This is a genomic window from Methylobacterium sp. CM6257 (assembly GCF_054611515.1).
This window is the reverse complement of record NZ_CM137735.1, coordinates 6,158,997-6,270,460: the sequence shown is the minus strand read 5'-3', so window position 1 is coordinate 6,270,460 and position 111,464 is coordinate 6,158,997. Positions and strand designations below refer to the sequence as shown.

Genomic DNA, 111,464 nt, shown 5'->3' with positions numbered 1-111,464 from the left:
GCGATGCCCGAAGACAAGTCCGATCCCAAGTCCCATATTCCGAATTGCTTCGGACCCTACCTTCGCTTCGCGATCGCCACGGGCTTTCGCAACTTCAAGAAGTTTGACGAGAAGAAACAGAAACTGTTTCTTCTCGTCGTCTTCAAGCGATCAGACTCAGCATCCGCCTTCGTCGACGCGATGCAGCGCCAAGCCTCCGTCGAGGTCGATCTCGGACCGGATAGCGAGCAGCGCCGCTACGCAACCCTCTTCACGACTACGCACGGGGTGACGCGGCATGAGACCGTCGCGGTCTGGGACGCCTACGTAGAGCAGGTTGAGCTGTCGCTCCCGATCGAGCCTGTGTCCCCGAGACCGCGCCCGCATCTGATGCAGCTTCGCCATCACAGCCTCCACCACGCGCCGCCCCCCGGCCCGGTCCTCATCGGCTTGCTCGACGACGGCTGCCCGTTCGCGGCGGCACAATTCCTGAACGGCTCAAACAGTACGCGCGTGCGGAGCATCTGGGATCAGAACCTGGGCAGGTCGCCGATCCCCGTCACGGACAGCCAGGGCGTCGTGCGCCAATTCGGCGCGACTCCGGCGGACTTTCTCTACGGCCTGGAATTCCGACGGGCCCCCCTCCCACAATCCTCGCCGATCCAACTCGATCTCGACGCCTGGATCGCGCTGCATGCGGCCGCCGGCAGCATCGACGAGGATGGCTGTTACGCTGAGGCCGGCTTCAGACGGCTTCAGGCGCGCCAGTCGCACGGCGCGCACGTGATGGATGTCCTGGCCGGGCATGTGCCAATCGCGTCGCGTGTCGGTCCTACGGGACCCGGCGACGACAGCCGGGATCCGCCGAGCTGGCAGGTCGGGACCGATCCGGCTTCGAGCGCGGACCTGGTCTTTGTTCAGTTCTCCGAAGATTGCATCCGGGACGCGACCGGCGTGTGGCTGAAGGCCTATGTCTTCGACGGCATCCGGTATGTGCTGTCCTTCGCGGACCCGCAGCACACGCAGCATATCATCATCAACGTCAGCTACGGAATCACGACGGGGCCTCATAATGGCACGTCCGAACTTGAGAAAGCGCTGGCCGCCTTCGTGACGGAATACAACGGCACGCCCGGCAAGCCGAAGCTTGAGATCGTTGTCCCGGTGGGCAACAGCTATCTGAGCGACAGCCATGTCCTCCACGTCGGCGCATCCGGTGGAGATGACAGCGTCGCGTGGGTCTGGCGCCTGCCACCGGACAATCCGGTCTTGTGCTTCGCCGAGATCTGGATGGCGGCCGGCCCCGCGAGCGGCGTCACCGTCACGCTGACGTCTCCGAGCGGCGCGACCGCCTCTTCGGCCGTCGCCGTGCCGCCGAATGCGCCGTTCCAGGTCTCCTCACCGATCGTTCAGGGCACGGATACGCTCTGGCTGCTCGCGGTTCAGGCGACACGCGACGAGGCGGAACATGGTGACTGGCGGATCGGCATATCGGGCATCCCCGAAGGCGCCGAGGTTCATGCCTATGTCGCACGCAGCGACCCGAATATGGGCGTCCGCACGGGCGCCAAGCGATCGTATTTCGTAGACGACGCGTGGATAGCCGCCCGGTCCGCCGAGGCTGGCCTGACCTATGCGGACGGCGCGTTCGACGACGCCGGGTCACTGATCTTCCGCCGGGGCACCCTCAACGGCATCGCCACCGTGGACGACAGCAACGTGCACGTGGCCGGCGGTTACATCCTCGCGAATGGACGCAGGTCGCCGTACTCGTCAGCGGGACCCGCACGCACAGGCCCGCTCGCGCTTCGCGCGGGCCCCGACGTCCTGCTGCCGACGGACGGCACATTCGCGCTCAAGGGATTGCGGGCCGGCGGCAACAGGAGCGGCAGCGTGTTCCGCCTGATCGGCACCAGCACGGCGGCGCCGCAGCTCGCCCGTCATCTCGCGAACCCACCGCTTCCGCCGGCGACTCAGGTGCCGACCTCGCCGGGCGAGGTCGCCAAGCGGGGCGGTGGGAATCTGGGGCCGGCGTGACCGCGCGTCGAGTGGGAATGCGGGCCGATCCGCGCCTCGGCAGGGTCGGATTCGGCGCCCCGTTCGGCAGTCCTCCACGGCGCTTCAGGAAGCGACCTCTGTCCCGAGCCGGCGCCCCAGGAGGGTTGCCTGCCTCCGCGGCCGAACTGCCGATCGCCATCACCAGTGCCGACGCGGCACGTCACTCGCCTTCAAGCCGACGTCCTCGAGCTCGCGCTCCGTGAAATGGACTAGGCAGCGACGGCTCCTCACGATCCGCTGCCGTGTCTCAAGGAGCTTCGCAAGGAAGCGCAACATCGATGGCCTCCACAGCCCGTGTCCGATCACCCTATCGGATCGCGAAGAACGCGGATGTGAGGCGCCTCACGCTGAACTGTTTCGGTACTCGCCGGAACTCGATCCTCCCGAGATGAAGTTTGTTTCAGTCCAGGAAGACGGACCTGGGCGCCGGACCAGTCCGGTCGCCGTGAGAGACGGAAGCGCCCGGGTGACGAGGAGGATCGCGGGGGAGGCGATCAGCTCCCGACCGCCCCGTCACCCGACGCGATCTTCTCCAGGGCTTCACGGTCGCAGATCGTGCAGGCTCCCGGGGCCAGGGCAATGTAACCCTTGCGCTGCCAGACCGAGAGATGCCGGTTGGTGCCTTCGCGGGAGAGGCCGACCATATGGCCGAGCTCGCGTTGCGTCGTCAGCACGCGGACGTGGTTGCGCTCCGTGTGGCCGACCAGCGTGAGCAGCGTTTTAGCCAGACGCTGCTCGGCGCAGACGAAGGCGTGATCTGACAATTGCTGGCTCGTGCGCCGCAACCGCCCGCTCAGGATCGCCAGGAGCCTCACGGCCAGAATGGGAAAATCGTTGAGGATGGGAAAGAGGTCGCGCCGCTCCAGCAGCAGGAGGCCGCAATAGGTTGCCGCGATCGCGTCAGCCGTGCGTGGTCCGTCATCAAGCAGGGCGATCTCCCCGAAGACTTCATTCGGGCCAATCAGGTTCATCACGAGTTCGGACCGGCCGTCGGGACAGCTCGTGGAAATCCGGACATAGCCGCTGACGACGGCAAACAGTCCATGGCTCTCGTCGCCCCGGCGGAAGATGCGCCGGCCACAGTTGAACGTGAGGGGCTGAGCGCGCACGCTGAGGCGCTCGATGACGGTTTGCGGCGCATCCCGGAACAGCTCGTGCCGCGACAGCGCGGCCCGCTTGTCGAAGACCGAACCGGCTTTGTCGGACGGCACTTGATAAGCTCCCGCCTAGCCCCGGAAGTCGGGCGGGCTGTGCGCGGCTCCGGCCGGCAGCCCGGAGCACGCCGCCGGAACAGATGACGTCGGCCAGCGGTCTCGTTTCAGGGCGCCCATGCTCGACCGCCTCCACTGCGTGCCGACCGGGCGTGACGGCTCTCAGAGGTCGCCGGGCGGCGGAAACACAGTATCGCTATGCGTCAACATGGAACAAGGCTGCCCTTCGGAATCCGGCAAATACCCTGGTGGCCGATCCTGCCTGAGGAAGACAGGTGCCGGCGGCCACCGCGACGGCGACGCGGCCGGACAGGCGCCTGGGTCAAGCGGCTCAGACCATCGGATTGCCGGCCGACACCGGTGGCACGCGGTCACGGATGAGCGGAGATGGAACTTTGACACGGTCGAGGAGCGGGGACGTTGCAGCCAGCTGCAGCGACGCCGTGTCGGCCTCAAGCGCTCCCCTCAATCGCGCGAGGGTGACGAAGGTCACACCTGATCGGAGAAGAACATCGTACGCTGGAGGCTCTCCAAAGGTCGTTCGACGCGAACCTGACGCGAGGCCGCACATGGAAGCCGCTGCAGACCAAGCGTCCTTGAGGCCGGGCAGTCCGACGATCAGCCCTCACGAGCCGAGCCGTGCCGCGCTCTGCCGGATCGGCCCCGCCGACGGACACCAACGCTCACTATACCCGACACTCGTGGACGCCGCGCTCAAAGCCTTCGTCGAGCATCTCGAGCAGGGGGTGGTGGCCGTCGACAGATTCGGTCGCGCGCTCTTCCTCAACCGCGAGGCTCAAGCCATCGTGCGCGGTGTTCACCTGCGTCTTGTCAACGGCCGCCTGCGCGCCTGCGCGCCGAGCGGCAGCGTGGCGCTTCGCAAGTTGATCGCCGATTGCGCGGCCAATGCCTGCGGGGGCTCGCTTCGGCTCGTGAGTGAGGAGGCTACGCTGCTGATCGCGGCGAGCGCGGTTCCAGCGATGACCTCCACGGACAGCGATCCCATCGTGCTTCTGCGCCTGATCGATCCGGCCACCGTCCGACCTCCGGTGAAAGAGGCGCTGCAGGTTCAGTTCGGCCTCACGCCGACCGAAGCTGCGTTCGCGCTTGAGATGCTGGCCGGGAACGATCTCGCGGCAAGCGCGGCCCGTCGCGGCATCACGCTGAACACGGCGCGGGTTCACCTGCGCCGCATCTTCGAGAAGACGGGAACGCGCCGCCAAGCCGCTTTGATGCGTCTCCTCCTGCTCTGCCCCAAGCCGATTGTGGAAGAGGGCACGTCGGCCGCACACAGCGACGCGAAGGTGGTACGTCGGGTGAATCGTGAGCGGGCGTGGCGCCGCAACGCGGCGGCTTGAACCTCGGCGTTGCTCGAACGGTCGCGCGCGGCGGTGACGCGATGAACCCCATCGTGATCGAGCCGATTGAGCAGCGCCGTCTCGCGAGGATCGACGATCCAGTCTCTCCGATGTCCAAGGGTGAGCCTCATGGAGCAGGTCTCCATCAGCTCAGCAGTCGATGCGGAGCTGAGACCGACAATGGCACCCTCCACGCTCTTCGGAACGCCACTGATCGAATGAGAGCATGGATCGAGCTTCTGGCGAGACAGCGCCGTGATCGAGCCGGCTAGTTCGCGACAGCTCGCCGCTGGTGTGCCGCTCTGTGCCGCGGCCGCTTCCGGTGGTTCCGGTGATGGGCCTGCGGCATCGGTGCGATCTGCGGCGCCGGTGCGACCTGCGGGGCTCCCAAAGGGATACCGTTGCGCGCCGCAACGACGCGACGCGCCTCTTCGACCGACATGCCGCAGGTCGACATTCCCTCAAGAGCGCCCAAAGCACGGTTGTACTCAGGAAGGTCAGCGCATCCGGGAACGCCGAACCCCCAGGCTGTGGCCGGCGCCGCGATGATCGCCGCCAGAGCAAGTACGGCCGCACTCCTGTTCAGCGACAAGGCCAACACTCCTCGTGATCGGTGCCCAAATCCCCGCCGGCGATAAAGGGCGCGCCCTCGGCTTCACCTCTTGCTCGGCAACCGTCATGGCGCTCTCGCGTGCCTCGGCCTCGGTAGCCTGCGGACGGTCGGATCGGCCAATCAGGTTGCGGTGCTTCCGCAGGCCCCAACCGAACTGACGTTGCGGCTTCTTCAGCGGCTCAGCGGAGACCGAGTGGGAAGCGGGCACGTCGTTCGTCAGGCCCGAGCTGTGCAGGCCCGACGTCAAGGTCGCGACCGTCGTGCTTAGTTGTGCCGGCTTGGAAGCCACCGAGACACGAACTGCAATGGTCGGGCGGCATTGGCCTCATGGTGTGCTGACGGCCCCTCATCCGGCAGCAGCGACGCAATCAGCTGCAGCAGGTCATCCCTTTCCTGGCCCCGGAACAGCACGAGGAACGATCCGAGGTCCAGCTGGACTTCCGGCTCATCTTCACTGTGGCGATGCAGCACATAGGGCTGCCCGGTTTTCAGATCTCGCGTCAGTGCGTAACGGTCACCGAGCGGTCCGACGTGAAACTCCCTGATGACCCGTGGCAATTGCTCAATCATGGCATACTCGCCGTCCACAATGAGAACTGACCAGCCCCGTACCACAGAGTGCGGGACCGAAGTTTAACATAGTACAATGGTGCGGAGCTGCGGATGCAGCGGTGACGGCCGTCCTCGGCGTGGCAGCCTGTGGGTTCGGCCTGATGCTGGTCGGGCATCTCGGTGCATGACGAAGGGATCACTACGACGATGATGCCCTCATCCCGCTCGCTGTTGGCCGCCGCTGCGCAGAGTCGCCAGTATTGCGGGGCTGCGAAATGGGCGTATGAGTACTGGCTGTCGCTCAATGAGGGCCTGGTCATGCTGAGGTCATTTGAGGAGCGCGAGCGCGCGGCTGAGCTTATCTACGTTCATAGCGAAGAGATGCGGTTTGCGAACCACATCGCGGGCATCCGGGCCGTCGCTGCCTTCGCCGTTCGAATGCTGGGCCTGGATGGAATGACATCAGAGGCCTATGCCCAAGCCTTGATCGCGGCGAGGATTGAAGGGCTGAGACCTGATGCGCTTTTGGAGCGCGTCCAGGCAGATCTTGCTGCCAACGGGGTAGAGGTGTCGCTCGCGGAACTGCGAGCCGAGCTGGACCGGGCTTCTGCACAGCGCAACGCTGCAGACGGCCGAATGCCGGACCTCACGCCTGCCCGCAACTAGCGGCGACCGCGAAGGAGCAGCGGCTCGGGTTCCGTCCGCTCTCGCCATTCGACCACAACCTGAGGGCCGGCGAGAAGATCGCCGTTGAGACCCGAGCTAAGGTCCACTTCAAGCCGGGCAAGACGATGCGGGCCCAGCTCAATCGCGGAGAGGTCAGCTGCGAGCGGGAGATGAAGCGGTTGCTGCGGGCTTGCTGCCCTGGCGCCGGAGTTTCCGCAGGGCCGCTTGTACCCGAGTGTTACCCCGCATTCTCAAGTACCTTCTGCAGGCCCAGCCACAGCTTCATCTTCGCGGGCAGAGAGCCAGAGAGCTTCTTCGCCGGTTTGGCTGGACCGCGAACTGCATCCAACCGGCTCGTCGCCTCGTCCGAGCCGATTGGATCCGCCTGCCGCCCGATAGCGAGTGCGCCTTCCAGGGCCCGCAGCCCCTCATCGAACAGGGCGTCGATTGCGAAGAGGTGGGCGTCGGTTGTGAACAATCGGCTCCGACTGAGGTGTGCGTCGATGTAGCGGCCCCGTTCACGCTCCACCTCAGGCGTGTCCGCACAGGCCAGTCGCGTTACAAATGGCAGCAGGCGCTGCCGCAGCGTATCCGTCGCATTGTCGTTCAGCCGCATGGCGAGGGCGCAGATCGGGCGCGAGAAGCAGTCCGGCATGCAATCAACCGAGATGACGGACTGGTAGCGAAACTCGCATGCCACGACCGCCGCCTCATTGATGCAGGTACCTCCGTCCGGTCCCGGGAAGGGATGCGAGCCTGCGAGAAGCTTCCAGTTCAGGATGTGATCGAAGTCGCTCATGGTGGCTAACTCCGCAGCCGCCCCCGCACCGAACCTCTTCCCGTGTGGCGACATCGTCAATCACTCGGATCTTTGCGGGTGCTGCGGTTCCGGACGTCGAGGTCGAGAAGCCGAGCCCGGCCCAGATCCGCAAGTCGGTCCGGCACGACGGGATTGTGAGCTTCATCGACGGCAAGACCTCAAGACCCTCAAGCGTCACCTGAGCAGCCACGGGCTCGACCCGCGCAGCTACCGCGACCGTTACGGCCTGCCCGCCGATTACCCGATGGTGGCACCGGGCTATGCCGAGCAGCGCTCCGCCCTCGCCAAGGCCATCGGCTTGGGCCAGCCGGGTGCCATGGCCGAGCGCGAGCGGAAGAGCCGCAAGGCTGCCTCAACGGCGAGCGCCTATCGGGCTCGTCGCGCCGGACGCCCAAAGGTCTGGGCCCAGGTCAGTATGACGACGTTGTCGGCCGGGACTTGCGACAGCACCGATGCAGGTTCGGCGAGGATGCCCTGAACCGAACCTGCCCGCCTCCGGCCGGAGGTTCCGATCCGGCGGCCGACCCGATCCACAGGCCGGCGACGCCACCTCACCCGGGCTTCACGCGCCGTCTTCGGCCACCAAGAGCGAGTGTCCCGAACAGCGCGTCCTACGATAGCCATAAGCTCGCCCCCTGCCATCCACTCACCGTCCATGGCGCGAGCGATGTGGACGGCTTCTCATCGATGCTGAACGCACCTTCGCGTGCAGGATACTTCCGGTTCCCAGCCTTGGCTTTAACCAATGATGGCGGTGGCTTGCGTACGGGCCTCAAGGGAGACGGGTGGCTGGAGTTGCCCGGGGTGCACGAGCCGGGTTCGTGAGGGACGCACATCGGCCAGCGACGTCCGAAGGTCTGAACGGGAGGGGCAATGTCGCAGCTGACATTCACGCTCGCCCTCGGCCTCCCACCTCGGCCAGAGCGAAAGCGTGGATGGCCGGATCCGTGCTCATCGCAACGCGGCCCGCGACGGTGTATCCGCCTGGGCCGCCGGAGCTTCGGTCTGGCGGCCCCGCTCTCGCGACCGCGCGAATTTACGTCTTTGAGCTGCGTGCGGCGTTCAGCAGTCGGCAATTCGACTGTCGGATCGGCGGAGTCGACGGCAAATCTCGCGGTTGATGTTCTGCAATACCATGACGTACGCATAGATGTCAGCTTTGTAATACGTGTACAGGCTTCGGGCGGTCAGCTCGTACAGTACGACTGGGCTCTCTGCGACGATGGTGGCTGATCGATTCTGCACCTCAATGAGCGTCATTTCGCCGAAGAAATCGCCGGGTCCGAGACGGTTGAGACACACCTCGCGCCCCGATGTTCCTCGCTTGCTCACAGCGAGCGTTCCGGTGTGAACAACATACATCGAATGGCCCGGTTCTCCTTCCGAGATGACAGTATCTCCGGCTTCGAAGCGGCGCTCGGCCAGCATCGAGATCAGGAGATCGAGGCTCGTGTCGGAGAGACCGCCGAAGAACGGCGTCTCGACCAGGAATGCCTTCAACTCGGGTGAACTGCCAGCCATAAGCCTATTGCCCTCCTGCTTTCCGAATGCGGCCGCGCTGTACCTTCGCGGCCCTCATGACCCCCCGCCCTGGAGTTTATCCCCGAGAACGGTGGCGGGGCCGGGCGCCGGTTCCGGGCGTGAAAGGGACGGGATCCGGATCATAGGAAGCCACTCGTGACGGATCGTCGGTTCGTGTGTTCCCCGATCAGAGATCGATCATCGGGGGAACGCTCATGAGGGTCTACGTTTGCGGGGTATCCGCCACCGTCGCGATGGTGTTCGCTGTCACAGTCGCTCATGCTGAACCGCCGAAGGCCGCGGTCTTCGATTTCCAACTCGCCAATCTCGGCGCTCAGGGGCCCACCGAGGCCGATGTGGCTCGTCTCGGTCCATTGAGCGATCTCTTGCGCCAGCAGCTGAAGGAAACGGGCCGCTACGAGATCGTTTCGACGGACCCGGTCAGAGCGGAGGTCGCCAGGAGCGCGGAGCTGCGCAAGTGCGGTGGCTGCGCGGAGGATTTCGCCCGTAAGCTCGGAGCCGACGTGGCGATCACTGGCGAGATCCAGAAGGTCTCGAACCTGATCCTCAACATCAACGTCTACGTTAAGGACCTGAAGGCCAAGACGCCTGAGCGGGCCTACAGCGTCGATATCCGGGGCGACAACGACACCTCGTTCGAGCACGGGGTGAAGTACCTCGTGAAGAACAACTTGCCGCCGCCCAGTGCCGAACACGAAATCGGCCAAGGCAGGCACAGGTAGGACGATCTGACTCCCGGCTCGCGATCGGATCGGGCAGGGGGGGCGTCAGGCCTATGCAACGCCGATAGGCTGCTGCTCGGGCCCACCCTCGCTGACGAGGCTACCGATCAGACGCCAGAGTTCCTGATGTACGGGTCCGTTGCGGCCGGATGCGAGGAAGGTCGGCAGACTGAAATCCGTCACGTGCCCGCCCGAGGCGACGTTGCCGGTATGCCGAACGAAGCTGTGCCCGGTCGTGGGGTCGAACAGCAGGTGCCAGTGGTCGCCATTCGGGCTGGCGTAGATCAGGCGGTCGGGTCCAGAAGGGCTCATGAGCGTCCTCCGACATAGAGCCCGTCGCGGTGCGTCACGCGCGGGGGCTCAACGCACTAGTCGCGTCTCGCTTCGGCATTCGCGCGCTCGACCACGGCCCGCAACGCTGCGCTGCCTTCCACCATGAACCAAGCGCGCAACATGCCGGTGGTTTCAGGCGTGTCATCGGGCCGCTCGCGAAACAGATCGGCGTAGCGGGCCAGCTCGCGCTCCACGAACATGTCGAGGTAGGCAGCACCTCTGGTCCTTGCGAGATCTATGAGGGCATCTTCGAGGACGCGCTGCATCATCTCGCCGACCATGGCCGAGACGTAGACCGCCTCCGCACTGCCCTGTTCGGGCTCTTCCAACCACGCCTCCTATTCACTCCATGGCGCCGTCCTAAGCTTGACCGAGCACCTGATGCAACGCTGGCTCGCATGTCAGTCTCTTAAGACGTGGAGGCTGACCGGCGCAGCGGCAAGGAGAGCGCCGCCAATCTGAAGATGGCCTAAACCGTAGCAGGACTGTTCGGAGATCGATGGTGCCGCCTCACGGTGGCGTCATCCGGTGTGGGCTGGCATAGCTTGTCGACGGCCGATGAAGTCCCGCATCCCTACTCCATCGAGGTCTCGCCTCTCGTCAGACCGGACGGACACTTCCGGTGGGCGATCCGCCGGAGCGGCAAGTTGATCGAGCGCTCCGACCGCCCCTACCGCAGTGAGGCCGAGGCCTACGAGAGGGCGCTGGAGGCCATCCAGCGCGAGATGAAGCCGGGCAGCGATTTCCGGGGCCGTTGAGCGTGCTGCCGTCCTCCCAGACTGTCAGACGAGATCGGCGCGCAGCGACACCGTCAGTCCAGCCGCCTATGACTTCACGGCGGCCAGCTCCTGCAGAGTGAGGTCAACCGCACGGGCGAGCCGCTCGGCGGTTTCAGCTACGGCCGGGTCCCGCGACATCGCAATTGCGGCTTGCTGCAGCTGGCGAAACTGCTGAAGGCGCGCGACGGGATCGGCTTCTCGGGCGATGGCTGACTGTACGAGGCCTTGGACCAACTCGCGTGCTAAGCGCTCATCGAGGTCCGCCAGCGGCTGGACCTTCGCAGCTTGATCGCAAGCGCTCCGAACGTCCGCTGCGCCGGCAGAGGCCTCCGCTCGGCGGAGAGGCTTGCCGGACTGCCTGTCGGGTGATCGCGTCATGGTAGCTCGCCGCGGATCAGGCCTCGCCAGAGAAGACCACTTATGTACCCTCGATCCGCGCCAGGTGAGCCTCGTGCTGCGCCTGAAGATCCTCGAGCGTAGCGAGGAGCGCCTCGGCCTCCTCGGTCGGGAGACTGTCTGCTCTCAACCGAGCTATGAGCGCGCGCTGGCCGGCGACGTGATCCGCGCCTTGGCGAACATGCCGCCCCGTCATCTTAAGCTCGGTCTCTTCTCCGCTCGCCGGGGACATAGCAGGCGCCTCACCAAGCAACGCGAATCTTCCCTCCTGTTAGCATGTCTGACGGAGCCGCGCCGGCAGTTTCATGCCGTGCCGGCGCGCAGCGTCGAGGCGAACCACGCAGCCTCTCGATCGGCCCGTCTCTGGTTATGAAGAAGACAGGCGAGGCTCTATCGATGCTGATCATAGCCGGGTGTGTAAGTTGAGCAGCCTGGGATGACAGGACGGTCTGGATTGCTTAGACCAAAAGCACAGGTACGGATGGCGGTTTGGCACCAAGCTGGACGCCATCGACCGCCTCATGATACCGACAATTCAGTAATTTTTCCCGTGAATTAGATTTCGGATCCTCTCGATTGCCGTGAGCACGGGGGGCGCCTATGACAAGCACAGCAGATAGCCGCGTAGGGAACCCTGACGTTCGCACGGGCTCCGCCGGCCTTCCCACACTGCTCGAGTTGACCAAACACCGGCTCGCCGGCTGGCTTGGTGTGTTGCGTGCCGCCGGGCGGGTCCCCACGCGGCTGCTGACTGAGGCGGAAATCGCCGCCTTTCGCCGCGACGGGTTCCTGGCCATTCCGGCCATCACGACCGCGGAGGAACTCGATACGCTGCGGGGCGCCTATGACCGCCTGTTCGACGAGGCGCGGGGCTGGAAGGACGGCAGCCTGTTCGATCTCGTCGACGTCGACCGGGGTGCCGGCCTCGCCCGGTCGCCGCAGCTGATCAACCCGTCGCGGTTCGAGCCGCTCCTGCGGGACATCCTGTTCCGGACGAACGCCCTGGCCATGTGCCGCCAGCTCCTGGGGCCGAAGGCGGCGCTGGTCTTCGAGCACGCGATCCGGAAGCCGCCGAAGGTCGGGGCCGCCACGGCCTGGCATCAGGACGAGGCGTTCTACGCCGCCTACACCAACTACCGGGCGATCACGGTCTGGATGCCGCTCCAGACCGTCACGCCCGAGAACGGCTGCATGCTCTACGTGCCCGGCAGTCACTTGGAGCCGCTCCTGACCCATCGCAGCATCGGCAACGATCCGCGCATCCATGGGCTGGAGGCGCTCGGGGTGCCGACCGAGCGGGCGGTTCCGTGTCCGCTCCCGGCCGGGGGCGCGACGTTCCACGATTGCCGGACCCTGCACTGCGCCGGGCCGAACCTCAGCGATGGGCCCCGGCGCGCCTACGCGCTGGGCTTCGGGGTCCGCGCCGCGGAGCACACGCTGCGCACGGAGCATCCCTGGAACGCCGAGAAGCGCACCCTGCGGCAGGAGCGTGAGCGGCAGGCCCGGGGGCCCATCGCCCGCATCGCGGTCAGGGCAAAGCAACAGATCAAGGCGCTCGTCCGCTAAAGTCTGTGCTCTGTATTTCAACAAGGAACCGACTCCCATTTCGATCAGATCGCGTCGGGTCCATGGGGCTCGGTACCGTCAAGCCGTCATCGAGGACGAGGGCTGAGGCGGACATTGGCCCATCAGCGCCGGCAATGATGTTTTCGGGTGGACGTGCCTGCGCGATCGGCCCGCCACGAAATCCCCCCTCGGGAGGTTTCTGCCGCCTGCCCGCCGCGTAGACTTGCCGAAGCGCGGGATGCCCAAGGGCAGCTACGGGCCGGGAGGGTGGAGGCAGTACATGACCCAAATGGGCGAGAGGCGGCTCGGCGGCCGGCTCGGCACAGTGTCGGAATTCTGGCTCTGGGCCTTCGGCGACCTGCGCTCGAACTGCGTGCGGGGCTTCTTTGCCGAGTGGATGGTAGCGCAGATCCTCGGCCTCGAACCCAACCCGCCAGGATCGTGGGACAATTACGACCTGCAGCTCAGGGATGGCAGGACCGTCGAGGTGAAAGCGGGCGCCTACCTGCAGGCCTGGCACACGGGCGGCTCGCCGCCTTCGAAGGTCCAATTCACGGGCCTTAAGACGAGCAAATGGCTGGATGGTGGGCACAGGCGCAGCGCGGAAGAGAAGACCTTCAACGCCGACCTGTACGTGTTCTGTGTCCATACCGAGCGTGACGCTGAGCGCTGGGATGCCTTCGACCTCGCTCAGTGGGACTTCTACGTCGTGCCCCGAGCACAGCTCGAGGCACGCGACGCGGCCTGCTTGCATCTGTCCAGCGTGCAGCAGTTCGCGCAGCGCGTCTCTGCCGATGGACTGCCGGCGGCACTTGGCGCCTCTTCAACTGAAATGGCCCGTTCTCGCTGACGGGGAGCTGCCCGGCCTGGGTGAGGCGCGAACGGAGGCGGTCGGGTGTGGGTACGAGTGTCGGGTAAAACTCCACGTCCCGCACAGGCATGTCCGGGGGAAGCGGTCGGCCACGACTCCGGCCATCCGGCCCGCGGTGTTGCGGGCTGGGATCAAAGCGGGGTGAGGGCGCGGGCCCCACCGCCCAGGCCGTGGCCGACATCAACGCAGAGTATACTCTGTGAGAGCGGGCCAAGATCGGCCACCGGTTCTTCCAACCCTTCAGGTTCGCAGGCCGACACGGCTCAGGAGCACAGCGACTTGGCTCTGCCGGTTGATTCCGGTCTTGGAGTAAATGCGCTTGAGCACTGTCCGTGCAGTCGCTTCGCTGATGCCAAGGCGTTCGGCTGCCTCGCGTGGGGATGCGCCCTGCCCGATGATGGCTGCGAGGCGCGCTTCGGCACTGGTTAACCCGTAGAGTTCACGCAGGAGCGAAAGATCTGGCAGCGCGTCCGCTGGTTGGTCGATCACCAAAACGAGGCTGCGCGAGCGGCGCAGGACCGCCTCCGCAAGATCCTGACCAACTCGGATCGGCATCCGGAAGGCGGCGAGCCGTGTCCCGTCCTGCCGATGCAGGAGGAGTGGCGTGAACTCCGTCTCGTCTGCGTTCTTGGAGCGCAGTTGGGCGGCAATGGCAGCGCCAAAGCTGAGCCTCCGACCAGCCGTCCGTACCACAAGGCGTCCGTTATCGAGCGCAAGAGGCCCGGTCTGCAGCAACGTCTCGGCGGCGGCGTTGGAGAACAGCACTCGGTCAGCATAGTCGAGCGTGAAGACAGCCGTGCCAAGCCGTCTCAGGGCCTGACCCAGCGCCTGAGTCTTCGTCTCGCCCTCGATCATCGCGATGCCGAGGCGCAGCGACCGTTCGACGTGCCGCCCAAGCCGGGCGAAGATGGCCTTCTCCGCGGCTTCAAACGGCGGTCGTCCCACCGCTCGTTGGATGGTGAGGGCGGCCTGCAGCATCGGATCAGGCGAGACCCCAACCGCTGCGACCCGATAGAGATCGAACCGGGAGAGAAACTCGGCGTAGAAGGGATGGGTCTCCATCTCCTCAGGAGTAATGGCGTCTTCGTCTGTCACCACGTCGCCAGTGACCCAGTAGGCGCGTTCGACGGCGCGTTGAGAGCGGACGTCGTGACGCCACCAGCCCTCCTCCTGATAAACGCGCTGGGCTTCTGCCAAACCGGGTGAGGCGATGGCACCAAACGAGCCGTCCTCGCGCGTCCAGAGCATCACGGCACCGACATCGCCGGTGCAGGCAGCAATCCGGTCTAGCGCCGTAGGCCACATGTCCGGATCAGTTGCAGCCTCGTAGATAGCATCAACCGCCTCGTCGGTTCCGATCACCAAACCAGTCCACTCTCAACCAATCTGCTTCGTCAGTACCCGCTGGAACGAAGACCAATCCAGAGTAAACGGGACACACCGGCCCGACCAGCTGATGTGGGTCGGCTCGTAATGGCAAGACGAACCGCCTGCGCGCGGCCGAACGTCCCATCGCGCATCTCCCCGGGTTCGCAGGCGTGCTGCAGGTCGACGGCTATGCGGCCTACGAGGCGCCGGCCAAGGGCGGTGCGGTGCGGCTGGCCTGCTGTTGGAGCCATGTGTGTCGGCAATTCTATGACCTCGCTGCCGCCTCGCTGATCGCGACGGAGACGCTCTCCCGCATCGCCGCGCTCTGCAGGATCGAGGCCGAGATCCGCGGTCGCTCCGCCGAGGAGCGGCGCGCGGACCATCGGGAACGAAGCCGGCCGGTGATCGGGGCGCTGGAGGCGTGGCTGCGGGAGAAGCCCGGTCTCCTGGCCGCAAGAGCAGTCTGGCTGAGGCGATCCCGCTGCGCCCTGAGCCGCTGGGCGAGGTTGGGCCTGTTTCTCGACGACAGACGCATCGAGATCGACTCGAATGTGGTCGAGCGCACGATCCCGCATCGTCCAGGGTCACCCACAGCGCCGCCTCGATGATCCGCTGCCATGGCCTTACCCGGCAACGCCCGCCCTCAAAGCCGTCGCCTGACGACGAAGCCCCCCGGTGCATTTTGGACATGCTGCTGCCGTGCGTGTGCACGGTTCCGTGATCGTGGCTTACCTCAGATAGGCGATGCGCAGCAGAGTCAGTATTATGTATGCAGGGCTGTCTAGTTCAGGCTGAGGCAGCCTCCCGGCTCACGTGCCGTGTGCATCACCATCACAACGGTGGCGAGTGAGAGACAAGATGGTCATCACGGTCCTCTGCGTGGCGTTCTTCGGGCTCGGCCTCACCGGCGCTCACGGCCTGCGTCAACGCGGGCACGCCATACCGAAGTGGCCATTGGTAGCTACCTCAGCACTCGCGATGCTGGCCATGCTTCTGGTCCGCGCTTGATCAGGCCGGAAAGTCGTCAGATCTGGTAGGGCGTGTCCGGCGAGGATCGACTGGGTTCCAAGCCCTTCCGGCGGATCACGGCCGCCGCGAGCGGCTTCTTGAGGAAGGCCAGGAATGCCTCGGCCCGGGCCTTGTCCGTGGCTGAAGCGGAAACCCCTCCAATCAAGATGACATAGGATTGCAGAACGGATGTGCAAGCGCTGTCACACGGTCAGCAGCAAGCTCGCGTAGCCGGATGCTCCGAGCAGGAAAGCCCAGAAACGGCTCTGGCGCTCACTGGGCACTTCCTCCTTCAGCACGTTCAGCACCACGCCCCCACCCAGGAAGGCTGTCAGTGCTGCGATAGCCGCCTTGGAGATCTCCGTCGCTGATCCGACAGCCCAGCCCAAGGCGACAGCTGCAATCAGGATCCAGCGCCCGAGGTGCCGATACTGCTGCTTATGGTCCTCGTTCAGCCCATAATCGGTGACGATGAAGTGCAAGGCCATGGCCACGGTGAAGAAGGCTAGGGATAGAGGCGTCATCACCTCACGATGGAGAAGCAGGTAGCCGATCAGCGCGTTGTAGATCCCGAACGAGGCCATGTGGATCCAGAACACGCTCGGGCTGGTGCCCGCCTCCGCTGCCGCCTCGGAGGCGCGCCCAGCCTGGACCGGTGCTCCCTCCCGGCGCGAACGCGAGGTCTTGGCGAGGCGATCAAGGCCATAGAAGACCAGCAGGCCAGCGAGCGCGATCAGGTAGACATGCCGCTCGGCCAGGAACACGGCGGTCGCCCTGCCGATGACCTCTTGGCCGGCCGCGAGTTCTGGCAGGAGGTGCACGAAGACGTAGGCGACGGACACGCCGCCCGCGACAGAGAGCCAGGCGCTGCGCGGGGTGCCCTCCAGAAAGCGCATGGATGGCGTGAGGACATGCACCAGCGCGAGAAGGACGGTAGCAAGCAGCGTGAGTAGAGTGATCGTCAAGTCTGAACCCTTCCGGCGGCTCCTGTCGGACAGGGTCGTAACTCTCCCCATAGGGGCGATGGATCCCGCGGCGCGCTCATCCCACCAGTGCCGGAAGATCCCAATCAGTATCAGGAGCACGGGTGCCGCAGCACTGTCGTTCGTCAGGCCGCCCGGCTCATGGTGCCACGGCATACCTTGCCACGCTCTACCGCGCGCGCTCCAGGCCGGGTGGGTTGATCGGACGAGGCCGCCGGTTGCCCCTCGGCAGCTCTTTGCCGGCTCCGCCCCGACTCCTGGGCGGTCCCTGTGGAACTCCCGGGTTACTGACGCTCGCGGGCATTCTCCGCAATCCGACAGGAACGTTGGGGTAAAAGTTGGGGCGCCGCGATTGCGGCCGATGAAAATAAACGCACTTCCAGCTACTTAGCGGGATGTGCTGGCGGCGGGCGCAGTCGTTCGCGAACCCGTCTCTGCGGCTGGTTTCGCTGCTTTCAGGGAAGACTGCCGTGTTTCGGAGGTTTGGATCCCAGCGGAAGCTGATTTACGCGCGTATTTTCTGACACTTACCGGCACGGCTCCCTGCTTCATAGGGTAGGGAATTTAGTTCACTTTACAGCGAATTTGCTGCGCGCTGCAGCGAGCGATTGCGAGTCTCTGAGGATCAACCTTTTTGCTCTTGTCAGAAACCTCGACCGGGGTCTCTAAAAGGTCGGAGGTAGCTCCGAGGGTCGTTGTGTTCGCCAAGCGCCAGCAGGTCGTGCAAGTCCTCTTCGCTCTGTCGTACGGGGCGTCACGAGATGCGCGCGACCGCCTGGAAGCTGAGGTGCCCCCTTTCTCTCTCACTCGCATCAAGCGCCTTCTTGAGATCGATCTCAGGTGGGCCCGCGCCAATCCGGAGCTGCTGCCCCGCTTCGGTCTGGCATTTTACGACCAGTGCCGCTCGGTACCGGGTACGAGGTTCAGTACTTGCCATTTCGCGTGTTCACCCTCGCCGTGGCGCTCGAACTCGTTCGGTTCGGCGTAAAACAGGGCGAGGCCGTCGACATCATCGCGCAAATCCAAGGCGATCTGAAGCGTGTCTTCGATAAAACCAATCGCGCTTGGCAACCGTTCGGGCACACGAACGCGACTCAGAATAAGTCAGAGATCTCTGAGAACTCTTGACCCTGACCCAGCAAACTGGTCCGCGTCGAGCGCAAGTTTTTCGGGCATCCTGAACCCTGAAGGAGGGTGGATGCCATGCCTCGCAAACGCTTCACGAACGAGCAGATCGCCTTTGCCCTGCGGCAGGCGGAGAACGGTGCGACGGTGGACGAGGTCTGCCGGAAGATGGGTGTGTCCGAGCCGACGTTTTATCGGTGGAAGAAGCAGTTCGTCGGCATGGGCGTGCCGGAGATCCGGCGGCTGAAGCAGCTGGAGGACGAGAACAGCAAGCTTAAGCGGCTGGTCGCCGACCTGACACTGGACCGCTCCATGCTGCAGGACGTGCTCAAGCGAAAGTGGTGAGGCCCGCTGCTCGCCGCGAGGTCGCCGGTCACCTGCAGGTGGCCTACGGCATCAGCGAGCGTCGGGCCTGTCAGGCCACCGGCTTCGGCCGCTCGTCCCAGCGCTACCGCAAGCGCGCCGATCCGCAGGTAGCTCTGCGCATGCGGCTGAAGGAGTTAGCGGCTGCACGGGTGCGCTACGGCTATCGGCGGCTGCACATCCTGTTGCGACGAGAGGGCTGGGAGGTGAATCACAAGCGCACCTACCGGATCTACCGGGACGAGGGGCTGTCGATCCGGCCCAAGCTGCCCAAGCGCAAACGGGCTTGTCGCTACCGGCAAGGGCGGCCGGCCATCGGCGGACCCAACGAGGTCTGGGCCATGGACTTCATGTCCGACCGCCTGTTCGACGGGCGTCCGTTCCGGATCCTGACGGTGGTCGATTGCCATACGCGAGAGGCGCTCTCGCTCACACCGAGAGCCAACTTCCGCGCCTTCCAAGTGACCGAGGCCCTGGACGTGTCAGTGGGCGTTGAATACTCCCTGATTGTGGGGACCGAAAATTCCCTGGTTGGTGCCCTGGCCTGAGTGCGCGGCGGGCACCCCGCGTCCCCGGGCTTATCCATCCTCCGCCATCATGCCCGCCGATGCGTATCGGCCGGGAGCGACGAGGATGGTCCTGCTGGGAGAACTCCTCATGATCCTCGACCTGCACCGCCAGGGTCTGTCGATCACCGCCATCGCCCGCCGGACCGGGCGCGATCCAAAGACCGTCCGCAAGTACATCGCGCGCGGCCTCGAACCGCCCGCCTACGGTCCACGCCAAGCCGGACGCCCGAGCAAGCTCGCCCCCTACCTCGTCTATCTGCGCGAGCGCGTCGCCGCCTTTCCTGATCTCAGCGCCGTGCGCCTGACCCGCGAGCTGCGGGAGCGCGGCTATACGGGGGACTACACCGCCGTAAAGCGGTTCGTGGCCGCGATCCGGCCGCCCGAGGCCCAGCCCTACGAGGTTCGCTTCGAGACGCCCGCCGGCCAGCAGGCGCAGGTCGACTTCGCCCGCTTCGAGGTCTCCTTCACGGACACACCGGGCGCGACCTGCATCGTCTGGCTGTTCTCGCTCGTGCTCGGCCATTCCCGGCATATCGAGGCACGCTTTGTCCTGCATCAGGACCTGCAGACCCTGCTGCGCTGTCACATCCAGGCGTTTGCCGCGATGGGCGGCGTGCCGATCGAGATCCTCTACGACCGCATGAAGACCGCGGTCACCGGCGAGGAAGCGGACGGCCACATCGTCTACAACCGATCCCTGCTGGCGCTGGCCAAACACTACGGCTTCCTGCCGCGTGCCTGCCGCCCCTACAGGGCCAAAACCAAGGGTAAGGTCGAGCGGCCGTTCTCCTACATCCGCCAGGACTTCTTCCTGGCCCGCTCATTCCGCAACCTTGACGACCTGAACCTCCAGCTCAAGGTCTGGCTCGACACCGTCGCCAACGTTCGCCTGCACGGCACCACGCAGCGGATCGTCTCGGAGGCCTTCGCCGCCGAGAAGCCCGAGTTGCAGCCGCTGCCGGCCGTGCCCTTCAATGCCCTGCTCAAGCTGGAACGGCGCGTCAGCCATGACGGCCTCGTCTCGATCGGCGGCAACTACTACAGCGTGCCGGACCGGACGCGGCGGGTCGTCGAGGTGCACCAGCTGCCCGACACGATCCGTATCCTCGACGGCGGCCGGCTCGTGGCGAGCCACCCGATCCTGGAGGGCCGGCGACAGTACCGCGTCGATCCCGACCATCGACAAGGCGCGGCCGCTCGGGCCATGCGGCACGGCCATCCCGACAGCCTGACGATCGGTTGCCGGGGCGATCACGTCGCCCGGCGCTCGCTGTCGGTCTACCAGGCCGTCGGCGAGCGGCTCGCCGCCGGGATCGAGGGCCGGTCATGACCCGCGCCGCCCCCTCCCATGCCACCACGACCCTGGACAGCATCAAGCGCAGCTTGGTCGGCCTGCGCATGCCGCGCGCCCTGGAAGTCCTCGACGCCGCGATCCGGCGCATCGAACAGGGTGAGATCGACGGCATCTCTGCCCTCGACGAGATCCTGACCGAAGAACTGACGTTGCGCGAGAACCGCCGGGTGAAGACCGCCCTGCTCGTGGCACGCCTGACCACGATCAAGACGCTGTCGGGCTTCGACTTCGCTTTCCAGCCCTCCCTCGACCGGGAGCGGATCATGGCGCTGGCGGAACTGACCTTCATCGATCGGGCCGAGGTCGTCCATCTCCTCGGCCCGCCCGGCACCGGCAAGAGCCATCTCGCCACGGCGCTTGCCGTCGAGGCGGTAAAGGCCGGGCGCAGCGTCGTGTTCTCGACGCTGGCTGATCTGATCGCTTCGCTGGCCAAAGCTGAGCGCGACGGCGCGTTGCGCGAGCGGATCCGCTACCTCAGTCGGGCCTCCCTCTTGGTGGTGGACGAGATCGGGTACCTTCCCGTCGTTCCGGGTGGGGGCAACCTGTTCTTCCAGCTCGTCAACGCGCGCTACGAGAAGGGCGCGATGATCCTGACCTCGAACCGCGGCTTTGCCGAATGGGGAGAGGTATTTGGCGATCCCGTGGTGGCCACGGCTCTGCTGGACCGCCTGCTTCATCACGCCGTCGTCGTTCAGATCGAAGGAGCGAGCTACCGGCTGCGCCAGCATGGCGAACTTGTGCCCGAGCACGTCCGCTCGAAGGCACTCATCACCCCACCGCCCCCTCCACGCCGCCGTGGCCGGCCACCAAAGAGCGCGACCCTCGATCACAGCGCCGGCTGATCACCGTCGACCACCAAACCCGCCGATCAGGGAATTTTCGATGCCCATAATTGCGGAGACTTCGGTGCCCGTTGACAGGACGCCTTGGTCCGGCTGCGCGGGCGGCCCAAGAGCCTGCGGGTCGACAATGGACCGGAGTTTGCCGGGCGCATGCTCGACCAGTGGGCGTACCTGAACGGGGTCGAGATCGACTTCTCACGACCGGGCAAGCCGACCGACAACGCCTACATCGAGTCGTTCAACGGCCGCCTACGGGCAGAGTGCTTGAACGCTTCGTGGTTCCTGTCGCTGGCCGATGCCCGTGAACGCATCGAGGACTGGAGGTGCCACTACAACGAAGATCGACCCCATACGGCCCTGGGCGGCTTGACGCCCCGAGCCTTCGCCAACCAAGCTGTCACAGCCCGAGAACTTGCATAGGTCGTGGACCACAAACCGGGTCAACTCCATTGGCCCGAAAGCCATACCTCAGGGCGGACCACTTCACTGGGGGCGGATCAGTCCCGAGTTTTTCAACAAAATCGGCCCATTGCCGCCTTTGAGAGCGCTCGGTCGGGTCTTCCGAAGCGGACGTCGAATCCCACGCTGAGACCATCTTGATCTCTCGCGCCTCATCGCGAGCAACGCTGGTAGCCGACCCCTGTTGAATCCTGTTCGTTGTAGTAGCGCCTGAGAGACCCGCTCGCAGGCGCCATCAAGACCTTGACCTCGTTGCCGGCCACGGCGTTCGCGCAGTCGAGGAGAAGAAGCTGACGGTCCCCGGCCGGCCGAACCGATCTGATCTGGCACGAGGCCATCGGGGTTCTCAGGCGCCTGCCGGACACGGTGAATGCCGGCGCGAAGATGTCGACCGGCTTCTTGAACGCCGTCACCTTTCCGTCAGAGGCATAGACATCTGCGCAGTCGCGCCCTTCCAAGACCCAGGCGCCCTGATAATCCGACAGGCCAGCCTGAACCGCCCACGCCTCCGGTACTCCGGCCAACGTTGCGAAGCCTAGCCCGAGCACAGCGGCTCCTGTGACATTTGCAGTTCGCATCGCGACCTCCTCCGATGGCGAGTTAGCCTCTTGGACCGCCCCATACGGGCCTGCTGGCATGACCCGCGGCCAGCCCCAGCATAATACTTATACATTTTCCCTGCACTCTATCTTGATGAACTCATAATTCAGATACATGGTCTAAAATCTGTCACATCTGGCATACAAATTGAGAATTGATATGCTTTTCGCTTGTTTTCAGAGCAATAATTTGTGCGATGATTGTCCTTAGCGACTCGGACACGCTTTTGCCGCAGTGGGATCGTGGCATGGCACTCATCATGGGTGAGTCGCCGATTTTCGAGATCCGCATCACGACCAGCGAGACTGGCAGCATCCTGCGCGCTGCGACGGAGCGCGAGGTGGCTACGAAGGCCGAGATCCTGGTCCGCAAGGTTCACGCACGCGGCGAGTTGATGGGGATCACCATCCTGGGACCAAGCGCGGCGGGTACTGGCCGTCTGAAGGCCTACCTGGAGGATGTCTTGGTCGAGGTTACCCGGCTGAACATCTGAGTTCGCCATCCGTCAGGACGGTTCAGCCGGACACGCCAGGGGCAGCTTGAACCGCTTTTCCGAACGCGCCGCACTCGGTGTCTGACCTGTCCAGCGCCGGAAGGCATGGGTGAATGCGCCGACTTCCTGGAAACCGAGCAGCCAAGCGATGCGTGAGATCGGGATGTGCGCGTCCTGCAGATAGCGCAGGGCAAGGTCTCGTCGCATCTCCTCGAGTACCCGCTCGAAAGTGAGCCCTTTGTCGTTGAGTCGCCGGGACAGAGTGCGCTGGCTCATCCCAAGCCTTAGCGCGATCTCGCCCACACGAGGTCGGCCGTGCGGTAGAAGTGGCGCGACGGCGTTCTCTATCCGTGTCCGCAAGGCTTCCTGAGGGCGTGTATGGCGCGCGAGGGCTTCCTCGCAGTAGTTCAGCAACAGATCGTGCAGATACGAGTCGGCACTGGCCAAGGGCGCGTCACCGGCATCGGCCGCGAAGGCAACTTCATCGGCCAGAGCGCCGTATTCGATCGCGCAGCCGGCAAACGCTCCTATCGGATCGCCTGCCGCGCGACGGGGATGCACCAGGGCTAAGCGGATCGGGCACAGGTTTCGGTTCACGATATGTCGTACGAGCCGGATCAGCCCCGCCATCCAGAACTCGGCTTGGTGGCAGGCATCGTGCCTGCACAGGCCGACGTAACTCAAACGGATGCCAACCTCGGCGGCTCGAAGGCAGGTCGGAACGATCGCCTCGTTCGTGAGGGCGCTATAACGCTCCGCCCGAGCGAAGGCATCGCGCAGGGTCGGTGCGGAAGCCATGACATAGTAGACCAAACCGATTTCGCGGACCTCAAGATCGAGGCCGAGGTGAAAGCCGAGAACATCGTCCCTCAGCGCCTCGGCCAGAAGGTTAAGCAGCACGGCTTGGCTTCTGGCACCGACCCGGGCGTACGGGTCCGCGATTTGGTGTGACGTCAGCCCTGCACGAGACAGAAATGGCTCAATGGCGACGCCGTATGCCATTGCGCGGGCGACTACCAGCCGGGCGAGAGCACCCGTCGCACTTGGCGGCATAGCGAGCGATGCCTCCCGGGGCGGCGGTCTGCGCGTGGAAGCGGCTGCGGCCATGATTGGCATGACGCACCAGCGATTTGGCCGATGATAGCAAGACTGATTACGCATGTCCCTGATACAGACGCGAGCGGTCGACAATAGTCATCGACCTTCTCGCACTGCCCAGTCCGCTCCGAACCCGAGCCGCAGCCGGTCCGGCAAGCCAGCCGAGCTGGATCGTTCAGCGGATTGCAACAGGAGCCATCATGGCCTTTGCCCGCAGACGAGCCCCTTGGGCTCGTACCATCCCCGACCTGCACCGCTCGCTCGTCCGGGCCTACACCCAGCTGATCTTTATGCCGGTGCAGTCGGACGGCTCTAGGTCGGCCGTCATCGCCCGCTTTGGTACTCGGGACGTGTGCCTGGTCGAGAACATAGCCGCGGAAGCGGCACCTGAAGATATGATGCTACGGCTCGAGCTCTTCGACCATGCCGTCGGCCACGCTGTCGAGAGCGTGACCTGCAACGACTTGGAAGAAGCGGAGGCAGCGATCGGCGTGCTCGTGACAGACCTCGCACGACTCTCGGAGGAGCTCCACGGTCTGGAAGTCATCGGCCCCTGGTTCATCGAGGCCAGAACCTTTCCGAGCTGGCCTGAAGGCGAGAGGGCCGTCTGCCTGCTCGATGCTGCCGAAATCTGGTTGCGTGCCGGATTGCCAAGCCGGGAGGCCTCCTATGCCCGCGCTTGAAGAGCGAGTTTTGATTGCCGTCACGGCCGCCATCGTCGAGGCCTACAGCGCGAATAATAGCCTCCCCGTGAGCACGTTGCCGCCCCTGATTGCGACGGTTCATGGGGCGCTCAAATCCCTCCAAGCAGGTCGGCCTACGAGCGTGGGGCAAGCGGATCAGCCAACTCCGATCCAAATCCGGCGCTCGATCACTCCGGAGGCCCTTATCAGTTTCATCGATGGCAAACGTTACAAGACGCTTAAACGCCATCTGGCGAGCCATGGTCTGACCCCGTCCGGTTATCGGAAGCGTTTTGGCTTGCCCGAAGACTACCCTATGGTTGCGGAGGTGTACCGGCAGCACCGGTCAAGGATCGCAAAAGCGATTGGTCTGGGTGTTCCGATTGGCAAGTAATTACTACTACAGACCTTTGTATGCGGATTGCAAGACATTCCGTCCTGAAATCTGGCGGCTTGGACGCTTGTTATTGTCGGATGGCCAGTGATTTAGTCGGATCTCGCTAGATTGTTGCGAGGAAGAATCTATTGGTCTATTTAACGGTTGTTCTAAGGCCCCGATTCTGCTCGCACGCGTCCAATGTATCAAATATCACGACCTCGGGGCCGTCTGCACTGGAGCAACGCGTTCCCAATCCAGGAGAAAGGTCAATATTACTGCAGGTATAGCGAGCGGTGAGTCGTGACGCCAACAGAGCGTTCACCCTGCTGCACTTTTCTTTGTTGTAAATTGGGTCGGATTTATAGTAATATCTGCCGATTGTGTTCATATGGCTAGCCGCAAGAGCAGCCGGCGGGCATGTAGTGGCGGCCACAATCAGCAAGAACGAGTTTTTCGACGTCATACTGACAAACCTTTTGGGTGATTTCGCCATATTTATCGGCGAACAATTTTGCACGTCGAAATCGGTGGCGGATATAGTTGTAAATTTGATTTATTTTATTTTCTGTAAATATCAGACAATGGAATGCGCGATGTAGTTCAGCTGCACGTGCCGCTTACCGTATTAGTGTCTTGTGCACCCGCGCTGCCCTGCCGCAAGTCGCTAGCCCGCAAGAGCTCCCTCCGCCGTGTCGCAAGCGCATGATCGATGTAGCTGATGGCCAAATGGATCACTGCCGCTTGCTGCTCATTGATGCTGCCCTGTGCCGCCTCGGCTGCAACGCGTCCCACGATCTCATCTACGGTGCTTCGAATCCTATCGTGTTCGGCCGGCGAGCCGGCTTGCTCGATCGGTGAGATGATTTCCTGCGCCCGGGACAGGATGAAGGGGGCGTCCGGGATTTGCGAGAGACCAAGGAAGCGCAGGATGATGGCCAGCACGGAGCCAAGTGCGCCCGCCAGCGCCGGCCCATACCAGACCCAATCACCGTAGCGCTCCATAAACGTGGTCTCCTCGCCATCGTAGAAGACCTTGGCACCGGGATGGAGCGGGATGATCGTGTCCTTATCGGTGCTCGCAGCCTCCACCAGTCTGGCGATGGGCGCATCGGCGACAAGCTTCTGACGCTCATCAAACAGGTTGCGGGTCAGCTGCGTGATCGTGTCGTCCGAGATCGTCCGGGCCGCGACGAGATAGGTGGCGACCTCCAGTGTGGTGATGCTCTCATCCGGCAGAGCAGGCGAGCCGCCGAACTGACCGGCCGCGATCTCTCCGGCCTCATAGGCTGGTTCCGCTGCTGCAATGACCTCGGCCTGTTCGATCTCTAAAAAGGATAGGTTCCTGTGGCTCGCGCGGCGCACCGCTGCCCAGTTTTCCCTGACCGTGGGTCCGCGGGTTGTGGGCACGACAAACAGGAGTGCGTCGACCTTTCGGCCTTTGATCGCGCTCGAAATCTCGACAGGCACCGGCGGAAGCGGTCTGGTCTCGACGGACACACGATAGTGGCGCTGGAGAGTGGCAAGGAGCAGATCGTTCGCAGTCGGCGGGCCGATGACGCCCAGCATCTTGCCGTTGAGATCGGCGAAGTCGCCGACCCTGGTCTTGTTCGGCGTGATGATTGTCACCGGATCCTTGTGCAGGATCGCGATCGCGTGTGCCTTCTCCGAAGCTGCCCCGTCGCTGCGGATGATGGCGAGTTGCGCCTCACCTCTGGCTAGCCGGTCAAGCGCTTCCACGGGGCCACTGGTCGCGAGCAGGGAAAGGCGAATGGGTGCTCCGTCCGCAGCCAAGGCCCGGCTCCAAGCGGCGGCGAGTTGTGCATCCTCGAATCCGGCGGGGCCGACGGCCAGGGTCAGGGTCGTCGGTTTCGAGAAATGGTGCCAAGCCGCAAGGCCCAACCCAGCGACGAGGCACAAGCCGGTCAGGACGATGACCCATCGGAGCGACTTGCTCATCGAGAGTCCGCACTTCTACCGATCGTATCAGAAGCTTGCCAGTCAGTAGGAGCGGCAGGCGCCTGCATATCGGTCGTAGTAGGCGTAGGGCCCGCAGCCGCCATAGGTCGCACCATAGGCGCCGGCTACAGCGGCGGCTCCGACCCCGGCGGCAGCGAGGCCATAACCGTAGGGTCGATAGCCATAGCCGTACCGCCCGTATCCGTAACGCCCATATCGACCGTAGCCATAGCCGTAGCGGCCGACTCGGCCATACCCGCCGCGATAGCCGCCTGCCACCGCGCCCCGATAGCCGCGGAACCCGCCTGCCCGAACACCGTGGAACCCGCCGCCCCGGAACCCGCCACCGCCGCGAAAGCCGCGAGCGTCGGCCGCCACGCTGATCACCATCAGGGCCGCGAACGCCGCAGACGTGATCAGGAAAGTTTTCATGAGGGAATCTCCTCACGTGAGGGCAACAAGACCGGTCTAAGCTTGCTCGTCTAACTGCCTGCCTAGACACTAGACCCCTGAGCAGCCCCATGGCCGCAGGGTCTATTAGCCCAGTGCGGCAGCGTCGCTTGATCCCGCGGGACAACTGGCAGGGTCCTGGGCCTGAACTCGGGGCGTACTCGGCCCCAATACCGTCCTCTATAAGTCACAAAGAAAATCATCACTTAAGTCCCAGGCGATCAAGCGCGGGTTTATATCCCGCTTATGGATTGGCTGGGGCCACTGCGGCTAATACTGCAAGGTTATAAAAATCATCATGCTTGAGCGATCGTCACGCAAGTTCAGCCCTATTGCTCAGATCGGTCTGGCGGCAGCAAGCTCTGGAGCGCCGGCGGACCTCCCACTGGGTCGCTACATCGCTGGCTCTAATGGACAACTTGGTCGGCCAGCGACGTTGCCGCGCAACCGTGCAAGCGGAAAACTGCTGATGGCAAGCAGTTGCTGCTGGACACCGAAGCATACGTCCCGATCCTGTGGTCCGAACCAGGCGCGACCTGATGGCCTATCGCTTTCAGAAATAGCGATGGAGGCGGACAATGGTTTGGTCGGCCGCCCGTGAACTGGCTCTGACAGAACGCCGCATCGTCAAAGAGGAGGCTCTTCGGATCGTGCAACTTGTGCGCATTGCGGATCGGATGAGGCGCGGACAAGACACCGCCGGGGCCGAGCAGGTGCTGCGAGACATCGAGGAACACCTCACGGGCTTACGAGCGCGGCGGGCGTCTCTTACGGTCGCGCGGGGCTTTTGAGGTCCGGACACGGTTTGGATCCTTCCAGCAACATTCATCGCAACGAGAGACCAGACTCGGGCAACGCAAGCCGCTCAGTTGCATTCAAACTGCGACAATCGGAGAATTCCAGATGACCAGCATCGACGATCCAGGGAGGATATTCCTCCGCAACAAGCTTCTCGGGCGGTGGACCGCTGAAAAACTGGGAATGGCAGGCCAGGATGCCGAAGATTATTCCGATGCGCTCGCATGGGCAGCTTTCGATCCCGAGCGCAGCGACGTGTTCAGAATAGTTCGTAGGGACTTTGATGCGGCAGGCGTGGCCCAGACCGACCAGCAGATCCGGGAAGTCATGACCGAGTGCTTGATCAAAGCCGGAAAGGTGATGTCAAAAGGAACTGAAGACAGCGTCCGCGGCGCAGAGGTAATACTCGCGCGCAAGCTCATATTGTGATACCCGCCGTTGTACCCCCCTTCCGCCTCGAGTACAGGCGAAAGCGCGGCACGCGCTTTCGTTTAACACTGTAACAGTGTTTGAAGTCCGGCGCTCGTATTGCTGTGTAGTCACCGGATTCAAAGGCGGCCCTCTGCGTTGAGGTGATGGAACGCTCACCCAGCTGTCACCGAATCGAGCCTGAGACTGCAGCCTTCAGCCCCGATTTCCGTCCACCTTCAAGACGTCTCGTACGGAGCTTACTACTCCTGACAACATTCGAGAGCCGTCAAGGAATCAAAATTGGTTGAGTGCCCTGCCCGGAAGACATTGGCCTGCAAGCCGGCGATCCATTGGCGTCCGCTCACCGTCACTTCGAGGTACTTGAGTGCACCCTCCAGATGCGAGGATACGCTCCGCCAAAAGAAATCCGGATACCGCTCGACTAGATCGGCGGGCGATGAGTAGCCCAGGGCTGCATTCGTCCCGGCCTCCTCGAACTCATAAAAGAGAGCATTGGCTTTACGCAGGTACAGAGGATCTCCCATCTGCCCGATCAGATCGGCCGCCCGGACTAAGCAGACCTCCTCATCAGAATGGCTGCTGGGATTGCCGGGCTTACATGGAAAGCGCGTTTGCTCGACCGCGCGTATGATGCGATCGGCATCAAGCAAGTCCGATTGGCCGAAGCGGGCAGCGACGAACAGCTTGGAGCGGTCGACATGGTAGGCGGTCAGCGCTGCATCCGAGGCGCCACGCGGCAGTAGTATGCGGTGGCCAGCATCGTCGATGATGCAGCCTTCCGCAGGGCTGTCGCCCTTCAGGATGCCGCGAACGTAGCCGATGTCGTGCATGAGGCAGGCGACCAGTAGGTGCGCCCAGTCAGCGGGTGTGACAGGCTCAAGCAAAGTTTTGCCACGCAGGATGTCGAGACCAACCTGCGTCACGAGTAGTGTGTGCTCCAAATCATGATAAAGAGCATCAGAGTTCGCGAGGCATTCCAAAGCGAGACGCGCGGCAGCACCGACCTTCTCGGCTAATGGCGCTTGGCTGGAGCCGAATGTGCTCTGGAGTTCGGCCGCCAAGTGGGCACCGAGTGCTTGCGAGGCGAGATGGGCAGTCGTGATCATATCGGCGCCTCCGTAAAGCGGCCCCGTGCACCCTAGGTCCGCTCTTTGGAAGATATTCGGAAGACCGAAGGACATTTTGAAAATTCAGAATATACAGATGCTCTCCGCCGTCAACGCAATTTGCGCATCGCTCGCCCCGAGCAGAAACTGTAGCATGTCCGTTGAAGTAGGATGCCGCCCATCTTTGTCAGGGCAGGACTTGCGAACTGCGCGACGTCAACTCCGAGCCCTGCTCCTCTAGATTGTAGTCAGGATCCACGATGGGATCTTGCGCGCATTCGGCACAGGTCGGCTCAGAGCGATCCGATCACGTCCGCGAACTCTACGGAATCGAGATCTCAACCGATCTGGTCAGCGCCGTCACCATCGCGACGCAGGAGGTCGCCGCTTGGCAGGCCGGGCCGCTGAAGCCGGACTGCCCGATTGTGTCTTGCAGCGTACCGCAGACCAAGACGCACCGCGAGGTCCTCGTAGAGGTCCTCGGCCTGAGGCAACTCCAGTGTCCCGTTCGATCAAGCAAACATCGGCGGCTCAGCTCATCTGGCGTGGGAGGATGCTGCCATGCTCTCGTCCGCTACCTTACGCAGTGACCTCTGCTTGAAGAACGCGGCCTCGGTCAAGCCCGGTTGCGCAACCGACAAGGCTCCCTCTCCTGGCTTCGTCCACGTCGACGCCGTACAGACAGCCCAACTCGCCTTGGTCGAACTCGGCGTTGATTTCAACAGCCTCGTCGCCGAAGTTGGTCTCAATCCTCAGCTGCTCAAAAGCCGCACCAAGTTCGTTCCGTTCACCGCGATTGGCCGCCTCATGGCCTTGGCAGCCGGTCGCATGCGCTGCCCACATCTCGGGATCCTCGTAGGGCAGCGCACCACTTTGGCTTCGCTTGGGCTACTCGGCTCGCTTCTGCGTAACTCCGAGACAGTCGGGGATGCTTTGCGGGCTCTTGAGACGCATCTGTGTGTCCGGGACCGAGGCGGTGTGATCGGGCTCGGCGTCTACGGCGAGACCGCCGTCCTCAGCTATGCACCATATGAGCCCGAGGCCGAGGGCGCCGCTCTGCATTCGGAGCGCGCCTTGGCCAAGGCGACCAACGTGCTGCGGGAGCTGGGCAGGGCCGATTGGGCTCCGCTGGAGGTGCTGCTGCCGCGGTCTGCGCCGCTCAACACGGCGCCGTACCGGACGTTCTTCCACGCACCCGTCCGGTTCGACCAGGAAATGGCCGCCTTGGTGTTTCCGGCGACGCTCTTGATGCAGCAGGTCGCGGGCGCGAAGCCCGGTGTTCACCGACGCGTGGAGGCCCGCATCCGCCGGCTTGAGGCGGCTCAGCCCTCCACGCTGAGCGACGAGCTTCGCGAGTACCTCCGAATCGCAGTAACCCGGCAGCGCTGCAAGGCGGAGCGCGTGGCGCGCCTGCGGCTGGTGACCCGCCGCACCTTGAGCCGGCGTCTCAGAGCCGAGGGCACCAGCTTCCGGCAACTCGCGGATGAGGCTCGGTTCCGAGTGGCCAAGCAACTCCTGGCCGATACTTGCATGAGCCTGACATCAATCTCGACTGCTCTGAACTTCTCGGAGCCTTCCGCTTTCACCCATGCCTTCCGACGCTGGACGGGGATGGCGCCGAGCGCGTGGCGGCAGGCGAACCGGCCCGTGGGGAAAAGCGCCCAGCCTCGGGAGGAACCCTACCCAAGGGGGAGGAATGACAGACGATGCGACGGTACGTTTGCACCTGGGCCGCCGCCCTCCTGATGTTCGCGAGCGATGTGCGCGCACAGGAGGTCCGCTCGTCGCTCGTGAACCAAGCGGACTCGCGTATGCAGAGCAGTGCGGCTTCGCTGATCCCGACCCTGCGCGGACGCTGGCTCTACGCCGATCACAGGCTGGTCGTCGGGCGCGTGCGCGATGTCAGGGTTTCGCGAGATGGCAGTACGCTGATTGCGGTCGTCGCCCGCCGGCGCTGGCTCGGTGGCGGGGAGGTCGGCATCCCGGTCCCGCTGCTGCATCAGCGCGACAATGATCTTACCGTCAAAGGCACACGCGAGATTATTCGGCAATTCCCATCGCTTGAGCCGTGAGAGACCAGGGCTGATGGGTCGAGCATAATTATGTCATACGGAAATCAATTCATCGCGTATGAAGTATGGTTCACTCAGCAATCTCAGTGCGCAGTACAGACGTCGGCATGTGGGGAGACGAAAAAATGACTATCGCGAGCATAATGGTCTCCCTTGACCTAGGGGCTACGGCAGCCGCTCGCGTTCGCCTTTCGGCCGGTCTCGCCAAGCGCTTCGGGGCCACGCTCACCGGCGTCGCAGCCCGCAAGATCCCAAATCCTGGGCCGGGCGATGACCTCGAGTCAATCCAGGCGGCCTACAAGGAGGAGCAAGCCAAGCTCAGTGAGGATTTAATGCGGTGTCAGAACCTCTTCGAGCAGAATTGTGGCGCCGGAATCCGGACAAAGTGGTTGCAAGCGGAGGCTGATGCGGCAAGTTTTCTCGTCCGGCAGGCGCTGGCTGCGGACATCGTGGTTGTTGGGCGCGAGAAGGACGACAGAGCCGGAGACACGGCCACCTCGCCCGGTGCTGTGTTGATGGAAGCCGGGCGTCCGGTGCTGATGACACCGCCCGGCTCAGATCACCTCAAGGCCGAACGAATTGTCGTGGCTTGGAAAGACGCGCCCGAGGCACGCCGCGCGGTCTCGGCCGCCCTGCCGTTCATCCGATGCGCAAAACAAGTCCACGTTGTGAGCGCAGGCGAGGAGGCCCGCTTCGACGGTGCCGAGCAGGTCGCAGAGTTTCTTAGCCGCCACGGCGCACAGGTTGCCACGCAACTGTTGAATGCGACGAGTCGGAACGTTGCCGATGAAATTCTGCGCTTCACAAACCGAACCGATGCAGACCTCGTGGTGATGGGCGGATATGGCCGCTCTCGCCTGCGGGAGTGGCTGTTCGGTGGTGTGACGCGAAATTTTCTCCAGAGCTCGTCTGTTTGCTGCCTGATGAGTCATTGACACCCGAGGTTCCGGCCAACATGGCAGTGGCATATTCCTCGCTGTTTCAGGCCCGGACAGTAGCCATAGAGACGGCTTTGCCGAGTACGGCCGAGGTAGTCGCACCCGCTGCCGACACAAAGGCGAGCTAGTTGCGGAACGCACCGCGGTCGCAGACGCGGCTACAACCGATCAGCTGCTTCAACGTACTCGCTCACGGATGCAAATGGGTATTTCAGCATGTTGGAGTTCCCGGTTCTCGTAGGCGATATCGGCGGCACCAACGCCCGGTTCGCCCTGATAACGAGGAAAGGTGGTAGTCCTCACCTGCTCAGTCGCGAGATGACGCGCCAGCACGCCGATCTGTCGAGCGCGATCCGCGTCGCACTGGCCAAAGGTGCCACCGATGGGCCGTCCCCGCGCTCGGCTATCCTCGCCATCGCTGGCCGCGTCGACGGTCCGGCACTGCACCTCACCAATGCTGGCTGGGTGATCGAGGTAGCCCGGGTCGGATTGGATTTTGACCTTACATGCGTCGTCGTCGTCAACGACTACGTGCCCGTAGCTGCCGGCGCTGCCGCCATCTCGCCGGACGACCTCACTCCGATTGGCCCGACTTGCCGGGAGGCGAAGGGCGCGCGCCTCGTTCTCGGCCCCGGCACCGGCTTCGGCGCGGCCGCTCTCGTGCCATATGCAGACTGCCTGGCGATCGTCTCGACCGAGGCTGGACACACAGAGCTTGGACCGACTGACGACTTCGAGGAGCGCATCTGGCGTGCGGTCGAGCGCGTTGAGGGGCGCGTCACAGTGGAGGCGCTGCTCTCCGGGCCCGGTCTCGGGCGGCTCTACGCGGCGGTCCGGCACGTCCGCTCCGGAGCGCCACAGACTAAGCTTGACCCGGCCGCGATTACCCGAGCCGGACTCTCAGCGGAAGATCCGCATTCGGCTGAGGCCCTAGACCTGTTCGCCCGTATCCTTGGTCGCGTCTGTGGCGACCTTGCCCTAACGTTCCTCGCTACTGGTGGTGTGTACATTGGCGGCGGCATTGCACCGCGGATCGTACAAGTTCTGCAACGGGGCGGATTTCGCGAAGCGTTTGAGCGCAAGGCGCCCTTCGCCAAGATGATGCGCGCGATCCCGACGAGCGTGATCACGGTCCGAGACCCGGCGCTGACGGGCCTTGCCGCGCTGGTGAGTGAAGGGACGAGGTTCGCCTATCACGGAGAGGTCTGGCGCGCGGCGGACTGACCACTGGCCTGGCCCATGGAGCTTCGGCCGCATCATCGCGCGCTGGTCGCACCAAGTTCAGTCTTTGTCGGTAGTACTGGCGCTGGCGACAACCGGTCGCCCGGACTGATCGACGTCCTTGTTGATCGAGTGTCCTCATTAATCAAGCGCAAGAGCTCACCCCGTGTGAGATAGGCGGAAAGAACGAAGGCAAGCTTATCTTACCATGCACTGCGCGGCAGGCATCGCAGCACACGCGGGTTGAGCAAGAGGTGGCTGATTATATGTGGAACGGGCCGTATTCTTAAGGACCGATATCCACTTCGCTCGACGAAGCGCTGGCAGACGGAACCGCAGCGCCTTAGTAGGGAGGCATGAGCATGCGAGTTGCAATGTTCAGCGCGAAAAACTATGAGCGCGCGCTTCTGAGCGAGCTCAATGCGAGACACGGTCATGAACTCGTGTATCTCGATGCGCTGCTCGAACCCGAGACCGCATCACTTGCGGAGGAATTTCCGGCGGTCAGCGTCTTCGTCAATGACACCGTTGACCGCGCCGTTCTCAAACAGCTTGCTCAAGGTAGAACGAAGCTCGTTGCGACACGATGCACGGGCTTCAACCATATCGATTTGGAGGCTGCTGACGAGTTCGGAATTAAAGTTGTGCGAGTTGCCAATTATTCCCCCAATTCGGTAGCGGAATTTGCAGTCGGCCTGCTCTTGGCGCTGAATCGAAAGATCCACCGGGCTTACAATCGAACGCGAGAGGGGAACTTTAAGCTCGATGGTCTGATGGGGTTCGATCTCGTCGGGCGCACTGTGGCGGTGATCGGAACCGGAAAGATCGGCACCATTTTCGGCCGGATCATGGCCGGCTTTGGCTGCACCGTGCTTGGGTTCGACGTGCACCACTCACCCGAGTTTGAGAGGATCGGCGGCCGCTACGTTGATGCCGAAGGGGTTGAGACGGCGGACGTCATCTCGATGCATTGCCCGCTCACGCCCGAGACCTATCACATCGTCGGTGCGCGAACGCTGGGGCGCGTGAAGCATGGTGCCCTCCTGATCAATACGAGCCGCGGCGGGTTGGTCGACACCGATGCGGCGATCGACGCGCTCAAGTCAGGCCGACTCGGCGGAATGGCGATCGATGTATACGAACAGGAGGCGGATCTGTTCTATCGAGATCTTTCGAGTTCCGTAATTTCCGACGACGTTATTCAGCGCCTTATCTCATTTCCGAACGTGATCGTGACAGGGCACCAGGCCTTTTTCACGCGCGAGGCGCTGGAGACAATTCTTGGAACAACTCTCGAAAGCATCTCGGAATTCGAATCCGGCCGAGCTCTGACGAATCGAATAAGCCGCAGCCGCTCGAATGGATGATCTATGCTGCGCCCACGCTACATTCCGCCCATAGATATCTTCCCGCCGAACCCCTGGGCGTTCGAGGCCGTCCGTTACGACACGAGACTTGCGCGTGAACTGACCGGACAAGCTGAGACGATGTTTGCGCTTTCGAACGGATATGTTGGTATCCGCGGCGCAGCGGAGGAAGGCACGCCGGTCCGGGAGGCGGGCACCTATCTCAACGGCTTCTACGAACATCGGCCGATTTCCTACGGTGAGCATGCCTACGGCTTTCCGACGGTTGGCCAGAGTATCCTGAACTGCCCGAACGGTACGGTCCTGAAGCTCTTCGTCGATGACGAGCCGTTCGCCGTGCCGCGAGCCGAGATTCTGGACTACCGGCGCTCCCTCGATCTGAAGACCGGCACACTGAATCGGGACGTTCGCTGGGTGACGGCGACAGGCAAGCGTCTGCACATGCGGACCGTTCGACTGGTCTCCCTCGCGCACCGGCATCTTGCCGCGATCGAGTTCGAGCTGACCGCGGAGGACATGGACGTCGAGGTCGCAGTCTCGTCGGAACTCGAGAATGCTCAGCCGTTGGACACCGACACGACGGACCCGCGTCTCGCGGAAGGGTTCGTCGGTCGGGTTCTGCACCCCACGGGAACACGTTCCGCAGGGCTGCGGGCGATGCTGAGTTACCGGACAGGTAGCTCTGGCTTGAGCCTCGGCTGCGGCATGGACCACAGTGTCTCGTCCGAATGCTCGATCCTCACCGAGCTGGCCTGCGACGATGATGTTGCTGCCGTCCTGTTTCGCTGCACGTTGGCGCGGAACAAGCCGCTCCGCATTTGCAAGTACCTGAGCTACCACTACTCCGATATTCCCGACCCCGCGCAGATCCTGTTCCAAACCGCCTCAACCCTCGATCGTGCGACGAGGCAGGGTTTCGAAGCGATCCTCGAGCGCCAGAGGAGCGATGTCGAGCGCTTCTGGGCGCGAGCCGACGTGACGGTGGAGAGCGAGAAGCCGAGAACGCAACAGGTGATCCGGTGGAATCTCTTCCAGCTTCTGCAGGCCTCAGAGCGGGCGGAAGGTCACGGGATCGGCGCCAGGGGACTGACAGGCCGGACCTACGAAGGGCATTACTTCTGGGATACGGAGATCTACGTTCTGCCGTTCCTGATCTATACGAATCCTGCGATCGCCCGCAGCATTCTCAAGTTCCGCTACGACATGCTCGACAAGGCACGGGCACGGGCTCGAGAGCTGGGGCACAGAGGAGCCACCTTCCCGTGGCGGACCATCAACGGTGAAGAGGCATCGGCTTACTACGCGGCGGGAACTGCGCAGTACCACATTAACGCCGATATCGCCTACGCGATGCGGAAATATGTAGAGGTCACCGGGGATGAGGAGTTTCTCTGGAGTTACGGCGCGGAGATCCTGATCGAGACCGCTCGCCTCTGGTTGGATCTCGGTTTCTTCTCCGACATCAAGGGTGGCCGCTTCTGCATCAACGGCGTGACCGGGCCGGATGAATACACCGCGCTGGTCAACAACAATTGCTTCACCAACCTGATGGCACGGGAGAACTTGCGCTACGCCGTTCGGACGGTGCGCGCTCTGGAGCGCCTGCGCCCCAATCAGTTTGCTGCGTTGGTCGCTCGCACGGGCCTGGATCATGCCGAGCTCAGTGACTGGGAGGAGGCATCCGAGCGGATGTATGTTCCCTACGACGAGCGCCTCAAGGTTCATCCTCAGGATGACGATTTTCTGAACCTCGAGAGATGGAATTTTGCGTCAACGCCAGAGGACAATTATCCGCTCCTGCTACACTATCACCCGTTGAATCTTTACAGGTCTCAGGTGATAAAGCAGGCTGACGTCGTGATGGCCATGCTTTTGCTAAGTAATAATTTCACACATGATGAGAAAAGAAACAATTTTGAGTATTATGACCCTCTGACGACACACGATTCGTCCCTGTCTGTCTGCGTTCAGAGTATCATCGCGAATGAGATCGGGCTCCATCAGAGAGCGCTCGAGTATTTTGAGTTCGCGGCGGCGATGGACATGGCGGATATTGGGGGCAACATGATGCACGGTGCTCATGTCGCCGCAATTGGCGGTACGTGGCTCGCCCTCGCCCATGGTTTCGTCGGACTGCGCGACCATGAGGGGTGTATCTCGTTCAATCCCGTTCTGCCCAACGCGTGGTCGGCCCTGAAGCTCGTCTTGGCGGTGCGAGGGCAGACGGTGCGGATCGAGATCGATCGCTCGTCGGCGACCTATCGGCTTTTGAGCGGCGAGCGATTGGATTTCTCGCACGCTGGTGAAGATTGCGTCCTGTCCTCCGCGGAGCCGGTCCTGACCCGCCGACTCGCGGCGGTGCAAGCGGACCCTCAGGGCTTCATCGAGCGGCACTGACCAGCCCGCGCGCTGCCGGTCGTCAGCGGCGGGTCCGATCCGGTGAGAGGAGTGGCCGGGTCAATCGTTGCTCGCCGAGTCAGTGCGGGCCGCGCCGTTGTTCCTCCGGAGTGGAGGGGCCGGCGCACGGAAGCGGAGAGCTCTCCCATGTTGGCCTCACTTGGCGCGTTCATCGGGACACAGCCGATCCTCGCACTCTTCCTCACCATCGGCCTCGGCTATGCGGTGGGGCAAATCAGGGTTCTGGACTTCTCGCTCGGCGTAGGCGCTGTGCTCTTTGTCGGCCTGTTCATCGGCGCGATCGCGCCCAAGGTGCAAGTCGCCGGGCCGCTCGGGTTGGTCGGGCTGATCATGTTCCTCTACGCGATCGGCATTCTCTACGGGCGGCAGTTCTTCGAGGGGCTGTCGGGACCGGGGCGCATGTACAACCTGCTCGCAGCCGTTGCGGTCATCGCCGGCCTGCTGGTCGCACTCGGCCTCGGCGCAGTCTTTCAAATCAGCCTTGGCCACACGCTCGGCATCTTCGCCGGATCAATGGTCAGCACGGCGGCCCTGCAGGCTGCCCTCGACACAATCGGGAATCGGGATCCCTCCATCGGCTACTCCGTCACCTATCCGTTCGGCGTGATCGGCCCAATACTCTGCCTCTATTTCATATCGCGGCGCGTAAAGCCGGTTTTTCCACCGCAGCCTGCCCGCTTCCACATCGGCGAGGTCACCGTCGAGCGCCTGCCGGCTGCCGGCGCAACGCTCGGCGCGCTCATTGCGAACCTGCCGGACGGTGTGCAGATCGCTGGCGTCCGGCAGGAGCACCGCAATCAGCTGCCCGATCCGGACCTTGAGCTGCATCCCGGCGACGCGCTCCTGATCGCGGCGGATCGGGCGGCGGCCGTGGAGGAGGTTGCCTCTGCCCTCGGACATGTCGACAGCGGTCGGCTCGCTAGGGATCGCGGTGACCTCACTTATCAGCGCTTCTTCGTCTCGAAGCCGGCGCTGACTGGGGTGAGGCTCGCGGAGCTGCCTCTGCCTTCGGGCGTGCCGATCCGGGTTCTGCATGTCCGACGCTACGACATGGACCTGATGCCCTCGCCGGACCTGATGCTGGAGCTGGGCGACCGGGTTGGCATCCTCGTGGCACCCGACCACGTGGCCGATGCGCGGGCCCATTTCGGCGATACGGTGAAGTCGGCCGCGGATTTCAGCTATGTCTCGGTCGGCTTCGGCATGGTGCTCGGCGTTCTTCTCGGTCTGATCCCGATTCCGGTGCCGGGTTTGGGCGTCGTCACGCTCGGCATCGGCGCCGGTCCCCTCATCGTGGCACTGATCCTTGGCAGGCTTCGGCGCTCTGGGCCGCTCAGCTGGGTCATGCCATTGCCCGCCAATATCGTGCTACGGAACCTCGGCCTGACGCTGTTCCTGGCAACGGTCGGGATTAACTCCGGCCAAGCCTTTGTCACCACCGTAGCGCAGACCGGACCGCTGATGCTGCTGATTGGTGTGGCGGTGCTGCTGACCACAGTGGGGATCGTGCTGGTTGCCGGCTACTACCTGCTCAAAATCCCCTTCGACGATCTGCTCGGCGTCGCTTCGGGCGCCACGGGCAATCCCGCGATTCTGGCCTATTCCGTGCGTACGGCACCGACAGAGCGGCCAGACGTATGCTATGCGATGATCTTTCCCTCCATGACCATCGTGAAAGTCCTCAGCGTGCAGGTCATCGGCCTGCTCTCCATCGCTGGATGACCTCTGCCGATGCACCTCGAGCTGGATGGTCAGCGAACTGCGTCAAACATCAACGTCAGCAAGGCCCCGCATAGCTTTCGACAGTACGCTAATTCGCAGCGGTGACTGAGGTTTCAGGTTATCTGTGTTGCCTCCAACAGTGATGTCCATCGCGTCACCTTCGATCAGTGTCGCCTCGACCCCATCACCGGTGACGTTGAGCTCGACGAGCCGTCCTCTCCACCGGACCTTGAACGACAGACGATACCAGGAGGTCGGCAGCTTGGGATCGAGTTCCAACGTCTCGCCCGCCAAGTTCAGTCCCGCGATGCCCAAGATCGCGGCCTGCCACAGCCCGCCAAGCCCAGCTATCCGAATGCCGCCGGCGCTGTTCGGATCGGGATCGAGGTCAAGAGAGGCTGTCTCGCGCATATAGCGGAGTGTCATGTCCGCGTCGCCCAGACGCGCGGCCACGCGTGCATGCATTGCCGCGCTCAATGAGCTGCCATGGGCGCAGCGCGGCTCGTAATGGCGGAAATTGATCGCCGCACTCTCCCCAGGGAACTCCCCGGGCAACAAGGCTAGCAACGCCACGACGTCGGCTTGCTTGACCACCTGTGAACCTTGGGTCTGCTCACGGCCGATGACCACGTCAATCGGGAGCGCGTGGTCGGCATAGTCCGCTACGTTCAGCTGTTTCAGTGCGTGGAACCCGGCGAATTGCTCGTACAATCCTGTCGCGGGATCGAGACCGGTGACGATCCGCGCGATCGCGTCCCGCCAATCCTCGAACTCGGCGTCGTCGAGCGCAAGCTTGGCCGAAAGCGTCGCGGCGCGGTCAGGCCAACGCGCCCGCAGCACGTCCACAGCCTCCAGGGCACGAGCGATGTTCCAGCGTGCCATCACGTTGGTGAAGGCGTTGTCATCAACATCCTCATGGTACTCGTCCGGCCCGATCACATGGCGGATGTGGCGCAGGCCGTCGGCCTCGGCGATGGTTCTGGATGCCCAGAACCGCGCGGTTTCGATAAGAATCTCTGCGCCCGCATCGCGGAAAAAGTCGTCGTCACCAGTGGCGCGCCAGTACTGCCAGACCGCGTAGGCGATATCGGCGCTGATGTGATGCTCCATCTTGCCAGTCAGGATCTCGATCGGCCGTCCGTCAGGTCCCAGGACCGACTCCGGCGTGGTTTCCGCGCCGGTATCGGCCGACTCCCAGGGGTAGAGCGCACCTTTGCAACCACAAAGCGCAGCCTTCGCCCGTGCACCGGGTAGCGTGTGGAACCGGTACATCAGCAGCGCGCGGGCCGCTTCCGGCCAGACCGCGGTGTAGAACGGCAGAAGGTAGATCTCGGTGTCCCAGAAGACGTGACCGAAATAGGCATCGCCGGTCAGCCCGCGCGCGCCGATCGATACACGATCTTCGCTCGGGTTCGCGGCGCTTGTCAGGTGGTAGACAGCAAAGCGCAAAGCGCGCTGCAGGTCATCGTCGCCAGCGATGCGGATGCCCCCATCCGCCCAATGTGCATCCCAGACGGCCTCATGCTCCTGAAGGACCGCGCGCCAGCCCACAGAGGTGCTTCGTTCAAGGGCAGCACCTGCCCGCCGTCCTGGATCTTCGTCCGGCCGGTCGGCCCGAGCGACGGCCACGTAGCGAGCAAATTCGGCGACTTGGCCAGCCGTCGAGCGCCAGCGCCAGACCCATCGCAGCGGGAACGGGCGCTCGGGGCTGACCGAGGCGCCGTCCAGACACAGCGATGCGGCGCCTGCCATCGCGACGACCTTGCCCGTACCCTCGGTCCGCCAGGCACCCAGATCCTTCTCGAGACGCACCGGCTCCATACCGAGGCCAGCAAGCCCGAAGCTGGCTTCAACGCGGACTTCGACGCCGTCGCGGTCCAGCGCGATCCGCTGAAGCTGCAGTCCCACCGACCGGTCGGCCAGCGACAGGAGGCGAAGCTCGTGCCCCGCGACGGTGACCTGCGCCGGCGTTCGATGCGTCCACTCGGACAGCAGCAAGCCGCGCCGCATGTCGAGCCGGCGAATCCCGTGGAGCAACTCCCCCTCGCGGGCAACAAGCGGCTCTTCGTCGAGGATCACGCGAACCCGCGACCAATCGGCGACGGGTACGAGCGCCGGGACGGGCGGCTCGGTATTGGGCATGTCGAACAGCCCAGCGACGTAGCAGCGCGGCCATGAGGCCCAGCGGATGTAGCCGAGCCAGCTCGCCCAGGTTGGCCCTCGGCTCAACGAGCGCGCCGCACGCATGCCGAGAAAGCCGTTGCCGAGAGCAAAGCGGGATTCGACGGCGCTCTCCGTGAGCACGCTGTAGCCTTCGTGCGCCAGAACCCAGCCGGGTTCTTTCGTTGGCTGAAACACCTCAAGCATCTGCGGCGGGCTCCAGGGCGGCCCGGGCGCGCAACGTGCCCGTGGCCAGGGCAGCGATCTCGACTTGATCGAGGCTTGTCACGACGAGATCCGCCCCCGCTTCACGGAGCAGCGCCTCGTCGCTGAGTCGGGCGATCCCGAGTGACCTCATCCCGGCTGCGCGCGCCGCTGTGATTCCGGCGGGCGCGTCTTCCACCACGACGCACTGCGCCGGCGGCGTACCCACGGCTTCAGCCGCGAGCAGAAAGAGGGTGGGATCCGGCTTGCCCTTCGGCACGTCGCGACCGCTCAGGTCGGCATCGAACAGCGAGAGTAGCGTGCGCCCGTCCGGCAGTCTCAGGCGAGCCAGCATCGCAGCGGCGTTCTTCGAAGAGGAGGCCAGAGCCAGCCGCAGCCCGGCCGTCTTCAGCGCGGCAGAGAAGCGCAGGGCATCAGGAAAGACCTCGAAGCTGCCTTCCTCGATGAGGCTGTCGATGAGGGCCTGCTTCTTGGCCGCGTACTCAGCCGTCCGGGCGGCAGCCTGCGGGCCGCCGAGTCGCTCAAGAGCTGCCCGCGCGCCTTCGAGGCGCCGCTTTCCGGCAACGTTGGCCTGATAGAACGCTGTCGTGAAGCCTGTCGGGTCGGCAAACCCGGTCAGCGCTTCCCGCCACGCGCGCTCGTGCGGCGAGTTCACGAGCACGCCGTCCACGTCGAAGATCGCGGCGCTGAGTGCCGGTCTCACTGGACCCGACGCTGGCCGAAGCGTCCCTCCTCACACATTGTCGCTCTCCGTCGAGCTGGCGCCGCGCGCCGCCGGTATCTGGCTCCACGACCAGCCCGACACTTCAGGCATGTCGTCGCCGCGTCGGCAGATGTATTCTCGGTGGTCGATCAGCTTGTCGCGGATCGCCTGCTTGGCATAGGCAGCCCGGGTCGCCAGTCCCGGCACACGGTCGATGACGTCGCTGACCAGATGGAACCGGTCGATGTCGTTCATCACGCACATGTCGAACGGCGTGCTCGTCGTGCCTTCTTCCTTATAGCCACGGACATGAAAATTTGGGTGCCCGTGTCGACGGTAGACGAGGCGATGAATGAGCCACGGATACCCATGAAAAGCGAAGATAACTGGCTTATCCGTCGTGAACAGCGCATCGAAGTCGTGATCTGACAGGCCGTGTGGATGCTCGGTGTCGGGCTGCAGCTTCATCAGGTTCACGACGTTGATGACGCGCACCTTGAGATCCGGAGCATGGCGGCGGAGCAGGTCAACGGCTGCGAGAGTTTCCAAAGTCGGAACATCCCCGCAGCAGGCCATCACGACGTCGGGTTCGCTACCACGATCGTTGCTCGCCCACTCCCAAATCCCCAGCCCCGCGGTGCAATGCTTGACCGCTTGATCCATCGTGAGCCACTGGGGGGCCGGCTGTTTGCCGGCCACGACGACATTGATGTAATTTCGACTCCGCAGGCAGTGATCGGTCACTGAAAGCAGGCAGTTCGCGTCTGGCGGCAAGTAGACGCGGACGACCTCTGCTTTCTTGTTCACAACGTGGTCGATAAATCCAGGGTCCTGATGGCTGAAGCCGTTGTGGTCCTGTCGCCAGACGTGGCTTGAGAGCAGGTAATTCAACGACGCGAGCGGGCGCCGCCAAGGAATGTGGTTGCAGACCTTCAGCCATTTGGCGTGCTGGTTGAACATCGAATCGATGATGTGGATGAAGGCTTCGTAGCACGAGAAGAAGCCGTGGCGGCCCGTGAGCAGATATCCTTCCAGCCAGCCCTGACACTGATGTTCGCTGAGCATCTCCATCACACGACCATCATGAGCGAGATGATCATCCCACGGAAAGGTTTCTGCCACCCACGCGCGGTTTGTGACCTCCAGCGTATCCTGCCAGCGATTTGAATTGTTCTCATCCGGGCTGAACAGCCGGAAATTCCGGGCGTCAGCGTTCAACGCCATGACGTCGCGAAGGAAGCGGCCCATCACGCGCGTAGACTCCGCCACCGCGGCACCGGGAGCACTGACTGGAACGGCGTAGTCGCGGAAATCTGGCAGCCGAAGATCGCGGAGGAGAGCGCCTCCATTGGCGTGCGGATTCGCGCTCATGCGGCGATCGCCCGTCGGTGCAACCTGGGCGATCTCAGGGCGTAGCCGCCCGCCTTCGTCGAAAAGCTCAGCCGGCCTATAGGATTGCATCCAGTCTTCGAGAATTCGCACGTGGGCTGGATTCTCGTGCATCTCGCCCATCGGCACTTGGTGCGAGCGCCAGTAATCCTCGGTGCGGCGCCCGTCGATTTCCTTCGGGCACGTCCACCCCTTTGGCGTTCGAAGAACGATCATCGGCCAGCGCGGACGGCTCGTGAAGCCGTGATCGCGTGCACCAGCCTTGATCCGTTGTATGTCTCTCAGCACGGCGTCCAATGTGGCGGCCATGCGTTGATGCATCTCGGCCGGCTCATGGCCTTCGACGAAGTAGGGAATGTAGCCGTAGCCTCGGAAGAGACACTCAAGCTCTTCGTGGCTGATCCGGGCCAGAACGGTCGGATTTGCGATCTTGTACCCGTTCAGATGCAGGATGGGCAGAACCGTTCCGTCGGTCACCGGGCTCAGAAACTTGTTCGAATGCCAGCTCGTTGCCAGCGGCCCCGTTTCAGCTTCACCATCGCCCACGACGCAGGCGACGATGAGATCTGGATTGTCGAAAGCCGCTCCGTACGCATGCGAGAGACAGTAACCAAGCTCGCCACCTTCATGCATGGAGCCCGGTGTCTCGGGAGCCACATGACTCGGTATGCCGCCAGGGAAAGAAAATTGCTTGAAAAGACGTTTCATCCCCTCAGTATCGGCTGAAATGTTCGGGTAGACTTCGCTGTATGTACCCTCGAGGTAGGCATTCGCGATCAAGCCTGGGCCACCGTGCCCCGGGCCAGTGATGTAGATCATATCGAGATCGTGCTTCTGGATAATCCGATTTAAATGAGCATAGATGAAATTCAGACCCGGCGTTGTGCCCCAATGACCGAGAAGCCTGGGCTTGATATGGTCTTTTGTGAGAGGTTCTTTCAGCAAAGGGTTGTCGTATAGATAAATCTGGCCAACAGACAGATAATTTGCTGCCCGCCAATATGCATCGATCAGGGCAAGATCGTGCGCCTGCGCGGCGCGCTTGGGTTGCCGCCGAGGTTTAAGAATAGCATCCATTTGACTACTCAAGCTTGATGTTGAGTCTGTTATGACGCGACGTGGATGGCTTACTCTCAATGAATGCATTCGGCATCAGCATGCCGCATAGGTCCAGTCACCCGAACTCTCGATTATTTTGACGCCCGGACGCTCGGTCCTTCAGTACGAGGTGCATACCCCGGCATATGGGTCGTAAGTGGCGTATGGTCCGCAACCTCCGTAGCTGCTGCCGTAGTAGCCGGCCGCCGCGGCTGCACCCAGCCCAGCAGCGGCGAGGCCGTATCCGTACGGACGATATCCGCCCCAGCCATAGCCGCGGTATCCGCCGTAGCCCCAGCCGACCCGGCCTGCGCCCCAACCGGGCCGTCCGGCGATGGGCCCTGCCGCGCCCCAGCCGGGTCGCGCTATACCGCCGCGGAAACCGCCCGTGCGGGCGCCATGGAAGCCGCCGCCCCGGAAACCGGCACCGTGAAAGCCGCCGCCGCGGAAGCCACCGCCCCCACGGAAGCCGCGCGCGTCAGCCGCGGCGTTTGTCACGATAAGGGCGACGGCGGCCACAGTAGAGATCAGGAGAGCTTTCATGCGCTCGTCTCCTCGCCGGAGGGCACCGTGAGGCAGTGGACCACGTGGTGCCCGAGTAGGCGCCAAAGCCGCCCATGCAGCGTCAGTCTTCCTCGTAGAATACGCTAGCATCGCTCCATGTGGTTCACTTGATCCGGCAGGACAGGCACCGGTCCCGATCCGGCGCCGCGCGGGCGCTAGGAACAACAGGCGGCCAGGATTTCTAAGCCGCCATGTGCACGGGCTGCCCGCACCTGTTGAACGCGACGGCTCAAGATGTTGCCATTGAAATTCTGCGCTTACTCAGACCGGCGCAGACCTATGCGCGCTGGGCGGATATGGCTGCTTACACATTCGGCAGTAACTGATCAGTGGCATGGCGCGAGATTTCTTAAAAACTGCGCCTGCCTGCTGTTTGATGTACCACTGCGATTTTAGGAGTCTGAGTTCTATGCAGATCTCGGCGACGATCGATCTCTCAGGGCCGGCCGCCGTCAGTCACGCCTTCGGACGCTGGAGCCGGACAAGATTGAGTGCCTAGTCAGAAGCGTCGGCCTTGTTGGCATCGGCGGCGCCTGAGACACCTCGATTGGAGAGCGCCATTGCGCCTCTCGGATGCGGGTTGGCAGCTCTCATCGTGGCTCGCGCGAATGCCACGCGCGCTGGAGACGCACGCCGCGATGAGGGCGCGCGCGCAGATATGGGCCGATAAGTCTACCGAATGCGTAGGCGATTTGCTCGTACTCCTCACCGCACGACGCCGACCGTTCCTTGGGTAGATACCCTTTCGCGACAACGTCGGCGAAGCGGCGCCGATCGGAGCCGTAGGCAAGGCAGACAAGATTGTAGAACCTCTGCCAAGACGTGCCGTGCACGTCCGCGAAACCGCTTTTATCGACCGACTCCTGCCGCGCGAGTGACGCGAAGAAATACCCACTTCCGCTGATGAGATCCCGTGCGCGGTTGGGCGTGAGATGCAAAATGAGGAGGGCGGCGAGCTGGTCGGCTGCGTCTTCCTCGCGCCCGAAGATCGGGACGCGCAGTAGGTGGAATAAGGCATGGCTGGTCTCGTGCAGGAGGATCTGGGCAATCGGACCGCGGATCGCCTGCTCTCGGGTAACCCCCGCTGGGGAGGCCTTGCGCGGCGCGAGGTCGAGCACGCCCTGAGCCATCTCGTAGCACATCGTGACGGCGTAGCTGTCCGGGTCGTACCACGCGTTCGGCTCTCCGCGGCAACCTTTCAGCCGGAGCGTGAGACGGCGGGGTAGCTGCACGAGGCGCACGACCTCGCCTAGCCGGTCCAGCACGCGCTGTTGCCGAAGTATCCGATAAATCTCGCGATGTGCGGGATTGCTCGGCTGCACGTAGTTCACGACAACGCGCTCTCGCGCGTGCAGCACGGGCCGCGCATGACCGGGAGCGCCCGACAGCGCGATGGCGATCAGCGGCACGACAGCACGGGTCGCCCAGCGACAGACTCGCCTCGCCATGCCGCACTCCTCCTCAACTGGTACCTGCGTACCCACGCGTCAGTGCAGTGGATGCAGTACCCTTCTGATGCACCACCCCCGTCGGAAGACGGGATCCATGCGCGAACTAGACCTATTGGATTATGCCTTTTACGTTGCGAGCTGGCGTGCACCCTGACGCTCGGCCGGAGGAAAGCATTTCGGCTGCAGGGAGCACTGCATTTCGCTGCTGGCCAAAGCTATAGTCAATATTGCGGTGCACAAGATTGCGCAGCCGTAAGCTTCAGGAAGATAGATAAGTCTGCTTTGATGTTCGTCCCATTTGATCAAGTGGGCCGCGAACATTTTGTTAACAATCGCCGTTTGCGGAGCTGATGGACGTGAAAGATGCCTATCAGGATACCTGCATGGAGATCGTCGACCGGCGTGCTTGGTCAATGATGGAGGGGCTCGGGCTCCAGCTCACACCCGATCCGAATTACAATACCTATTACGGGATGGTCGATTTCGAGTTCTGGGCCCACAATGACATTGGCGAGGAGGCCGTGGCATACCTCAAGTGCAACGTCGATCCGCTCGACCTCGCCTTCCGGCTGGCCGAGGTCCACGGGACCGTGCTGCTCAATAGCGGAGGTTCGAAGCGCCCGACTGGTCCCTGCCGGTGTCCTTCGCCAATCTGGCTGAAGAGGTTGACGCCGATATCGGACGTGGCTTGGATGCCGTGGTCCGTGGCTACCGAGACACCTGTCAGGCCGCCAAGCGTGCAAAGGTGCATGCGGAGGGGGGCGAGCACGTTCCGGCCGAGTGACGTTCCCTTCGTCTCGGGCGCCCGTGTCGCGCGGCCTCGGGGACTTGCGAATCTCATCCTTGGACCGCTCCGAGAAGATCAAGGCGTCGATGATGGCTTTCGTTGATGACGCGAACGCCGCGGCTAGGTCTCCGTCTGCCGGGCTCCGCTCTTTTCGCCGCGCCGGCTTTGCACGACACATGCTCGTGGTTGCGCTTCTGCACCTCGGAGTTCAGGCCGCTTCAGCAAGGACGATCTACGTCACACCCGCGGGCAGCGGCCCGGGATACGATGCAGACGGCCGAACAATTACCCCCCACACGGAAGCCTTCTCGACGGAGGCGATGCGGGGATTGAAGCCGGGAGACGTCGTTCAACTCCTCGCCGACAGCCCGGATCCAGGCGTGGCGACCCTCTACCGCAAGCGGGTCGAGCTGTCCGGACTGGGAGGACAGGACACGCCGCCGGTTCTGATCAGGGGGCTCGGTCAGCGCACACGCCTGGTCGGGCGCACGGTCGAGGAGATCCGCGGCTGCCCGATGCCGAAGGATGACGTCGAGCAGGCCTGCGGCGGCCTCACGACAGCACTCGCCGCACCCCGAGCGCCGGATCTCCTCCGCGCACTGACCATGCCAACCCGGGCCTTGGCAGGAGAGCATGAGCGCCGCCGCTCGCGCCTCGCTGTGCCGATCGGGCGCGCCGGGCGGCTCGCTGAGGCGGCCTGCCTCGACATCGACCGAACCGACGGCGTCACGATTGAGGACCTGACGTTCCAAGATTGCTGGCTCGCAGCCGTTCGCGCGATCGGCAGCCGCCGCGTTACGCTGCGCCGCTCCTTGGTGATCGGGAGCAGCTACGGCCTCGCGGCGCGCGGCAGCCGGGAGCGCCCCACTCACGATCTCGTGGTCGAGGACGTCACCTGGGTGCAGGACGCGAGCGGCTTCGATACGTCCGCCCTGAGGCGCGCGGGACCGTTCCGCTGCGGTGATGATCGAGTCAGTCCGCTCGGTTGCCCGGGCCTGCTCTGGCGGAGCATTCCCTGGGGCGTGAGTCACCACGGCGTCTACGACCACTTCAACGGTGCACTCCTGGGCGGCTCCGACGTGCAGGGCCCGATCATCTTCCGCCGCAACACGGTCCTTTCAGCCTACAACGGCGTCCGGCTGAAGGCCACCGCCTGTGAGGACCTCAAGTCCTCGGTCCTGTCCCCTGAGACCTGCCCGTTTAACCAAGACATCTGGATCTACGACAACCTGTTCGCGTACGTGCGCGACAATCCGGTCGAGCTGGAGACCTGGGCGACGGACGTTCGCATCTATCGCAACCGAATCGTAAATTCCCACGCGTGGCTCTCGTTCGACGACATGGGCGGCGGTCCGGTCTATGTCTATGGCAATCGCGGCTGGTTCGACGATGTCCCGGCGATCGACTTACCCGGACATTCATCTTTCCCGCCGCCCTGCACACGCCAGCCCGTCGAGAAGCCGGCCGCGGGCGGGGCATTCGACCCGCGGCTCGACCGCCGCTACGACTTCGCACGCGCCCGTTGGTTGCCCGTCGGAGTCGAGAGCGTCGCGCCGTCCGGTGAGGTCACCTGGATGGATCCCCTTGATCAGACCTGCGAGGCTGGCCTCCAGGGCCGGGTCGTCAAGCTCGCGCTGCCGCCGCGGGATGCGGAGCCCGGGACCTACCGCTACGCGGAGCACGGCCCAATCTACCTGTTCAACAACAGCTGGTATCTTCGCTCGCCTGTGACCGGGATCGGCGCGGCCGCGAACCTCAGGCACTGGAACAACGCCCTCTTGTTCTGCGAACAAGGCGCGCCCGGCTACGATCCGGAGCTGTGTCGGCCGAGGCCCGAGACATTCGATGCGAGCACCTGCGGACGCAGCGTGGTCGGCGGGGACGGTCTCGTCCGCTATCTCGGCGAGACCGGAACGCTGCCGTTCTTCGACTGCTTCCGGTGGCTGCCCGTCGACGAACAGGGGCGCAGTCTTCCCGCGCTCGCGAGCGTGTTCGACTACGACGTCAGCAGCAACGGCTTTCCTGTCGTGCTCAAGCAAGAGCGCGGGATTGAGTCCCACGGACGTACCGGCAGGCCCGGCTTCACGGCGCCGGAGAAAGGGGACTTCCGTCTCGTCCCAGGAGCACTAGCGGCGACTGCAACGTGCGGGGTCGCGGAGGAGCCCGGTCATGACCTCGTCTGCGCGGAAGGTGAGGGGGGCAACGCCTTCGCCGGCGCGGTCAATCCCGACGGCCACCTATACGAGGGGCCCGGCTCGGCACGATTCCGTCTTCCGGAATAGGTTTCGCATTGCGGCCGCGCTGTACGGTGGTGCCGCTTCGGCGCCCTTCTGCCAGTCCGCAGTTCCATTCCGTCTCGTCCGCGATTAAGCGGCCGAATGGTGCTCCGACCCATGTCGGTTTTATTGGGGCACCCGCCGCAAGATGGACCAACTGCTTTCGGCCACTTTCTGCCATCCGGGTTGCGCCAAGGGCCGACATTAGGCGACTGCGGCCTGAAGGACCGGTTGCGGCCCCTTGCGGAACTTGGAAACGTTTGTTCTCGGGCAGTTCGGGTCAACGGCCCTGAATGACTGGGTCTGGCCGCAAGCCGCTCGTCCGCTTCTGGCGATCAAAACGACGAAGCGGACATTCGATGCGGCTTCGTCACCGTCTTGAAATATTTTCAGCCGAACATCCAAGCCACTGTCGATTAAAGGCCCGGATCGGTTCGGGCGAGCACGCATTCATCTACCTTATCGCAATGGGATACTCCTCCGCTGACAGCGGAGCTTCGTCGGCTGGATGTTGTGGAGTGCCTTCTTGCCAACCTGCCGTGGGCCGATGTCCCATTCGATCAAGTCCACTGTCTTGCCCTAGGTTACGGCTATGCTTGCGCCTGTATTGGCGCTCTAACAGGGGGGGGGCCCATGACCTCTTCTGTGACAGCAGGCTCGCCTGGACACTCACGTTGGACAGCGGGAACCGGAGGTCCCGGCGCAATCGGGGAGCGGCTCCCCGTTGCCTTGAGCCGTCCCGGAATCGGGCACGCGATTTACACCGCCATTATTGAACTCGGTGCCGATCCAGGCGACCTCCTTACCGAGTTGGGGCTTGATCCCAGGCTCTTCGACGGCAGCAACCGCGTTCCCTATGTCGCCCTCAGCCGCCTGATCACCCTCGGAGCCGAACGGACGAACTGTCCTCATCTCGGGCTTCTCGTCGGCCAGCGCGTCACCCTGGCATCGCTGGGGCAGCTCGGCGTGCTGATGCGCCACTCGGACACCGTCGGTGACGCCTTGCGGGCTCTCGAAGCACACTCTGGCAAGCAGAACTGGGGCGCGGTTATCGGGCTCGGCACCGACAGCGACGTCACCGCCCTGAGCTACGCCCCCTATGGTCCGGAAGCCGAGAGCGCTGCCATCCATTCGGAGAGAGCGCTCGCCACACTGACCAACATACTTCGGACGTTTTGTGGGGCTGACTGGGCTCCGGAGGAGGTCCTGCTGCCACGCTCGAAGCCACGCGACACAGTCGTCTACGGCCACTTCTTCCGAGCGCCTGTCCGATTCGATCAAGAGGCGGCCGCCTTGGTGTTCCCAGCCGACCTTCTTGAGCAGCCCATTGCCGGTGCAGACCTGACGGTCCGCCAGAGCGCAGAGGACCACGTCCGCCAGCTTGAGGGCGATCAGGCGTCCAATTTTACGGATGAGCTTCGCCGCTACCTCCGGACTCAGGTGACCCGACAACGCTGCCATGCGGAGCGCGTCGCGTGCATGCGGCTGCTCACGCGACGCACGATGAGCCGCCGCCTGAAGGCCCAGGGAACGACGTTCACGAGGCTCGCGGACGAGGCGCAGTTCCAAGTGGCAAAGCAGCTCTTGGCCGACACCAGCATGAGCGTGACGCAGATTTCGGCAGTGCTGAATTTCTCCGAACCCGCCGCCTTCACCCATGCTTTCCGGCGCTGGTCAGGCATGACGCCGAGTGCGTGGCGACGCGAGAACCAGCCGGCCCAAGCGGCTCGACCCCCGAACCCTCAGAACCCGCCAGAACAGTCAAGCCCGTTGTGGCGGACAAAGCCTCCTCAGACGTCCGCTATGGTTCCGTCAGCGGCCCCTTGTAGATGACAGCCAAGACATCTCCAGTCATCCTGTTTGCCAGGCAACATCTACCACCCCATCGTGAATCCCCGGCCTGGACTTATCACCCGAGCAATGCTCATCCTGAGTCGAAGGCCGGCCGGTCAGGTAAATCGCGCTTATCGATATGCCCGCCGTCGTTCAGCGTTCTTGCTCTCCTTGCCTGCACAAAACGGCAACATATCAGGGCGCGATTGCCGCGAGTTCAGTTTGAGCCGCCTTGTTGAGCTCGCGAATAGTTGACAATGTTGCCGCCGCATAATCGCGGATCTGTTGCGCTTCTGACCGTGCAGCATTCTCGTAGACAGCAATCTCACGGCCGAGGGCCTGCGTCTCGACCTCCGCGTAGCGTCGGGAAAGCGCCAAATAGTCCAGAGGCTCGATGTTCTCGACGATGCTTCGCAATTCAAGGTCGAGCGTGTCCCGCACCGTGACCCCGGTCGTTCCCGCCAACCGGGCGAGCTCCGGCACCTGAGACGCTCGGAAGTCGCGGACCCGTTCGGCCAGGGCCTTGATACCGGGCCGCGGATCCTTGGCTGCGGTAATGCGCGAGATCTGGGCCTGGAACAGAGCAGACGCGTAGGCGGCCTCAATGAACCGGCTCGCCACCTCATCCGCATGCGGCCTGGACACGCCCACGGCCCAGAAAGCCAATGCCGCGAAGGCCATCCAGCGCCCGGTCACTGCCATCCCGGAACCCCTTGCATGTTGGGCAGCTTGTGAGCGATGCCCTTGTGGCAATCGATGCATGTCTTCTGGCCTGTAAACAGGTCCTTCTCATGAGCTGCCGCCGCCCGCGGGTTCTGCTTCGACACGTCCATCGACTGAGCGCTGTGGCAGTTGCGGCATTCCAAAGAGTCGTTGGCCTTCATCCGCGCCCATTCATGTTCCGCCAGGCGATGGCGCAGGTCCAGGAACTTGTCGCGTGTATCGATAGAGCCGAAGATGTGACCCCAGACCTCCTTGGAGGCCTGCATCTTACGCGCAATCTTATCGGTCCATTGATGAGGCACGTGGCAATCAGGACAGGTCGCGCGAACGCCCGAACGGTTGGTGTAGTGGATCGTGCCCTTGAGCTCCTCGAAGACGTTCGTCTTCATCTCGTGGCATGACGTACAAAACTTCTCAGTGTTGGTGTGCTCCAGGACCGTGTTGAAGCCCCCCCAGAATAGGACCCCGGCGATGAAGCCGCCGAGCGTCAGGAAAGCAAGCGACAGGGTGACGGGGGGACGCGTGGCCGTACGCACCCAGGGATTTAGCCAGAACCAGGTCCACGCCCTCGCGATAGCCGCCATCTCAGCGCCCCCGGGGCTCGCGCTCGACGAGAGCATCCATGTCGACGAAGGTGTTCGGGACGAGCGGCTTCGCTCCAGTCTGCGGCACGTGGCAGGCAAGACATGAGTAGCGACGCGGCGAGACCCCGCCGAGCGTATTCCCTTCGCGGTCTTGGTAGTGCGTGACGCTGATCATCGGCGCCTGCGACTGCTCGGTGAACTTCCGGGCGTGACAGGTCAGGCACTTGTTCGCGTTGAGGTCGAGCGCATAACCCTCAATGGCGTGCGGGATTAGGGGAGGCTGGTCCGGGTAGTTGCGCTTGCGACGAACGTCATCGGTGACCTGCCGCTGCATCGGCGGGGCTGGCGTTTCCTTGGTGAACGGGTCCGGGCCGGTCAACCGGGGAGCTTCTTGCGCGAATAGGGCTCCCGCGACGAGGCACGCCGAGCCGGCGCAGGCGGAGAGCAGGAGACGACGCATCATTCCGCTCCGCGCTCGGTCATGGCGACGGCGATTACCTTGACGGCACACTTCTTGAAGTCGGTCTGCTTCGAGATCGGGTCCGTCGCGTCCAGGGTGGCCTTGTTGATCAGCTGGCTTGCGTCGAAGAACGGCACAAAGATACGCCCCGGCGGCATCTTGTTGCGTCCCCGTGTCTCGACCCGGGAGCGGATCTCACCGCGTCGGGACACGATCCGAACCTCCTGCCCACGACGGAGGCCGCGCTGCTGCGCGTCATCGGGATGCATGAACATCACGGCGCCAGTGAAGGCCCTATAGAGCTCCGGCACCCGCATGGTCATCGAGCCCGAATGCCAGTGCTCAAGGACGCGGCCCGTGATTAGCCAGAGATCGTAGTCCTGGTCCGGCGCTTCGGCCGGCGGCTCGTAGGGTGCCGCCATGACGACCGCCCTGCGGTCGGGGTTTCCGTAGAACTGCCAGCCAGTTCCCTTCTCGACGTAGGGGTCATGTCCCTCGCGATAGCGCCAGCGCGTCTCCTTGCGATCGACGACGGGCCAGCGAAGACCGCGGACCTCGTGGTAGAGGTCGAAGGGCGCTAAGTCGTGGCCGTGGCCGCGCCCGAACGAGGCGTACTCCTCGAACAGGCCCTTCTGGATGTAGAAGCCGAACTGCTTCGCTTCGAAATTCTCGTGGTCCGCCACGACCTCATCCAGGCCGAAACGGTCGACGCTGCCGTTGCGCCAGAGCACGTCGAAGAGGGACTTGCCCTTGTACTCCGGATGGGCGGCCAGGATCTCCGGCGCCCAGACCTCGTCGGTGGTGAATCGCTTCGAGAATTCCATCAGCTGCCAGAGGTCCGAGCGTGCCTCGCCAGGCGCGTTGACGAGCTGGCGCCACATGTGGGTTCGGCGCTCGGCGTTGCCGTAGGCACCCTCCTTCTCCACCCACATGGCCGTGGGCAGCACGACGTCCGCGGCCATCGCGGTCACGGTCGGGTAGGCGTCCGAGCAGACGACGAAGTTGGCCGGGTTACGGTATCCCGGATAGGTCTCGGTATTTGTATTCGGAGCCGTCTGCAGGTTGTTGTTGCACATGATCCAGTAAGCGTTGAGCTTACCGTCCTTGAGCATGCGGTCCTGCTGCACGGCATGGTAGCCGATCTCGCCGTTCAACAAGCCGGGAGGTATCTTCCAGATCTCCTCGGCTTTCTTGCGGTGCTCGGGGTTGTTGACCTGCATGTCCGCGGGTAGGCGGTGCGAGAAGGTGCCAACCTCGCGGGCCGTCCCGCAGGCCGACGGCTGCCCAGTCAAGGAGAAGGGGCTGTTCCCGGGCTCTGAGATCTTCCCGGTCAGCAGATGGATGTTGTAGACGAGGTGGTTCGCCCAGACACCGCGGACGTGCTGGTTGAAGCCCATCGTCCAGAGCGACATCACTTTGGTCTTCGGGTCGGCGTACATCTTTGCGAGCGTCAACAGCCGCTCCCTCGACACCCCGGTCAGTTCGGCGGTCTTTTCGAGGGTGTACTCTCCCACCATCCGGGCATAGGCATCAAAGTTCGACGGTTGCGAAGCGGCGGCCTCGTTGGCGTGCGTGGCGCGCTGTTCCAGCACGTGCTCGGGCCGCAGGCCGTAGCCGATATCCGTGTTGGCAACCCGGAAGTTCACGTGACGCTGGACGAAGTCGCGGTTCACAGCGCCGTTCTGGATGATGTAATTCGCCACGAAGTTCAGGATGGCGAGGTCGGTCCCAGGCTGGAAGATCAGAGATTGATCCGACAGCTCGGTCGTGCGGTGCTCGTAAGTCGAGAGCGTCGCGATGCGGACGTGCGGTGCGCTCAGGCGGCGGTCGATGACCCGCGTCCACAGGATCGGGTGCATCTCCGCCATGTTCGAGCCCCAAAGCACGAAGGCGTCGGCATGCTCGAAGTCGTCGTAGCACCCCATCGGCTCGTCCATGCCGAAGGTACGGATGAAGCCGACGGCGGCCGATGCCATGCAGTGGCGCGCATTCGGATCGAGGTTGTTCGACCGGAAGCCAGCCCGCATGAGCTTGGTCGCCGCATAGCCCTCGAAGATGGTCCACTGGCCCGAGCCGAACATGCCTACGGCCTTGGACCCTTTGTCACGTAACACCCGCTTCCACTGCTGGGCCATTTCGTCGAAGGCTTGGTCCCAGGAGACCGGCTGCAGCTCGGCGTTCTTGTTGAACTTGCCGTCGCGCACCCGCATCAGTGGCCGCGTCAGCCGGTCCTCGCCGTACATGATCTTCGAGAGGAAATAGCCCTTCACGCAGTTCAGGCCGCGATTGACCTCAGCCTGCATATCGCCGTGCGTCGCCACCACGCGGCCGTCCTTCACCCCGACCATCACGCCGCACCCTGTGCCGCAGAAGCGGCACGGCGCCTTCGACCATTTGAGGGCGATGTCCTCGCCGGCCGCGAGGTTCTGCGCCTCGGCCGGGAGGTCGATACCGGCGACAGCCGCCGCCGCCGCTGCGGCCTGGGCCTTGAGCACGGTCCGACGAGACACGTCCATGATCGACTCCTGGGTACGGGGGCGTCGCCGGCTGGCGCGCCTCAGTCGAAGCGGTGGTAGACGAGCGCGGTGGAGAGGACGCCGGGAAGCTCCCCGATCTCGCCCAGCCGCCGCACGACGTCGTCCTCGGTCGGGGTCTCCAGGGTGGCGACAATCTTCCCGACTGGGCTGTCCCCGTGCACGTCTAGGCCCGGTATTGCCCTAAGCGAGGCCAGCACCGCAGCTAGCTGCTCGGGTCGAGCGTGGACCACCAGCCCGCTGACATGGTGTTCGCCACCTGCACCGAGACCAGTGGTTTGACGGCCGCCCAGCAGGTCCCGTCGGGACCAAGACGCTTGTTCACGCGCCATCACTTTCTCCTAGATGGGCCCCGGGGGACCGGTGAACGCGTAATACATCCAGACGAGGAAGCCCCAGGCGGCGACGACGCCGACCGCGATGAATGGCCAGATCAGGACCGCTAAAACCAAGAACGTTAGCACCTCTCGCACCCAGCTACCCCCCGTCGTAGCCACTTCGGCGACTCGCGGATTTTGCACGGGCTTCTCCCTTTGATAGGCACACATTATACCGAATGCTCTAAATCTAAATTTATACCGGGTATATTATTAGACAAAATTACAATATTCGGGAAACAATTGAAAATTTCTAGAGTCGTACCGCGCATGATCTGGTATCTTTTTTGCGTAATATCGGAAGTGTTTTACAAAGACTGACATCAACTTTCGTGAAATTGCCCATCGGAAGAATATTCATGTTACTCACCCTCGACGCATTTTCAACAAAAGCACAGTCACGACGTTCGCAGATACGAGATCTCTTCGAGGAAAAGCCGGTGCTGTACACTCTTGTTATAAACTGACGCGAAGTTGGTATTCGCGCTTGATCGAATGGGACGGTGAGGTTGAAATGAGGTGCGCCGGATCTGGAGGCACGGCCGCAGATCGGGCCGGCCTAGCAGGAACCCGACTGCCGGAAATGCGACATCCCGTCAGCGCCGCGTTTGTTAAAAAGGGACAGCCAGAGGCCGCGATGAAGCCAAGCTATTTCAACGGGCTGGTTCTCGCGCTGCCACGCACTCGATGCCATGCCCGTCCGGTGTCGCAAGTCATGCGTGAAGGCGGCTGGATCCGAAAAGTTCAGGGCGGTCGAGTTCTGTGCAAAGAAGACATTAAGCGCGTGTGGCCGATGCGGCGCTAAATCTACAGCCGGTGGCGGTGGTGTCCTTCCCCGTGCTGGCGGGGCTGTTCGGGCGCGTGCCCCTCACGACCGTTCGCCCATCGTGACCCTGATCTGCTGCTCCTCTAAGTCGAGTTCGGCCATCAGCGCGGCCATCTCCTCGTGCTCCAATCCGTCTCTATGATCGGCTAGGAGCTTCGTACGAGCCGCCTCAATGGCCGTAAGCCGCAGCCTCTGCCGTGCAGTAATTCGATCGGCACCTGTTTCCGCCCACTTACTGGCCTCGGCGACCCGTTTGGCTCGCCGGCGCAGTTCACGAAGGAGATCCTCCGCGGCCGCGGCCTGCTCCGGATCAAGCTCGTCGAGCTTCTTTGTGACGGCTTTCATCGCCGCCACGGCGGCGGCGCTGCGAGCGCTGATTGCCTGCGGCGTGACCGCTGGATTGGCAGGTCCGCTCGCGGGCTCGCTCAGGCGCAAGCGGCGGATCAGTAGACCGAGCGTGGTGCCCTGAATGATCAAAGTGGCGAGGATGGCGCAAAAGGCCAAGAACAGGATGACGTCGCGCCCGGGAAAGTTGGCCGGGAGTGCCAAGGCGGCAGCGAGGCTCACGACGCCCCGCATGCCTGCCCAGGACAGCACCGTGGCATGGCTCCAGGGCGGCATCGGGTCTCTTTCACGCAGGCTGCGAGAGACGGCACGAGGCAGCCAAAGGGCCGGAAACACCCAGACGAACCGGCTGATGATGAGGGTGGCCGAAACCGCCAGACCGAGCGCAGCGAGATGCCAAGGATCATACCGTCCGAGGCGCTCCAAGATGCTCTGCAGCTGAAGGCCGATCAGCACAAAGACCAAGGCGGTCAGCACAAACTCGACGAAGCTCCAGACCGCCCCCATTTCCAGCCGGGTACGGGCAGTGAACGCTGTATGCTGCTGCTGCCCAAGCACGAGACCGCAGGTCACGGCCCCGAGGACGCCCGAGGCGTGAACCTGCTCCGCAGCGATGTAGGCCGCAAAGCTCGCGAGAAACGAAACGAGGATGTCGAGCAGCGTGTCCTCAAGGTGGGTGAAGATCCACATTGCGAGGCGACCCAGGAGGTAGCCGATCAGAGTGCCCCCAGCTGCGGCGAACAGGAAGGACAGCGAGGCTTGGCCGAACGAGACCTCACCGGCCAGCGTCGCGGCTACAGCGAAGCGGTAGAGGACGAGCGAGGAGGCATCATTGAGCAGGCTCTCGCCTTCCAGGATGACGACGAGCCGCTTGGGGATGCTGAAGTCTTTCAGCACCGATGCGGCAGCGACCGCGTCCGGCGGGGCGACGATGGCGCCCAGCGCGACGGCTGCCGCCCAGGGCAGTTCAGGAACCAAGACTTTCGCTGTGACGGCGACGGCTGCGGCCGTGAACAGGACGGCGCCGAGCGCGAGGAACAGGATGGGGCGCAGGTTGAAGCGGAAGGCCGGCCAATCGGTCCGGTAGGCGCTCGCCTGGAGCAGCGGTGGCAGGAACAGGACGAGGGCGAGCTGTGGGTCGAGGGTGACGGACGGCAGGCCTGGGACGAAGGCGAGCACCATACCGCCGAGCACCAGCGCCACGGCCAGGGGCAGGTGCATGTGACGGGCGACTAGGGCCAAGACGACACTGGCTGCGAGCAAGCCGAGCAGGATCTCGAAGATCTGCATACGCCTTGCTCCTTTTCCCCGCGCGTGAATCGATGCCCCGCTTCAGCTGGGTCAGCGCGGTTGAGAGGTCTAGCGTCTTACTCGTGAAGTTCGAGGCCTTTTGGCCTCGGCACATATGTACCTTGGGTGAGCGGCCACAACACTCGCGTGGGCCCCTCGCGTACACCGTTACTGTGTCCGCCTCCGGGCTGCGGTTAGGGCCTGCTGTGCGGCGTACACAGGCGCAAAGCCGAATGTCGGCTTTCTGACAGTGGCCCAATGGCGGCTCACCACTCCCTGCGGCCCCTGGTCGGTAGTGGCTTAAAGGTCCGCATAGGGTCAGCAGGTTCCGGCAGAATGTGAGCAGTGGATTGCTACGAGCAGGGCCGAATTCGATCGGCGACACGCGGGGCCTACCCTGGACTGTGCCGGCAAAGCACGCATTGCTGTGGGCGTGACAGGCTGATGATCCGCAGCCCGATCCAACCCCGCTGGCCCACAGCCACTCGCGGGGTCCGCTCAGTGACAGCGCCATGCTGCCGCCGAGACCGGATCGTCCCATGCCTTGCAAGTCCAAATCCGAAACGCTCAGCCCGATCCAGCACCTCGTCCTCGCCGCCGCCGTCAGTCATCCCGAACACCGGCTCGTCCGGCCCGAGGACATCAAGCCGCCGACCTATCGCTCCGCCCTTCAGGCCCTGCGCCGCCGCGGCCTGATCGCTGACAGCGCCGCAGGCAATAATTCGGGACGCCGACCCGCCGGCCCCGTCCTGTCGCGAGCCGGCCTCGCCCACGTCACTTCCGCCGCCCGCCAAGTACAGTTGGTCGCGCAGCCTCAGCTGTCCGTGGTCCGCTCCCCACGGCCCGGCTCAAAGCTCGACTGCCTCGTTGCCATGCTCGCACGCCCGGACGGCGCCAGCATCGACGAACTCATCACGGTTCTGAATTGGCTGCCCCATACCACCCGCGCCGCGCTCACCGGGCTGCGCAAGCGCGGCTACGCTCTCAAAACCATACGCGCCACGGGCGCGCCAACTCGCTACCACATCGCTACCGACCCTGTAACGTTGCCCGCCGTCGAGCCCGCGACCAAGGAAGCAGCGCGATGAGCAGCAATCTCGCATCGGCTCTGGCCATGCTGCCGAGCCTCAGCACGGTCGAGCTGCGAGCCGAGTGGCGCCGCCTCTTCCGCACCACGCCCCGCTGATCAGCCGCGACCTGCTCCTGCGCGCCCTCGCCCACCGCGCCCAGGAACTCACCCACGGCGGCCTGACCAAAGCTACGCAGCGCCGCCTGCGCGACTTGGCGGAAGCGGGTACCGACGCTGACACGCCGCACACCGACGCGGCCGCTCCCGCGCGTCGGCCAGTCACGCTCTCGCCGGGCGCGCGTCTCGTCCGCGAGTGGGGCGGGCGTACCCACGTAGTCACCGTCACAGCAGACGGCTTCGAGCATGACGGCCAGCGCTACCGCTCACTCAGCCACGTCGCCAGCGCCATTACCGGCGCGCACTGGTCCGGGCCACGCTTCTTCGGACTGACCGGAACCAGAGGAGCCGCACGCCATGGCTAAGCCGAAACCGGCAGCTCCCCCTCGCACTGGCCAACCGCGACTGCGCTGCGCCGTCTACACCCGCAAGTCCAGCGAGGAGGGCCTGGAGCAGAGCTTTAACTCGCTCGATGCCCAGCGCGAGGCTTGCGCCGCCTACATTACCAGTCAGCGCCACAAGGGCTGGCAGCTCATGCCCGTCCTCTACGACGACGGCGGGTACTCCGGCGGCACCATGGAGCGGCCCGCCCTCAAGCGCCTACTCGCCGATGTCGAGGCAGGCCGGATCGACGTGGTGGTGGTCTACAAGGTCGACCGTCTCACCCGCGCACTCTCGGACTTTGCCAAGATCGTCGAGGTGCTCGACCGCCGCGGCGCCTCGTTCGTGTCGGTGACGCAGGCGTTCGACACCACCAGCAGCATGGGCCGGCTGACCCTGAACGTGCTCTTATCCTTCGCGCAGTTCGAGCGCGAGGTCACCGGCGAGCGCATCCGCGACAAGATCGCTGCGAGCAAGCGCAAGGGCATGTGGATGGGCGGCCTGCCGCCGCTCGGCTACGACGTGGCCGAACGCAAGCTCGTCGTGAACGAGGCCGAGGCCGAGACGGTGCGACTGATCTTCCGCCGGTACTGCTGCCTGCGCTCGGTGCGGCTTTTAGCGGCCGAGCTGGCGCAGGCCGGCATCCACAGCAAGGCGCGGCGCGCGGCTGACGGGGGAACCTTCGGTGGCCAGCCGCTCGGGCGGGGCGCGTTGTACGCGATGCTGGCCAACCGGCTCTACCGCGGCGAGGTCGTGCACAAGGGCGAGACCTTTCCTGGCGAGCACGCGGCGATCGTGGATGCCGAGCTGTTTGCCGAGGCGCAGGCGATCCTGGCGCAGAACCGGGTCGAGCGCGATGAGGGCGTGCGGGCGGAGGCGCCGAGCCTGCTGGCCGGGCTGATCTACGACGCCGCTGGCGAGCGGCTGACACCGACGCACACCAACAAGCGCGGCGTGCGCTACCGGTACTACGTCTCGCGGCGCCTCATTACCGGCCGGCCGGTGCTGACAAGGACAAGCCACACGACGCGAGAGGGGCGGATGCGAGTTCCGAGGCGGCCGGTGATGGGCCGACACGCGCTGGTCAGCGCATCCCGGCGGCCAAGCTCGAGGCGGCGGTGACGGACCGCCTGCGCGCGCTGCTCACGGACGCGAACGCGCTACAGGATCTCGCGCGCGGGCGATCCGCTCCCGAGCAGCACGCGATGGTAGTGGCAGCCGCGCGGCTGGCGGCGGAGTGGCCGAAGCTACCGCAGCCGCAGCAGCGGCAGTTCCTGCAGACCGTCCTCACCCGCATCGACGTGCACGCGGAGCGGATCGAGATCGCGATCGACGGCGCTGCCCTGCTGCATCGGCTCGGCGTGGGTAAGCGAGAGGAGACAGACGGCCCGACCGCAGCCGAGTTGCCGCTGCGGCTGGTGCTGCCGGTGGGGTTGAAGCGTGTCGGCATGGAGATGCGCTTGATGCTGCCGGGCGAGGCGGCGGGCCCTGATCCGGACGCGAGCCTGGGCCGGCTACTCGGTCGGGCGCACCGCATCCGCGAGCGGCTAACCGGTGACACGCCGTTGTCGATCGACGAGGTGGCGCGGGCCGAGGGTCTGACGCGCTCGTACACCACGCGGTTGCTGCGGCTGAGCTATCTCGCCCCCGACATCACGGCCCGGCTGATCGCGGGCGCGCATCCGCCCGAGCTGAACGCGGTGCGGCTGATGCGGGACACGCGCCTGCCACTGGACTGGGCCGAGCAGCGCGCGACCCTGGCAATGGCCTGAGCCTCCCGCTCGATCGACTCGCTCGAACACTCCGCCTTCCCCTCACATCATCATCCGACGCGATTGAGACGGACGAGGCCCTGCGGGGCCTCGTGACGTTCGTGCCGCCATTCGGCACCGCGTGGCCGTGACGTTTCATAGGCCCAGAGACGCTCCAGGGGTAATCTGCCAGGAGCGCAGGCCGAGACGGTGGTACTGGCGAAGGGTTAAAGCGAGACGGCGGCGCGAGAATGGCCCGTAAATTCGGGCAGGCGCGTCTCCGGCGCTCAGCTCGGGTATGCGGTCAGCGCAAACTGCCGGCACGTCCGAGAGAATTCGGCTCCCGGCCTAATGCCGGCTAAATTGCTGACATAAAGGATAAATCTGGCGGAGACGGAGGGATGAGCCGACAGCGGCCAATTCCCCTTCTACACCAACGATCTCGCTTCCCGCTGTTGAGGTAGCACTGTGCTGGCGGCCGTCAAGCTTCGCCTCCGTGAGGCGGCCAGCGTCGATCGAGCAGTCGTCGTTGATGAGGCAGGGAGTACGAATAAATTGACCCCGGTCGGGGTGGCCTGGGATAAGTAGTCCCAGAGCGCATTCGGCGCTCAGGCCCCTGGCGGGGGACGGCGCAAGCCTGCGGCGATAAATACACCGACCGAGCAATATTCTGCTCGGGGCGCTGTCGCAGGCGTTCGCAATCCCATGACCCGCGAGGTGCCGCCACCCCTCGCGGGTTTTTCATTGAAGGGATTGCACGTGACCATCTATTACTTCGACGCGCTGGCGGGCGCGGGCAAGACGCGGGCGCTGGCCCGCCATGCCGACCGGCTCGCCCGGCGCGACCTCAAGGCCCTCATCGTCCAGCCGACCCGGCACCTCATCGACAAGACCCTCGCCGACGAGCTTCTGCCCCTCGACCCGACCTATCCCTGCCGCGCCATCCACGGCGGCACGGTCCTCCGCGGCGCCTCGCCGGTCGGGACGATCGTTGGCCACTTCCAGGATGCCGAGCCGGGCCAGGGTGAGATCCTGCTCATCACCCACGCCGCCCTGATGCGCGCGCCCTACCTGCACCGGAAGGCGGACTGGCACCTCATCATGGACGAGGTCCCGCAGGTGGACGTGTTCGAGGACCTGCCGCTGCCGGAGACGGGGCACTTGCTCCTGCCCCACCTCGACTTCCTGCCCGAGGGGCCGGTCTACGGTCGCCTCGACCCGTTCATCGCGGATCGGGCCACGATCGAGGAGGTCGCCTGATGAGCCTCGATAAGATCGCCCGCAACCAGTACGGCGACGCTCTCTATGCCGTCCTCGGGTCGCTCGCCCACCGGATCGAGTCCGAGGACTGGGATGTCTACGCGAAGCAGACCGAGTTCGAGCGCCTGCGCCGCGGTCAGAAGACCGCCGCCTCCCTCGTCACCTACTCGCTGCTGAGGCCCTCGATCGTGCAGGGATTCGCCTCGGCCACCATCGCCTCCGCCTGCATGACGGAGACGACTCTGTACCGGCTGTGGTCGGCCCAGGGCGTCGAGATGAAGCCGGTGGGCGAGGCCCTGCGCAAGCACCTGCGCTACACCGAGCACGAGCACGGTGACCGGATCACCATCTACTTCGCCAGCCACGAGGGGTGGTCGAAGCGCTTCCGCGACCGTGCCGTGAAGGATGCGTCCGGGGCGGAGACGCGGGTCCTGGAGCGGATCCGGCAGGCCATCGCTACCCTGGTCGGCGCCGAGCCCTTCGTCTGGATGGGCAACAAAGACTTGGGCGACGGCTTCTTTGGGCTGGCCGGGGCCGAGCGCCTGCCTAATACGCCGCACGGGCTGAACTCCTACCAGGGCTACCACAACGTCGTGGTGCTCTCCGCCCTCAACCCCCCGCCCGCGCACTTCCACTTCATGGGCGCGCGCGGCGTCTCGGACGAGGAGTTGCGCACCGGCTGCTACCGGACCGCGGTCTATCAGGCGGTGATGCGCTGCTCGATCCGCAACCCGGCCGACACGACGCCCAAGCGGGTCGTCGTCATGGATCGGGACACGGCCGAGTGGTTGGCGGACCTGTTCCCCGGCGCCGCGGTGATGCCGCTGCCGGGCCTCGGAGCCCTGCCGAGCAAGGGCAAGGCCGGGCGCCCGCGCCAGCACGCCGACAACGCGGCCAAGAACAGGGCGCACCGGGCCGAGCAGAAGAGCAGGCACCTCGCGCAACTCGATCTGATCAACGGGACCTCGTTCATCCGTGCGAGCTACCCGCTCCTTGCCGAGCAGGTCCGGGGTGAGATGCGCGAGTTCGTGCGTGACGATATCCCTTCTAAGGGAGGGGATTACGTCACGCCGTTGCCTGCGGCTTCGGCTATGACGTGCGGCACGGCCTACCTGTCGAAGTACGACTCGATGCCGTTCGAGCACTTCGTCCACTACGACGACGACGGCTTCATCGCGGAACTGCGCGACCTGCACACCCGGCGGGTGCTCAAGGAGGAAGCGGGCCTGTTCTCCCCGGCCCACTTCGATCCGTCGAAGGCGGCCGACAAGGGCCGCGGGCTGAACAACATCACCCACCTGCGCGGCATCTGGCTCGACAACGACGGCGGCGACCTGACCCACGCCGCCTTCGCCGACCTGTTCCCGTACCTGCGCATCGTGGTCTGGAACACGGCCTCGTCCACGGCTGCGGCGCCGCGCTGGCGCGCGTTCATCCCGACGACCTACGCCTACTCGCTCGACGTGCTGGCGCTGATCATGGGGCAGATCCAGAAGGTGCTGAACCGGGCGGGGTACTGGGGCAAGCGCCAGTTGGAGAAGCAGGCCAAGCGCTCGGGCGCCAAGCCGGGCCTCTGCCATGGCTTCGATGAGGGCAAGTTCAACGGCGCCGCGCTGTTCTACCTGCCCGTCCAGGCTCAGGACCCGAAGGACTCGTTCTTCATCGACTACGGCGAGGACGATCCGAAGCGCGGGCCGCTCGACCTGCACGACTGGATCGAGCACTGCATCCTCGACCTGCGGCCCGAGCCTGAGCCGGTGCGGTCGGAGAAGGTCGTCGCCCTGCCGGTGCCCGCGATCGTCTCCGCGCAGGCGTCCGAGCCGGTCGCCGAGAAGCGTCAGGTCAGCGCCAAGCTCCAGGCGGTCCGCGATGCCATGGCGGCTCGGGACGAACACCTCGGTGCCGATCGTCGCGCGACCCTGATCGAGAAGGCGGTCCAGGACTGGCGGATGACCCCGCGCGGCTCGGGGCATGCGGCCTTCTTCAGCTTGGCTGCGGCCCTTCAGCGGGCTGGCCTCGGCCTGGGCGAGATCCGGGACAGGCTTTGGGAGGAGGCCGCCTACGGCAACTCGACCCGCGAGCGCCGGAACGAGATCAAGGACATCCTGAAGAGCCTCGGCCGTCGTGGAACCCTGGCGGGCGGATCCGCCCGGTCGAACCACTGGTGGAACTGATCCTGATGGGCTGAACGACGGCGACGGTCCGAGGATGATCTTCGGACCGTCTATAGAAGTTCACAAGAATAATGCGTCCGCCGCTCCAGTGATGTACCTTGATCTTGTCGGCGTTGGGCCGACATGGATCCGTTTGTTACAATGTCCTATTCCTGTTTTTATTCCACGACCGAGATGGATGATTACCAGATCGACCGGGTGGTCATGTTGATGCGCGACCATGCTAACCGTTCGGCTCGCGGCATGCGCCACAGGTGGAGGATGCACTGGCATCATAACGAGATCGGCATCATCTTCGACCTGCGGGATGACTGGCGATTCTTCGAGCGCACCTATCCCGACGCCTTCGAGAAGTTCTTCAATCGGTAGAGCCTCGGTGGGCGGTGTGCTGCTGCGTGTGCTGTAGTTCCACCCGCTCATCACGCCGCGGCGGTGATCATCTCCTGATCCTGGGAGGCGATCATCGCCGCATGCACGCGCTGCACGGTCGAGGCGCCGACGCCGGTCCGGCGCGCCGTCTCTCGGATGCCAACCCCAGCCGCCAGCAGCGCCCGGATCGCCTCGGCCCTCCCGGCTTCCAGCGGTGGCCGACCCAGGCGAGTCCCCTTGGCCCTGGTCCGTTCGAGCCCGGCCATCACGCGCGAGCGGATCAGCGACCGCTCGAACTCCGCGAACACGCCGAGCATCTGGAACATCATCCGCCCGCCCGGCGTGCTCGTGTCGAGGGCTTGCTGGTGCAGGAAGAGATCGACGCCGCGTCCCTGGAGTTCGCCCAACAGGTTGATGAGATCCGGCAGGGATCGTCCAAGCCGATCGACGCTCCAGGCCGCCACGAGATCGACCTCGCGTCGAGTCACCGCCTTGAGCATCGCGTCCAGCCCTGGCCTGCGATCCCGGCCCTTGGACCCGGAGATGCCGTCGTCACCGAAGATCGCCGTGACGTTCCACCCTGATCGGGCGGCGACCTCGTGCAGCGCGCGGGTCTGGTTCTCCGTTGTCTGGCCATCGGCCGTGGAGACCCGAACGTAAAAGGCGACCCGCTTCATCCCCTCCAGATTCTCACGGATCCATGCCTCGGCCAAGCCCGACCCGCTTCACCCCGTCCCAGAACCAGATGGTTGCGGAACACCGTGATCAAGACGGTCCACCGAAGGGAAAATGAGGGCTGAAATCGAGAGGGTTTTAGATACAGGTACGCATCGGTCGTGTAGAGGATGCGCAACATCGGGAACCGGACCGTCGAGTACCCGGACGACGAGATCTCGAACGTCACCAGCTACGATGCGAGGCAGCGGATCCCCGTGCAACAACAGCCTCACCCCCCGCGCAAACGTTACCGAGGCGCGGATCCGGGCCGGGAGGTCGGCGCGAGCGTCAGGAAACCGTTGGCGCGCAGGATCTCCAGTACGCGGCGAGCGGCATCAGCGCGCGAGGGTCAAAGGGGGCCTGAAGTGCTCGGCCGTCGAGGAACCGTGGCGAACGGATCCGTGCGGGTTCTTGATGGTCGTGACCACGGTGGGGTGAACGTCGGCGACGGTCAGCAGGACGATCTCGGGTGGTCAATTGCACCCATGGTAGCGAGCGGCATCGAGGCGAAGAGCGGGGAACCGTCCCTGAGCGTCAGAGCGCGTCGATAGTCACCGCCAACGTGGAGGCAACGGACTGCGGGATCTCGCTCCTCTGCAAGGGGCCGACAGGATGGTCCGGCCGGTCGCACCAGAACCGCTCGCATGGATCCGGAACGGCCGTGCGTCGGCGACCAGGGAGACCCGGCAGCAACAGACGCTTCCACGGGCGATCGATCCGGATCCGCGGCAGATTTTCACGCGGCCAGTCCATCAAGTGGCCGTTCTGTGTCCAGGCATATGAGCTTCCGTTCGGTTTCCCCGAGGCCTCCAAGCCAGTCGGCCGATCATCAGCCCGATGCGGCGGGCCAAGAGGGCGGCGGTGAATGCCCACGCTATGGCCAACCAGACTGCTTGCCATAGAAACGAGACGATGCTGCCGAGCAGGAAGGCGGCCGGGCCGAGCACTTTGAGGACGGCGCGGGTCCGCCGACCCGTCCCCTCAGCTAAACGGCGGATCTTGCTCATCTCCGCCGCATCTCGCGCCAAGTTCAGCGCCTGCGCGGCTGCGCGCTGGCCAAGGCGCGCTTCGAGGGCAAGGGTATCCTCGCTGAGACGCGTCAGGGTCTGCAAGGCGTCTGGCCGGATCGACGCTTGCGCGGCCCGGCGTGCCGCCGAGAGGTCGAGGGCGCGGACATCGGCCACCGCTTCCTTGAGGAAGACCGGGTTAACGGCCTCACGAGTCATCCCGATCAGCTTCTCGACCAACTCGCGCGATAGGAGACCGGCCTTTCTGGCGCCCTTCAGAAGATCCAGCCCCTTCCCAACTGGAACCTTGGCGGCGGCACTTGTCCCGCCGCTCGGGAGCAGCGAAGCCACCGTGATGCCGGTCAGTGCGACGCCCGCCGTGGACAGGCCGAGAACGAAGGTGTCGTAGGACTCACCTCGGTACAGCTTGTTGCCCTCCTGCCAGAGATCGCGGAAATCCCCGACGCCGACGAGATCGGCCGCGAACGAGCCCGCGGTGCCGAACCAGGAATTGGAATTGCCGGACGCGAACCCGTCAGTGAAGTCCTTCCCGGCACCCTGTCCCAGGGCGCCACTCGTCGCCTCGGCGCGCCTGCGCCGCTCGGGATCAATCCTGACGCCCTGAGCGTCGGCGAGGTCGAGAAAGCTGGCGGCTAGATCACCATCGCCCAGACGCAGTGCGTCATCGATCTCAGAGTTTATCCGATCTGTGGTCGCCCCGGCTGGAAGACGGAGTTCGGCGAGTTGGGCCGGGTCGTCCTGCGCCCGCAGGAGCGCGACGCTCATCGCGACACGCGGCACGATCAGCGTCCCGAGGCCCAACAGGACGGCGAGCAGCACTACAGCGATGGCGAGGCGAATGGGGTGAGCGGGATCCGTCAGGATTCGAACAGGCGGGCTGGACCGGACGCGGTCCCAGCGTTCACGCTGCCGCAACACCCAGGACTGGTGACTCATCGCGTGCAACCACCTTCACCGTTGAAGCCACAGTTGGCGGTGTTGGCCATTGTGCCCGAACGCAGGTCTCGAATTGCTCGGCAACGTAGGCACGTCACACGCTCTCCTCAACGTGACGTGGGCCTCGTGAAGGCGATCGGGAAACCCGCGCGGCTTTTCTGTAACGACTAAACGGGATCTTGCAGTTCCTTTGAAAGGCGGCCGACAAGTCCCTGCCCAGCACCACAGGATCCTCCTGTGAGATGGAGTCTGTGGCTGTCAGGAAGGCTGAAACGAGGCGCTCAACGCCTGCGAGACCCTGGCCTCAACGACCCAACGTCCACTCACCGAGTTCGGGAACCCTTCGCCATGGCGCGCTCGAAGCTCGTCGAGAACCCGCGCCCGAGTGATCTCGTAGTTTTGCTCAACGTGAGCCCGCCAGCGCGCCTGCCCCAGTTCGCGTTCAAACGTCTGCCGCACCGGCCAGAGCGGAAGTCCCGCGTCGCGCCGCAGAGCATTCCTCCTCCAGATCCCGGTCAGGATCGCCGCAGCGTCTATGTCATCATTCGAGGAACTCTGCATCGTCATAGATGATGATGCATAACACAGAAGACCGGTAGGTGCTCGGCAACTTCGCGACCGGCCTCAACCATTCATGCATTTGCCAACAGGAACCCTTGCGGCCCGCGGCTTCCGTGGTACAGTTTCTTGGTAGTCGAAACGGGTGAGGCGCAGGAGCGCACGACCACGGCGATGCGGAGCACGCCCTTGGTCTCTTGCTCTCACGATGGCATCACCGGACTGGTATCGAGGACTGCCCGCGCGCCAACGCCATTTACCGGCTGGGCGCTCGTTCGCGTCATCGAACTTGATCGCGACTGCCCCGGACTGCTCGCGGCGACCTTCTGCTTCGGCGCCCAGAGGCGACAGGCCGTGTTCCTAGTCCTCGCGGCCATCGAGGCACTAGGAACCGAAGAGATTGCTCGCCGCTTCCGGCGCTCAGAGTTCGCACCGGAGTTTCGAGATCCGGAGAGCGCTGCTGTTGTCGGCCATGCGCTCCTTGCGCTGCGCCGTCCGCGCAATCTGGTGCAAGCGGTGTTCGGCGCACCGCCTGACGGCCTCCTCGGCACTCTGGGCCGACTTGGGTCGGCTCCCATTGGCGAGCCGCCTGCCTACCTCGAACTCGTCCGGCTCTTCTGCTCGGGGGATCCGGCCGATCGGCGGCGCGCCAAGGTCCTGGGGCAAATCAGCGGGAACCTCCTGGGTGCGCAGATCGCGGTAGTGAGTGTCCTCGACCCACTTCTCCTCCACCCGGCTCTGGTCTCCACGATCTACGAGGTCGAACAGGTCGCGGTCTTGCAGCAAGCGCTGGCCTACGTGCGGGCCCGGTGTACGGGTGCTACAGACGACGCGATCCGCGCGTCCCTCGGGCAGATCAAGCCGGGCTCGCATCGCGGGGAACTCATCAAGGCGTGGGCCGCGCGCTTCGACAAGGTTCCGTGCACCCTCGATACCCGCGGGGATCCGACGCTCATCGTCCTTGATAGTGGGGCCGCATTGGCCGACGCCGGACGCCGATACGGCAACTGCCTCGCCGACAAGATCAACGAAGTGATTTTGGGCTCCTACCTATTCGTCGAGTACCGGCCTGCGGCGACCGGCGAGCCCGGCGTCATCGCGGAACTGCGTCGAACCACGAAGGGGTGGCTGCTGGAGAACCTTTACGCGGCCAACAACTGCGTCGTGCGGACCGAGCGAGCCCAGGTTGTGCGCGAGAAGCTAGCCACGTGCGGCGTCGCCCTCCTGGCTCACGCGCCCGCCGATCGGGAGGCGGTGCTCGCGACCGCGCGGCTACTCGGAGCCGACAGCCTGCTGACGCCGGATGAAGCAGGCTGGGTAACCGAGATAGTCGAGGTAGACGACGATCTTCGCCCGGTGTTGGGATAGGTGGTCTGACGGACGAGCACCTACCGACTCACGCTAACAGTTGCGCGTTGTCCTGCCAGAAGCACCGAATTTGAAGGCCGAGACTGATGCGGTGTTGATGGGGGCGTCGGCGCGTCCTGACACGCACAAACGGTTCCATCCTGCACGTGACGAAATCTGCGCTGTCTCGGTTCCGACGAGGTGGTGCGAGCCCCAGAACGCGACGTGCGAGGAACCGATGCCGCGCAATTCACCGATCCTCCCTCGGTTGCTCGTCTCTGATGCAGATCGACATGTACTCACGCGAGCGTGAGTATCCGCCATGCGGCTGCCTCCGAAGCGTTCGAGATCGCGTTCATCCATAGGCCGGTGAGCGAGGTTGTCACGCTGCGTCACGGACTGGTTGAGCGTGTCTTCGGACCGCCCGCCAAGATCTCGAAGACCATGACGACAACGATGACGACGCTGCGCCTCCCCCGTCCGCTCAACGGCTCGGTATTCGTGACTGGCAACGGTCCCGGATCGTTCCGAGCTTGGCATGGTCATCCTGGTCCACCACGTCCGTCAACTTGGTCCTCAACATGGACCAATACCAGTGGCGGCGCTTCGCCGACGACGACATCAGCGTCAGCCGTCCACCAGCCGTTCGACGACCCGGAACGGCCGCGGCGCACGTCGGATTATATCAACACATTCAGTGACTTGCTCAAAATTCGTTCGACAGACGAGGGCAGCCCGAGCACGTCTGCTACCACGTCTAAGACTTGCAGGTGCTCATCCGGCTGACGGTGTCGTCGAGGAGCCCCTCCCTCGTCTATCGCTACGAATACCAGTCGTTAGTTTTTCGTTGACGAAAATATTCGACCCAGCGTTCGAAGGGCGTATTCAACCAAACAGAAGATAAGGATTGACATGCGCGCCTCGATGCGCCAAAAGCACCAAACGTAGACGGCATCAGTCAGGCGAATACGGCTAATTATTCTGACCATGTAAGAATAATGCCTGATTGTTGTCGATAAGACTGCAGGACTACGCCCGCTTAGCTATTGAGCAGACGAGCAGCCACTATGACCCTGTCCCCGTATCATGAACTGGTTGAAGCTCAACGGCGCAAACGGGTCATTCAAGTTCTGCCAGGGCGGCAGAGTCCGGTTGAGGATCGCATCGTGAACGATCACTTGAGTGATCAACGCTGGGATATTCCGTCTTACGATGTGCGCGCAGTTGCACCCTCCTTGGTTCCGAAATGGCGGGAACTGATAGCACTTGCGCAAGCATACGCGCGGTCAGGAGAATTTCAGCCCCCGCACCCAGAATTTGCGCTAATATGCCAATTCGATGGACTAAATTCTATTGTAAAGTTTTCGGCGGAGATAGATGAAACCGATCAGTATGTATTTTCATCACTGTCGAAGCACAATCTTGTTCCGGAAGGGGCCACATATCTCTATCATGCCGAGGTTTATTCATTCATACCGAATATCAATCGCTGGGTGATCGGTAACCGAGCCATGGTTGCACCCAAGACCTTCATAGCCACCTCGCCCACGATTCTTAAAGAATTCTTCGACGACGATGGTAGAGGCCCTGTCTACGCGCATCTTTCAGGGCTGCTTCTGATAATTCTGCTAATGATGCACTATGGAAGCGAAGAAGTCATTAAATATGGCGATCTGCACATCTCCGACGATCTGAAGCGCCTCAACCAAGGTCGTGCAATGGCGAACGACTCGACGCATCGAGGTCCTCTGCCACCTACTCAGCCAGTAATATATTTGACGACCGACCCGGACCTCCTTGCTACTTCACCGCGGAGGCAGGTCAGTCCAACAGAAGAAATTAAAAGGAGCGTAGCAGGGCATGAACGCCGTGGACACTACCGCCGCTGCGGCAAAGACAAGGTATTGCGATGGATACGTGCGACAGTTGTGAACGGTGGTTCTCAAGGACTTCCGCTCACTAAGAAGGTACGTCTCCTCTAGGCTAGCATCCCGCCGCACACTCAACATACCTGAGTTGAGCAGTCTGCCTGAGGCATATCTGGCACGGACGCGCTCGAACTCCGGGGCGCACCAGGAAACAGGAGGAGCGAACCTACCGGCAAGTTGGCCTGCACCCGCGTGCCCCGGACTTCCTGGTCTCGGCGGCAAGGCGAGCCTACCGAGCCGCTCTTCACCCTGATCGGCATCCACGTCACTGAGAAGAGGCTCATCGACGGTATCTGAAGGCCGAAGCCGCGTTGGAGAGGATTGCGGAGCTTCGGCGATGACGCTGCTGGCCTTAGTGCTGTTCGCCAACGGCTGCCACCGTCCACTCATCAACGCAGCGGCCCCACCGCTTCAATGGCGCTGAGCAATTCGTTCACGAGGGGCTTCTCGACCAAAGGCAGGCCAGCCTTCTGCACTTTCTCGCGGATCATGGGGCTCGGGTGGCCCGTGATGATGATCATGGGGGCGGTCACACCCAGGGCTCGCAGGCGCTCCGAGGCATCCAACCCCGTCATGTCCGGCAGCACGTAGTCGATCACGATGCAGCACGGCTTCGCTTCTGGGAACGCGGCGAGCAGGTGGCCGCCGCTCTCGAAGGCGGCGACCCGATAGCCCTCAGCTTCCAGCATGAACCGCGTCGAACTCAGGCTCGCTGCGTCATCGTCCACCATGAAGATCGGCATGAGGCTGCCTCAGAAAACATGGCGCATTGACAGGCCGGACCGGCTGACTTCACCGCCCGACAATTCACGCTGCCGCTTCCTCGGTTCCCTATCGTTGAGGTGGATCAAGCCTGCCTGAGACCGGCCAGAACCGTCCAGCGCACCAACTCGGACAGGCTGGCCGCCTGCGTCTTGGCCATGAGCTTCGCCCGGTAGATCTCGACGGTGCGATGACTGATGTCGAGGGCGCGGCCGATTCCCTTGCTCGTCCCGCCAGCAACCAGATGATCCAGAACCTGCCGCTCGCGCTCGCTCAGCGTGGCGACGCGTCGGGCGAACTCCTGAAGGATCGGATCAACCGTCTCGGTCACGCAGCCGCGCTCCAGTGCGGAGCGCAACGCGTGCAGCAGCACTTCATCCTTGAACGGCTTTTCGATGAAGTCGCACGCCCCGAGCTTCATCGTCTCCACCGCGAGCGAGATGTCGGCGTGTCCCGTCATCATCACCACGGGCAGGGTGTGACCGTCCGCCCAGAGGCGGCGCAGCAGTTCCAGCCCGTCATGGCCGGGCATGCGAATGTCGGTCAGGATACATCCCCGCGCGGGCTTCAAGAGCCGGTCGAGCAGGCTCGCCGCGCCCTCGTACAGCGCGACTTCAAACCCGGCGGCGTCGAGCAGGAAGCCGAGCGAGTCCCGCATGGCAGGGTCGTCGTCTACCACGTGGATGAGGCTACGCGTCATCGGTCAACTGCTCCTCATCCGCATCCGGTAAGGTCAGGCGGAAGGTGGCCCCACCATCGCCGTTGCGCTCTACCACCAGTTGTCCTCCGTGTGCCTCGGCGATGGTCCGGCAGATCGACAGGCCAACGCCCATGCCGGTCGCCTTGGTGGTCACGAACGGCTGGAACAACCGGCTCGCCACCTCGTCCGAGATGCCGGTGCCCGTGTCGGCCACCGCAATCTCGACCCGCTCTGCGCTCCGGGTGGCCGTGATCGACACCTCGCGCCGCCGCGACTCCTGCATGGCCTCGCGCGCGTTGCGGATCAGGTTGGTCAGGATCTGCTGGATCTGCACGCGGTCGGCGAGAACACTTCCGGAGTGCGGGTCGAGGTTGACATGCACCACGACGCCCTGCTCGCGCGCGCCGATCAGGGCCAGGGCTGCGGCTTCTTCGATGATCTGAGCGACAGGCTCGATCCGCTTCTCCGTCTCGCCGCGTCCGATGAACTCCCGCAGTCGGCGGATGATCTGCCCGGCCCGGAGGGCTTGGTCTGCGGTCTTGTCGAGGACCTCCCTGACCTTCGGGAGCACGGCCAAGTCGGCCTGATCCAGAAGGCGGCGGCAGCCCTTGGTGTAGTTGGTGACGGCGCTGAGCGGCTGGTTCAACTCGTGGGAGAGCGCCGAGACCATCTCGCCCACAGTGCTCAGGCGCGAGATGTGGACGAGTTCGGACTGGAGTTCCTGAAGCCGTGCCTGGGTCTTCTGCTGCTCGGTCAGATCGTTGACGAAGCCGGTGAGGAACACCTGATCGCCCGAGCGCATCTCGCCGAGGGAAAGCTCCACTGGGAAGATCGTGCCATCGCACCGCCGACCCGTCGTAATCCGCGTCGTACCGATACCCCGGAGCAGCCCCGTCTCTCGGCCGCCGGTTAAATGAGCGTCGTGCCGGTCCCGGTCCGGCTCGGGCATGAGCAGGGTGATGTTCTGGCCGATGACCTCGGCTGCCGAACACTGAAAAATGCGCTCGGCCGCGGTGCTGAACGCGCGGATCGTGCCCTGCTCGTCGATGACGATCATGCCCTCCGGCACGGTGTCGAGGATCGATTGCAGATGCGCCTCGCGGGCCCGCAGGTCCGCCTCGGCTTGCTTCTGCGCATGGATGCTGAAGACGACGCCGCGATGACGAACGGGGCATCCCTGCTCGTCCACTTGCACGCGGCCCCGCGAGCGCAACCAGCGGATCTGCCCATCGGGGCGGATGATCCGATAGTCCACTTCGTAGGCCCCACCGTGACGGCGAACCTCCTCGATCGCGTCGGCCCTCGGCTGTCGGTCGTCGGGGTGGAGCAGGGCCTGGAAGGTGGCGAGGTCGGTCAGTTGCTCGCGCGGAAGGCCGAAGAGGCTGTCACAGGTGGCGGAGCAGGCGACTTGGGTCGTGGCGAGATTGAGCGACCAGATGCAGATGCCGGTCGCGTCGAGTGTGTCGCTCAACTCGGCGGTGGACAGGCTCAAGGTTGGGACAGCGGCATCACCCGATCGGATCAGTGCGGTCGGCGGAGAAGCGGCTGCTGTCATTGTCCGCTCCAGAGATCTTCACTGGGCGGCCACACCCGGTCCGAGAGATACAACCCGTGGCGGCCCGCAGCAATCAGCGTTTAACCTATTTAGTGGCCGAATATCCATTTTGAAGTGCAGGAATTTTTACCAAAAATAGGTTATTTGCGCCGGAAAGCTGCGATTTAATTTTATTTTATATAGTCCTGGGCTTCATAACGACGATAGCGGGCCGATCCAATGCCACGCTGGGCCAGAGCCGACCGACCTGCCCGCGGGCCGGATACTGTTTCACCTCTTCTCAGTTGTAGATGGACGACACCTGCGCCGATAGCCGCGGCATTCCGGTTACCCGCTTTGCCGAACTGGACAGCCCCGACACCGAACGGCGCGATCGGCGACAACGTGCGAACCTATGAGGAGAGAATCCCGCCCGGCGTGATGGTCGATGGCGTCATCGACAGGCGCGAGGATGACGAGCGTCTCGTCCTCGCCGCTGGCTCTTGGAGCAGGTCGGGCCGTGGTTCCGCGCTAGTCTCAAGCCAGACGAGCGTGGCTGGCGCTACAAGGCCGATGTCGTCGCGCAGAGAGTCATCTCTGGCTCACCGCGTTCGGAGAAAGCTGGTCAGAACCTGCAAGTCAGCAGCGCTCTGTTCCCTCCGCCTCCAAGTGCCTCTTGGCCTTGCTGAGCACCGAGCAGGGGTCGTGCCCCTTGACCTTCGCGAGAAGCAGCAGATCGGTGACCAGGTCCACGACCTCACAGGCGGGCTGGCCGCCGATCCAGCGTCGGTCGGCCCCCTCGGCGTGGATGTACGCGTCGAGTGCGGCTTGAGCGAATTCAACCCGTCTGATCTTCGTAGTCATCATGAGCGTTCTCCCGGCCGCCCGGCCGCTCTGAGTAAAATTCGGGGCGGCTATTAAGAATTCGATGCTGTAGATAACTGCTGCACGAACTAGAGGTTTCTATTTTTTCCCGACATTTTTGCGCCTATGTAAGCTTTTCATGGGCGCCCAATCTGGACTAAGAGGCGATCGTGATCGGCCCTACGTGATCTCGATCGTGAGACTGGCCTTGCGCGAGAGGGAAAACTATTGTCGATTTCTGGGGCGATCCGGCTCACGAGCATGCGAGTCACCGCCATGGAGTGAGGCAGTATGGAACACGCGGGCCGCGATAGCCGGTCTGCGATTGTCTGCGGGAAGTAACGGTCACCGTCGATTCCCATCCCTACTCGCAGTTTCCGCCTTGCCGCCGTCGAGGACGAACAGGATCGGAGGCTCCGCGGCCCCCATGAACGGACGGTCCAGACTGTCGAGCAGGTCCGCGATGATGTCGTCCAGTTCGGACGCCGCCGTGCCGTAGAGTTGGAATGCGCAGCGGCGGGATGCGCGCTCGCTCGCGTCAGAGGCGGCGCCCATCGCAGAGACCTCATCCCAGCCTTTCTGACGCAACTTCATCGCGAGTTGTCGATACTGGGCTAGAATGTCGGCGCCTACTTGGGCGGCCTTGGCCTCAATCGCTCTATCCGCATTCGCGACGGGCATGATTTTCGTGGGTGCCATCATTTTCCTCCAGGGAGCATCCACGCGCCGGGAGGGGCAGCCGGGCACCCGTGTCGCATAGGTGACGACTTCCGGGCTGGCCGTTCAGGCTCGCAGATCGGGTGAGAGAGACCAAGGCTCAACTCGGCGGCGGACAGGCCCAAGGTCGCGGCTGCGGCATCGCCCGATTGGAACGGCGCTATTCTTGTGAAGGCGGCCGATTCCATCGCGCGCTCAAGCAATTTTCATCGGGCGGCCGGGGCCAGTCCGAAGGATACACTCCGTAAGGTATCGGACCGATATCAGATTAACCTAACCTGTAATAGACGGCCCGCAATTTTTAATGTTTGTGAATTTATGCATAAAGCGGATCAGATCAGCACGCGCGCTCAGAGGTGGCTCGGGAAACTGCGCGGCGAGTCTGGGTCGGATCTCTGCCTGATGCGTGGCCAGGATGGCCGCGGGTCAGGAGCGATGATGAGCAAGCGAGCCCGCCGGAACCATCTCCCGGCCTTGGCGAAGGTGGTTCTGGCCGCCCTGCGGGCGAGAAGAGACTGGCCGAATTGGCCCAGCACTTCGATGCCCACCCCAACCCAATCACAGCCTGGATAGCCCAGCTTCTGGACGGGGCTGCCGGTGTGTTTTCAGCCGCGCCCCGATCGGAGACGACACCGGTCATCGACGTGAAGGCGCGGCACGCCAGGATCGGTAAGTTGACGCTGACCAACTTTTTGTCCGGCACATTCGGCAAAGCCGGTCCGCTGAGCGCAAAGCAACAATCGATCGCGGGCACGATCGTCCCGCCGCTCAGCAGGCCAAGGCGCTCGGGATCAGCCGCAGCCGTGTCGATTACCTTCCGTGTTTCGAGGCGAACGACGGCGTGGCGCTGCTCTACACCAGCAGCCGCATGCCGGGTCAGTTTGATGGTTGCGACCCGCCCATCAGGTCGCCGAGCGCTGGCCGAACACGCGGATCATCGTCTGCTCGGGCTGCCTGCGTGAAGAGGCCGAGCAACTGCCGGGCTGCGCACACTTCATCGCCAAGCTCTGCGCCGAGGTTCTGGTGCGCAAGGCGTTGAAGGCGCTGAACCTGCACTGAGCGGTTGCCGTGCGCGTCTCGCCACGGCCATCTGCCGTGCCGCTCCGAAATCAGGGTCTACGCCGCACGCGTGCCGAGCCGGTGAAGGTCAGACGGCCCGCCGTTTTCAGTCGGGCAATTCATCCGCGACGGCCTCGACGGCGGCGATGACGTTCTCCACTTCAGCGATCCGGCGGAGTAACGAAGGCCGCTCAGTGCAATGGGGCTGTGCGAACAACCTGTCGGGTTTCGTCGCTCTCGATCTCCCCGAGAAACTTCTCAGCGCACTCCGCCGTCTTGGCCTGAGCATCCTCAAGCCTATCGAAGGCTTCGGCGCCCATGACGCGTCCGTCTGGTCCTATACAGACCGAGAGCCACGGCAAGCCCGGAGCGGCTGGATCGTAAACGGTGAAGATATAGCGCGCGATCCGATCGTGCTTGAGCATGCGGCACCCCCTCAGATGCTCCGGCGAGCAATGCTACGTCCGCGCGGTCGAAACAGCAAATCTAGTAAACCTATGTTGGAAAGGCTTGGCCACCTCGCGGGCGCATGGGGCCCGAGGCTGCTGCACCTGAACACCGAGATCGTAGAGGCCGATGCCAGCCTCGCCGCCGCCCTGCGCGGGTTCTTCGAGCGCTCGGATGCCGGAAGCGAGGTGACCGAGATCTCGGGGCAGATCGTGGCCGATCTGACGCGCTTCACGCTGCTGCGCAGGCTTTGAGATCATCACCTTCGAAACGCGAGTGCCTCAGCATGATCCCCGCGTGGTCCCGGCGCAGGCGGGCCTCAGCCCGCTCCTCGATCGCGATGCGCTCGCCGCGCGGGCACCTCTGCGCTCGGTGTGATAGTGCTTCGAGATGACGACCGCGCTCACCTGACGGAGGCACGAAGATGGCCGCAACCTACACCATCGAAAGTGTCGCCAAGCATATGCTGATGGTGGATTGGCCTTTTCCTCACGCGAGCGATGGTGAGGTCAATTTCCAGGCGCTTTATTCCGAGATGAGTAAGGTCTTTCCCGGCCTGGCATCTCATGATTTCGTGGCCGCTTACAACCACTGTATCGACGCAAAACGGGCAAAAGACAACCATCGAGCGATCTGAGGCAGACGGCCACGGTCTTCCCGCAGCCCCAGGTGCGAGGCCACGAAGCACGGGGCGTAGGTGGTCGTGTCCAAGCTGAATCGGCTACGCGGCCCTGAACTATGGCGTGCCGCAAGCTCATCACTGCCCGCACCAGACCCAGGACCTCGATCACGCTTGCTCCGGCTTGCAACGCGATCGGGCACGAGAATTTCAGGGACTGACTTGCGGCGGCACGGCTTCTTGATCAAGCAACGACTCGGCCCATCCGTCCTGTAAGACTTCTACGGTTGAGGCTGGTTAGCCCACTGTCTCCAATCGGATCTGAGCACGGCATTTCGTGCGAAATCATACCTCGGTTTAAGCGTTGATGAATTCGCACTGTCGCGCCCCGCCGGGCCTCGCCTCTGCTGAGGAGGCGCCCGATGCTGCGCTACTATTTCGACCTCCACGCAGGCAGCCTTTCCGAATGGGACGATGATGGTCTGGAGGCAGAGAATGCCGATGAAGCCGTCTCCCTCGCCAAAGACATGCTGGTGGTCGCCATCGCCCGCAACGGGCGGCTTCAGTATGACCGGCACGCTGTCGTCGTGATCCGCGGTAGGAGCGGCAACCAGATCGCGACTGCAACGGGCACTGTGATCGGTAACGCTCGGGTCGATTGGGCAGGGCCATCCGTCTCTGGATGCCCCCTCCTGGAGACCGACCGTCATCGGGGCCCTCAGGCCGCGCGGGCCAGCCGCTGCTCGATCCAGGTCTGGGCCGCGTCGAGGTCGGCGAACCTGGGTGGGTCCGGATGATCGACACGCCCGAAGCCCGCCTCCAGGAACCACTTGCCCGTATCATCGCCGTGGTCGTCCGAGAGTTGGACGAGCACCGCCACGAGGAAGCCGTCAGCGAACACCAACTGGCTGTCCTGATCGGCGCTCCCTGTCGCGACCCGGACAGGCTGAAGGTGCAGGCTCATGCCGCGGCTTGCTCTCCCAGGTGCAGGTAGTCGGGCCGGAACTCCGCCATCTGCCTGAGGCGCGGCAGGGCGAGGATCGTCAGGTGCCTCTCTCGGAGTTCAATCAGCCCGCTTTCCCTGAGTTCCAGCAGCGCGCGAGCCACGTGCACGGAGGTCTGACCCGTCGTGTCCGCGAGATCTTGCTGGGTGAGAGGAAGTTCGAAGCGGTTCTCATGTGCCCGGCCGACCACTTGTAGACGCAGATGCACCTCGCAGAACAGGTGCGCAAGTCGCTCGACCGCCGTGCGGCGGCCCACATTCAGCAACCACTCGCGCAAGGTTGCCTCGTCCACCAACGCGGCCTTCCGCAGCGCAGCGGCAACGGCTGGGCGCTGCAACAGTTCACGAATTGTCTCAGGCGCAATCCGTACCACCTTACAGTCCGACAGCGCGCGGATCGAGTGATCCATAGCCTCCAGCAGGGCCACGTCGAGGTCGCCCGCGTCGCCCGGCAGGAGGTAGGCCATGATCTGCCGCGTGCCGTCAGCCCGCAGCTTGTAACGGCAGGCGAAGCCGTCCAGGATCAGGAACACGCCCGCAGGCGAGTCGCCTTCCCGGACCAAGTCCGTCCTGGCCTGGACAACCTGCGCGTCCTCGCTGATCTTCAGCAGCGCGACCCTATCCGCCTCCGGAAGCGGCACGAAGCCCTCCAGCTTGCGCAGGAACGGATTGTCCGCAGCGTCTGGCCTGCTGTCCGTCATGATCTCTCTCGCGCCTTTCTCACGAACCGATCGACTCATTGCGTCGGTGAGGTTTGGGGTGGCGGCGATTTAGCCACGGTTAGATCGCACTCAAGCCCCTCAGGTTCCTCGGTTCACGCTCATCGGCCCGGAGCCGTTATTCGATAACGTTTCTCTCGGAGGAGGCTCTTGCGGCTGCTCGCAGCATCCTGACAGCGCGTCAGCCCGCGAAGGTTCATCTTGCCTCTCGCGTCTCCAGATGCAGGTACGTTGGGTCGAACTCCGAGATCCGAAGCAGTTCATCCCACGCCTCGATCATCAGCGTGTGGCTCCGCAGCGCGATCAGGGCCCGGTCGCGCATGTCCTTCAGCACGCGATTGACGTGCACGCTCGTGAGGCCCAGCGCATCGGAGAGATCGGTCTGGGTGATCGGGTAGCGGGCAGCGGTAGTCACCGGCCAGCCCCACCGCTTCGAGCTTCAGGTACATCTCGCAGAACAGGTGCGCGATCCGCTCGAAGGCTGAGCGACGGCCCATGCCGGTCATCCACTCGCGGAAGATCGCCGCGTCGATCAGGGTGTCGCGCCACAAGAGCGATGCGATGCCAGGATGACACGCGACGAGCCCCCGTAGACTCTCGTGCGGGATGAAGGCCACGGTCGCCTTCGTCACGGTGGCGAGGCTGTGGTCCATGGTGGGAAGGTGCAGGCTCAGCAGATCCGGGATGTCGCCCGCGATGTGGAACGACAGGATCTGCCGCTTGCCTTCACTGAGCAGCTTGTAGCGGCAGGCCCAGCCGTCGAGGATGAGGCAGCACTGCGAGGGTTTGTCGCCGTCGCGCACGATGTCTTGCCGCGCGTTCAGGGTGTGGATCTTCACCGGCAAGCTCTCGATGGCCTGCCGCTCCTCGTTCGAGAGGATGGCGATGCTCTCCAGCTTGCGGATGAGCATGGATGTGGCGTGCTGATCAGGAGCTAAAGACATGGCGTTCAGCCTTGCCGCGGGCGGAAGCGCGCGTCTCCCAGTCACCAGCGCCTGGGTCGGATCAGCCGATGATGAGCCCTACGGTAAACCAATGTGACTGAACAGCTCAGATGCAGATTAGGCTTCAGGAGTATTCGGGCGCTCGGTAAGGGATCGAACCTTTCGAAGCTTCGTCGCATTGAGCGAGCAATTTGCTTTGCTATTGCTCGGCCGAGCGCGGATGCTGCGCACATCGCCCGCACCGTTTCGGGCTGTTGGCGCCTGGGAGACTGCGTGTGCTCTTGCCCGACCGGGAGCGGAGCCGTGTCTCAGCCTCAGCAATCCGCCGTCCACAATCGCCTGCTGAAGGCGCTCTCGCCCGACGACTTCGCGCTGCTCCAACCGTATCTGGAGCCGGTCGTGACCGAGTTGCGGCAGGTACTGATCAAGCCGCACGAGCCGGTTCGGCAGCTATACTTCCCCGAGGTCGGGTTCGGCTCGATCACCACCTCCGGCTCTGGCGGCCAAGTCGAGGTCGGCCTCGTCGGACGCGAGGGGCTGGTCGGCGCCCTGCCGGTGCTGCTGGCCTCGGATCGCATGCCCCACGAGTGCTTCGTCCAGAATGCGGGCGAGATGCTGCGGATCGAGACCGCGGCCCTGTGCTCCGCCGTCAGCCAGAGCGCCAGCCTGCACAGGCTCCTGCTGCGCTACGTTCAGGTGCAATTCGTCCAGACGGCCCAGACTGCGTTCGCGAACGCCTCCTACACCCTCGACGTGCGCCTCGCGCGCTGGCTGCTGATGTGCCACGACCGGCTCGACGGCGACGATCTCCAGATCACCCACGAGTTCCTGTCGATCATGCTGGGCGTGCGGCGACCCAGCACGACCCTTGCAGTTCAGGCACTGGAGGGTCACCGGCTGGTCCGGGCCCGGCGTGGCAAGATCACGATCTTGGACCGCACGGCGCTGGAGGCGGTGGCGGACGACAGCTACGGCCTGCCCGAAGCCGAGTACGCCCGCCTGATCGAGGGCGCGTGATGCCGCGCTACTTCTTCAACATCCGGCATCGTCCTGGTCCTGCTGGTCTGGCCGTGGACCCGGAAGGTGATGAACTCCCGGATCTGAACGCCGCGCGCGAGCATGCCTTGTTCGAGGCGCGAGCCATGATCGCGCGGGAGCGCCTGCCGCTGATCCGCGACTGGATGGACTGCTCGTTCGAGATCATGGGCGAGGCTGGCCAGTCCGTTCTCACGGTGCCGTTCAGCGATACGGCCTCCGAGTTGGAAGACTGGGACTGAGCGGAGTCGGCGCCACGACCTGGAGGATCACCCAGGAATGGATGAGAGATAGGTCGATACTCGATTCAGGTCAGTCGGCGGCACCCGTTCCACCAAAAACCGACCGGAGCCGCTGTGCGTTGCGGTTTGAAAGCGCACGGTTGAACCAACCCCTTCGAGGCGCGAGCCGACGTTCGGAGGCTCGCGTGCGAAGGTCCGAGGCCCACCCGAAACAGTGACAAGCCCGTTACGGGCAGGGATGCCGCTGGCCATCGTTGCCCAGATACGTTCCGCTGCGCGGATCATACGACCGGAAACGCTGAACACAGTAGCTGACCGCGTCGCCTGCGGGCGCCGCCTCTGTCTCGACCGCTCCGTAGTCCTGACCGTACCCAGCGGGTGCATAGCCGCCGCCGTACCCGGCAGGCCCGTAGTCGGTGCCATAGTAGCCGTCGTCGTAACCACCGTAGCCGTAGCCCAGACCTGCCCCGGCGAGCCCGAGACCGACGCCTAGACCCAGGCCGCCATAGCCGTAGCCGCGGCCATAGCCGTAGCCCCGGCCATAATAGCCGCGACCTCCGAACCCACGGTTGCCAGCGAAGCCTGCGCCGCGAACCCGGTCGCCGCCGATCACACCACGTCCACCAAAGCCGCCACCTGCGAGACCGCCGCCGCCGAAGCGATTACCGCCTGCGCCGAGCGCGCCTCCGAAGCCACGACCGGCTACACCGCCGCGCAAGCCACCACCGCCGATCCCACCGCCACGGAAGCCGCCTCCACTGAAGCCCCCGCCGTGGAAACCGCCGCCATGAAAACCGCCGCCTCCGAAGCCACCGCGCGCATCGGCTGTGGCCGGAAGGAATGTCAGCGCGCCGATGATCGCGCCCGTCGTCAGGACTGTCCGTATCATTGTGTCCTACCAGTTATGAACGGAAAGATTTCTGGTGACACAACGCTTCATCGGGCAAATGGATCTCTCTACATTCTATTTTGATTCCCCGAATGAGATATAATTGCAGAAAATACAGCAGCTTAAGACGCGAAATTAAATATTCTCGTTGCCGCTGAGGAGCAGTTATCCGGGCAAGATGCCCTGAGAAAACCTCGCTGAGGACGACCTGAAGGCGTTCGCCCGCCGGAGGTGGCGGGCCACCGGCTACATCTCCACGAACCGCGCCGACCGGCTCGGCCACAACACTCACTCGGCTTCCAGGGTGACCGACCCATCGGTGATATCGATGATCTCGACACGCGGGCAGAACCACCCGTGATCGGGCAACGTGCTCAGGTGCCGGTTGCAGGCGGTAGCAAGCACGGCGCCGGACGTGGTCGGCATCACTGCCAGCAACTCGCGCAGGAAGCCCGCAACCGCAACCGCACGTCTCTCCGGCAGGTATGGCTCCTCGCGGAAGCGCTCGTAGGCTGAGACGACGTTCTCGGCGACGATGGCCGCGAACCGCTCCTGATCTGCCGCGATCATCAGCCTGTCCTCCTAAAGGAGCCCGCTCCCGCTGTGTCCCTAGCGCGCGTTCGCCAGCTGGACGAAGCCGACCACGGTCCGCGGGTCTCGATGGCCGGACTGATCCATGATCCGGGCGAGATCGGCTCTGCGCTCGGCCTGCGTCCCAACGACCACGAATTACGCTGCCCCCCGAGTTGTCGAGAGCGAAATCCGCGACTAAAGCGACCTCATGTCCGACACGCTCAACGCCCTTCTCGACCGCCTCAAGGCCCACCAGCGTGATCTCATCCTGGCGATGGCCGAGCACGCCGGAATGCCCGCCGGGAGTGCCTTACGTCAGGTCGCCGAGTTGGAGAACGTCATCGCCGCCGTCGAGGCTGTGGCGGACGAAGAAGCCCGCGGCAACTCCTAAGGTTGACGTGGTGTTTACCTCAACGGTGTAGGCGTCTGGTCAGCGCCCGTTCTCGAACCGGCATGCTGGAGAAGGCGCCATGCGCGTGCTGCTGATCGAGGACGACGCGAGCGTCGCGCAGAGCATCGAGTTGATGCTCAAGTCCGAGAACCTCAACACCTACACCACCGACCTCGGCGAGGAAGGCATCGACCTCGCCAAGCTCTACGACTACGACATCCTCCTGCTCGATCTAAACCTGCCCGACATGTCGGGCTACGAGGTGCTGCACTCTCTGCGCGTGGCGAAGGTGAAGACGCCAATCCTCGTCCTCTCCGGCATGAGCAGCATCGAGGACAAGGTGAAGGGGCTGGGGTTCGGCGCCGACGACTACCTCACCAAGCCGTTCCACAAGGACGAGCTTATTGCGCGCATCCACGCCATCGTGCGCCGCTCGCAGGGTCACGCTCAGTCGATCATCACGATGGGCGACCTGGCGATCGACCTCGATGAGAAGATGGCCGCGGTAGACGGCAAAAGCGTCCCGTTGACCACGAAGGAGTACCAGATGCTGGAACTCCTCGCGCTCCGGAAGGGGACGACCCTTACCAAGGAGATGTTCCTCAACCATCTCTACGGCGGCATGGACGAGCCCGAGTTGAAGATCATCGACGTGTTCATCTGCAAGCTGCGCAAGAAGCTCGCCAACACCAACGGCGGTAGGAACTACATCGAGACCGTCTGGGGCCGCGGCTACGTCCTGCGTGAGGACGCGCCCGAGATGCGAGCCCTGGCGAGTTGAAGTAATCTTTTCTCAGCATCGAGCCGCAGTAAGCGACCACCGCGGTGTGAATTCAAGCATTGCTCAGGCCGCGCCTGCCAGCCGCTGCTCGATCCAGCCCTGTGCCTCGTCGAGATCAGCGAAGGTGGGCGGGGCCGCGGTGTTCACCCGGCCAAAGCCCGCCTCCAGGAACCACTTCCCCGCCGCATCCTCGTGCTCGTCCGAAAGGCACACCAGCACGGCCACCAGGAAGCCATCGTGGAACACCAAGTGGCTGTCCTGATCGGCGCTCCCCGTCGCGACCTGAACAGGCTGGAGACGCAAGCTCATGCGGCGACTTGTTCTCCCAGGTGCAGATACCCTGACTTGAACCCCGCCATCTGCTGGAGGCGCGGCAGGTCCAGAATCGTCAGGTGCTTCTGCTGGAGTTCAATCAGCCCACTCTCCCTGAGTTCCCGGAGCGCGCGGTTCACGTGGATGCTGGTCTGCCCCGTCGTATCGGCGAGATCCTGCTGAGTCAGGGGCAGATCGAAGCGGTTCTCGTCTGATTGGCCGACCGCGCGCAGGCGCAGATGCAACTCGCAGAACAGGTGTGCAACTCGCTCCACGCCTGTGCGGCGGCCAACGTTGAGCAGCCACTCGCGCAAGGTCGCCTCGTCCACCAGCACGGACTTGCGCAGGGCCGACGCTATGGCAGGGCGTTGCAGTAGATCCCTGATCGTCTCGGGTGCGAGCCGCACCACCTTGCAGTCGGAGAGCGTGCTGATGGTGTGGTCCATCGCTTCCAGCAGCGCCACATCCAAGTCGCAAGTGTCGCCCGGCACGAGGTAGGCCATGATCTGACGCGCGCCGTTGAGTCCCAGCTTGTAGCGGCAGGCGAGCCCCTCCAGGATCAGGAACACGCCAGCGGGCGGATCGCCCTCGCGGACCAAGTCGGTTCCGGCCGCGACAGCCTGCGGGTTCTGGCTGACCTTCAGGAGTGCGGCCCTGTCGGCTTCCGTCAGCGGAACGAAGCCCTCCAGCTTGCGCAGGAACGGATTGTCCGACGCCTCTGGCCTGCTGTTCGTCATGGATCTCTCTCGCGCCCTTCTCGCGAGCCAGTCGGCTCATCGTGTCGATCACGTCCTGGTTTGAGGCCGCAGTTACCACAGGCTAGATCGCGCGTGACCTAGTCCGGTTCCCTGGTGTGAAAGCCGACATTCTTCGATTTGTCTGAAATTGCACACAAATCTCAGCGGCATTGCGGCCGTCGCGATGCGGTTTTAGGTTTCCCGCATCGTCTGCACGCTGTTCGGGGCGCAGACGGCTGAGAGACGCGACTGTGCTCTTGCCCTGATCAGGGGGAGAGCCGTGGTTCAGCCTCAACAGCTTAGCATTCGCAATCGTCTCCTGACGGTGCTCTCAGCCGACAACTTTGCCAGCCTCGCTCCGCACTTGCAGTTCGATGAATTGCCGTTGCAGCAGATGCTGATCAGAGCCAACCAGCCGGTGAAGTATCTCTATTTCCTGGAGAGCGGCATATCCTCGATCACCACTGAGGGATCGGGGGGTAAAGTCGAGGTCGGGATTGTCGGCCGTGAAGGCTTGATCGGGGCTGTGCCGGTGGTGACCGGCAGCGACCGCGTCCCGCACGACCAATTCATCCAAGTGCCCGGCGCCGGATACCGCATCGACGCTGACGTGCTGAGTGAGGCCGTCGAGGGGAGCCGCACATTGCGTCGTCTCCTGCTGCGCTACGTGCAGGCGGAGTTCATGCAGGTACGCCAGACGGCCTACGTCAACGCGACTTTCACGATCGAGCCTCGCCTCGCGCGTTGGCTGCTGATGTGCCACGACCGCGTCGATGGTGACGAGCTTCTTCTCAAGCACGAGTTCCTGTCGATGATGCTGGGCGTGCAGCGCTCGGGCGTGACGCTGGCGTTGCAGAACCTGGAGGGTGGCCGCTGCATTCGAGCCCGACGCGGGCGGATCACGGTGACCGACCGCGAGCTACTGGAAGCCGTGGCCGATGGTAGCTACGGCATGCCCGAGGCCGAGTACGCCCGGCTGATTGAGGGCGCCTGATGCCCCGCTACTTCTTCAACCTACGCTACGGCCGGGACAAGCTGGCGATCGACCCGGAGGGCGACGAGTTGCCCGACACGGAGGCGGCGCGGATACACGCGCTGGCGGCGGCCCGAGATCTGATCACGCACACACGCTCATATAGCGTGCGGGACTGGTTCGCCTGCGCCTTCGAGATTGCAGACGAGGCGGAACACCCTGTGCTCACGGTGCCGTTCAGCGACACCGTTCCCGATATGGAGGACGGCGACGCCGAGGATCGTCCGGCGTGATCAGCCGCCCCCGCCCGTATGCGGGTTGTGCTCTGCCCAGGTTCGGAGCACGACAAACCATCTCCGGCCTCGATCCTGGCTGCCGGTGCCTGAGAGACACGTGCGCTCCCGCCTCACGCCGCGCGAGCGAGCCGGTGCCACGCTACTTCTTCGACGTTCACGACGGCAGCATGGCGCTCGATGAGGACGGCTACGAGTGCGCCAGCCTGGAAGAGGCGCGCAGGCAGGCGATGACGCTTCTGCCCGACATAGCACGTGATGCGGCGTCCAGAGATGGTGATCGGCACACCTACACGGTGCTGGTCACCGATGAGGATCACCGTCCGGTCTACATGGCGACCCTGTCGCTGATCGGGCTGTGGCTGATCCGCTGAAGCTTGCCCACGGGAGCGAGCATGTAGGGGCTGGACTGAGCCGCCGACCGTTTTGACGAACTCTCACACCGGCCCCTCCCTCCCGGCCCGGCGGCTTCAGCAAGCGGCGGCCCGCTCGAAGGCCATCCGCTCCGGCTTAGCGGGATGCGCCGCCTCGTGCCGAAGCCGGTGCGAGCGGTGGAACAGAATTTGAGATGGATCGGTTCCGTTCGTCATCGGCAGGCATGATCCGGGTGCCGAGGGGGCTGTGAGATCTGAGGTTTCATCCTTTGATCGTGGTGATCCGCGATGTTGACGCTTTCAAATCACCCGCTCGACAACTTCATGCAGAAACTGGGTAGTGCTGAGCGGTTCGCGAAGAGAGAGCGACAAGCTCTCATGAGCTTGCCCGTCGTGACCAGAAACGTAGCGCCGCATCAGGACATCGTGCCCGAAGAGGCTTCGTCTTCATCCTGCTGTATCATTCTCAGCGGCTGGACCTGCTGTTACCAGATGCTCAACGAGGGAAGGCGCGCGATCCTGTCGTTTCACGTTCCGGGGGACGTGCCGGACCTCCAGAGCTTGCACCTGCCCCACACGGATTTCGGCATGGCCGCGCTGACCCCGACGACCGTCGCTTTCGTGGCGCATGCGGACCTGCGCGCATTGATGGCGGACTACCCAGCCATCTCGACGGCGCTCTGGCGCGAGGCGCTGATCACCGCCGCAGTCCATCGGGCCTGGATGGCGGGGCTCGGCCGCCGAGAGGCCCGCGGACGGCTCGCCCATCTGTTCTGCGAACTGTACCTGCGGCTCAAGGCTGTGGGCCTCGTGGACGGCTACACCCTGCCGATGCCGCTCCGGCAACACGATCTCGCCGACGCGCTCGGGCTGACCTCCGTTCACGTGAACCGGACGGTGAAGGATTTGCGCGCCGAAGGGCTGATCAGCTTGCGCAGCCGCAGGCTGGAGATCTTGGATTGGCCAGGGTTAGAGGCGGCAGGCGAGTTCCGCCCTCACTACCTGCATCTGGCTGCATGATGACTATGGCCTTGGACCCCCCGAACCTCAGTCGAGCGGTTCAGGCTCAGCCGCGCTGTTCGACGTGAGCCCGGCAAAGGTCGCGCTCGCCGTGTAGACGACGGCGCTGCTCTCATCGCGAATTGACATGGAGAAAGCCTGATCGTCACAGCCTGACGGGATCGCGAAGCGCGCGATCTCGGGCAGGGTCAGCATGGCCTCCCTGCGCGCCGCTTCGAGGTCTGCGCACTGGGTTCCATGGTCGTCGCGGCGGTACTCGCTGTTGTGAAGATCGAAGAAGTAGCGCGGCGCCCGCGCCCCCCTGTCTGAGAGATCCCCCTCTCGTAGCAAACCCGCGGCCAGGAGCAGGTGTTCTGTGTGGATGATAATGGCAACCGCAGGCCGCGGAAGGTGATGCCCCCTCGTAGGGAGAAGCGCGATGACTGGATTTCGGCAGACGGAAGCGCAGGTCCTCGTGCGCAAGGTGGAGAGCATCGCCCTCTTCACGCTGTCCGAGGCTGAAACGGCAGCGCTCCACGCCATGCCGATGCATGTGGCCACCTTTGACGCCTACCAAGACATCGTCCGCGAGGGGGACCGTCCCTTCCAGTGCTTCGTCCTGCTGGAGGGCATCGTCGCGATCTACAAAAGCACGCGGTCGGGCAAGCGCCAGGTGATGGCCTACCACGTCCCAGGAGACGTGCCCGATCTTCAGAGCCTGCACCTGAAGATGCTCGACAACAGCATCTCCACGGTCAGTCCGTGTCGGATCGGCTTCGTTCAGCACGATGCGCTGCGCGCGCTATTTCGGGCTCATCCCCGCCTCAGCGACACATTCTGGCGTATGACGCTGATCGACGCCGCCCTCTACCGCGAGTGGATGCTGAACATCGGTCGTCGGGATGCGTATGCCCGCATGGCCCACCTCTTCTGCGAGTTGATCACGCGCCTAGACATTGTCGGGCTGGCGCCAGACCGCACCTGCCCACTGCCGATGACCCAGCCCGAACTCGCGGACGCGCTCGGGGTCACACCGGTCCACGTCAATCGCGTGCTCAGCGACATGAGAGAGGCGGGGTTGATCACGCTGCGCAACAGGCGACTGACGGTGCACGACTGGGAGAGGCTGAAAGCGGCAGCGGAATTTGACCCGACCTACCTGCACCTGGGCAGCCGCGACGCGGCGTGAGCCTTCCGGCTCAGGCCGCCGCCCGAGCCGCTCGCAGGCCAATGACATTTACTTGAACGAGCGGGTCAATGCCGAACCGCACTGGCCGCGCCCGTGTGCGTCAGGAAGAAACGGGCCATCTCCCGGCTCGCATCCGGACCGCGTGGGTCAGTGAACGAACCGGCCCGGCTGCCGCCTGACCACGCATGCCCGGTCCCGTGCAGAACCCACTGCTCCAGGACCGTGCGCCCTGACGCATCCGTGCGGACGGTACGGGTGAAGGCGATGCCATCGGGTGTCCGGGCTTCCGTCACAGTCTCGGCGAGGTCCGGACTGCACGGTCCCTGCGCAGCCACACGGTCCCCGTTGGCCGCGTGCACCGTGCGGTCGCCGTCGCCGTGGAACACGATCAGCGGCACAGAATGCCGTCTCCCCGACGAGATCACGCCGTCGCCCCTCATGGCGGCAAAGGCGGACGGCATGTCCCGCGCCGACCCGCAGGCCAGCCCCGAATGCACGCCGACCGCCGCGAACAGGTCGGGGTAGGTGGCCGCAAGGATCGCGGCGGCAGCGCCACCCGCCGAGAGCCCGGCGGCGTACACGCGGCTCGCGTCGGCTGAGAACTCCGCGACGACCTGCCGGGCAAGACCGGCGATCAGGGCGGGCTCGCCGCCTTCGCGCTGCTGATCACCGGGCTCGTACCAGTTCCAGCACCGCTGCATGTTGGCTGATCGCGGCTGCTCCGGATACGCCACCAGGAAGGTGTGCTCCTCCGCGACCTCGTTCATCCGCGTGCCCGCGGCGAAATCGTCCGGGTTCTGGGTACAGCCGTGCAGCATCACGACCACGGGAATCGCTTGGCCAGCGTAGCCGCTCGGGACGTAAACCTTGTAGTTCCGGCTCCCGAGCGCGCTGGTGAACGTGCGCGCCTCGAAACGTGCGCCGTCCGGAAGCGGAGCGGGCGCGGGCGTTTCGATGCCCGCCCCGACGCCCAGATCCGTGCCGACACCGGCCCTCGCCAGCGCCTCCTGGATCGTGCGCGTCACGTCGCCCGCGATGTTACCCCCCAACCCGGAGAACGGATGAGCCTCCGCACCCTTGCCTCGGGCGGGCTCCGGCGCCGTCCAGGCACCATCGAGAGCAGAGGGTGGGACCAAGTCGAGGACTTCGGCATCATTCGCGGTCGGCTTACCCGTCTGGGCAGCGTCCCGGCGCGCCTCGGTCCAACGAGCGTAGGCTGCGGCCTGCTGCTTTTGAAGCTTGGCCATCGCCTCCATCACACGGGCAGTGCGGGCCGGGTCGGCCTTGGGGAGTTCGAAGTTCGGGAAGGCGGCTTTCGAGAAGGGGTTCATGGGACCGATACCTGCGAGGCGAGAACTGGGCGGGGCGGGATGCCGGGCGCATTCCGCGGGGGAGATTGAGAGGATCGTCAGGAGGTGCGGTCAGCGAGCGCCGCCTTGACCTCGGGGCTGGCCTGAAAGGCGCCGAGCACCGCGACCGACGCGATTGCGGCTCGGGCGAGTTCGGGCGTGACATCCGGAGCGATGCTGGCGAGCCCGAGAACCTGGATGTGCAGCGGCGTCCCGGCGTCACGGGCCGCCTCAAGGGCCTGCTTCGTATAGTGCGACAGGCCGAGGCTAAGCTGCTTGCGCGTCACGGATTGCTTCACGGCCTCGCCCTGCCGTTCGATCTGATTGCGCACGGCGGTCCGGATGAAGTCGGCGCGGTTGGCGTAGAAGCCGTCGCGCACCATCAGGTCGATATGACCGAGGTCCACGAACCCGAGATTGATGGTGATCTTCTCGCTGTCGGGCAGCTTGGGCCGTAGCTCGTGAACGTTGTCAGCCATCTCGATCCATCCTGCCGCCATCCCACTGGATGGTCAGTAGATGATTACGAGATTGCGGAACGCAAGGGCGCTGAAGCGAGATTTCCATCTCGGTCCGTGTGGCGCGCACGACGAGGACAGGGCCAATCGCGCCATAATGACGGTATTCTGCGCGCAAGCTCGGGCGGACGGCGGGCTTCCACATGGGACTTCCTGGGTGAGCGTCAGACGCTCTCCAGCGCTTGCCGTGCCCAATGCCCACCCAACAGCCGGACTGTTCACCCGATCATAAAACGGGATCTGAGGTCGAGATCATCGGGTCCTGGTGTCGATGACCTCGAAGCCCGCAGTTCTCGCAGATCCCGGTGTGCAAGTCGGCGATCAGGTGGTCGGCCGCTCACCCTCGGCCTCGGCGAAGATCTCCTTGTGGCGGCAGCCGGGGTGCTGCTTCATCTCACTGAGTGAAGATCCCGACGCCCTCCAGTTCACCGATTTCCTGGTCAGCCACGCGGCGACCTGTTCGGCGGTATCTACACCTAGAAGGGGCGCCGCGCGTTAGCGGGCGACTCAACGCAGCGAAATCGAGCACCTCCGAGCATCCATCGAATGAGGCAAGCCGAAGAGCTTGTCCTCATCCACGGTGACATCGAGGCGGTAGAGTTCGGCGAACTCGGCCCGGTGGTTCTCATCCTCGAAGCCGATCCGAACGCTGTTGTCGAAGAACCAAACAGCGAAAGCCGAACGATCGCCTTCGGTCACAAAGTCGGCCAACGTTGAGACCTTGTCACTGAGATATCCGACTGCCCATGGTCGAGGTGGAAGTCGTAGTGGAGCGCGTAGATGTAGGGAAAACGCATCTGAAATCCTTGTCTGGGTCGGGCGCAATGATGCCGATCAACAAATTCATCTTAGTCCTGCCGCTTCCAGGATGTCGAAATTGAAATCACTCCACGCTCCGGACCGGCGGCCCCGTCGAGCGCTCAACTACTGCGCGTCGCTAAACGCGAACGCGACGGATCCGGCGCCCTATCTCGCTGCGAGAGCGGCTGCGGCCTAATCCTCGTCAGACGGCGGGCGATTCCGGCTACTCGAAACCCTTGTTGAGGAAGCTGCCCGCCTGCACCAGGCTCAGGCGAGCAGCTACGAAGGTATCGAGGCGATCAGAGGCACATCCGGATGGCGAAGAGATCGTCGGCGGTCGCCGCATAGATATCTTGCTGCGCAACGAGCACGCCGACACTAAAAATGACGGGTGGCGCGCTGAGCCCGATGTGGGCAATAGCGTCTGTTACCTCCTTATAGGTAGCCCAAGCCCGCATCTTGTAACGCTCCTCTGCGCCCGTGACGATGAAGGCCGAGCCACGAATCCTGAGATGCTGATGATCAAGGAGCCTCGTGGCGATGGGATTGTAGGGCGTGTCGGGTGTCTCCCCAAAGAACTGCATGATCGCAGGCTGTCCACGCCACAAGACAGGCACTTCGAAGTGCGGCGTCCTGTCATTTTCCGACCAGTAGCCGTCCTGCTTTCCGGAGGGAAAAATTTCGATCGCGTTCTTCATGCGCCGCGGGCGCTTCCAAATCTTAACCTTCATGTTCAATGACTTTCTAGCAATTGCCGGGCCCACCAATCGGGCTGGCCTTCTCTTGATGCCAGATGCTGCTCGGGGAAGTCGAAATTATTCTTTCGATCTGAAAGGCGCCAAGGATCGCGGCGCTGATGGTGCGGCTGCGCTTCTTATCTACGAAGTTGGAGTTCTTGGGCGCTCTACGATTTTACAGATGGCAAATACATCCAATGCATGCCTGATCGCGCCTGCGGCGCGTCAAGCAGAAGGAATGGAATTCGGCGAGGGGGCATGAGGGGCCGAAAGGACGGAGCAGCAAGGAAAAACTACGTCCTCACGGAGACCCCGTCCTTGAAACTCCGTCGCGAGTGCAGGCCGAGCGGGGCGGCAGCCCCGGTCGAGCCCAGCGAAGCGGCATGAGATCCTGATGCGGCGCGGGCTGCGCCGCCTCGGGATTGATCCCCGATTTGATTGCAACCCGGTGTGACAGGGCGGGCGGTGCCCGCCGCTGTGCGCGCTCGTCTTTCTCGGGCACGGGCTTCGCCCGCACCCGAAAGCAACGGCGCGCCTCTTCATGAACGGCACATCGGGCCAGGAGAGCAATATTTCTTTTAATTAACTGCTGGCTCGTCGCCCGACGTATATTGAGTCCAAGAAACACAGTCACTGTCTTTAGGAATGCATCGGACGGAATTAATTTCATCGGCCGCGAACGAGATCGCGGACGTTTTTACTATCACTCTCCTCACCAGCGCGCCCGGAGGAGGCAAGTCGGAAACGATCATCGAGGAGATGGCAACCACGACCGCGGTCTACCTGTTCGTGCTCCCCCGGATCGCTCTCATCGAGGAACAGACTGCCCGGCTTCAGGCTAGGGCCGCAGCAGCAGGCCGGTCGCCGACGATCGTGCCGATCCACTCCGGGCCTGCCCGGCGTGAAGCGCGGCGTGGTCCGTGCCCTTCGGGAAGCCATCCGTGGGGTTGTTGCCCCCCATACCGTGATCGTCACCACGCACGCGGCGGCGATGGGCCTTTATCCGAGCGATGTCGAGGGTCTGCACGTGCGGTGGGACGAGAACCCCGAGGCAGCTACGCTGTCCGGAAGTATCGGGCTCGCAACGTCGTGGGCTGCGATGCGGGAGCGCTACATCCTCACGCCCGGCGGCGAAGGCGGGTGGTCCAGGGTGAATTTGCGACCGGGAGCGGCGCAGATCAGCCTGGGGCAGATCCGCGGAGATGTCGGCGGCACCAGGCTCACCGAGTTCCATCACCTCGCAGGCTCGGGTAGCCGAGTGGTCGAAGTTGATATTGCCGCGTGGGAGGATGCGGGCGTGCCTGGGGCTCCACCTGTCAGGTGGAGGTCGATCTGGTCTCTGGCCGCGCTCGGCCCCGCTGCCACCGTCAAGGTGGCCGCGGCCGGATATCCCGGCAGCCTCGCCGATCATGCCGTGCGGCGTGCTGGCGGCGTGCGCGTCGAGGTCATTGAGGTTGGAGGCCCACGCACCGGCCAGCCGCAGATCCGGATCTACTACTACTATGCGCAGCATCCCGGCTCGACTGTATGGTGGAAGAAAAAGGAAGGCCGCTCCTGCCTCGTGGCGATCTCTCGCCACCTGGAGGCGATCGAGTTCGATGGCTACTGGGCCTCAAACTCCGCCATTGAGGATTTCTTCTACGGCCGCTTCGACGGAGCAGATCAGGTCAGGGCAAAGATGGCTGGAACGAACAACCTGCGCCGCCACACGTCCTGCGCGCTGATCTACTCGGCCAAGGCGACCCCAGACGATGAGGCCATCATCAAGGCTCTTGGTCTCAACCGCGAGGGCATCCAAGCAGCGCGCGAAGACGAGGACGTGTATCAGTTCGTCTGCCGTGGCGCGATCCGGGACCCGGACTACTCAGGCGACTACGCCGTGTACCTGTACGACCACGGGCAGGCTGAGCGCCTGCGGGACCGGCTGATCGGCGCAGGCTACACCGACGTGAGCACCGAGCCGGTCACTGAGGCCGGTATCCTCGATGTCGTGCGCCCGCATCATTCCCGCGGCGGGAAGCTGATCTCGGCGACGGCCGCCGAGACGGCCGCCGAGCGGGACGCGCGCCTGAAGGCGCAGGACGCCCAGCGGAAGCGTGACAGCCGAGAGGTTCTCAAGGGCGCCAAGATCGCGGACGGAACCTACAGGCGGCCAGGGCGCCCTAAGGGCTCGTCCAAGCGCTCGATCTGACGATAGCCGCGTCGATAAATACTCCTGTTGCAATGGAGAATGTCGATGCGGATCCGTGAACTTGTTGAACGTCTTAAAAATCCAGCCCGTAACCCTGCGGTGAACGAAGCGCAACTCACCGTCCACGTCGATGATGAGTCCATCCTGACCGACCTGCTGCGTACCCGCGGTGACGGTGAGATTGTCGAACGGCGGCCCCATTGGCTGGAAGGGCTCTCGACCGTCTACGTGCGCTGCGCCGACAACGACAGTGCGGGGGAGCTTATGGCAGCGTGGGTTCCTTACCTACCGTATCTGCCACGCTTGCCCTCTGAGCTAATAGTCGAAAGACCGACCGCGCGCTCATGCCGAGTTCGGCCGCGATAGCGGTCTTCCGAGCGCCTCGATCAGCCAGCGCATAAACCTGCTCGGCCTTCCGGCGCGCGGTCGGGGCGCGGCCTTTGTAGCGCCCTTCGAGCTTGGCCTTCGCGACGCCCTCGCGCTGCCGCTCCAGCATCATCTCGCGCTCCCATTGCGCGATGCTGGCGAGCAGGTTGAGCATCAGCTTGCCGGTTGGGTTGGCGGTGTCGAGGCCGAGGTTCAGCACTCGGAGTTCGATCCGTTTCGCGGCAAGGCGCGCCTGGATCCGGCAGAAGTCCGGCACGCTGCGAGCGAGCCGTGACAGGTCGGTGACCATCAGGGTGTCTCCCTCGCGGCCGAACTCGATCGCGCTTTCGAGCGCCGGGCGCGGCCCGACAGAACTCGTCTGCTCGACAAACAGCTTCTCGACCCCGGCAGCGGTGAGCGCGCGCTTCTGAGCGTCGAGCCCGGCCTCTTGTTCCAAGGTCGAGGTTCTCGCGAGGCCGATGAGCATGCGCGTCCTGCTGCCACAAGGATCAAGAACATTGTGGCACGACACTGCCAAAGCTCAAAGGCAAAGCTTGTGGCAGGGTAAAGCCCGGCTGGCGGCGGCGCGGTGAACTCCGCCATAGAAGCAGGGTCCAGTGGCACTGGTTCGGAAGATCAAGGCGTTGCGCCGTCCGCTTGCGACCCCGCGCGGCCAATCGGCCTCTGACCCAACTCGGTCCTGACCCGATACGGATTGCTTTCCCGCGCGCAGACATTCCACTGCTCCGATGCGGATCAATCGAACCGAACTGGCTGATCTCGGGACCTTCTTCGCCATCGCGCGCCATCGCAGCTTCCGGCGGGCGGGGCTGGAGCTTGGCGTCAGCGCCTCTGCGCTCAGTCATGTGCTCAAAGCGATGGAGGCGCGCCTCGGCGTGCGCCTCGTCAACCGCACCAGCCGCAGTGTCTCGCTCACCGCCGCAGGTGAAGATCTGCTCGCTTCGCTGGACGCTCCCTTCGCGGCGATCGGTTCCGCGCTCGACGTGCTCAACCAGCACCGGGAGCCGATGAAGGCGACCGGGCGCATCCGCCTCAACGTGCTCGAACATGCGAGCACGCTGTTGCTCGCCCCCGTGCTGCCTCTCTTCCACGAGCGCCACCCGCAGGTCGAAATCGACGTTCGAGTGTCCAACGATCTGCTCGATGTCGTAGAGGCCGGAGCCGATGCGGGCATCCGATATGGCGGAACGGTCCCCCAGGACATGGTCGCGCAGCGACTGTCTGCCGATCTGCGCTGGGTGGTGGTGGGTGCTCCAGCCTATCTCGATCGGCAGGGGACGCCCGATCATCCGCGCGACCTTGCGGCTCACCGATGCCTGCGCATCCGCCTGGGCGATGACAGCCTCTATCGGTGGGAGTTCGAGAGAGCGGAAGAGCAGATCGCGCTCGACGTTCCCGGTGCGGTGACCCTCGACAACACCCAGTTCGCCCTCTCCTTGGCGGCAGCAGGCGGTGGTCTCGCCTATCTTCCCGAGCCGTGTGTCGAACCCTCGATCGCCCGCGGCGAGCTTCGCGTCGTGCTGGCGGACTGGGCGCCAGTGGGGCCCGGCTTTCACCTCTACTTTCCCGGACGACGCCAACTGCCGACCGGATTGCGGCTCCTCATCGACCTGATCCGCGAGGTGAAGCCGCTCGGATTGTAGGGGCCGCATCGTCCGACGATGAGATGCGCTCATCGTTCCGTTGAGGGACGAACGGCTGATCGGCGGCTCGCGCGATGTCTACGTCAGGCACCTCATTGAGGTCAGCCGAGAGATCAAGACATGCGCCGTTTCACCGGGAAGGTTGCCTTCATCACGGGCGCGGTGTCAACGGGCACCGAAGTCTCCGCAATTATGGGCATCGAAAATTCCCTGATCGGCGGGTTTGGTGGTCGACGGTGATCAGCCGGCGCTGTGATCGAGGGTCGCGCTCTTTGGTGGCCGGCCACGGCGGCGTGGAGGGGGCGGTGGGGTGATGAGTGCCTTCGAGCGGACGTGCTCGGGCACAAGTTCGCCATGCTGGCGCAGCCGGTAGCTCGCTCCTTCGATCTGAACGACGACGGCGTGATGAAGCAGGCGGTCCAGCAGAGCCGTGGCCACCACGGGATCGCCAAATACCTCTCCCCATTCGGCAAAGCCGCGGTTCGAGGTCAGGATCATCGCGCCCTTCTCGTAGCGCGCGTTGACGAGCTGGAAGAACAGGTTGCCCCCACCCGGAACGACGGGAAGGTACCCGATCTCGTCCACCACCAAGAGGGAGGCCCGACTGAGGTAGCGGATCCGCTCGCGCAACGCGCCGTCGCGCTCAGCTTTGGCCAGCGAAGCGATCAGATCAGCCAGCGTCGAGAACACGACGCTGCGCCCGGCCTTTACCGCCTCGACGGCAAGCGCCGTGGCGAGATGGCTCTTGCCGGTGCCGGGCGGGCCGAGGAGATGGACGACCTCGGCCCGATCGATGAAGGTCAGTTCCGCCAGCGCCATGATCCGCTCCCGGTCGAGGGAGGGCTGGAAAGCGAAGTCGAAGCCCGACAGCGTCTTGATCGTGGTCAGGCGTGCCACGAGCAGGGCGGTCTTCACCCGGCGGTTCTCGCGCAACGTCAGTTCTTCGGTCAGGATCTCGTCGAGGGCAGAGATGCCGTCGATCTCACCCTGTTCGATGCGCCGGATCGCGGCGTCGAGGACTTCCAGGGCGCGCGGCATGCGCAGGCCGACCAAGCTGCGCTTGATGCTGTCCAGGGTCGTGGTGGCATGGGAGGGGGCGGCGCGGGTCATGACCGGCCCTCGATCCCGGCGGCGAGCCGCTCGCCGACGGCCTGGTAGACCGACAGCGAGCGCCGGGCGACGTGATCGCCCCGGCAACCGATCGTCAGGCTGTCGGGATGGCCGTGCCGCATGGCCCGAGCGGCCGCGCCTTGTCGATGGTCGGGATCGACGCGGTACTGTCGCCGGCCCTCCAGGATCGGGTGGCTCGCCACGAGCCGGCCGCCGTCGAGGATACGGATCGTGTCGGGCAGCTGGTGCACCTCGACGACCCGCCGCGTCCGGTCCGGCACGCTGTAGTAGTTGCCGCCGATCGAGACGAGGCCGTCATGGCTGACGCGCCGTTCCAGCTTGAGCAGGGCATTGAAGGGCACGGCCGGCAGCGGCTGCAACTCGGGCTTCTCGGCGGCGAAGGCCTCCGAGACGATCCGCTGCGTGGTGCCGTGCAGGCGAACGTTGGCGACGGTGTCGAGCCAGACCTTGAGCTGGAGGTTCAGGTCGTCAAGGTTGCGGAATGAGCGGGCCAGGAAGAAGTCCTGGCGGATGTAGGAGAACGGCCGCTCGACCTTACCCTTGGTTTTGGCCCTGTAGGGGCGGCAGGCACGCGGCAGGAAGCCGTAGTGTTTGGCCAGCGCCAGCAGGGATCGGTTGTAGACGATGTGGCCGTCCGCTTCCTCGCCGGTGACCGCGGTCTTCATGCGGTCGTAGAGGATCTCGATCGGCACGCCGCCCATCGCGGCAAACGCCTGGATGTGACAGCGCAGCAGGGTCTGCAGGTCCTGATGCAGGACAAAGCGTGCCTCGATATGCCGGGAATGGCCGAGCACGAGCGAGAACAGCCAGACGATGCAGGTCGCGCCCGGTGTGTCCGTGAAGGAGACCTCGAAGCGGGCGAAGTCGACCTGCGCCTGCTGGCCGGCGGGCGTCTCGAAGCGAACCTCGTAGGGCTGGGCCTCGGGCGGCCGGATCGCGGCCACGAACCGCTTTACGGCGGTGTAGTCCCCCGTATAGCCGCGCTCCCGCAGCTCGCGGGTCAGGCGCACGGCGCTGAGATCAGGAAAGGCGGCGACGCGCTCGCGCAGATAGACGAGGTAGGGGGCGAGCTTGCTCGGGCGTCCGGCTTGGCGTGGACCGTAGGCGGGCGGTTCGAGGCCGCGCGCGATGTACTTGCGGACGGTCTTTGGATCGCGCCCGGTCCGGCGGGCGATGGCGGTGATCGACAGACCCTGGCGGTGCAGGTCGAGGATCATGAGGAGTTCTCCCAGCAGGACCATCCTCGTCGCTCCCGGCCGATACGCATCGGCGGGCATGATGGCGGAGGATGGATAAGCCCGGGGACGCGGGGTGCCCGCCGCGCACTCAGGCCAGGGCACCAACCAGGGAATTTTCGGTCCCCACAATCAGGGAGTATTCAACGCCCACTGACAGGCGCGCCGCACCGTGGGCCTCATCCCCTCACGGCTACGGTGACACTGTGTCACCAAGCTGGTCGGACGAAGCGAGAAAAAGCGCTGAAATTACAGCATCTTAGGTGATGCTGGCGGAGACGGAGTCCGCCGTATCCTTGTCCACTCACGTCCAGGGACAGCTGTGATGGCTTGATAAATCAACGCGCTAAGCCGCCTAGCGTCTTCCGCTGTCCACGATTGTCCGCCAAAATCCGGCATCTGTGTTGGGGCCCGTGTTGGGGCCGAACCGAGGAATGCCGTGGCCCGCACCACCAACCGCCTTTCCGCCCGGACGGTCTCGACCCTGAAGAAGCCTGGCCGCCACGCCGACGGTGGAGGCCTCTACCTGTCCATCTCGCCCGACGGCTCGCGCCGACGTTGGGTCTACCTGTTCCGCTGGCGTGAACCCGGCCAGACGGGTGCCGGCAAGCTGCGCGAAATGGGGCTTGGCAGCGCCAGCACCGTAAGCCTCGCCCGTGCCCGTGAACTAGCCACCGCTGCCCGTGCCCACGTCGCGAACGGCGTGAACCCGCTTGCCGTGCGAGACGTGCAGCCCGAGAAGCGCATGCCCACCTTCAGCGAGATGGCTGACGAGGTGGTCAGCGCGCTTGAGACCGGCTGGAAGAATCCGAAGCACCGAGACCAGTGGCGCATGACCCTGACCCGCTACTGCGAGCCGATCGCGAGCGTGCCGGTCGATCAGGTCACGACCGAGCAGGTGCTGGCCATCCTGAAGCCGCTCTGGACCAAAGTGCCCGAGACCGCCTCTCGTCTGCGAGGCCGGATCGAGAAGGTGCTGGATGCGGCTCGGGCTAAGGGGCACAGGACAGCCGAGAACCCGGCTCGTTGGCGCGGTCATCTCGATCATCTGCTGCCCCGCCGCCAGAAGCTAACCCGCGGGCACCACAAGGCACTCCCATATCACGAGGTGCCGGCCTTCATCGCACGCCTGCATCAAAGCCGGTCGGTGAGCGCGCTTTGTCTGGAATTCGCGATTTTGACCGCTGCTCGCAGCGGCGAAGCCATGGGGGCGCTCTGGAGCGAGGTCGATCTCGACCGGGGCGTTTGGACGGTGCCGAAGGAGCGGATGAAGGCTGGGCGCGAGCACCGTGTTCCGCTGTCGGACCGTGCCCGCGAAATCCTGGCCGGCCTGCGTGAGGCGGGTCAGGGCGAACTCGTCTTTCCCGGCAACAAGCCTGGGCGACCGCTATCGACCATGGCGCTGGAGATGCTGCTGCGCCGGATGGAGGTGGATGCGACGGTGCACGGATTCCGCTCGGCGTTCCGAGACTGGGCTGCGGAGCAGACGAGTGCGCCGCGCGAGGTGGCCGAGGCCGCGTTGGCGCACACCAACAAGGACAAGGTCGAAGCCGCCTACTTCCGGACGGATCTTTTCGAGAAGCGGCGAGCGCTTATGAGCCAGTGGAATGAGTATTGTGGCGGCGCGAGCGCCGGAACATGCATCGAAGTAGGAGTAGAAGAATCGTGAGTGGATTCGACGATCCGTTCTGGACATCGAAGCAGGTGGTTGCCTGGGTGGCATTCAAGGATCGGGATTTAATTGACAAGACCGCCGCGAGCGAGCTCCGAAAACTCTGGTATACCGACAGGAATGCCAACAGGCGTGTGCACCGCGATGCGCTTGAAGAGCACATATACCTACATCACCCGACAAGTGATACGAAAACAAAATTCCGCAAGGCGATTGAAGATGTTCAGAACGCGCTTATGAGAGGTGAAATTGTTGCTTCGTATCAGCCGGAAGAGTCAAGCCAGCGTGTAGAAGCAAGCAAGCGGTATTGGATTGACCATCACTTCTATCGGTATGGAGCGCTCAGTTCCCTCGCTTCCTACAGCAAGGAGCCGCACAACCCGGAGGTCCGTTTTGAGGCCAAGCAGATCCAGCGGAAGTGGCCGATCGCCAGCACCCCTGTTGCTCGGAGACGGGCAGCTGGCAAAGCTGCCTTCGAAGCGCTGTGCGAGATGATGCGTGCTTCGCTGAACCGTCGGCCGGCATCTCAGGAACAGATCTTTGGCGGTCTGATGAAAAGCATACCGGGCCTGTCGGAGCGCGAAGCGTTGAAGCAATGGTTTCGTGCGATCGAGGAGACGGGTGCCGAGGCATGGTCCGACCCGGGAAGGCCGGCCAACGATCCTTAGCGGGAATCCCCGCACCGAAATCCCCGCACCGATATTTATCGTGCCGTAGTTTCATCGGCATGGGCTTCTGCCATCTCTCGCGCATCGACCGGGGCGATCCCGGCACATGCACGAGTGGTGATCCATGAACGAGAAGCTGAGCTACGGCGTCGCGGATGTAGTGAAGGCGAGCGGCGCCAGCCGCAGCCTCATCTATGAGCAGATCAAGGCCGGCAATCTGAAGGCACGCAAGCTCGGCCGCCGGACGCTGATCCTTTCGGCAGACCTGCAGAGCTGGCTGGCTGCCCTCCCGACGAGCCAGGCGGGGGCGCGGTGATGTTCGATTTCGCCCAGACACCCCCACTCGAAACGGCCGAGGGATATGAGACCGCGGCGGACGCAGAGGTTGGCGCCGTCAAGATGCGCCCAAGGTTCGGCCGCCTCAACGCCACCGCGTTGCTGGCCAAGAAGCTGCCAACGATCGAGCACATCGTGCCCGGCTACATCCAGCCTGGCCTGTCGATCGTCGCCGGCAAGCCGAAGACCGGCAAATCGTGGCTCTCGCTGGGCCTGGCCGTCGCGGTCGCCACCGGCGGGTTGGCGCTCGGCAACGTGCCGGTGAAGCAGGGCAGCGTCCTCTATCTCGCCCTGGAGGACAACGAGCGCCGCCTGCAGCAGCGCCTGCGCCAGATCCTGCAGGACCAAGAGGTCGCCCTGGACGACCTCTACCTCGAGACGGAGTGCCCGCGCCTGGATGCGGGCGGGGTCGAAGCGATCCGCGAGTGGGTCGACGCGACCGCAGATGCCCGGATGGTCATCGTCGACGTGTTCACGAAGATCCGTCCGGAGCGCAGCAGCAGCGACACCGGGTACGAGTCGGACTACCGGGCTCTGGCGCCGCTGAAGCAGCTCGCAGACGAGACCGGGATCGCAGTCGTCGTGGTCCACCACACCCGCAAGATGGCCGCCGAGGATCCGTTCGAGACGGTGTCCGGCACGAACGGGATCACGGGCGCAGCCGACACGATCCTGATCCTGGACCGGGGCGGCCAGGGCACGACGCTCTACGCCCGCGGACGCGACATCGAGGAGATCGAGACCGCACTGCTGTTCGACAAGCAATCCGGTACCTGGCTGGCGCAAGGACCAGCAGCGGAAGTGAGACGCAGTGACGAGCGACAAGCGATCTTGGCCGCCCTGGTCGAAGCGGCCGGGCCGATGTCACCGACGGAGCTGAGCGCCAAGCTTGACGTGCCCAGCGTGAACGTCCGCCAGCTCCTCCAAAGAATGATGTCGTCAGGCGAGGTCAGCAAGCGCGGACGCGGCCTGTACGTCATCAGCGAATCCGACGACGGGGAAGCAGACACCGAAGAATAGGAACTCGAACCACCGCAGACCCAGGACAACCAAGCGATCCGGGCGGTTGTGATCTTGTGACCGTTGTGACCGCCCCTCCCTTAACATCAACCGAGAATAAACACGTAATGACCCGCTTCTTACCCATCGCAAATGCCCTAGGCGAAGCCGCAGCCCTCCATGGCCGCCAACCCACGGCTGACCAGTTCGCCAAGATCGAGGCAGCCTTGCGGGAACGAATCGTCATCGACTTCGACACTGGAGCCGCCGGCATCTGTTACGACGACGGCTTCGTCGTTGACCCCGCCGCCTTCGTCGCCCACCAGCTGGCGTATCTGGACGTCGAGATCCGACCGACATCGGGCGCCAATTCGCGCTTCGCAGCCGGCTTCTAAAAGCTCACAACTTAGAACTCGGCGCAGCTCGACAGCTCGCCGTTGATTGCGCCCGGTCGGCCAGCCCCGAGCTGGCCGGCCCGACCGCCCTGGAGGAGACCTGAAGCACGCTCATCATGCGCGTTTGCTCTGCCGGTCTGATACAGTTAAGGACCGCCCCGCAATTCAACCGAAGTCAGGGCTTCGTGCCCCCTGTTCGGCAACACGCCACGATCGGACCTTGACCCTTGGTCGGAAGCGGACCTTCCGGTTCGCGCCTAACGCGGCCATTCGGTGGCGTTCGGCGGCAACTCCGAAGCGGACATCGGCTCAAGCCTAGCCACAAGTCCGGATGAAGCCACAAGCCGATCTTCGGCAGGCCTCGCCCGTACGACCTCTCTCGAATTGAAAGCGGTCCTTCGTGGATTGGGTATTTTGGAGCGCTGCTGTGTTTCTCCAAAGGCAGTGGGGCCCACTCACGGTCTCAACAACTGTCCTTTTTGGCAGGGCGGTGCAGAGATCCGCGGCAGCAACCGCCCCATTGTCGGCTCTGATGGATGTCACAGTCCCCGTGTGATCCAGAAAGATGAGAGCCCCTTACGACGCATCGATCACCGAAGAGTTGTTCATTTATCAGCGTGCACCGAACGCAACTCATTTCGAAGCCAACTGGCAGCTGCCCTGAGATCAGGGCGATTACGTTGGTGGCTTGCCATCCAGAGCTGAAGGTTATGTGGCCCAATCACAAACCCGAAAGGTGCAACGAGGTGACCTGAGCGGATCTCATCTTCCACTAGAATTAATGGAGCCAGCGCAAAACCTAGTCCAACTGCTGCAGCTTGTATCACCAGATAAAAATGCCCGTAGATTTCATGAGCAGTAAGTTTAAGGTCCGGCCTTTCTGCGGCAATTGCCCACTCTGACCAGGCATTTGGACGCGTTGCATTCACTAGAATGCGCGCTTGCATGAGATCGTCTGGCCGCAAGCAACCAAGGCGCGCGGCATAATCAGGATTACAGACTGGCCCGATCTCCTCCGGAATAACCGTTTCAGCTATCGCAGTCTGTGGTGGTCTGAACATTGTCGTTCGAATGGCTAGGCTTATCTCTTCATGAACGAAGTCGGTGTCATTGAAGCTGATATTAAGTCGAATATCGCATGATGGGTTTGCAAGTTTAAATTTCGGAAGTCTCGGAATAAGCCACCGCATCATGATTGTCGCTGAACAGGAGAGCGTAAGCGGGCCTGGCTGCACGCGCGAGACTGCGATTTGCAGGCGCTCGAAGGCTTCAGCAACATCGGAGGCGAGCTGAGCACCTTCATGCGTTGCCACGATCGCTCTGGGGTGCCGTTCGAATAGGGGTAATCCGAACCGATCCTCCAATGCCTTGATCTGACGGCTCACCGCGCCGTGTGTCACGCCGAGTTCCATTGCTGCGGCGCTCATGCTGCCGAGGCGTGCCGCTGCCTCGAAGGCACGCAACGCATTCAGTGGCAGGTGGGATGTCGGCAAGGCAGCCTCCCTGGTCTTTGCTGTGAGTTTTTATCACATCGTACTGCGCCGATCTCGGATTTTCAGCGGCAGCTGCGCGCGCTATGAGTTTAGAAAGCAAATTAGTTCGACAGGGCGGAAACTAATGACAAGTGATCGCTTAAAGCGGTCCAGTCCGTGCGCGATTGAAGATGCGTAGCATCCGATCTGCGCCAGCCAAGCTTATCAATCCGCTTCATTGTTCGCAGTGCCTGCGTTTCTTGGAAATCAGGCGCCCGTCTCTGTCACGAGTTTAGTTTAGACGCGGGCCCATTGGCTGTTGCGGTTTCGTGCTCCGAGCGCGCTGTGCTGCGCGTGGACGAACATTGTGCCGTGCACGGCTATCTATTGATGGAGGATTGGATGCAAAGCGGTGTGATCGAGGGCTCAAAGTCTCCTCCCCTGCGGATCGAAGCAGACTACCTCGTCGAGACGATCGGCGACCCAGGCCCCGCGGTCGAGACCATGGCAGGCGAGCAGTCGAGCGGGACCTTCGTACCGGTTCCCGGCGAGACGCCTGAACTCAAGGCGCGCTCGGCCGCTCGCGTCGAGAGTCTAGAGATCTTCGACGAGCGTGTTGCCACCGCGTCGCTGCCGACGACGGCGAAGGCGTCAGGGGAGGTCCGCCGCGCTTTAGCGACTCTGTCCTGGCCCATTGAGAACTTCGGCCCCTCGCTGCCAAACCTGCTGGCGACAATCGCCGGTAATCTGTTCGAGCTACGAGCCTTCACCGGGTTACGCCTGCTCGACGTTCGCCTGCCACAGGCATTTGCCGATGCTTACCCGGGTCCGCGCTTCGGCATTGAAGGCACCCGGCGCCTAACCGGTGTCACAGACAGGCCGGTAATCGGCACGATCATCAAGCCAAGCGTCGGTTTTGGGCCAGAGGAAACCGCCGCTCTCGTCGAGAGGCTTTGCGCGGGCGGCATCGACTTAATCAAAGACGACGAGCTGCAGGCGGACGGTCCACATTGCCCCTTCGAAGCGCGGGTCAAGGCCGTGATGGCTGTGATCAACGCTCATGCGGATCGGACCGGCAAGAAGGTGATGTATGCCTTCAACCTGACCGGCGACCTTGATCAGATGCGCCGCCGCCATGACCTCTTGGTCGCGGAAGGTGCAACCTGCTTGATGGCAAGCCTCAACTCGGTCGGCCCTGTCGGCATGATCGAGCTCGGGCGCTTCAGCACCCTGCCGATCCACGCACACCGGAACGGCTGGGGTGCTCTGACCCGCCATCCTCTCCTCGGATGGTCCTACGTGGCTTGGCAGAAGGTCTGGCGGCTCGCAGGCGCTGACCACATGCACGTCAACGGCTTGGCCAACAAATTCTTCGAAGGCGATGACAGTGTGATCGCCTCGGCGCGCGCCTGCCTGACCCCGATGTTCCCGGAAAAACCGTGCCTCGCGATGCCGGTCTTCTCGTCCGGCCAGGGCGTTAAGCAGGCCCCCGGCACCTACGCGGCGCTCGGTTCCACCGACCTCATCGTCACAGCCGGCGGCGCCATCGTTGCGCATCCGGGCGGGCCTGGCGCTGGGGTGCTGGCCCTGCGGCAAGCTTGGGATGCGGCAGTCGCCGGAATACCGCTCGACCAGCATGCGAGAGATCACCGGGAACTTGAACAGGCCTTGGGAGCAGCCGCATGAACGCTCCCCTCTCACCACGCCCTTTGCCGGGAGGGCCGCTCATTGCCTTCTACGGTGACGACTATACCGGCTCCTCAGCCGCGATGGAGGTCCTAGCGTTTGGTGGTCTGCCGACTGTCCTGTTCCTGGATGTCCCCTCTCCCCAGCGCCTCGCGGCCTTCTCCGGCATGCGCGCGATCGGTATTGCTGGGGTTGCGCGGGCGCAATCGCCGGCCTGGATGGATGCGCACCTGCCGGCGATGTTCCGGCTCCTCGCGTCACTTGGAGCGCCGGTAGGGCACTACAAGGTCTGTTCGACCTTCGACTCCGCGCCGGAGATCGGCTCGATCGGACGTGCTGCCGATATCGCTGAGGCCATCTTCAAGCCAGCCTGGACCCCGATGGTCGTGGCTGATCCCGGCATGGGCCGGTACCAGAGTTTTGGCCATCTGTTCGCTACGGCCAACGGGGTCGGCTACCGGCTCGACCGTCATCCAACGATGGCTCGCCACCCTTCCACGCCAATGGATGAGGCGGATCTCGCTCTGCATCTCGCTCGGCAGACCGACCACTGTATCCGCCTTGTAGACTTTGTTGCGATGAAGCGCGGGGAAAGCGAGGAGCAGCTGGATCGTGCCTTGGCCGATGGTGCCAAGATCGTCTCCATCGATGTGCTTGACCGCGAGACCCTCGTCGAGGCCGGACGGCTGATTTGGGAGCGTGGCGGATCACCAACCTTCTGCATCGGCTCGCAGGGGGTTGGTGCGGCGCTCGTCGCCTACTGGCGTGCTGTCGGTCTCATTCCGGCCGAGCCGAATTTGGCGCGGCCAGGGTCAGTCGAGCGAATTGCCTGTGTTTCGGGTTCGGTCTCGCCAGTCACCGCTGCTCAGATCGCGCACGCCCTCGACAACGGCTTCGAGGGGATCCGCCTTGATACCGAGCGGGTGGTGGACGCGCGGGAGTGGGAGCGCGTGGTTTCTCGCGCGGGCCAGGATGCCCTGGCTGCTCTCGGTCGAGGCCGCGATCCGCTGATCTACACGGCCACCGGCCCAGATGACCCGGCTGTCGCGGCCTTTCTGGCGGCGACACGCACGGCCGGGCTGTCGGCCGAGGTCGTGAACGAACGGCTCGGCGCAGGACTCGGCCAAGCCCTACGCACAGTGATTTCGCAAGCAAAACTTACCCGCGCGGTGATTTCGGGTGGAGACACATCGGGGCGTGCAGCAGCGCAATTGGGCATCGATGCGCTCACCGCGATCAGCCCAATTGATCCTGGTGGCCCGCTCTGTCGCTCCCATGGCGAGAACAGCTCCCTCGACGGTTTGGAGATTGCCCTCAAGGGCGGGCAGGTCGGACGCCCCGACTTCCTTCAAGCTGTGAAGCAAGGCTGGCGCAAGTAATCACGGAGGAAGCTACTATGGCTCAGAGATTAGAAGGAAAAGTCGCCCTTGTGACCGGCGGTGCGCGCGGCATTGGGTTGGCCACTGCCCGTGCCTTTGCACGAGAGGGCGCGCGCGTCGTGATCGCCGACCTGAACGCTGACGGGGCAAAGGAGGCGGCTGCCAGCCTTGGTCAGGAGGCACTCGGCCTCAGTGTCGATGTGGCCGATCCGGCCTCCGTCACCACGATGATCGCGGCGATCGTAAAGGCCCACGGGCGAATCGATATCCTGTTCAACAATGCTGGGATCGGCACCAACACGCCGTTCCTGGAGACGCGACTGGAGGACTGGAACCGCATCCTCGGCGTCAACCTTACCGGAGCATTCCTGGTGGCGCAGGGCTGCGCCCGCGAGATGGTCCGGCTCGGCGAGGGCGGCAAGATCGTCAATGTCGCCTCGCTGTCGGGCCAGCGCGGTGCCAATGGCCGCGCCGCCTACGGCTCGGCAAAGGCGGGGCTCGAACTGCTCACCAAGGTGATGGCCGTCGAGCTCGCCGAGCACGGCATCAACGTCAACAACGTCGTCCCGGGCGCGATCGAGACCGACATCGCCAAGATCATGCACGACCAAGCGACGCGGGTCGCCTACGGCCGGCTCATTCCGATGACGCGCTACGGCACGCCTGAGGAGATCGCCGACGCCGTGGTGTTCTTGTGCTCGGACGAAGCCCGTTACGTCCACGGCCACACGTTGAATGTCGACGGCGGCTTCCGCGAGGCAGGCCTGATGTTCAAGCGCGACACGCCCGCGCCGAGCGCCTGAACAGCGCGACCATATCGAACCAAAAAAATAGGAGGAGACGATGGGCAGTATACTCACACGTCGACATGCGGTCACACTAGGAGCTGCGGCCGGCATCAGTGCCGCGCTGCCTCTGCGCTACGCTCGCGCGGCGGAGTACAGCTTCAAGTGGGGCACCAACGTGCCCGAGGCACACCCGCTCAACGTCTATGGCCGCAAGGCTGCCGAAGCGCTAGCACAGGCTACTAACGGACGCGTTGAGCTACGGCTGTTCCCCAATAACCAGCTAGGCGGTGATGCCGACATGCTGTCACAAGTGCGTTCAGGCGCACTCGAATGCTTCTCCCTGTCGGGCGTCAACGTTCTCTCGACCATGCTGCCAGCCTCAGCAATTTCCGGAGTCGGGTTCGCGTTCAAAGACTACCCGATGCTTTGGAACGCGATGGATGGCAAGCTCGGAGCGTGGCTGCGCGGCCAAATTAACAAGGTCGGCCTCGTCGCCATGGAAAAGATCTGGGACAACGGCTTCAGACAAGTAACGACGAGCACCCGGCCGATTGTCAAGCCAGAGGATTTTCGTGGACTTAAGATCAGAGTGCCAGTAAGCGCGCTCTGGACTTCTCTGTTCCAGGGCCTCGGCGCCTCGCCAACCGGACTTAATTTTGCTGAGGTATATACCGCTCTTCAGACAAAAGTTGTAGACGCGCAAGAGAACCCGCCGGCTATTATCGCGGCGTCCAAATTTTATGAAGTCCAGAAATATTGTTCTCTGACAAATCACATGTGGGATGGCTGGTGGTTTTTGATGAACCGCCGCGCCTGGGGTCAGCTGCCGCCGGACCTTCAGGAGACCTTTGCGAAGGTCGTCAACGCTGCTGCCGTCGCTGAGCGTGAGGAAGTCGCCCGACAGAATGAAAATCTGAAGGCTGAGCTCGCGCAAAAAGGTCTCATCTTCAATGCCGTTGATCCTGAACCTTTCCGCGTCATGCTAAGCAACGCGGGTTTCTACAAAAACTGGAAGGCGAAGTTCGGCCCTGAGGCGTGGGCACTCCTGGAAGAAAGCACGGGGCCTCTCGGCTGACGTGCTTTATTGCTGAATTACTTCATCAAAGTCTACAAATTAAATTGCAGTCGGCCGCATAATCGCTGCTAAGCACTTTAATCAAATGTATCATAAAGAACAGGGCGGCACCTGCGACCGAGTCGACTGCGCATCGTCATTGGCATGCCGGTTCCCTGCGCCCGGCAACGCACACAACATTTGGCTTATCCGTTTATAATGCTGTCGAGCCAATTTTGAAAACAATCACGCCATAAACCTCACGGATGGCTCTTAGTCAGAACTAAGCAAGCAGTATAAATAAGATAAAACAATAAATTAGCCGTAGCCTACATCC

Annotated in this window: 108 protein-coding genes and 6 pseudogenes; 64 read left to right on the top strand and 50 right to left on the bottom strand. The window is 63.7% G+C overall.

From position 1 onward, the window contains the following. Positions 1-3 precede the first annotated feature (3 nt). Positions 4-2,016, top strand: coding sequence for a S8/S53 family peptidase (locus ACYCO6_RS30530; protein WP_459766378.1), 2,013 nt, complete (start codon positions 4-6; stop codon positions 2,014-2,016). A gap of 515 nt (positions 2,017-2,531) precedes the next feature. Here the strand turns inward: ACYCO6_RS30530 and ACYCO6_RS30525 are convergent. Next, positions 2,532-3,248, bottom strand: a complete 717-nt coding sequence (locus ACYCO6_RS30525; RefSeq protein ID WP_459766376.1) for a Crp/Fnr family transcriptional regulator — start codon at positions 3,246-3,248, stop codon at positions 2,532-2,534. A gap of 701 nt (positions 3,249-3,949) precedes the next feature. Here ACYCO6_RS30525 and ACYCO6_RS30520 point away from each other — a divergent pair. Beyond that, on the top strand, positions 3,950-4,606 hold the full coding sequence (locus tag ACYCO6_RS30520; protein WP_459766374.1) for a helix-turn-helix transcriptional regulator: 657 nt from the start codon (positions 3,950-3,952) through the stop codon (positions 4,604-4,606). A gap of 877 nt (positions 4,607-5,483) precedes the next feature. Here ACYCO6_RS30520 and ACYCO6_RS30515 read toward each other — a convergent pair. After that, a complete protein-coding gene (locus ACYCO6_RS30515; RefSeq protein ID WP_459766372.1) occupies positions 5,484-5,789 on the bottom strand; it encodes a hypothetical protein in 306 nt (101 codons plus the stop codon). Positions 5,790-5,978: 189 nt separating this feature from the next. Between ACYCO6_RS30515 and ACYCO6_RS30510 the strand changes: the two genes are divergently transcribed. Further along, positions 5,979-6,437, top strand: coding sequence for a DUF1476 domain-containing protein (locus tag ACYCO6_RS30510; RefSeq protein ID WP_459766370.1), 459 nt, complete (start codon positions 5,979-5,981; stop codon positions 6,435-6,437). A gap of 238 nt (positions 6,438-6,675) precedes the next feature. On the opposite strand, the gene ACYCO6_RS30505 is transcribed toward ACYCO6_RS30510, so the two are convergent. Next, entirely contained in the window at positions 6,676-7,236 is a 561-nt protein-coding gene (locus tag ACYCO6_RS30505) for a hypothetical protein (RefSeq protein WP_459766368.1), read from the bottom strand. 80 nt (positions 7,237-7,316) lie between these two features. On the opposite strand from ACYCO6_RS30505, the pseudogene ACYCO6_RS30500 reads away from it, so the two are divergent. Then, positions 7,317-7,606: pseudogene (locus ACYCO6_RS30500) on the top strand (Ros/MucR family transcriptional regulator); the annotation flags it as partial. 713 nt (positions 7,607-8,319) lie between these two features. Here the strand turns inward: ACYCO6_RS30500 and ACYCO6_RS30495 are convergent. Next, positions 8,320-8,778: a cyclic nucleotide-binding domain-containing protein gene (locus tag ACYCO6_RS30495; protein ID WP_459766366.1), complete on the bottom strand. Its 459-nt coding sequence runs from the start codon at positions 8,776-8,778 to the stop codon at positions 8,320-8,322. A gap of 215 nt (positions 8,779-8,993) precedes the next feature. Between ACYCO6_RS30495 and ACYCO6_RS30490 the strand changes: the two genes are divergently transcribed. Beyond that, positions 8,994-9,521, top strand: a complete 528-nt coding sequence (locus tag ACYCO6_RS30490) for a DUF3280 domain-containing protein (RefSeq protein WP_459766364.1) — start codon at positions 8,994-8,996, stop codon at positions 9,519-9,521. Positions 9,522-9,572: 51 nt separating this feature from the next. On the opposite strand, the gene ACYCO6_RS30485 is transcribed toward ACYCO6_RS30490, so the two are convergent. Continuing rightward, positions 9,573-9,833 (bottom strand): hypothetical protein, encoded by a 261-nt coding sequence (locus ACYCO6_RS30485; RefSeq protein WP_459766362.1) that lies wholly within the window; start codon positions 9,831-9,833, stop codon positions 9,573-9,575. 56 nt (positions 9,834-9,889) lie between these two features. Continuing rightward, positions 9,890-10,183: a hypothetical protein gene (locus ACYCO6_RS30480; protein WP_459766360.1), complete on the bottom strand. Its 294-nt coding sequence runs from the start codon at positions 10,181-10,183 to the stop codon at positions 9,890-9,892. Between the two features lie 216 nt (positions 10,184-10,399). Here ACYCO6_RS30480 and ACYCO6_RS30475 point away from each other — a divergent pair, with 216 nt between their 5' ends. From ACYCO6_RS30475 to ACYCO6_RS30460, 4 genes are all read left to right on the top strand, one after another. Then, positions 10,400-10,612 carry a hypothetical protein gene (locus ACYCO6_RS30475; RefSeq protein WP_459766358.1) on the top strand — a complete coding sequence of 71 codons (213 nt, stop codon included), beginning with the start codon at positions 10,400-10,402 and terminating at the stop codon, positions 10,610-10,612. 463 nt (positions 10,613-11,075) lie between these two features. Then, positions 11,076-11,402 (top strand): hypothetical protein, encoded by a 327-nt coding sequence (locus tag ACYCO6_RS30470; RefSeq protein WP_459766356.1) that lies wholly within the window; start codon positions 11,076-11,078, stop codon positions 11,400-11,402. 338 nt (positions 11,403-11,740) lie between these two features. Beyond that, positions 11,741-12,595 carry a phytanoyl-CoA dioxygenase family protein gene (locus ACYCO6_RS30465; RefSeq protein ID WP_459766354.1) on the top strand — a complete coding sequence of 285 codons (855 nt, stop codon included), beginning with the start codon at positions 11,741-11,743 and terminating at the stop codon, positions 12,593-12,595. A 280-nt stretch (positions 12,596-12,875) separates the two neighbouring features. Beyond that, positions 12,876-13,445: a hypothetical protein gene (locus tag ACYCO6_RS30460; RefSeq protein ID WP_459766352.1), complete on the top strand. Its 570-nt coding sequence runs from the start codon at positions 12,876-12,878 to the stop codon at positions 13,443-13,445. Positions 13,446-13,706: 261 nt separating this feature from the next. Here the strand turns inward: ACYCO6_RS30460 and ACYCO6_RS30455 are convergent, their stop codons facing one another. After that, a complete protein-coding gene (locus ACYCO6_RS30455; RefSeq protein WP_459766350.1) occupies positions 13,707-14,828 on the bottom strand; it encodes a helix-turn-helix transcriptional regulator in 1,122 nt (373 codons plus the stop codon). 131 nt (positions 14,829-14,959) lie between these two features. Between ACYCO6_RS30455 and ACYCO6_RS30450 the strand changes: the two are divergent. Together ACYCO6_RS30450 and ACYCO6_RS30445 are read left to right on the top strand one after the other, a co-directional pair. Further along, positions 14,960-15,494, top strand: a pseudogene (locus tag ACYCO6_RS30450) (IS66 family transposase); the annotation flags it as partial. Between the two features lie 198 nt (positions 15,495-15,692). Then, on the top strand, positions 15,693-15,842 hold the full coding sequence (locus tag ACYCO6_RS30445; RefSeq protein ID WP_459766348.1) for a hypothetical protein: 150 nt from the start codon (positions 15,693-15,695) through the stop codon (positions 15,840-15,842). A 203-nt stretch (positions 15,843-16,045) separates the two neighbouring features. Here the strand turns inward: ACYCO6_RS30445 and ACYCO6_RS30440 are convergent, their stop codons facing one another. Then, positions 16,046-16,807 carry a hypothetical protein gene (locus tag ACYCO6_RS30440; RefSeq protein ID WP_459766346.1) on the bottom strand — a complete coding sequence of 254 codons (762 nt, stop codon included), beginning with the start codon at positions 16,805-16,807 and terminating at the stop codon, positions 16,046-16,048. A gap of 906 nt (positions 16,808-17,713) precedes the next feature. Further along, positions 17,714-17,908: a hypothetical protein gene (locus tag ACYCO6_RS30435; protein ID WP_459766344.1), complete on the bottom strand. Its 195-nt coding sequence runs from the start codon at positions 17,906-17,908 to the stop codon at positions 17,714-17,716. A 120-nt stretch (positions 17,909-18,028) separates the two neighbouring features. Between ACYCO6_RS30435 and ACYCO6_RS30430 the strand changes: the two are divergent. From ACYCO6_RS30430 to ACYCO6_RS30415, 4 genes and pseudogenes are all read left to right on the top strand, one after another. Further along, a pseudogene (locus ACYCO6_RS30430) lies at positions 18,029-18,801 on the top strand (IS3 family transposase); the annotation flags it as partial. Positions 18,802-18,946: 145 nt separating this feature from the next. Then, positions 18,947-20,212: an IS21 family transposase gene (gene istA, locus ACYCO6_RS30425; protein ID WP_459761958.1), complete on the top strand. Its 1,266-nt coding sequence runs from the start codon at positions 18,947-18,949 to the stop codon at positions 20,210-20,212. Continuing rightward, a complete protein-coding gene (istB, locus tag ACYCO6_RS30420) occupies positions 20,209-21,078 on the top strand; it encodes an IS21-like element helper ATPase IstB (RefSeq protein ID WP_459761956.1) in 870 nt (289 codons plus the stop codon). Before istA (ACYCO6_RS30425) ends, istB (ACYCO6_RS30420) begins: the two co-directional genes overlap by 4 nt. A gap of 81 nt (positions 21,079-21,159) precedes the next feature. Beyond that, a pseudogene (locus ACYCO6_RS30415) lies at positions 21,160-21,498 on the top strand (integrase core domain-containing protein); the annotation flags it as partial. A 191-nt stretch (positions 21,499-21,689) separates the two neighbouring features. Here the strand turns inward: ACYCO6_RS30415 and ACYCO6_RS30410 are convergent. Continuing rightward, the gene (locus ACYCO6_RS30410) at positions 21,690-22,115 is read right to left on the bottom strand and encodes a hypothetical protein (protein ID WP_459773787.1); all 426 of its coding nucleotides are present in this window, start codon (positions 22,113-22,115) and stop codon (positions 21,690-21,692) included. Between the two features lie 269 nt (positions 22,116-22,384). On the opposite strand from ACYCO6_RS30410, the gene ACYCO6_RS30405 reads away from it, so the two are divergent. Continuing rightward, entirely contained in the window at positions 22,385-22,630 is a 246-nt protein-coding gene (locus ACYCO6_RS30405; protein ID WP_459766342.1) for a hypothetical protein, read from the top strand. Positions 22,631-22,642: 12 nt separating this feature from the next. Here ACYCO6_RS30405 and ACYCO6_RS30400 read toward each other — a convergent pair whose 3' ends face one another. Beyond that, a complete protein-coding gene (locus ACYCO6_RS30400) occupies positions 22,643-23,632 on the bottom strand; it encodes an AraC family transcriptional regulator (protein ID WP_459766340.1) in 990 nt (329 codons plus the stop codon). A 296-nt stretch (positions 23,633-23,928) separates the two neighbouring features. Between ACYCO6_RS30400 and ACYCO6_RS30395 the strand changes: the two genes are divergently transcribed. Together ACYCO6_RS30395 and ACYCO6_RS30390 are read left to right on the top strand one after the other, a co-directional pair. Then, on the top strand, positions 23,929-24,411 hold the full coding sequence (locus ACYCO6_RS30395) for a hypothetical protein (protein WP_459766338.1): 483 nt from the start codon (positions 23,929-23,931) through the stop codon (positions 24,409-24,411). Next, positions 24,398-24,805, top strand: a complete 408-nt coding sequence (locus ACYCO6_RS30390; RefSeq protein ID WP_459766336.1) for a Ros/MucR family transcriptional regulator — start codon at positions 24,398-24,400, stop codon at positions 24,803-24,805. Before ACYCO6_RS30395 ends, ACYCO6_RS30390 begins: the two co-directional genes overlap by 14 nt. A gap of 585 nt (positions 24,806-25,390) precedes the next feature. On the opposite strand, the gene ACYCO6_RS30385 is transcribed toward ACYCO6_RS30390, so the two are convergent. Together ACYCO6_RS30385 and ACYCO6_RS30380 are read right to left on the bottom strand one after the other, a co-directional pair. Beyond that, positions 25,391-26,746, bottom strand: a complete 1,356-nt coding sequence (locus tag ACYCO6_RS30385) for a TAXI family TRAP transporter solute-binding subunit (protein ID WP_459766334.1) — start codon at positions 26,744-26,746, stop codon at positions 25,391-25,393. 42 nt (positions 26,747-26,788) lie between these two features. Beyond that, entirely contained in the window at positions 26,789-27,178 is a 390-nt protein-coding gene (locus tag ACYCO6_RS30380) for a hypothetical protein (RefSeq protein WP_459766332.1), read from the bottom strand. Between the two features lie 921 nt (positions 27,179-28,099). Between ACYCO6_RS30380 and ACYCO6_RS30375 the strand changes: the two genes are divergently transcribed. Further along, complete coding sequence (locus ACYCO6_RS30375; RefSeq protein ID WP_459766330.1) at positions 28,100-28,423, top strand: ATPase inhibitor subunit zeta; 324 nt, start codon at positions 28,100-28,102, stop codon at positions 28,421-28,423. Between the two features lie 242 nt (positions 28,424-28,665). On the opposite strand, the gene ACYCO6_RS30370 is transcribed toward ACYCO6_RS30375, so the two are convergent. Next, positions 28,666-29,532, bottom strand: a complete 867-nt coding sequence (locus ACYCO6_RS30370; RefSeq protein ID WP_459766328.1) for an HD domain-containing protein — start codon at positions 29,530-29,532, stop codon at positions 28,666-28,668. A gap of 561 nt (positions 29,533-30,093) precedes the next feature. Here ACYCO6_RS30370 and ACYCO6_RS30365 point away from each other — a divergent pair. The 7 genes from ACYCO6_RS30365 (at position 30,094) to ACYCO6_RS30335 (ending at position 39,270) form a co-directional block, all read left to right on the top strand. Continuing rightward, on the top strand, positions 30,094-31,278 hold the full coding sequence (locus ACYCO6_RS30365; RefSeq protein ID WP_459766326.1) for an AraC family transcriptional regulator ligand-binding domain-containing protein: 1,185 nt from the start codon (positions 30,094-30,096) through the stop codon (positions 31,276-31,278). Continuing rightward, the gene (locus tag ACYCO6_RS30360) at positions 31,278-31,604 is read left to right on the top strand and encodes a PRC-barrel domain containing protein (RefSeq protein WP_459766324.1); all 327 of its coding nucleotides are present in this window, start codon (positions 31,278-31,280) and stop codon (positions 31,602-31,604) included. Before ACYCO6_RS30365 ends, ACYCO6_RS30360 begins: the two co-directional genes overlap by 1 nt. Before the next feature lie 125 nt (positions 31,605-31,729). Further along, entirely contained in the window at positions 31,730-32,539 is an 810-nt protein-coding gene (locus tag ACYCO6_RS30355) for a universal stress protein (protein WP_459766322.1), read from the top strand. 219 nt (positions 32,540-32,758) lie between these two features. Next, positions 32,759-33,766, top strand: coding sequence for a glucokinase (locus tag ACYCO6_RS30350; protein WP_459766320.1), 1,008 nt, complete (start codon positions 32,759-32,761; stop codon positions 33,764-33,766). A gap of 359 nt (positions 33,767-34,125) precedes the next feature. Then, entirely contained in the window at positions 34,126-35,130 is a 1,005-nt protein-coding gene (locus ACYCO6_RS30345) for a 2-hydroxyacid dehydrogenase (RefSeq protein WP_459773786.1), read from the top strand. A gap of 3 nt (positions 35,131-35,133) precedes the next feature. Then, positions 35,134-37,527, top strand: coding sequence for a glycoside hydrolase family 65 protein (locus ACYCO6_RS30340; RefSeq protein ID WP_459766318.1), 2,394 nt, complete (start codon positions 35,134-35,136; stop codon positions 37,525-37,527). A 51-nt stretch (positions 37,528-37,578) separates the two neighbouring features. After that, the gene (locus tag ACYCO6_RS30335) at positions 37,579-39,270 is read left to right on the top strand and encodes an aspartate:alanine exchanger family transporter (RefSeq protein ID WP_459766315.1); all 1,692 of its coding nucleotides are present in this window, start codon (positions 37,579-37,581) and stop codon (positions 39,268-39,270) included. 42 nt (positions 39,271-39,312) lie between these two features. Here the strand turns inward: ACYCO6_RS30335 and ACYCO6_RS30330 are convergent, their stop codons facing one another. From ACYCO6_RS30330 to ACYCO6_RS30310, 5 genes are all read right to left on the bottom strand, one after another. Continuing rightward, positions 39,313-41,637, bottom strand: a complete 2,325-nt coding sequence (locus ACYCO6_RS30330; protein WP_459766313.1) for a glycoside hydrolase family 65 protein — start codon at positions 41,635-41,637, stop codon at positions 39,313-39,315. Then, positions 41,630-42,358, bottom strand: coding sequence for an HAD family hydrolase (locus ACYCO6_RS30325; RefSeq protein WP_459766311.1), 729 nt, complete (start codon positions 42,356-42,358; stop codon positions 41,630-41,632). Before ACYCO6_RS30325 ends, ACYCO6_RS30330 begins: the two co-directional genes overlap by 8 nt. Before the next feature lie 30 nt (positions 42,359-42,388). Continuing rightward, a complete protein-coding gene (locus ACYCO6_RS30320) occupies positions 42,389-44,824 on the bottom strand; it encodes a phosphoketolase family protein (protein ID WP_459766309.1) in 2,436 nt (811 codons plus the stop codon). A 141-nt stretch (positions 44,825-44,965) separates the two neighbouring features. Continuing rightward, positions 44,966-45,388 (bottom strand): hypothetical protein, encoded by a 423-nt coding sequence (locus tag ACYCO6_RS30315; RefSeq protein ID WP_459766307.1) that lies wholly within the window; start codon positions 45,386-45,388, stop codon positions 44,966-44,968. Between the two features lie 611 nt (positions 45,389-45,999). Continuing rightward, on the bottom strand, positions 46,000-46,857 hold the full coding sequence (locus tag ACYCO6_RS30310) for a DUF4344 domain-containing metallopeptidase (RefSeq protein WP_459766305.1): 858 nt from the start codon (positions 46,855-46,857) through the stop codon (positions 46,000-46,002). Positions 46,858-47,243: 386 nt separating this feature from the next. Between ACYCO6_RS30310 and ACYCO6_RS30305 the strand changes: the two genes are divergently transcribed. The 3 genes from ACYCO6_RS30305 (at position 47,244) to ACYCO6_RS30295 (ending at position 51,756) form a co-directional block, all read left to right on the top strand. Then, entirely contained in the window at positions 47,244-47,750 is a 507-nt protein-coding gene (locus tag ACYCO6_RS30305; RefSeq protein ID WP_459766303.1) for a hypothetical protein, read from the top strand. Positions 47,751-47,967: 217 nt separating this feature from the next. Beyond that, positions 47,968-49,929, top strand: a complete 1,962-nt coding sequence (locus ACYCO6_RS30300; RefSeq protein WP_459766301.1) for a hypothetical protein — start codon at positions 47,968-47,970, stop codon at positions 49,927-49,929. 723 nt (positions 49,930-50,652) lie between these two features. After that, on the top strand, positions 50,653-51,756 hold the full coding sequence (locus ACYCO6_RS30295; RefSeq protein WP_459766299.1) for an AraC family transcriptional regulator: 1,104 nt from the start codon (positions 50,653-50,655) through the stop codon (positions 51,754-51,756). A 195-nt stretch (positions 51,757-51,951) separates the two neighbouring features. On the opposite strand, the gene ACYCO6_RS30290 is transcribed toward ACYCO6_RS30295, so the two are convergent. The 7 genes from ACYCO6_RS30290 to ACYCO6_RS30260 form a co-directional block, all read right to left on the bottom strand. Next, entirely contained in the window at positions 51,952-52,458 is a 507-nt protein-coding gene (locus ACYCO6_RS30290; protein ID WP_459766297.1) for a DUF4142 domain-containing protein, read from the bottom strand. Beyond that, positions 52,449-53,063, bottom strand: coding sequence for a NapC/NirT family cytochrome c (locus tag ACYCO6_RS30285; protein WP_459766295.1), 615 nt, complete (start codon positions 53,061-53,063; stop codon positions 52,449-52,451). Before ACYCO6_RS30285 ends, ACYCO6_RS30290 begins: the two co-directional genes overlap by 10 nt. 1 nt (position 53,064) lies before the next feature. After that, a complete protein-coding gene (locus tag ACYCO6_RS30280; RefSeq protein WP_459773785.1) occupies positions 53,065-53,523 on the bottom strand; it encodes a nitrate reductase cytochrome c-type subunit in 459 nt (152 codons plus the stop codon). Further along, positions 53,523-56,039, bottom strand: coding sequence for a periplasmic nitrate reductase subunit alpha (gene napA / locus ACYCO6_RS30275; protein WP_459766292.1), 2,517 nt, complete (start codon positions 56,037-56,039; stop codon positions 53,523-53,525). Before napA ends, ACYCO6_RS30280 begins: the two co-directional genes overlap by 1 nt. Before the next feature lie 41 nt (positions 56,040-56,080). Continuing rightward, positions 56,081-56,389, bottom strand: a complete 309-nt coding sequence (locus ACYCO6_RS30270; RefSeq protein ID WP_459766290.1) for a chaperone NapD — start codon at positions 56,387-56,389, stop codon at positions 56,081-56,083. Between the two features lie 9 nt (positions 56,390-56,398). Beyond that, complete coding sequence (locus ACYCO6_RS30265; RefSeq protein WP_459766288.1) at positions 56,399-56,521, bottom strand: periplasmic nitrate reductase, NapE protein; 123 nt, start codon at positions 56,519-56,521, stop codon at positions 56,399-56,401. A gap of 781 nt (positions 56,522-57,302) precedes the next feature. Further along, the gene (locus ACYCO6_RS30260; RefSeq protein ID WP_459766286.1) at positions 57,303-58,895 is read right to left on the bottom strand and encodes a Na+/H+ antiporter; all 1,593 of its coding nucleotides are present in this window, start codon (positions 58,893-58,895) and stop codon (positions 57,303-57,305) included. A 539-nt stretch (positions 58,896-59,434) separates the two neighbouring features. On the opposite strand from ACYCO6_RS30260, the gene ACYCO6_RS30255 reads away from it, so the two are divergent. From ACYCO6_RS30255 to ACYCO6_RS30225, 7 genes are all read left to right on the top strand, one after another. Next, positions 59,435-59,983, top strand: coding sequence for a DUF3489 domain-containing protein (locus ACYCO6_RS30255; protein WP_459766284.1), 549 nt, complete (start codon positions 59,435-59,437; stop codon positions 59,981-59,983). 64 nt (positions 59,984-60,047) lie between these two features. Continuing rightward, a complete protein-coding gene (locus tag ACYCO6_RS30250; RefSeq protein WP_459766282.1) occupies positions 60,048-60,446 on the top strand; it encodes a DUF2924 domain-containing protein in 399 nt (132 codons plus the stop codon). After that, positions 60,439-61,584, top strand: coding sequence for a recombinase family protein (locus ACYCO6_RS30245; protein WP_459766280.1), 1,146 nt, complete (start codon positions 60,439-60,441; stop codon positions 61,582-61,584). Before ACYCO6_RS30250 ends, ACYCO6_RS30245 begins: the two co-directional genes overlap by 8 nt. Next, positions 61,581-62,234, top strand: coding sequence for a hypothetical protein (locus tag ACYCO6_RS30240; RefSeq protein WP_459766278.1), 654 nt, complete (start codon positions 61,581-61,583; stop codon positions 62,232-62,234). Before ACYCO6_RS30245 ends, ACYCO6_RS30240 begins: the two co-directional genes overlap by 4 nt. 738 nt (positions 62,235-62,972) lie before the next feature. Next, complete coding sequence (locus tag ACYCO6_RS30235; RefSeq protein WP_459766276.1) at positions 62,973-63,473, top strand: hypothetical protein; 501 nt, start codon at positions 62,973-62,975, stop codon at positions 63,471-63,473. Then, positions 63,473-65,647, top strand: coding sequence for a hypothetical protein (locus ACYCO6_RS30230; protein ID WP_459766274.1), 2,175 nt, complete (start codon positions 63,473-63,475; stop codon positions 65,645-65,647). The genes ACYCO6_RS30235 and ACYCO6_RS30230 overlap by 1 nt, the downstream gene beginning before the upstream one ends. Before the next feature lie 174 nt (positions 65,648-65,821). Further along, complete coding sequence (locus tag ACYCO6_RS30225) at positions 65,822-66,016, top strand: hypothetical protein (protein WP_459766272.1); 195 nt, start codon at positions 65,822-65,824, stop codon at positions 66,014-66,016. A gap of 50 nt (positions 66,017-66,066) precedes the next feature. On the opposite strand, the gene ACYCO6_RS30220 is transcribed toward ACYCO6_RS30225, so the two are convergent. Continuing rightward, positions 66,067-66,693: a recombinase family protein gene (locus ACYCO6_RS30220; RefSeq protein WP_459766270.1), complete on the bottom strand. Its 627-nt coding sequence runs from the start codon at positions 66,691-66,693 to the stop codon at positions 66,067-66,069. Positions 66,694-67,485: 792 nt separating this feature from the next. Then, on the bottom strand, positions 67,486-68,697 hold the full coding sequence (locus tag ACYCO6_RS30215) for an SRPBCC family protein (protein ID WP_459766268.1): 1,212 nt from the start codon (positions 68,695-68,697) through the stop codon (positions 67,486-67,488). Positions 68,698-69,429: 732 nt separating this feature from the next. On the opposite strand from ACYCO6_RS30215, the gene ACYCO6_RS30210 reads away from it, so the two are divergent. Together ACYCO6_RS30210 and ACYCO6_RS30205 are read left to right on the top strand one after the other, a co-directional pair. Further along, positions 69,430-70,623: a hypothetical protein gene (locus tag ACYCO6_RS30210; RefSeq protein WP_459766266.1), complete on the top strand. Its 1,194-nt coding sequence runs from the start codon at positions 69,430-69,432 to the stop codon at positions 70,621-70,623. Positions 70,624-71,669: 1,046 nt separating this feature from the next. Further along, positions 71,670-72,584 (top strand): hypothetical protein, encoded by a 915-nt coding sequence (locus tag ACYCO6_RS30205; RefSeq protein WP_459766264.1) that lies wholly within the window; start codon positions 71,670-71,672, stop codon positions 72,582-72,584. A 335-nt stretch (positions 72,585-72,919) separates the two neighbouring features. On the opposite strand, the gene ACYCO6_RS30200 is transcribed toward ACYCO6_RS30205, so the two are convergent. The 5 genes from ACYCO6_RS30200 to ACYCO6_RS30180 all read right to left on the bottom strand — a co-directional run bounded on the left by ACYCO6_RS30200 (position 72,920) and on the right by ACYCO6_RS30180 (position 77,092). Next, positions 72,920-73,273 carry a response regulator transcription factor gene (locus ACYCO6_RS30200; RefSeq protein WP_459766262.1) on the bottom strand — a complete coding sequence of 118 codons (354 nt, stop codon included), beginning with the start codon at positions 73,271-73,273 and terminating at the stop codon, positions 72,920-72,922. A 104-nt stretch (positions 73,274-73,377) separates the two neighbouring features. Continuing rightward, complete coding sequence (gene fixJ / locus ACYCO6_RS30195; RefSeq protein ID WP_459766260.1) at positions 73,378-73,992, bottom strand: response regulator FixJ; 615 nt, start codon at positions 73,990-73,992, stop codon at positions 73,378-73,380. Beyond that, positions 73,982-75,547, bottom strand: coding sequence for a PAS domain-containing sensor histidine kinase (locus tag ACYCO6_RS30190; protein ID WP_459766258.1), 1,566 nt, complete (start codon positions 75,545-75,547; stop codon positions 73,982-73,984). Before ACYCO6_RS30190 ends, fixJ begins: the two co-directional genes overlap by 11 nt. A 618-nt stretch (positions 75,548-76,165) precedes the next feature. Beyond that, on the bottom strand, positions 76,166-76,393 hold the full coding sequence (locus ACYCO6_RS30185) for a hypothetical protein (protein ID WP_459766256.1): 228 nt from the start codon (positions 76,391-76,393) through the stop codon (positions 76,166-76,168). A 342-nt stretch (positions 76,394-76,735) separates the two neighbouring features. Beyond that, a complete protein-coding gene (locus tag ACYCO6_RS30180; RefSeq protein WP_459766254.1) occupies positions 76,736-77,092 on the bottom strand; it encodes a hypothetical protein in 357 nt (118 codons plus the stop codon). A gap of 453 nt (positions 77,093-77,545) precedes the next feature. On the opposite strand from ACYCO6_RS30180, the pseudogene ACYCO6_RS30175 reads away from it, so the two are divergent. The 5 genes and pseudogenes from ACYCO6_RS30175 to ACYCO6_RS30155 all read left to right on the top strand — a co-directional run. Then, positions 77,546-77,927 (top strand): annotated as a pseudogene (locus ACYCO6_RS30175) (transposase); the annotation flags it as partial. 68 nt (positions 77,928-77,995) lie between these two features. Further along, positions 77,996-78,166 (top strand): hypothetical protein, encoded by a 171-nt coding sequence (locus ACYCO6_RS30170; protein WP_459773890.1) that lies wholly within the window; start codon positions 77,996-77,998, stop codon positions 78,164-78,166. Between the two features lie 146 nt (positions 78,167-78,312). Further along, complete coding sequence (locus ACYCO6_RS30165; protein WP_459766252.1) at positions 78,313-78,867, top strand: hypothetical protein; 555 nt, start codon at positions 78,313-78,315, stop codon at positions 78,865-78,867. Between the two features lie 170 nt (positions 78,868-79,037). After that, the gene (locus ACYCO6_RS30160) at positions 79,038-79,250 is read left to right on the top strand and encodes a hypothetical protein (protein WP_459766250.1); all 213 of its coding nucleotides are present in this window, start codon (positions 79,038-79,040) and stop codon (positions 79,248-79,250) included. Between the two features lie 404 nt (positions 79,251-79,654). Then, a complete protein-coding gene (locus ACYCO6_RS30155) occupies positions 79,655-80,029 on the top strand; it encodes a DUF6894 family protein (protein ID WP_459766248.1) in 375 nt (124 codons plus the stop codon). Here ACYCO6_RS30155 and ACYCO6_RS30150 read toward each other — a convergent pair. From ACYCO6_RS30150 to ACYCO6_RS30135, 4 genes and pseudogenes are all read right to left on the bottom strand, one after another. Then, on the bottom strand, positions 79,951-80,196 hold the full coding sequence (locus ACYCO6_RS30150) for a hypothetical protein (protein WP_459766246.1): 246 nt from the start codon (positions 80,194-80,196) through the stop codon (positions 79,951-79,953). The two genes, ACYCO6_RS30155 and ACYCO6_RS30150, sit on opposite strands and share 79 nt — an antisense overlap. Beyond that, positions 80,193-80,936: a Crp/Fnr family transcriptional regulator gene (locus ACYCO6_RS30145; protein WP_459766244.1), complete on the bottom strand. Its 744-nt coding sequence runs from the start codon at positions 80,934-80,936 to the stop codon at positions 80,193-80,195. The genes ACYCO6_RS30150 and ACYCO6_RS30145 overlap by 4 nt, the downstream gene beginning before the upstream one ends. Positions 80,937-81,150: 214 nt before the next feature. Further along, on the bottom strand, positions 81,151-81,303 hold the full coding sequence (locus tag ACYCO6_RS30140) for a hypothetical protein (protein WP_459766242.1): 153 nt from the start codon (positions 81,301-81,303) through the stop codon (positions 81,151-81,153). A gap of 289 nt (positions 81,304-81,592) precedes the next feature. After that, a pseudogene (locus ACYCO6_RS30135) lies at positions 81,593-81,865 on the bottom strand (cyclic nucleotide-binding domain-containing protein); the annotation flags it as partial. A gap of 336 nt (positions 81,866-82,201) precedes the next feature. On the opposite strand from ACYCO6_RS30135, the gene ACYCO6_RS30130 reads away from it, so the two are divergent. Both ACYCO6_RS30130 and ACYCO6_RS30125 read left to right on the top strand, forming a co-directional pair. After that, a complete protein-coding gene (locus ACYCO6_RS30130) occupies positions 82,202-82,915 on the top strand; it encodes a Crp/Fnr family transcriptional regulator (protein ID WP_459766240.1) in 714 nt (237 codons plus the stop codon). After that, positions 82,915-83,175: a DUF6894 family protein gene (locus ACYCO6_RS30125; protein ID WP_459766237.1), complete on the top strand. Its 261-nt coding sequence runs from the start codon at positions 82,915-82,917 to the stop codon at positions 83,173-83,175. The genes ACYCO6_RS30130 and ACYCO6_RS30125 overlap by 1 nt, the downstream gene beginning before the upstream one ends. 226 nt (positions 83,176-83,401) lie before the next feature. On the opposite strand, the gene ACYCO6_RS30120 is transcribed toward ACYCO6_RS30125, so the two are convergent. Together ACYCO6_RS30120 and ACYCO6_RS30115 are read right to left on the bottom strand one after the other, a co-directional pair. Next, on the bottom strand, positions 83,402-84,064 hold the full coding sequence (locus ACYCO6_RS30120) for a BA14K family protein (RefSeq protein WP_459766235.1): 663 nt from the start codon (positions 84,062-84,064) through the stop codon (positions 83,402-83,404). 288 nt (positions 84,065-84,352) lie between these two features. Further along, positions 84,353-84,634, bottom strand: a complete 282-nt coding sequence (locus ACYCO6_RS30115; protein WP_459766233.1) for a hypothetical protein — start codon at positions 84,632-84,634, stop codon at positions 84,353-84,355. A gap of 211 nt (positions 84,635-84,845) precedes the next feature. Here ACYCO6_RS30115 and ACYCO6_RS30110 point away from each other — a divergent pair, with 211 nt between their 5' ends. Together ACYCO6_RS30110 and ctrA are read left to right on the top strand one after the other, a co-directional pair. Further along, entirely contained in the window at positions 84,846-85,028 is a 183-nt protein-coding gene (locus ACYCO6_RS30110) for a hypothetical protein (protein ID WP_459766231.1), read from the top strand. A gap of 79 nt (positions 85,029-85,107) precedes the next feature. Beyond that, positions 85,108-85,809, top strand: a complete 702-nt coding sequence (ctrA, locus tag ACYCO6_RS30105; RefSeq protein WP_459766229.1) for a response regulator transcription factor CtrA — start codon at positions 85,108-85,110, stop codon at positions 85,807-85,809. A 63-nt stretch (positions 85,810-85,872) separates the two neighbouring features. Here ctrA and ACYCO6_RS30100 read toward each other — a convergent pair whose 3' ends face one another. Together ACYCO6_RS30100 and ACYCO6_RS30095 are read right to left on the bottom strand one after the other, a co-directional pair. Continuing rightward, positions 85,873-86,118, bottom strand: coding sequence for a hypothetical protein (locus tag ACYCO6_RS30100; protein WP_459766227.1), 246 nt, complete (start codon positions 86,116-86,118; stop codon positions 85,873-85,875). After that, positions 86,115-86,858 (bottom strand): Crp/Fnr family transcriptional regulator, encoded by a 744-nt coding sequence (locus ACYCO6_RS30095; RefSeq protein ID WP_459766225.1) that lies wholly within the window; start codon positions 86,856-86,858, stop codon positions 86,115-86,117. Before ACYCO6_RS30095 ends, ACYCO6_RS30100 begins: the two co-directional genes overlap by 4 nt. Positions 86,859-87,138: 280 nt before the next feature. Between ACYCO6_RS30095 and ACYCO6_RS30090 the strand changes: the two genes are divergently transcribed. The 4 genes from ACYCO6_RS30090 (at position 87,139) to ACYCO6_RS30075 (ending at position 89,518) form a co-directional block, all read left to right on the top strand. Next, positions 87,139-87,852, top strand: a complete 714-nt coding sequence (locus tag ACYCO6_RS30090; protein WP_459766223.1) for a Crp/Fnr family transcriptional regulator — start codon at positions 87,139-87,141, stop codon at positions 87,850-87,852. Further along, the gene (locus ACYCO6_RS30085; RefSeq protein WP_459766221.1) at positions 87,852-88,124 is read left to right on the top strand and encodes a DUF6894 family protein; all 273 of its coding nucleotides are present in this window, start codon (positions 87,852-87,854) and stop codon (positions 88,122-88,124) included. The genes ACYCO6_RS30090 and ACYCO6_RS30085 overlap by 1 nt, the downstream gene beginning before the upstream one ends. Before the next feature lie 134 nt (positions 88,125-88,258). Further along, positions 88,259-88,498 (top strand): DUF6894 family protein, encoded by a 240-nt coding sequence (locus ACYCO6_RS30080; RefSeq protein ID WP_459766219.1) that lies wholly within the window; start codon positions 88,259-88,261, stop codon positions 88,496-88,498. Between the two features lie 288 nt (positions 88,499-88,786). Beyond that, positions 88,787-89,518, top strand: coding sequence for a Crp/Fnr family transcriptional regulator (locus ACYCO6_RS30075; RefSeq protein WP_459766217.1), 732 nt, complete (start codon positions 88,787-88,789; stop codon positions 89,516-89,518). 27 nt (positions 89,519-89,545) lie between these two features. Here the strand turns inward: ACYCO6_RS30075 and ACYCO6_RS30070 are convergent, their stop codons facing one another. Beyond that, a complete protein-coding gene (locus ACYCO6_RS30070; protein WP_459766215.1) occupies positions 89,546-89,992 on the bottom strand; it encodes a DUF6894 family protein in 447 nt (148 codons plus the stop codon). Here ACYCO6_RS30070 and ACYCO6_RS30065 point away from each other — a divergent pair. After that, entirely contained in the window at positions 89,937-90,686 is a 750-nt protein-coding gene (locus tag ACYCO6_RS30065) for a Crp/Fnr family transcriptional regulator (RefSeq protein ID WP_459766213.1), read from the top strand. The two genes, ACYCO6_RS30070 and ACYCO6_RS30065, sit on opposite strands and share 56 nt — an antisense overlap. Before the next feature lie 65 nt (positions 90,687-90,751). Here the strand turns inward: ACYCO6_RS30065 and ACYCO6_RS30060 are convergent, their stop codons facing one another. The 4 genes from ACYCO6_RS30060 to ACYCO6_RS30045 form a co-directional block, all read right to left on the bottom strand. Then, complete coding sequence (locus ACYCO6_RS30060) at positions 90,752-92,017, bottom strand: extracellular catalytic domain type 1 short-chain-length polyhydroxyalkanoate depolymerase (protein ID WP_459766211.1); 1,266 nt, start codon at positions 92,015-92,017, stop codon at positions 90,752-90,754. A 77-nt stretch (positions 92,018-92,094) separates the two neighbouring features. Beyond that, a complete protein-coding gene (locus tag ACYCO6_RS30055; protein WP_459766209.1) occupies positions 92,095-92,514 on the bottom strand; it encodes a CopG family transcriptional regulator in 420 nt (139 codons plus the stop codon). A 546-nt stretch (positions 92,515-93,060) separates the two neighbouring features. After that, on the bottom strand, positions 93,061-93,264 hold the full coding sequence (locus ACYCO6_RS30050) for a hypothetical protein (RefSeq protein ID WP_459766207.1): 204 nt from the start codon (positions 93,262-93,264) through the stop codon (positions 93,061-93,063). Between the two features lie 389 nt (positions 93,265-93,653). Next, positions 93,654-94,052: a hypothetical protein gene (locus ACYCO6_RS30045; protein ID WP_459766205.1), complete on the bottom strand. Its 399-nt coding sequence runs from the start codon at positions 94,050-94,052 to the stop codon at positions 93,654-93,656. Here ACYCO6_RS30045 and ACYCO6_RS30040 point away from each other — a divergent pair. Then, positions 94,051-94,353 carry a hypothetical protein gene (locus ACYCO6_RS30040; RefSeq protein ID WP_459766203.1) on the top strand — a complete coding sequence of 101 codons (303 nt, stop codon included), beginning with the start codon at positions 94,051-94,053 and terminating at the stop codon, positions 94,351-94,353. The genes ACYCO6_RS30045 and ACYCO6_RS30040 overlap by 2 nt on opposite strands. 651 nt (positions 94,354-95,004) lie before the next feature. Next, positions 95,005-96,282, top strand: a complete 1,278-nt coding sequence (locus ACYCO6_RS30035; protein WP_459766201.1) for a hypothetical protein — start codon at positions 95,005-95,007, stop codon at positions 96,280-96,282. 262 nt (positions 96,283-96,544) lie between these two features. On the opposite strand, the gene ACYCO6_RS30030 is transcribed toward ACYCO6_RS30035, so the two are convergent. Beyond that, positions 96,545-97,135, bottom strand: a complete 591-nt coding sequence (locus ACYCO6_RS30030) for a recombinase family protein (RefSeq protein ID WP_459766199.1) — start codon at positions 97,133-97,135, stop codon at positions 96,545-96,547. A 262-nt stretch (positions 97,136-97,397) separates the two neighbouring features. Here ACYCO6_RS30030 and ACYCO6_RS30025 point away from each other — a divergent pair, with 262 nt between their 5' ends. Further along, positions 97,398-98,312, top strand: coding sequence for a LysR family transcriptional regulator (locus ACYCO6_RS30025; protein WP_459766197.1), 915 nt, complete (start codon positions 97,398-97,400; stop codon positions 98,310-98,312). 240 nt (positions 98,313-98,552) lie between these two features. Here ACYCO6_RS30025 and istB (ACYCO6_RS30020) read toward each other — a convergent pair whose 3' ends face one another. After that, on the bottom strand, positions 98,553-99,422 hold the full coding sequence (gene istB / locus ACYCO6_RS30020; RefSeq protein ID WP_459761956.1) for an IS21-like element helper ATPase IstB: 870 nt from the start codon (positions 99,420-99,422) through the stop codon (positions 98,553-98,555). Next, a complete protein-coding gene (gene istA, locus ACYCO6_RS30015; protein ID WP_459761958.1) occupies positions 99,419-100,684 on the bottom strand; it encodes an IS21 family transposase in 1,266 nt (421 codons plus the stop codon). Before istA (ACYCO6_RS30015) ends, istB (ACYCO6_RS30020) begins: the two co-directional genes overlap by 4 nt. 433 nt (positions 100,685-101,117) lie before the next feature. Here istA (ACYCO6_RS30015) and ACYCO6_RS30010 point away from each other — a divergent pair, with 433 nt between their 5' ends. The 5 genes from ACYCO6_RS30010 to ACYCO6_RS29990 all read left to right on the top strand — a co-directional run bounded on the left by ACYCO6_RS30010 (position 101,118) and on the right by ACYCO6_RS29990 (position 104,748). Continuing rightward, complete coding sequence (locus tag ACYCO6_RS30010) at positions 101,118-102,347, top strand: tyrosine-type recombinase/integrase (protein ID WP_459766195.1); 1,230 nt, start codon at positions 101,118-101,120, stop codon at positions 102,345-102,347. After that, the gene (locus ACYCO6_RS30005) at positions 102,344-103,018 is read left to right on the top strand and encodes a hypothetical protein (RefSeq protein ID WP_459766193.1); all 675 of its coding nucleotides are present in this window, start codon (positions 102,344-102,346) and stop codon (positions 103,016-103,018) included. The genes ACYCO6_RS30010 and ACYCO6_RS30005 overlap by 4 nt, the downstream gene beginning before the upstream one ends. Positions 103,019-103,142: 124 nt before the next feature. Beyond that, positions 103,143-103,334: a helix-turn-helix transcriptional regulator gene (locus ACYCO6_RS30000; protein ID WP_459766191.1), complete on the top strand. Its 192-nt coding sequence runs from the start codon at positions 103,143-103,145 to the stop codon at positions 103,332-103,334. Between the two features lie 83 nt (positions 103,335-103,417). Beyond that, positions 103,418-104,374 carry an AAA family ATPase gene (locus ACYCO6_RS29995; RefSeq protein ID WP_459766189.1) on the top strand — a complete coding sequence of 319 codons (957 nt, stop codon included), beginning with the start codon at positions 103,418-103,420 and terminating at the stop codon, positions 104,372-104,374. A 107-nt stretch (positions 104,375-104,481) separates the two neighbouring features. Beyond that, entirely contained in the window at positions 104,482-104,748 is a 267-nt protein-coding gene (locus ACYCO6_RS29990; protein WP_459766187.1) for a hypothetical protein, read from the top strand. A 605-nt stretch (positions 104,749-105,353) separates the two neighbouring features. Here ACYCO6_RS29990 and ACYCO6_RS29985 read toward each other — a convergent pair. Then, on the bottom strand, positions 105,354-106,241 hold the full coding sequence (locus ACYCO6_RS29985; protein WP_459766185.1) for a LysR substrate-binding domain-containing protein: 888 nt from the start codon (positions 106,239-106,241) through the stop codon (positions 105,354-105,356). A gap of 381 nt (positions 106,242-106,622) precedes the next feature. Between ACYCO6_RS29985 and ACYCO6_RS29980 the strand changes: the two genes are divergently transcribed. From ACYCO6_RS29980 to ACYCO6_RS29965, 4 genes are read left to right on the top strand one after another with little or no spacing between them, the layout of a single operon-like run. Then, on the top strand, positions 106,623-107,906 hold the full coding sequence (locus ACYCO6_RS29980; protein WP_459773783.1) for a ribulose-bisphosphate carboxylase large subunit family protein: 1,284 nt from the start codon (positions 106,623-106,625) through the stop codon (positions 107,904-107,906). Beyond that, positions 107,903-109,285: a four-carbon acid sugar kinase family protein gene (locus tag ACYCO6_RS29975; protein WP_459766183.1), complete on the top strand. Its 1,383-nt coding sequence runs from the start codon at positions 107,903-107,905 to the stop codon at positions 109,283-109,285. Before ACYCO6_RS29980 ends, ACYCO6_RS29975 begins: the two co-directional genes overlap by 4 nt. Positions 109,286-109,302: 17 nt before the next feature. Then, positions 109,303-110,088, top strand: coding sequence for an SDR family NAD(P)-dependent oxidoreductase (locus ACYCO6_RS29970; protein WP_459766181.1), 786 nt, complete (start codon positions 109,303-109,305; stop codon positions 110,086-110,088). A 40-nt stretch (positions 110,089-110,128) separates the two neighbouring features. Continuing rightward, positions 110,129-111,148: a TRAP transporter substrate-binding protein gene (locus tag ACYCO6_RS29965; RefSeq protein WP_459766179.1), complete on the top strand. Its 1,020-nt coding sequence runs from the start codon at positions 110,129-110,131 to the stop codon at positions 111,146-111,148. Positions 111,149-111,464 lie beyond the last annotated feature (316 nt).

Bases quoted from the DNA above. Each gene is read 5' to 3' on its own strand.
- ACYCO6_RS30530 (WP_459766378.1), top strand. From the start codon at position 4: ATGCCCGAAGACAAGTCCGATCCCAAGTCCCATATTCCGAATTGCTTC.
- ACYCO6_RS30515 (WP_459766372.1), bottom strand. From the start codon at position 5,789: ATGATTGAGCAATTGCCACGGGTCATCAGGGAGTTTCACGTCGGACCG.
- ACYCO6_RS30510 (WP_459766370.1), top strand. From the start codon at position 5,979: ATGATGCCCTCATCCCGCTCGCTGTTGGCCGCCGCTGCGCAGAGTCGC.
- ACYCO6_RS30505 (WP_459766368.1), bottom strand. From the start codon at position 7,236: ATGAGCGACTTCGATCACATCCTGAACTGGAAGCTTCTCGCAGGCTCG.
- ACYCO6_RS30495 (WP_459766366.1), bottom strand. From the start codon at position 8,778: ATGGCTGGCAGTTCACCCGAGTTGAAGGCATTCCTGGTCGAGACGCCG.
- ACYCO6_RS30490 (WP_459766364.1), top strand. From the start codon at position 8,994: ATGAGGGTCTACGTTTGCGGGGTATCCGCCACCGTCGCGATGGTGTTC.
- ACYCO6_RS30485 (WP_459766362.1), bottom strand. From the start codon at position 9,833: ATGAGCCCTTCTGGACCCGACCGCCTGATCTACGCCAGCCCGAATGGC.
- ACYCO6_RS30460 (WP_459766352.1), top strand. From the start codon at position 12,876: ATGACCCAAATGGGCGAGAGGCGGCTCGGCGGCCGGCTCGGCACAGTG.
- ACYCO6_RS30445 (WP_459766348.1), top strand. From the start codon at position 15,693: ATGGTCATCACGGTCCTCTGCGTGGCGTTCTTCGGGCTCGGCCTCACC.
- istA (WP_459761958.1), top strand. From the start codon at position 18,947: ATGGTCCTGCTGGGAGAACTCCTCATGATCCTCGACCTGCACCGCCAG.
- istB (WP_459761956.1), top strand. From the start codon at position 20,209: ATGACCCGCGCCGCCCCCTCCCATGCCACCACGACCCTGGACAGCATC.
- ACYCO6_RS30410 (WP_459773787.1), bottom strand. From the start codon at position 22,115: ATGCGAACTGCAAATGTCACAGGAGCCGCTGTGCTCGGGCTAGGCTTC.
- ACYCO6_RS30405 (WP_459766342.1), top strand. From the start codon at position 22,385: ATGGCACTCATCATGGGTGAGTCGCCGATTTTCGAGATCCGCATCACG.
- ACYCO6_RS30400 (WP_459766340.1), bottom strand. From the start codon at position 23,632: ATGGCATACGGCGTCGCCATTGAGCCATTTCTGTCTCGTGCAGGGCTG.
- ACYCO6_RS30395 (WP_459766338.1), top strand. From the start codon at position 23,929: ATGGCCTTTGCCCGCAGACGAGCCCCTTGGGCTCGTACCATCCCCGAC.
- ACYCO6_RS30390 (WP_459766336.1), top strand. From the start codon at position 24,398: ATGCCCGCGCTTGAAGAGCGAGTTTTGATTGCCGTCACGGCCGCCATC.
- ACYCO6_RS30385 (WP_459766334.1), bottom strand. From the start codon at position 26,746: ATGAGCAAGTCGCTCCGATGGGTCATCGTCCTGACCGGCTTGTGCCTC.
- ACYCO6_RS30380 (WP_459766332.1), bottom strand. From the start codon at position 27,178: ATGAAAACTTTCCTGATCACGTCTGCGGCGTTCGCGGCCCTGATGGTG.
- ACYCO6_RS30375 (WP_459766330.1), top strand. From the start codon at position 28,100: ATGACCAGCATCGACGATCCAGGGAGGATATTCCTCCGCAACAAGCTT.
- ACYCO6_RS30370 (WP_459766328.1), bottom strand. From the start codon at position 29,532: ATGATCACGACTGCCCATCTCGCCTCGCAAGCACTCGGTGCCCACTTG.
- ACYCO6_RS30365 (WP_459766326.1), top strand. From the start codon at position 30,094: ATGCTCTCGTCCGCTACCTTACGCAGTGACCTCTGCTTGAAGAACGCG.
- ACYCO6_RS30360 (WP_459766324.1), top strand. From the start codon at position 31,278: ATGTTCGCGAGCGATGTGCGCGCACAGGAGGTCCGCTCGTCGCTCGTG.
- ACYCO6_RS30355 (WP_459766322.1), top strand. From the start codon at position 31,730: ATGACTATCGCGAGCATAATGGTCTCCCTTGACCTAGGGGCTACGGCA.
- ACYCO6_RS30350 (WP_459766320.1), top strand. From the start codon at position 32,759: ATGTTGGAGTTCCCGGTTCTCGTAGGCGATATCGGCGGCACCAACGCC.
- ACYCO6_RS30345 (WP_459773786.1), top strand. From the start codon at position 34,126: ATGCGAGTTGCAATGTTCAGCGCGAAAAACTATGAGCGCGCGCTTCTG.
- ACYCO6_RS30340 (WP_459766318.1), top strand. From the start codon at position 35,134: ATGCTGCGCCCACGCTACATTCCGCCCATAGATATCTTCCCGCCGAAC.
- ACYCO6_RS30330 (WP_459766313.1), bottom strand. From the start codon at position 41,637: ATGCTTGAGGTGTTTCAGCCAACGAAAGAACCCGGCTGGGTTCTGGCG.
- ACYCO6_RS30320 (WP_459766309.1), bottom strand. From the start codon at position 44,824: ATGGATGCTATTCTTAAACCTCGGCGGCAACCCAAGCGCGCCGCGCAG.
- ACYCO6_RS30315 (WP_459766307.1), bottom strand. From the start codon at position 45,388: ATGAAAGCTCTCCTGATCTCTACTGTGGCCGCCGTCGCCCTTATCGTG.
- ACYCO6_RS30310 (WP_459766305.1), bottom strand. From the start codon at position 46,857: ATGGCGAGGCGAGTCTGTCGCTGGGCGACCCGTGCTGTCGTGCCGCTG.
- ACYCO6_RS30305 (WP_459766303.1), top strand. From the start codon at position 47,244: ATGGAGATCGTCGACCGGCGTGCTTGGTCAATGATGGAGGGGCTCGGG.
- ACYCO6_RS30300 (WP_459766301.1), top strand. From the start codon at position 47,968: ATGCGGGGATTGAAGCCGGGAGACGTCGTTCAACTCCTCGCCGACAGC.
- ACYCO6_RS30290 (WP_459766297.1), bottom strand. From the start codon at position 52,458: ATGGCAGTGACCGGGCGCTGGATGGCCTTCGCGGCATTGGCTTTCTGG.
- ACYCO6_RS30285 (WP_459766295.1), bottom strand. From the start codon at position 53,063: ATGGCGGCTATCGCGAGGGCGTGGACCTGGTTCTGGCTAAATCCCTGG.
- ACYCO6_RS30280 (WP_459773785.1), bottom strand. From the start codon at position 53,523: ATGCGTCGTCTCCTGCTCTCCGCCTGCGCCGGCTCGGCGTGCCTCGTC.
- napA (WP_459766292.1), bottom strand. From the start codon at position 56,039: ATGGACGTGTCTCGTCGGACCGTGCTCAAGGCCCAGGCCGCAGCGGCG.
- ACYCO6_RS30270 (WP_459766290.1), bottom strand. From the start codon at position 56,389: ATGGCGCGTGAACAAGCGTCTTGGTCCCGACGGGACCTGCTGGGCGGC.
- ACYCO6_RS30260 (WP_459766286.1), bottom strand. From the start codon at position 58,895: ATGCAGATCTTCGAGATCCTGCTCGGCTTGCTCGCAGCCAGTGTCGTC.
- ACYCO6_RS30255 (WP_459766284.1), top strand. From the start codon at position 59,435: ATGCCTTGCAAGTCCAAATCCGAAACGCTCAGCCCGATCCAGCACCTC.
- ACYCO6_RS30245 (WP_459766280.1), top strand. From the start codon at position 60,439: ATGGCTAAGCCGAAACCGGCAGCTCCCCCTCGCACTGGCCAACCGCGA.
- ACYCO6_RS30230 (WP_459766274.1), top strand. From the start codon at position 63,473: ATGAGCCTCGATAAGATCGCCCGCAACCAGTACGGCGACGCTCTCTAT.
- ACYCO6_RS30225 (WP_459766272.1), top strand. From the start codon at position 65,822: ATGGATGATTACCAGATCGACCGGGTGGTCATGTTGATGCGCGACCAT.
- ACYCO6_RS30220 (WP_459766270.1), bottom strand. From the start codon at position 66,693: ATGAAGCGGGTCGCCTTTTACGTTCGGGTCTCCACGGCCGATGGCCAG.
- ACYCO6_RS30215 (WP_459766268.1), bottom strand. From the start codon at position 68,697: ATGAGTCACCAGTCCTGGGTGTTGCGGCAGCGTGAACGCTGGGACCGC.
- ACYCO6_RS30210 (WP_459766266.1), top strand. From the start codon at position 69,430: ATGCGGAGCACGCCCTTGGTCTCTTGCTCTCACGATGGCATCACCGGA.
- ACYCO6_RS30205 (WP_459766264.1), top strand. From the start codon at position 71,670: ATGACCCTGTCCCCGTATCATGAACTGGTTGAAGCTCAACGGCGCAAA.
- ACYCO6_RS30200 (WP_459766262.1), bottom strand. From the start codon at position 73,273: ATGCCGATCTTCATGGTGGACGATGACGCAGCGAGCCTGAGTTCGACG.
- fixJ (WP_459766260.1), bottom strand. From the start codon at position 73,992: ATGACGCGTAGCCTCATCCACGTGGTAGACGACGACCCTGCCATGCGG.
- ACYCO6_RS30190 (WP_459766258.1), bottom strand. From the start codon at position 75,547: ATGACAGCAGCCGCTTCTCCGCCGACCGCACTGATCCGATCGGGTGAT.
- ACYCO6_RS30185 (WP_459766256.1), bottom strand. From the start codon at position 76,393: ATGATGACTACGAAGATCAGACGGGTTGAATTCGCTCAAGCCGCACTC.
- ACYCO6_RS30180 (WP_459766254.1), bottom strand. From the start codon at position 77,092: ATGATGGCACCCACGAAAATCATGCCCGTCGCGAATGCGGATAGAGCG.
- ACYCO6_RS30165 (WP_459766252.1), top strand. From the start codon at position 78,313: ATGACGTTCTCCACTTCAGCGATCCGGCGGAGTAACGAAGGCCGCTCA.
- ACYCO6_RS30160 (WP_459766250.1), top strand. From the start codon at position 79,038: ATGGCCGCAACCTACACCATCGAAAGTGTCGCCAAGCATATGCTGATG.
- ACYCO6_RS30155 (WP_459766248.1), top strand. From the start codon at position 79,655: ATGCTGCGCTACTATTTCGACCTCCACGCAGGCAGCCTTTCCGAATGG.
- ACYCO6_RS30150 (WP_459766246.1), bottom strand. From the start codon at position 80,196: ATGAGCCTGCACCTTCAGCCTGTCCGGGTCGCGACAGGGAGCGCCGAT.
- ACYCO6_RS30145 (WP_459766244.1), bottom strand. From the start codon at position 80,936: ATGACGGACAGCAGGCCAGACGCTGCGGACAATCCGTTCCTGCGCAAG.
- ACYCO6_RS30125 (WP_459766237.1), top strand. From the start codon at position 82,915: ATGCCGCGCTACTTCTTCAACATCCGGCATCGTCCTGGTCCTGCTGGT.
- ACYCO6_RS30120 (WP_459766235.1), bottom strand. From the start codon at position 84,064: ATGATACGGACAGTCCTGACGACGGGCGCGATCATCGGCGCGCTGACA.
- ACYCO6_RS30115 (WP_459766233.1), bottom strand. From the start codon at position 84,634: ATGATCGCGGCAGATCAGGAGCGGTTCGCGGCCATCGTCGCCGAGAAC.
- ACYCO6_RS30110 (WP_459766231.1), top strand. From the start codon at position 84,846: ATGTCCGACACGCTCAACGCCCTTCTCGACCGCCTCAAGGCCCACCAG.
- ctrA (WP_459766229.1), top strand. From the start codon at position 85,108: ATGCGCGTGCTGCTGATCGAGGACGACGCGAGCGTCGCGCAGAGCATC.
- ACYCO6_RS30100 (WP_459766227.1), bottom strand. From the start codon at position 86,118: ATGAGCTTGCGTCTCCAGCCTGTTCAGGTCGCGACGGGGAGCGCCGAT.
- ACYCO6_RS30095 (WP_459766225.1), bottom strand. From the start codon at position 86,858: ATGACGAACAGCAGGCCAGAGGCGTCGGACAATCCGTTCCTGCGCAAG.
- ACYCO6_RS30085 (WP_459766221.1), top strand. From the start codon at position 87,852: ATGCCCCGCTACTTCTTCAACCTACGCTACGGCCGGGACAAGCTGGCG.
- ACYCO6_RS30075 (WP_459766217.1), top strand. From the start codon at position 88,787: ATGTTGACGCTTTCAAATCACCCGCTCGACAACTTCATGCAGAAACTG.
- ACYCO6_RS30065 (WP_459766213.1), top strand. From the start codon at position 89,937: ATGACTGGATTTCGGCAGACGGAAGCGCAGGTCCTCGTGCGCAAGGTG.
- ACYCO6_RS30070 (WP_459766215.1), bottom strand. From the start codon at position 89,992: ATGCTCTCCACCTTGCGCACGAGGACCTGCGCTTCCGTCTGCCGAAAT.
- ACYCO6_RS30060 (WP_459766211.1), bottom strand. From the start codon at position 92,017: ATGAACCCCTTCTCGAAAGCCGCCTTCCCGAACTTCGAACTCCCCAAG.
- ACYCO6_RS30055 (WP_459766209.1), bottom strand. From the start codon at position 92,514: ATGGCTGACAACGTTCACGAGCTACGGCCCAAGCTGCCCGACAGCGAG.
- ACYCO6_RS30040 (WP_459766203.1), top strand. From the start codon at position 94,051: ATGCGCCGCGGGCGCTTCCAAATCTTAACCTTCATGTTCAATGACTTT.
- ACYCO6_RS30045 (WP_459766205.1), bottom strand. From the start codon at position 94,052: ATGAAGAACGCGATCGAAATTTTTCCCTCCGGAAAGCAGGACGGCTAC.
- ACYCO6_RS30030 (WP_459766199.1), bottom strand. From the start codon at position 97,135: ATGCTCATCGGCCTCGCGAGAACCTCGACCTTGGAACAAGAGGCCGGG.
- ACYCO6_RS30025 (WP_459766197.1), top strand. From the start codon at position 97,398: ATGCGGATCAATCGAACCGAACTGGCTGATCTCGGGACCTTCTTCGCC.
- istB (WP_459761956.1), bottom strand. From the start codon at position 99,422: ATGACCCGCGCCGCCCCCTCCCATGCCACCACGACCCTGGACAGCATC.
- istA (WP_459761958.1), bottom strand. From the start codon at position 100,684: ATGGTCCTGCTGGGAGAACTCCTCATGATCCTCGACCTGCACCGCCAG.
- ACYCO6_RS30000 (WP_459766191.1), top strand. From the start codon at position 103,143: ATGAACGAGAAGCTGAGCTACGGCGTCGCGGATGTAGTGAAGGCGAGC.
- ACYCO6_RS29995 (WP_459766189.1), top strand. From the start codon at position 103,418: ATGCGCCCAAGGTTCGGCCGCCTCAACGCCACCGCGTTGCTGGCCAAG.
- ACYCO6_RS29990 (WP_459766187.1), top strand. From the start codon at position 104,482: ATGACCCGCTTCTTACCCATCGCAAATGCCCTAGGCGAAGCCGCAGCC.
- ACYCO6_RS29980 (WP_459773783.1), top strand. From the start codon at position 106,623: ATGCAAAGCGGTGTGATCGAGGGCTCAAAGTCTCCTCCCCTGCGGATC.
- ACYCO6_RS29975 (WP_459766183.1), top strand. From the start codon at position 107,903: ATGAACGCTCCCCTCTCACCACGCCCTTTGCCGGGAGGGCCGCTCATT.
- ACYCO6_RS29970 (WP_459766181.1), top strand. From the start codon at position 109,303: ATGGCTCAGAGATTAGAAGGAAAAGTCGCCCTTGTGACCGGCGGTGCG.
- ACYCO6_RS29965 (WP_459766179.1), top strand. From the start codon at position 110,129: ATGGGCAGTATACTCACACGTCGACATGCGGTCACACTAGGAGCTGCG.